Here is a 103,327-nt window from a genome sequence, read left to right on the forward strand (position 1 = left end):
GTCCTTGCTCCCGCCCCCGTCCTTGCTCCCGACCGCGACCTCGCCCCTGGCCTCAGCCTTGCTCCCCGCCCCAGCCTTCGCCCTCCGCGTCGCCGTCTTCTTCGTGGCCATCCGTGTTCACGCCCCCGTGCGATCACCCACGGTGCCCGGCCGCCGCCACGCGTGTCAACGAACAGCAGCCTCGCCCTCTTCGACGCGATCCCCCACCACCCATGTCCCCAGATCGCGCCCCGGGACGCGCGCGTCGATCGCTGGGTCCGTGCTCGTCGCTGCCCCCGCGGCCGTCGCCGCGGCCGTCCCTGGGTTGGCCGGCGCCCTCGCCTCCGCGGCCGGCCCCGCCCCGGCAGCACTCGTGGCGGAAAGGGCGGCGAGGCAGGCGAGCGCGCCCAGACCTCAGGAGAGAGGGCGAAGCATCCGGCGAGTGTAGTCCGCGCGGCGCGCTCCGCGACGGTCTCCCGCCGTACCTGGCGCTGCGCCTCACCGGCGCTCATCCGGGCTTACAGCGACGTCTTCATCAGGAACATGTCCTTGCCACCTGATGCGCGCTGCCTGGCACAATGCTTCCTGACGTCTCCCCCGCCACGTAGACCTCACCCTCAACGCCAGCAGCGATCGCGGCCGGCCTATCGTATTCCGAGCTACCGGCCTGCCAGGCGCCTTGCACGAGCCCCCGCTTGTCGAACGCGAGCGCGAAGACGTCCGTGGTCCCCTGGTTCGCGTAACCGGCGAACGCACCGTTCGTCGTGCCGGCCACATAGACGTTTCCCTCGGCATCGAAGGCGATCGCGGTTGGCCATTCAGAGCCCGCGGTACCGTACCGGAGAGGCGCCTCGATCGTACCGGGCCACCACCCTGCGCGCATTCCCGGTGGGCTTCAGGTTCTCGGCCTGAAAGCTACCCTGCTCGTATCCCGTGAAGTAAAGGTTGCCCTCCGCATCGACCGTCAGCGCATTGATCATGTCGTCCCCGGACGTGCCGAGCTGAAGGTCGCCGGCCCACGGTCCTGTGGTGCCGGGTATGCCGCCTCCCTCACCCCCTCCGCCACTCCCGCCGACTCCCGCCGGGTGACCACCGCTGCCGGGAGCCGTGGTTCCCCCACCCCCGCAGCTCGCGCAGGAGGCATCGCCACCCTCACCGTGCTCGGGCCTGGGCTCCGCCGTCGTGGGCTCCACGCGCGAAGAGAACGGCTCCCCGACGATGCCACACGCACCACCGACGCAGGCGGCCACACCTGCGAAAACGAGCTGGTAACGGTGGAGCATGAACATGGTCCCCGCTTGAATTCCTCTGTCCAGCCAGGGCGATCAGCGACCCCATTGGCGCATCCCTGCGCAACGCTCACTCCGTGAAGACATCCCCTGTGCCCACATCCAGCGGAATCGCATCCGTAGGGATGAGGTTGCAGGGCCAGCTTCGATCACACAGGCCAGCTCTCACGAACAGACGACAGAGGCGGAGATGCCGTCCCCGTACCGCCGCACCATGACCATGACCTTCCACGCCCCAAAACCGGGTGTTGGTCAGGCCTGAATGGTACATTGATCACCGCACAGGATCGAGAGCGCGCGTGGAAACCTGCTGGCAGCGAGCGTCGACGCCCTGGTGACCACCGTCAACTGTGTGGGCGTGATGGGCAAGGGCATCGCGCTCCAGTTCAAGCAGACGTTCCCGGAGAACTTTCAGGCGTACGCGCCCCCCGAGGACTTGCGCCGCGGCATGAAGCGCCCCGAGATGACGCGTGACGTTGCGCGGCTCCTCGCCGCCACGGAGAAGTACCTCGGGCAGCAGGAGACCCGCGAGCCGCGGCCAGCACGGGCTCTCGTGCTGACCGCGGCCCCGTCAACTCACCTCGGCTTGGTTCAGCTCGACTTGCCCGCGGGCATGGGCTTCTCCGGCTCCTCCTCGGCCTCTTCCGCTTCTTCGTCCTCCTCCACCTCGGTGGGCGGGCGACGGTAGAAGGCGGCGAAGGCCTCGACCAGTTGCTGGAAGATGACGCCGATCTCCGGATCGTGCTTCATCTGTGCCTTCACGTGATCGTTCATCTGCCGCACCAGCTTCCAGGCGTCCGCGCCGAAGATGAGGTGTGACTGACGGAATTTCTCGCGGACCACGTCGAGATCGGTCAGACACTGGTCGGTGCCGTCCACGCGCATCGCGGCATCGCGCAATGCCTGGGCGGTGATACCGGGAGGTGGCGAGAAGGTCGTGCCGGCGCGCTCCAGGGCGTCGGCGGCCTGGTTGCAGAGGCGGCCCACACTGTGCGGCGCTTTGGCCGTGCGTCGAATGTCGCGCTTCGACAGCTTCCCCGCCTGCTGGGGCGGCGCGAGCAGGTCGTCGATGGTGATGGTGATCGTTCCGTGAGTGACCGTGGCCATGACTGGCTCCGTGAACAGGGCTCGATGAAGGCCGCCTTCCTCCTCTGCGCCGCATGCGCAGGGATCGACAGCCGGCACGGCACCGTGGCGCCGTGCGTGCCTGGCCTATTCGCAAGCCGTGTGCCGCGGACGGCGCAGCTTGCAACACTGCGGAATCCTTGAGCGCGACACCCTCATCAGGAGAAATCCTACGCAACCCATTGCTCGATCCGGAACCGATCGAGCAATGGGTTGCTCGCGCAACCGGTTGCGTAGTGAGCGAGAACACGGTGTCACCTGTTCCAGGAACACCTCGGACCTGTTCCAGGAACACCTCGAAGGTGTTCGCGGAACACCTCGGACCTGTTCCCGGAACACCTCGGACCTGTTCGCGGAACACCTCGGACCTGTTCCCGTGACAACTCACATGGTGTCACGCGAACACCTCGGACCTGTCCGCGGAACACCTCGGACCCATCCTACGGCTACTCCCCCCTCCCCCTCACTTCGGCGGGCGCACCAGGCCGAACGTCTTCACCTTGTGGACCAGGGTGCGCAGCGGCATCTGCAGGTCTTGCGCGGCCTTGGTCTTGTTCCAGCCGGCGGCCTCCAGGGCGCTCAGCAGCACGCCTCGCTCCTTCTGGAGCATCCGTGACCGGTAGCCGGCTCCGCTCGGGCCGTGTGCGACGCCGCCCTCCTCCAGGGCGGCGGCGGCCTCGTCGTCGGCGACGGTGTCGTCGAACTGGGCGGCCTCGCGGAGGGGGGCGGCGTCGCGCACGGCCCGGGGCAGGTCGGCGACGCTGATCTCGTCGGAGGTGGTGAGCACCACGGCTTGCGCGATGGCGTGGCGCAGCTCGCGGACGTTGCCGGGCCACGGGTAGCGCCGGAGGGCCTCGAAGGTCTCTTCCTGGATGCCGCGCACCGCGCGCCCGTTGGCCTCGTTGGCGAGGCGGAGGAAGTGCTCGGCGAGGGGCTCGATCTCCTCCTTGCGCTCGCGCAGCGGGGGGACGACCAGGGTGACGCCGTTGAGGCGGAAGTAGAGGTCCTCGCGGAACTTGCCGGCGAGGCTCATCGCCTTGAGGTCGCGGTGGGTGGCGGCGATGACGCGCACGTCGACGGGGATCTCGCGGGCCGAGCCCACCCGGGTGATGCGCCCGCTCTCCAGGACGCGCAGCAGGGTGGCCTGGGCGGCGAGGGGCAGCTCGCCCAGCTCGTCGAGGAACAGGGTGCCGCCGTTGGCCTCCTCGAAGACGCCCTTCTGCGGCTGCACGGCGCCCGTGAAGGCGCCCTTCTCGTGCCCGAAGAGGTGACTCTCCACGAGCGACGCGGAGATGGCGCCGCAGTTGACGCAGATCAGGGGGCCCTCATGGCGTGGCCCGCGCTCGTGCACGTAGCGCGCGAGCATCTCCTTGCCCGTGCCGGTCTCGCCCTGAACGAGCACCGGGATCCGCGCCGTGGCTGCGCGCTCCGCCCGCGCGAGCAGGGGGCGCATCCCGGCCCCCGCCACGAGCGGCTCGACATACGCCACGCTCTCCCCGGCGCGGGCCGCACCTTCCACCATGCGGGCCGCGCCTCCACCGACGTGCGCCGCGCCTTCATCCGCGGAGGTCACCGCCCCGTCGCTGCGCTTCTCCCCGCCGAGCCGCTCGACCCGCACCCGGAGGCTGCCGAGGCGCACGGCGTCGCCGATGGACAGCTCGGCCTGCTTGAGGCGCTTGCCGTGGCGCCAGGTGCCGTTCGTGGAGTCCAGATCCTCCACGAGGACCTGCTCGCCGGTTTCGCCGGTGAGGGTGAAGCGGGCGTGAGTGCGGGAGAGGGCGCTGTCCTCGAAGCGCATCATCGACGGCCGGGAGCGGCCGAGGACGAAGGGGACGCCAGGGTGGAGTAACGCCATGTCCACGCCGCCAGGGTGGGTCACCACCAGCGAGATCCGGAGCGGCTCGGGGCGCGGCGTGCGCGCGTGCCGGAGGATGCTGCTGGGGACCGGCTGCGTGGTGCGCACGGACGCCGCGTCGGAGGCGGCGCCGCCCTCGCTGGAGGGAGGGCCCTCAGCGGCCATGGTGACCTCCCGGTGCCCGTGCCTGTTCGTCGCCTGATCGTCGCCTGATCGTCGCTCGTGATCGGCCATGTCCTGTCCGCACATCGAAGAGAAGAATCACCGCAGACTGGACCGGGAGAGTACATGAGGGCTGGTCGTGCGGAACAGGGGACAGCGGGCGGCCTGGCTTGCACGGGCGGCCTGGCTTGCACGGGCGGCCTGGCTTGCACGGGCGGCCTGGCTTGCACGGGCGGCCTGGCTTGCACGGGCGTCTTGCTGCGCCTGGCGTCCGAGCGCGTGGAAAGTCAGGTCAGTCGCAGGGATAGGCGTCGAACAGCGTCCAGGAGAGGCTGCCGGAGTTGTCCTCGAAGACCTGGTCGGCCACCTGGATGCGGATGCTGGTGCCCGTCGCCTGCCAGTAACCACGCTGGTAGCTGGCGCCCACGGGCTCGGCGGCGGCGCCCCACGCCACGGTGAAGTCCTTGCCGTCGTCGGCGCTGTCGTTGAGGCGAAACCAGGTGACGCCACCGTCGTCGGAGACCCACGCGCCGTAATAGGCGGGTCCTGAGCCTCCGCCGTGCGCAAACCAGGGGCCGCCGCTGGTCTCGATGGCGTACCAGTTGCCCGGGACCAGCTCCCCCACGGGCCCGCCCTCGGCTGCCGTCGCCTCGATCGTGCCGGTCGAGACCGCGTCGCCCAGGCAGAAGCCGAGGGGCGTGGGCTGGGGTTCCGGAGGGAGGGGCTCGGGAAGGGGCTCGGGAAAGGGCTCGGGCGGAGGCTCAGGGTTGGCAGGAATCGGCGTCTCGTCGGGCCCGGACAGCACCACGACGTTGCCGGTGCAGCCCACCACCAGAAGTCCGAGCGCCACGACCGCCATCCGGCCCACCATCGACCCGCCTCCGCGCCTGCCCGAGATCGCCTCGAACGCCATTGCATCGTACACCGACACGATGCTCACGGTCAGGGCGTCAGGGCGTCAGGGCGTCAGGGCGTCAGGGCGTCAGCGCGTCAGCGCGTCAGGGCGTCAGCGCGTCAGCGCGTCAGCGCGTCACATCTGCGGGCGGCGCAGGCCGAGGACCATCATCTTGTAGACGAGGGCGTGCAGGGGCATCTGCAGCGCCTCTGCGGCCCTGGTCTTGTCCCAGTCGGCGTCTTCCAGGGCCTGGAGGAGGTGCACGGCCTCCTCGCGCTGAAGGCGGGAGCGCTCGTCGAGGAGGCCCGGGGAGCTGGCTTCGAGGGCGGCGGCGGCGCCGTCTTCGGTGAGGGTCTCCAGGATGGCGCCGCGGGCGAGGGAGGGCTCGCGCACGGCGCGGGGGAGGTCGGAAGGGGTGATCTCGTCGGAGGCGGTGAACACCACGGCGTGCTCGATGGCGTGGCGCAGCTCGCGCACGTTGCCGGGCCAGGAATAGCGGAGGAGGGTCTCGAAGGTGTCCACCCGGAAGCCGTGCACGGTGCGGCCGTTGGCGTCGTTGGCGAGGCGGAGGAAGTGCTCGGCGAGGGGCACGATCTCGTCCTTGCGCTCGCGCAGCGGGGGGACGACCAGGGTCGCGCCGTTGAAGCGCATGTAGAGGTCGTCGCGGAAGTGGCCGGCGGCGATCATGGTGTCGAGGTCGCGGTGGGTGGCGGCGATGACGCGCACGTCGACGGGGATCTCGCGGTGCGGGCGGACGATGCGGCCGGTGTCGAGCACGCAGAGGAGGGCGGCCTGGGCTTCGAGGGTCAGCTCGCCGATGGCGTCGAGGAAGACGGTGCCGCCGCTGGCCTCCTCGAAGACGCCCTTCTGCTGCACGGCGCCCGGGAAGTCGCCCTCGTCGTGGCCGAAGAGGTGGCTCTCCTGGGCCAGGCGGGGGATTCCGCCGCACTGCACGGAGAACATGGGGGCGCCGCGGCGGGAGCTGCGCTCGTGCAGGTAGCGCGCGAGCAGCTCCTTGCCGGTGCCGGTCTCGCCGCAGAGGAGCACGGGGACGCGGGCGGTGGCGGCGCGCTCGGCCTGGGCGAGCAGGGGGCGCATGCGGATGCCCGTGAGGAGCAGCTCGGGGGGCATGTCGGGCTCGCCGGGGTAGGTGACGCGATCGCCGACGTGCCACTCGGCGTGCTCGACGTGCTCGACGTGCGGGTCGGTGTGCAGGTCGACGCGGCCAGGCTGCAGCTCGGTGGCGAGGGAGCGCGCGAAGTCGCCGTCGGCGAGGGTGGGGGCGTCCTGGTGGGGCGAGGCGTCGTCCTCGGGGCGGGCGGCGGCGGACGCGGCGGAAATGGCAGGAGCACCAGGAGAGGCGTGCCTGTCGCCGCCGAGGCGCTCGATGCGCACGTGGAGGCTGCCGAGGCGCACGGAGTCGCCGAGGGTCAGCTCGGCTTGCTTGAAGCGCTTGCCGTGGTGCCAGGTGCCGTTCGTGGAGCCGAGGTCCTCGACGAGGACCTGGTCGCCCGTGAGGGTGAAGCGGGCATGGGCGCGGGAGAGGGCGCTGTCGTCGAAGCGCAGCATCGCGGGCTTGGAGCGGCCGAGGACGAGGGGGACGTCCGGGTGAAGCAAGGCCACCTCGACGCCGCGCGGGTGGGTGACCACCAGCGAGACCCGGAGCGGCTCGAGGCGCGGGGCGCGCGCGTGCCTGGAGAGGCCAGGGAGGGGGGGCCCCGCGTCGAGGGCCGCGCCGCGCTTGCTGGGAGGAGGGCCCTCGGCGCTCATCGAGGCCTCCGCGCTCTTGCCTTCGTTTCGCGCCTTCGTTTCTCGCCTGATCGCCGCTGGTGACCCATGTCCCGCCCACGCCGAGTAAAGATGAGAAGGCTCACATCCGACCGGAGGTGGAGAGTACATGAGGGCTGGCCATCCGGAACAGGAGACATCCCGATCCCCGGGGAGGGAGACCCCTTGAAAGCGCAGTCCGGACGTCACGTCGGGCATGCCTGATCGGAGCCGCGTCAGGGGGCTTCCCGGGGGAGCGGGCGGCCCTCGGCGAGGGCCAGGCGCAGGCGGGCGTGGCGGTGGCGTGGCAACGGGTCGGTCAGGCAGCGATGCCCTCGACCTCCAGGAGGAGGCCGGGGCGGCAGATGTCGTCGAGCAGGTAGATGATGTGCTCGGGGGAGATGTGGCGCTCCAGCTCGAATTGGGCTTCGGGCAGATCCTCGGGGTGCTTCACGTAGGCGCGGACGGAGTGGAAGCCGAGGAGGGAGAAGCTGGTACCGCCGAGGTTCTTGCGGGAGAGGAGGGCCTGCAGGTTGCGGACGGTCTCCGCGGACTGGGCGCGCATGCAGGTGTGGGCGGTCTCCTCGCCGACGATGCTGGCGGTGCCGGAGACGATGAGGTCGGAGAAGTCGCCGCCGCGGCGGAGGCTGCCGCGCGCGAAGACGGGCGGGCGCACGCCGAACTTGCGGGAGTAGCAAGCCGAAGGGACCTGGCGGTAGTTCTGCACGTAATCGACGCGCTGGCGGGTGAGGAGGACCTGGATGACGAGGGGGCCTCCGTGGGCGCCGATGCCCGTCGCGGCCGGGTAGAGGGGGTCGCCCTGGTCGTCCTTGGGGCCGTGCTGTTGCCAGGCGGCGAAGCGGCCGGCGTTGAAGAGGCGGTAGCGCTCCTGGTCGTCGGCGCCGCGCAGGATGCAGGGGACGTAGTTCCAGAGGCGGAGGAGGCGGTAGGCGGCGAGGTGCTGGGTGACCTGGAAGATGCGGCTGTAGGCGGCCTCGGTGGTGGCGGTGAGGTCGGCGGTGTCGTCGATGCGGACCTCGAAGTACGCGAGGTCGGCGGCGAAGCGGACGAGGACGCCCCCGACGAGGTCCTCGCGGGTGAGGGCGTCGGTGACGAGCAGCTCGTAGCGCTTGTCGGCGAGAGGGCTGATCCAGACCGGCTCCATGCCGGGGCGCGGGGCCTCGTCCGGGCGCAGGAACTGGGTGGGGCGGAGGATGCGGCCCTGGTGGCGGCGGAGGAGGCAGTCGAGGTCGGTGTCGCTGGCCTGGACGGCGCGGAGGCGGGTGCTGTCGGGGACGCGGTCGGCGCTGACGTCACGCAAGGTGGGGCGGTCGCGGTCGGCGCGGACGTCACGCACCGTGGGGCGGGCGGAGTCGCGCCAGGTGTCGACGCCGACGTCGGCGCTGACGTCGGCGCTGACGTCGGCGCTGACGTCGGCGCTGACGTCGACGCTGACGTCGGCGCTGACGTCACGCAGCGTGGGGCGGGCGGGGTGGCTGCTGGTGTCGCAGGTGGTGGAGCGGGTGTCGCGGGCGGTGCGGGTATTCATGGTGGCGTGGGTTCTCAGCGCTGGAAGTAGAGGCAGACGTTGTTGTTGTTGCCGGCCCAGACGCGCACCTCACGGACGTTGAGGTGACGGGCGACGGTGCCGGCGGCTTTGCGGTACTGCTCCAGGGAGGGGGCGCTCAGGTGGGCGCGGACGAAGGAGCGGACGAGGTTCTCGACGTCGCGGGTGACGCGGCGCTCGCGCACGGCGGCGACGAAGGCGGCCTGGCCCGCAGGGCCGAGGTCGGAGACCTGGCGGAAGGCGGTGAAGCAGGCCATGCCGCCGCGAGGGCGGGCGGCGGAGACCATGCGGGTGAGGGTGTCGCCGAGGCCGTCGATGCGGTGGAGCATGTTGCGGGAGACCACGACGTCGGCGAGGTGGTCGGCCTCGCGGGCGACGAGGCGGGCGTCGTGGTGGTGCAGGGTCATGCGCCCGGCGACGCCGAAGGACTGGAGGGTGCCGGCGGCGAGGGTGAGCATGTCGCGGGAGAGGTCGACGCCGGTGACGTGCGCCGCGGGGATGGCGCGGGCGATCATCGCGGAGAGGATGGCGGGGCCGCAGCCGAAGTCGAGGATGCGGGGGGCGGTGAGGCCGGCGCGGTCGCAGAGGTCGCGCACGAAGCGGACGATGGGGCGGTAACGCTCGGGGTGGTGCGCGGCCTCGCGGCTGAACTCGGAGGCCTCGTCGCCGACGATGGGCTCGTCGTCCCTGGACAGGGAGACGACCTGGCCGAGGCCGAGGTAGGTGCCGTAGCCGCCCCCCTCGACGAGGGCGCGGAGGTTGTCGTCCACGGCGTGGCGCGCCACGCCCGCGGTCGCTGGAATCAAGAGACGGGTCATCAATCCTCGCTTCCGGAGAGGGTTTCGGGTCGTTGCTGGCAAGGTCCGCACGGGGTGGGTGAGGCTCGGGGTCAGGTGGGGCGGGCAGCGCGGCTCAGGCCGTAGAACCTGGCGGCGTTGTCGTGGACGAGGGCGATCTTGTCGGCGGCGGAGAGGGCGTCGCCGTCGAGCAGCTCCGTGAGCTCGTGCTGCGATTTGTCGGCGCCGTGCTCGTGCGGGAAGTCGGTGGAGAAGATCCAGGGCTTGTTGCCGAGCACCTGGACGGCATAGGGGAGGTCGGGCTCGTCGCCCTCGACGCCGACGAAGATGCGGCCCTCGTCGATGTGGCGCTGGATGTAGGCGGCGAAGCCCTCGCCAGGGCGGAGGCGGGCGTGCTCGCCGCGGGGGTCGACGGGCTGGAAGGCCTTCCAGGAGCCGTGGGAGCGCTCGCGGGCGAGGAGCATCCAGGCGACGCCGCCTTCGAGGAAGCCGTAGCGGGCGCGGGGGAAGCGGTCGAAGACGCCGTGGAAGAGCATGGCGACCATGGCCTCCATGACGGCGATGGGGTGGCCCAGGGCGTGGACGGCGGCGAAGACGCCGAAGGTGTCGAGGCCGAGGCCCTGGTGGGGGCCGCCGTGCACGGCGAGGGCGCAGCCGAGGCGATCGGCTTCGGCGTAGACGGGGAAATAGGCGCGGGAGCCGAGGTGCATCTTGAGGCCGTTGGCAGGGAGCATGGCGCCGGCCATGCCCAGCTCCTCGACGCAGCGGCGCAGCTCCTCGACGGCGAGGTCGGGGTCCTGCATGGCGATGAGGCCCATGGCGCGGAAGCGGCTGTCGCGGAGGAGGTAGGCGTCGTGGATCCAGTCGTTGTAGGCGCGGCAGAGTCCATGGGCGTAGGCGGCGTCCATGAGCCTGCCGATGGAGAGGCCGGCGGTCGGATAGAGGACGGCCGCGGTGAGCCCGAGCTCGGTCATGAAGCTTTGCCAGCCATGGACGCCCGGGTTGCCGAAGGAGCCCTGCGGGGGCACCCAGACGCCGTGGTGCAGGTGGTCGAGGTGGGGGAAGGGGCCGAAGAGGCCCGGGGCGGCGGCGCCATTCCAGTGGGGGAGGCGGCGGGAGATCTCGGCGATGTCCTCGACGACGTGGCCGTCCGCATCGATGCGCATGGGGCGCATGTCGAGAGGAGTGGTGGTCATTCTGTCACGGTCTCCCGCACACGCCGAGCACGCCGCGCGCGGCGTTCGTTGCCGGGCACTGCGTGCACGCAGGCGGCAGGTCGCCTGCGCTCGGCGTGCACGCCGCTCATGGTCCAGGTGAGAGGAGCCTGACCATAACGACATGTTATGGCACCCCCCGCTGCCCAATCTAACACAGCGCGCGACACGGGCCAGAACACCGAGGCCGTGGTGGCGAGGATCTCCGGGCGGGGGAGCATCGGGAAGCGCGGCCATGGGCCTTCCCGTCCAGGGCCTGCGCGGGATGCGACGACGATGCCGCGAGGATGCCGCGAGGATGCCGACGGTTGCGGCAGGAGTGCGGCAGGGGTGCTGGTAGAGTGACGGGGATGCGCTGCTGGTGGTTCGTCGCGTGTTTCCTGTTCCCCGGGCTTGCCTGTGCACCGGCCGCGCCTCCGCCGTCGACGCCTGGGCAGGTGATGCCTGCGACGCCCGAGAGCGCGTCCGTTCCGGTCCCCTTCGCGGGCGGGCACGCGCCAGCGGGAGCCGCGATGCTGGCGCGGGTGAAGTTCGACGCGCTGCCGAACCTGCCCTTCGGGATGGGGAGCGCCTCGCAGTTCCCCTGGACGCCGTACATGGAGGGGTGTGGCCTCGACGGGCGCACGGAGATTCACACGCTGGAAGGTGGCGTCGCCAGGTCAGGCGCGTTCGCCATGGCCTTGCAGGGGACGCCAGGCGCGGAGGCCGTGCGCTGCGTGCTCGACGCGATGCTCGGTGCCGAAGGCGGCAGCCCGGGAGCTGCGGGGATGCCGGCGCTCCAGGTGGCTGCCCTCCCGGAGGGGGCGGTCCTGGTTTCGCGCGAGGGCGTGGGGGCGCCGGCAGTCACGGGAGGCAGCAGGTCCGGCGGCGGCGCGTCCGTGGATCTCGGGGCGTGGCTCGCGGAGGTCGATCCGAAGGCGCCTTTCGCGTTCGCGGCGCAGCTCGCGCCCCGGGACCGTGCACCTGCCCTGCGCTTCGTCACTGGCGCAGATGCCGTCGAGGTCCGCCTGCGCTTCCCGGACGCCAGCGGGGCCGCCGCCGTGCGCGCGTTCTTCGAGGAGAGCTTCGCGCGGGCCGCGGCGCAGGGGGGTGCGGGTCTGAAGGAGGCGTTGCACCTCGAAGGCGCCGAGCTGACGCTGAAGGTCGCGCCGTCCGTGAGCACGGCGGCCGCGCTGCGGGAGCACCTGGTGGAGGCGTTCCGGATGCCGACGGGGAGCATGATCCCCTCGCTGATCCCCGGTGATCAGGTCCTGGTCGCGAAGGGGGCGCTCGCGGGGAAAGCTGCCCGCGGGGACATCGTGGTCCACGCGGATGTCCGCAACCCACGCCAGCGGTTCATGAAGCGCGTCCTCGCGGTCGGAGGCGACCGGCTCCAGATCGATGGCTATTCCATCCGGCTGAACGGGGCGCCGGTGGCAGCGACGCTCGTCGACGGTGACGTGACCTGGGGCGGGTACGGGGGCGAGGAGACGCAGAAGGGTGCGGTGTGGCGGGAGACGCTCGACGGCCACGCCTACGACACCCTCCGGACCGCGTCGGAATCGGACGTGAAGGTCGACCTCACGGTGCCGCCGGACAGCGTGTTCGTGGTCGGGGACAACCGCGACAACTCTCACGACAGCCGGCATTTCGGTGCCCTTCCGATGTCGGCCGTGGTGGGGCGGGTGGTGCTGGTGCACGTCTCGGTGCTCGACGGGGAGATCCGCTGGGAGAGGCTGGGGATCCTGCCGGATGCAGCGCTGCACGCGGGGCCTGGCGGGCAGCGCTGAGGCGTCGGGAGCGGTCAGGCGCGAGGTGGGGCCAGCGGACGAGGAGGTCGATGCGGCCGCGGCCGATGCCGTACTCGGCGGTGTGCTGGGCGTAGAGTTCGCGGACCTCGGCGAGGGTGAAGTTGCCGAGCCGGAGGGACTTGATCTTGATGTTGAAGGGGCTGGAGGAGCCGAGCCGGTCAGGATCCCCGCCGCTGGCGATCTTGTAGTCGCGCACGTTGCGCAGGCCGCAGAGGGCCACGGAGGCAGGAAAGTGGGCAGGACGGCTCGGGAAGTTGGCGCGGAGCTGCCTGAGGACGCTGAGCAGGCTGGCGCCGCGCTGGGCGTCGATCTCGTCGAAGAAGAGGACGAGAGGGCGAGGACAGGCGCGCGCCCAGGTGCTCAGGGCTGTGCCGACGAGTCCCTCGTCGCCCTCGGTGTCGACGGCAGGTGGCCGCAGCTCGGGCGGGAGCTGGCTCTCGGCGCTGAGGAGGGGGCTTTTCAGCAAGGCACGGTGCGCCGAGCCGATGTCGTCACTCCAGGCTCCTCCATCCTCGCAAGAGAAGGCGACCGCAGCATACCGGCCCGACGCGGTGAGGTGCTGGGCGAGCGCGCGCAGGGTGGTGGTGTTGCCCCTCTGGCGGGGAGCTGGCTGGATGTTGACGAACTCCATCCGCTCCACGAGGGCGGGTATCTCGGACAGGCGGCGCGCCGCCTGAACCATGCAGTGGCGCTCGGTGATGCAAGGTCCGGCGGTGTTGAAGCGGCGCTTCATGGCCGGACCTAAGGACCACACTGCGGGCGGGGCGCAAGGGAGCGCGTTGGCGGGGCGCGCAGGATCGGATACGAAAGAAAGCTGAATCCGATGTCACCTCGATCCGTATTGCTGCTCCTCCCCTTCGTGCATGCGTTCGCTTGTGGGGGCGCCACGGAAAGTGAGCGGCGAGGGCTCGCGACGGGAGCGGGAGCAGGATCGCTGCACCAGGAGAAGCGAGGCGGGGCAGTCCAGGCAGACTCCTCCAGCCCGACGCGCAGTGACGGGGACGTAGACTCCGGAGCGGTGGACGGCACCAGTGCGGCTCCGGGGGCACCGAGCCCCGCCGCCTCTCCGCAGGACGGGCCGCGGATGGCCGGGAGCGGCACGCTCGCGATGCAGGCCCCGACGACGGCACAAGGAAGGGCAACGGGGCTCGCGCAGGCCGGCCCCGGGATGCAGGCAGCCCACGGCGGACAGGCTGCGGCAGGTCGCGTCAGCGATGGGCAGGCAGGTCACGCCAGCAAGGGGCACGAGGGTCCCGCAGCAGCTCCGACGAAGGAGGCAGCGCCCATCGACGATCGGCCGAGGCTCACCAGCCAGGGATACGTGACGTGGATCTGGCCAGAGCCGGCGCGGGGGGAGAAGTACCTGGGGTACGTGCGCAACGGGGGGTCGGTGGCGCTGCGGAGCACAGAGAAGGTGCGGGGGACAGGGTGCCCGGGGGGGTATCTGGCCGTCGAGCCGCGGGGATACGTGTGCGTGGACAGGACGGTGACGCTCGCACCGGCGCCGCGGTCGGTGGAGATCGCGGAGGCGACGCGGGGGAAGGAAGGGGCGTTCCCGTACCGGTACGCGCTGTCGAACGGGGCGCCGATGTACAACCGCCTGCCCACGCGGGCAGAGCAGGCGCGGTTCGAGACGAAGTTCGGGAAGGCAGGGTCGTTCAGGCCGCTGCCGAAGACGCTGAGCGGGCACGAGGCGCTGGCAGTGGTGGAGGCGATCCCGGCGGTGGACGCGCTGCCGGAGTTCCTGCGGGGAGGTCAGGGGCTGAGCGACCGGATGGGGCTCGTGCGGCAGGACATGCCGCTGGGCTCGATGGTGTCGTTCACGCGGTCCTTCGAGGCAGAAGGGCGCACGTGGCTGCTGTCGGCCGACAACACGCTGATGCCCGCGGACCGGGTGCGGCCCTTCAGGCCGAGCACGTTCCAGGGGACGCGGCTCGGGGCGGAGGTGAAGCTGCCCCTCGCGTGGGTCCGGAAGCAGGCGCGGCCCAGGTACCGCGGGGTGGCAGGTGGCGGCGTGGAGGTGGCCGGGGGGGAGTTCGCGCTGCGGTCGTTCGTGCAGCTCACCGGGGAGCAGGTGGAGCACGGGGGGCGGGTGTTCCTGGAGACGCGGGAGCGGGACGCGGGGGGCGCGACGCTCTACATGGCCGAGGAGGACGCGACGGTGGTGGAGGCGGCGAAGAAGCTGCCAGGGGGCGTGGCCGAGGGGCAGAAGTGGATCCACGTGCGGGTGACGCTGGGGACGCTGACGGCGTACGAGGGGAGGACGCCAGTGTTCGCGACGCTGATGTCGCCAGGCGCCGGGGGGGTGTCGGTGCCAGGGCGGGATCCGGTGAAGGACAGCACGACGCCGCGGGGGACGTTCTACGTGACGTTCAAGGACCGGGCAGCGACGATGTCGCCGGAGAAGGGGGAGAACCGCAGCTTCTGGATCGCGGACGTGCCCCACACCCAGTACTTCAACCCGCCCTTCGCGCTGCACGCGGCGTACTGGCACGAGCGGTTCGGGGAGCCGACGAGCGCGGGGTGCGTGAACGTGTCGCCGATCGACGCGGCGTACCTGTTCGGGTGGAGCGATCCGCAGGTGCCGGAGGGGTGGCAAGGGGCGACGGGCGCAGGGGCGACGAAGGAGAACGGGGCGACGACGGCCGTGGTGGTGCACCGCTGAGGGATCGATAGGGCGCTCTCGTCACGGCGGCGCGGGTGTAGGCTCGCCGGCCATGAGACTTGCGCTGCTCCTCCTCGCCCTCGCCACGGCTGGCTGCGCCGCGACCCCTCCGATGTACGAGCCGTCGACGGTGCCCTCGGCGCCTTCGCTCACGGCCTACTCGTCAGGAAGCTTCAGCTCCGCGTCGGAGAGCTTCACCTCCTCGCCCTCGGCGCCCTCGGTGCCGCAGCGGGGGGCGACGTCCGACCTGGTGGTGAGGCCGGACATGCTGGAGATGGGGTTCGCGCTCCGGGAGACGGAGATGAGCGAGGCGCAGGCGATCGCGGCGGCGCAGGCGACGGTGGCGGCCATCGCGAAGGAGCTGGAGCAGGTGACGCAGGGGGCGGCGAAGGTGAAGATGTGCGGGATGACCGCGACGCCGATGCGGCTGTCGTACAGCAAGGCGGCGACGAAGAAGGCCGAGGCCGCGGACGACGAGAAGGCGCCCGGGGAGAAGGCGCCCGAGAAGGTCAAGATGATCGCGGTGACGGTGGACGGGCTGGTCGAGGTGCCGCTCGCGGCGTCGCTCGACTACTGGGGGCGCATGCGGTTGATCTCCGCGCTGAAGCAGGTGACGCGGGAGGTCGTGGCGCGGGCGGCGGCGGTGCCGGAGGGGCGGCGGGGGGCGACCTTCGCGGATCCGAGGCCGCTGGTGAAGGATCCGGAAGGGCACCGGGCAGCGCTCACGGAGCGGTGGGTGCGGCGGGTGCGCTCCTTCACGGAGGTGGCGCAGGGCGGGGCGGCGCCACTGCAGGTGGTGGACTGCACGCCGCCAGGGCCGATCGAGCAGCAGGTGAGGTCGCTGGAAGAGGTGGCGCTGTCGCTGAACATCGCGTGCAGGCTCAACGTCGCGGCAGGGCGTCAGGGCGGCGGGCGCGAGTAGGGGGCGCGCAGGCCGCACAAGGGCGCGCGGGGTCTACGCGGGCGGGGCCGCGGGGGGGTGCTTGAGGGCCTTGATGGCGTAGACGCCCTTGCCGGTGGCGATGAGGTGGTCCTCGGCGCCGGGGTGGAAGAGGCGGACGTCGGAGACGCCGATGCGGCCGCCGACGCGGACGATCGCGGCCTCGGCGATGAGGCGCTCGGTCTTGCCGGGGCGCAGGTAGTCGACGCGCAGGTCGATGGTGGAGACGCGGAGGGAGGGGCTTTCCAGCGTGGACCAGACGGCGACGCCGCCCGCGACGTCGGCGACCATGCTGATGACGCCGCCGTGGAGGGCGGCGCGGGCCCAGTCGCCGAGGAAGTCGTCGCGGAAGGGCAGCTCCAGGCGAACCCGACCGGGCTCGGCATGCGTGAGCTCCAAGCCGAGGAAGCGGTTGAACGGGATCTGCTGTTCAACCATCACCTTGAGAAGCGCGAGGTCCATGGGGCCTCCCATACCAGGGTTGAGGAAGGTGACGCCATGGAGGCCGGCAGCCCTCTCGCGCTCCGCCGGGCAGCATGCTAGGGGCATGCCGCCGACATGGCTCAAAACCTCCGCAACATCGCGATCGTGGCGCACGTCGACCACGGTAAGACCACCCTCGTCGACCACATGCTCCGGCAGGCAGGCGCCTTCCGCGAGAACGAGGAGGTCGTCGAGCGGGTCATGGACTCGAACGACCTCGAACGGGAGCGGGGGATCACCATCCTCGCGAAGAACACGAGCGTCCGTTACAAGGGGACCAAGATCAACATCGTGGACACGCCAGGCCACGCCGACTTCGGCGGGGAGGTGGAGCGCACGCTGATGATGGCCGACGGGGCCATCCTGCTCGTGGACGCGGCGGAGGGGCCGCTGCCGCAGACGCGGTTCGTGCTGTCGAAGTGCCTGGAGCGGAAGTTCCCGGTGATCCTGGTGGTGAACAAGATCGACCGGTCCGACGCGCGGCCCCACGAGGTGCTCTCGGAGGTGTTCGATCTGTTCTGCGATCTGGAGGCTTCGGACACGCAGCTCGACTTCTCGACGCTCTACGCGATCGGGAAGCTGGGGCAGGCGAAGAAGGAGATGACGGACGTGGCGACGGACCTCACGCCGCTCTTCGAGACCATCCTGTCGAAGGTGCCGGCGCCGGCGGGAGACCCGGAGGGGCCGCTGCAGATCATCATCTGCAACACGGCGCACGACGACTACGTGGGCAAGCTCGCAGTGGGGCGCGTGGTGCGCGGGACGGTGAAGAACAACCAGGAAGTGCTGGTGCTCGGCGAGGAGGGGCAGACCCGCGGGAGCGTGAAGGTGCTCTACGCCTTCGAGGGGCTGAAGCGAGGCGTGGTGCAGAGCGCGTCGGCGGGCGAGGTGGTGGCCGTGGCCGGGCTCGACTCGGCGACCATCGGAGACACCATCGTGGTGCCGACCCACCCGGAGGCGCTGCCGCGGATCGTGGTGGAAGAGCCGACGATCAAGATGCGGATCGGGGTGAACACCTCGCCGTTCGCGGGCAAGAGCAAGCAGTCGAAGTTCCTGACCAGCCGGCACCTGAAGGACCGCCTGGAGAAGGAGGCGATGCGCAACCTGGCGATCCGGGTGGAGCCCACGGAGTCACCCGACACGTTCCTGGTGCTGGGGCGCGGGGAGCTGCAGCTCGCGATCCTGGTGGAGACGATGCGCCGGGAGGGCTACGAGGTGCAGCTCTCCAACCCCGAGGTGGTGACCCGCGAGGTGAACGGGGACATCGTGGAGCCGGTGGAGCTCGTGGTGGTGGACGTGCCCGAGAGCTTCGTGGGCGTGGTGACGGAGCGGCTGAGCACGCGGCGAGGCCGGATGGTGAAGATGACCAACCCGGGCTTCGGGCGGGCGCGCCTGGAGTTCAAGGTGCCGTCGCGGGGGCTCATCGGGTTCCGCGGCGAGTTCCTGACGTCGACGCGCGGGACGGGGCTGCTCAACACCATGTTCGACGGGTGGGCGCCCTGGGGCGGGCCGATGATGCGGCGGCCCACGGGGGCGATCGTCTCCGACCGGGCCGGGGTGGCGACGCCGTACGCGCTGCACCACCTGCAGCCGCGCGGGCAGTTCTTCATCAACCCGGGCGTGGAGGTCTACGAGGGGATGATCGTGGGCGAGCACAACCGGAACAACGACACGGACTGCAACGTGATCAAGGAGAAGAAGCTCTCCAACGTGCGCAACCACGGCAAGGACGAAAACGTCCTGCTCGCGCCTCCGAAGGTGCTCAACATCGAGACGGCAATGGAGTGGATCGACGGCGACGAGCTGGTGGAGGTGACGCCGGAGGCGGTGCGGGTGCGCAAGCGGGTGCTGGCGTGCAACCTGCGCGACCGGCGCGAGGACGCCATCGAGAACGCGCAAGCCGTGACCTGAGGCAGAGTGCGGGGGGGAGCACGGGGGAGGCGGGGTCGCCATGCACGTCGCGCGCGTCGAGATCCGCAACATCAAGGGCTTCGGAGACGGCGAGGACGGGGTCGATCTCGACCTGACGGACGGCGGGAGGATCAACAATCTCGCCGGCTGGACGGTGTTCGCAGGGGCGAACGGGAGCGGCAAGACGACGCTGCTGCGGGCGATGGCGGTGGCGATCGACGGCCAGACCGCCAGCGGGATCGCCTTCGAGCGGGTGCCGGACTGGATTCATGCCGGCTGCGCAGAGGGGTCCGTCCGGATCGAGCTGGAGCGCTTCCACGTGGTGACGGACGCCACGACGCCCGAGCCGTTCGCGCGGCGCGCTCCGCCCCTCGCGGCGAATGCCAGATGGCTCCGCGAAGAAAAGATCTGGCGCAACAGCCTTGATGACCTCCCGCCATTCATCACGGAGGGCCCGTTGAACCTGGTGTCGTTCATGGCGGCCTACGGTCCGACCCGCAGGGTGGTGGGGCGCCTGGATGACGTGACGGCGCTGATGCAGTCGCACGCGCACCGGAGCGCAGGTCTGTTCCGGGAAGATGCTTACCTCGCCGAGAGCGTGCAGTGGCTGCAGAGGCTCGATTATCAGCGGCTCTCGGGCGATGCCGACGCGGAGAGGCTCCTCGAGCTGACCCTCAGGCTGCTCAATGACGCTCTGCTCCCGGGGGACTTCCACATGCTCGGGGTCTCCCCGACCGGGCTGCGGGTGCGGCACCGAGGTACGGAGCTGTCCCTGCAGAGCCTCAGCGATGGATACCGCACCACCGCCGCCCTGGTCCTCGACCTGGTGAGCCAGGTGGCCAACCAGGTGAGCCGCGGCGCCCCGCTGGAGCAGAGGCCCGACGGGCGGGTCATCGTTCCTCACCCCGGGGTGGTCTTCATCGACGAGATGGAGCTGCACCTGCACCCCTCCTGGCAGAAGCGGATCGGCTTCTGGCTCAAGGAGCACTTCCCCTGGACGCAGTTCCTGGTGACCACCCACAGTCCCTTCATCTGCCAGGCGGCAGATACGCTGGTGCGCCTCTCGCCGCCGGGGCAAGGGCAGCCGGTGGCGGAGATCGTGGACGAGGAGACTCACCGGCGGGTGGTCACCGGGGGTGCGGACGACGCGGTGGTCAGCTCGCTCTTCGGGCTGGAGTACCCGCACTCGGACCAGGCAGAGCGGGCGCGGGAGCGGCTGGCCATCCTGGAGGTGCGGGAGTTCGACGGCACGCTGAACGAAGAAGAGCCGCAGGAGCTGGAGCGGCTGCGCCGGGCCTTCCCCGAGACGGCCACGGCAGCGGTGGAGAGGGCGCTGCGCAAGGTGGCCGCGGTGTCATGAGGAGAATCCTCCGCACTCCGCTCGGTAAAAAAGCGCGGGTGTGGTTGTGGCGCCATGCCCGGGCCGTGCTGAGTGCTCCACGGCCCGTAGCCGTGGCGAACGCAAGGTGGGCTTCACGTAGGCCCCTGGACAGGCGCTACCGCGAGGAGGTCCGGCACGCGCTGAAGCAGATGGCGGGTGGCGTCGAGCGCTGCATGTACTGCGAGGACTCCGCAGGGCACGCCATCGAGCACTTCTGGCCCAGGTCACGGTTCCCGGAGCGCGCGTTCTGCTGGGAGAACCTGCTGCTCACCTGCGACCGCTGCAACAACCACCACAAGCGGACGCAGTTTCCCCTGAGCCTGCAAGGAGAACCGCTGCTGGTCGATCCCACCGCCGAGGAGCCGGGCATGCACCTGGAGCTGCGCCCGCGGGAAGGACTGATGCTGGCGCGCGAGGGCTCTGCCAAAGGCGAGACGACCATCGGGGTGCTGGGGCTCAACCGGTACGAGCTGCGGAAAGGTCGCAAGATTGCCTGGACGGGCTTGCAGGCGCTGGTGGAACGCTACGGCCGGTTCAAGGAGCAGGACCGGGCCGAAGAGGCGGCGCTCTGCGCGGGGACCCTCACCGGGCATCCCTTCCCCGCAGTCCTTGAGGTCCTGCTCCGCACCGCGGAGCGCGCCGACGCCGAGCAGTACGTCGACCCTGAGTGCCTGGCGGTGCTGCGGAGCCACGGCTCGGACCTGCGTGCGCTCCTGGCCAGGGGTCTCTCCTCCCAGGCTGCGCCCGTGTCACCAGCGAGGCCGCTCTGATCGAGCGTCTCCGGTTCGGGCGGGAGCCGAGAAGCAGCCTCCACCCCTTCTGAGGAGCACCGCTCGTCGGCGCCTCCCGTCTCAGCTCGCCGTGGCGGGCCTCTCAGCTCGCCGTGGCGGCCTGGGGGGCGGGGACCTTGGCGTCGAGCCAGTGGACGATGTCGCGCATCACGTCGGCGTGGTTGGCCTCGTTGAGCATCTCGTGGCGGCCGCCAGGGTAGATGCGCAGCTCCACGTGGCGGACGCCGGCGGTGCGGAGGGCCCTGGCGAGCTGGAGGACGCCCTTGGCGCGGTCGCTCAGAGGATCCTCGGAGCCGGCGAAGAGGTACACCGGTAGCTCGGGGGGGAGGCGGGACTGCATGTCGGGTCGGGAGATCTCGGCGGTGCCGTTCATCACGTCGAGCCACATGCCAGCGCTGGGGGTGAAGCCGCAGCGCTCGTCGGCAGCGTAGCCGTCGACCACGGCCGTGTCGGTGGTGAGCCAGTCGAAGGGGGTACGGTTGGGTCTGAACGCCGCGTTGAAGGTGCCGAAGACCATCTGCTTGAGGAGGGGGCTCGGCGCGGAGGGGCCGAGTCGCTTGCGCTCGATCTGCGCCACGGTACGGGCGACCGCGGCCAGAGGGGTGGGCTTGCCGCTGCTACCTGACAGCACAGCGGCTTTCACGTCGACGCTCCGCTCCATGAGGGCGCGCTGCGCGATGAAGGAGCCCATGCTGTGTCCGAAGATCACGAGGGGCAGGCCCGGGTTCTCGGCCCGCTCGTGGCGGAGAAGCTGCTCCTGGTCACGGACGACCCGCTGGAAGCCGCCCTCGCGGGCGAAGCTGCCCACATCGTCGTTCGTACGTGCGGTGCGTCCGTGGCCACGGACGTCCCCCGCGTAGACCACCCAGCCCGCCTCGGTCAGAACCTCGGCAAAACGCGCGTATCTGCCGCCATGTTCGGCCATCCCGTGGACGATGTGGAGCACGCCCCGGCGGGGTTTGCCGTCGTCAGGGAGCCAGCGGTGGACGAAGACCTCCGCGCCGTCGTCAGCCTGAAAGGTGAAGGGGTCTGCGCGCATGTGGATGGCGACCCTACCACCCCCTCGGAACGTCCTCCTGGCATTTTGTGCGTCTCGGGCGCGGTCGCTGCGTCGGGAATACGTGTCAAGTGCGCCCCTACTTTCTGGCATGGGCCTCGCACACCCTCGGCGCATGCCCGAGCGCAGATCGCTCCCTGTTCTCTCCTTGCGAGACACCGTTCTCTACCCCGGCATCACCACGCCGATCACCGTGGGGCGTCTGAAGACGCTCCGGGCCGTGGAGGCAGCCCTGAGGGCCGAAGGCGAAGAGAAGCGTCTCTTCGCGGTGGCCCAGCGGGATGCCGCCGAAGAGCCGACCACCGAGGGCCTGTACCAGGTGGGCGTCGTGGCGCGCATCACCCAGGTCCAGCGCTTCGGCGCGGGGCTGCAGATCAACCTCACCTGCGAGTCGCGCGCGACCGCGCTGCGGTACACCGAGGCCGAGGGGGTGATACGCGCGGTCACGGTCGATCTGCTGGATCTGCCGGCGCTCGCCGGGAACACCAGCACCACGGAAGAGGCGCTGGCCCGGGAGGTGCGGGACCAGGCGGTGATCTACGGGCGGCGCCGCGGCGCGCCCGAGGAGGTGCTGCGGCAGTTCGTGAGCGCGATCCACGACGGCGACGACCTGGTGAACCACATCGCGTTCTACCTGGACCTGGAGACGTCCGAGAAGCAGGCGCTGCTGGAGACGCTGTCGAACGATCAGCGGCTGGAGCGCCTGAACGAGCACCTGCACCGGCACATCGGGATCGCCGAGGCGCAGGAGCGGATCCGCTCCAGCGTGGAGGAGGAGCTGGGGGAGCGGCAGCGGGAGCTGTACCTGCGGGAGCAGCTCCGGGCGATCCAGAAGGAACTCGGGGAGTCGGACGACGAGGCGACGGCGGATCGGCTGGAGCAGCGGATCGAGAAGGCCGGGCTGCCCGCGGAGGCGGCCGTCGAGGTGCGGCGCGAGCTGGGGCGGCTGAAGCGGATGGGGCGGGAGACGTCGCCAGAAGCGCAGCAGCTCACGAGCTGGCTGGAGTGGGTGGCGGACCTGCCCTGGAATGCGCGCACGGCGGATCACGTGGACCTGGAGGAGGCGCGGCGGATCCTGGACGACGAGCACTTCGGGCTGGAGGACGTGAAGGACCGGGTGCTGGAGTTCCTGGCGGTGCGCAAGCTCCGGGTCGATCAGGCGACCGATGACGACGAGCGGAGCCGGGCCATCTCGCGGGGGCCGGTGCTGCTGTTCCTCGGGCCTCCAGGGACCGGCAAGACGTCGATCGCGGAGTCCATCGCCCACGCGCTGGGGCGCAAGTACGTGCGGGTGGCGCTCGGGGGCGCGCGCGACGAGGCGGACATCCGGGGGCACCGGCGGACGTACGTGGGGGCGCTGCCAGGGAGGATCCTGGCAGGGATGAAGCGGGTGGGGTCGAAGAACCCGGTGGTGGTGCTCGACGAGATCGACAAGCTCGGGTCGTCGTACCAGGGGGACCCCGCAGCGGCGCTGCTGGAGGTGCTGGATCCGGCGCAGAACCACGGGTTCGTGGACCACTACCTGGGGCTGCCGTTCGACCTGTCGGAGGTGCTGTTCGTCTGCACCGCGAACCTGCGCGACGGGATCCCGGGGCCGCTCTTCGATCGGATGGAGACCATCACCTTCGCGGGGTACACGGAGTTCGAGAAGCACGAGATCGCGCGGCGGTACCTGCTGCCGCGGCAGATCGACGAGAACGGGCTGCGCAAGGAGCAGCTCGCGGTGTCCGACCCGGCGCTGCGGGAGCTGATCACCTCGTACACCCGGGAGGCGGGGGTGCGGCAACTGGAGCGGTCGATCGGGGCGCTGGCGCGCAAGGCGGCACGACGCATTGCGACACACGAGATCGACAAGGCGGAGATCAGCTCGCCGGTGTCGGTGCGCAACCTGCTGGGGAGGAGCCTGGTGCGCCCGGAGAAGCGGCTCACGCGGGACGCGGCGGGGGTGGCGACCGGCATGTACTACACGCCGATGGGCGGCGACATCATGCACGTGGAAGCCACGGTGATGCCGGGGAAAGGCGACTTCATCCTGACGGGGCAGCTCGGCGACGTCATGAAGGAGAGCGGGCGCGCCGCGCTGTCCTACGCGCGGGCCCACGCAGGCGGGCTGGGCATCCCCACGCGGCGGCTCCAGGGTCACGACGTGCACCTGCACGTGCCCGCGGGGGCCGTGCCCAAGGATGGCCCCTCCGCGGGCGTGCCCATCGCGGTGGCGCTGGTGAGCGCGCTTTCGGGGCGTCCGACGCGCAGCGACGTGGCCATGACGGGGGAGATCACCCTGCGCGGGATGGTGCTGCCGATCGGGGGGGTGAAGGAGAAGGTCCTCGGCGCGCACCGGGCAGGAGTTCCGGAGATCATCCTTCCCGCCGAGAACGAGGTGGATCTGGAGGATCTGCCGGAAGACGTGAGGCGCTCGCTCCAGTTCCACTTCGTCGAGCACCTGGATCAGGCCATCGCGCTGTGCCTGCGGGCACGTCCGGTGCGGGCCGAGATCGCCGAGGACGACGAGGCCCCGCGCCCGTACGCCAGAGCTTCCTAGGCTCTTTCGGCGCACATCCGGCGCCATTCGGGTCACACTGCGTACCGTGATTCCCCCCGGTGGGGAGGAGGCGATCGGGCCTGGACCCGGTCGTGCGCCTTTCGTCCGCGGCATCCGAGCCGCTACACTGGGGCTGGCGTGGTGGCGTGGTGGCGTGGTGGTGCAGCGGCCCCGGGCCGCAGGAGATCGGGCGCAGCAGATGGCGGAGCAGCAACGGTACCGGGTCATCAAGCGACTCGCCTCGGGCGGCATGGCCGAGGTGTTCGTGGCGGAGAGCGCAGGCATCGAGGGGTTCAAGAAGCGCGTCGCGATCAAGCGCGTGCTCCCTCACCTGAGCAAGAAGGACCAGTTCGTCGCGATGTTCCTGGACGAGGCGCGGCTCTCCGCGCAGCTCTCCCACTCGAACGTCGTGTCCGTCTTCGACATCGGCGTCGGCGACGGCGCGTACTTCATCGTGATGGAGTACGTCGACGGCGCCGACCTCCGGAACGTGAACGAGCACCGGAAGAAGCTCGGCAAGACCATCCCCGTCGAGGCGGCGGTCTTCATCTGCGCGAAGATCTGCCAGGGGCTGGCTTACGCGCACGAGGTCACCACGCCGGACGGCGTGCCGCTGCAGATCGTCCACCGCGACATCACGCCCGCGAACGTCCTCATGACCAAGCACGGCGAGGTGAAGATCGTGGACTTCGGTCTGGCGAAGGCGACGAGCCAGCTCGCGAAGAGCGACCCGGGCATCATCAAGGGAAAGTTCGGCTACCTCGCGCCGGAGACGGTGCTCGAATCCGGTGTCGATCATCGCGTCGACATCTTCGCCGTAGGCATCATGCTGTGGGAGCTGCTGGCGGGTCGGCGCCTGTTCCAGGGCGACACTGATTTCGCGACGGTGCGGCTGGTGCGAGATGCCGTGATCCCACCCCTGTCGAAGATCAATGGCGACGTGCCCCCCGAGCTGGATGCCCTGCTCGGCAAGACACTCGCGAAGGATCCCTCGCAGCGCTACAGCAGCGCGCGCGAGCTGGGGCGCGACCTCGTGCGGTTCCTCTACGGCTTCGGTCGCCCCGTGAACGAGGACGATGTGGCCTCCCTCGTGCGCAGCGCGATGGGGACGCCCGCGCACCACCTCGACCCGACGCAGAAGATCGCCGAACTCATCGATCTGACGCTGCTCGAGTTCAAGTCGCTGGCGAAGGAAGAGAGCGATGGCGAGGGGATCGATCCGGGCGCCGTCAGCCTGAACCTCAGCTTCCTCGGCGAGCCGCAAGGTCGCGCGCGACCGGGTGAGACCGAGACCATCGAACTCGGTGGACTGGCCGATGAGCTGGAAGGCCCCGAGTCGATGGCCGACAACACGGACGCATCCCGCAACACAGGGTGGTTCTCCCGCTGGCTGCGGTAAGGCCGGTCCCGAGTGGCGCCAGGGCGCTCCACCGTCCTGGCCATGTCACTCCGCCCAGCGCCACGAGCACCCCGCCGGGCCGCTGCAAGTGTGTCATACCAAGGCCTGCGTCCTGGACTCCCGTGGCGCGCAGGGTTGGATCATGGCTCGACCCGTTCCAGACAAAGATCACGTTGTAGGTCGGCGCGCCGTCGTCATCGGCGGCAGCATGGCGGGGCTGCTCACCGCCCGCGTGCTCGCCGATCACTTCGACGAGGTGACCCTCGTCGAGCGCGACTCCATCTCGGCCGAACCCGCGGACCGCAAGGGCGTGCCGCAGGGCCGCCACGTCCACGTGCTGCTCGCGCGGGGGCTCGACGTGCTCGGCGAGCTGTTCCCCGGCGTCATCGAGGAGCTCGCGGCGGAGGGGGCCGAGCGCATCGATTTCGGCACCGACATGCGCTTCCAGTCCTTCGGCACCTGGAAGGTCTGCTTCCCGAGCGGGATACGGTGCTCGTTCCAGAGCCGCGCGCTCCTCGAGGCGGTGGTGAGGCGGCGGGCGCTCGCGCTCGAAGGGGTGCGCCTCCGCAGCGGCCTGCGCGCGACGGGCCTGGAGCTCGACGCCTCGGGGCGGCAGGTGACCGGCGTGCGCGTCGAGGGTGCCGTGGGGGACGAAACCATCCCGGCGGACCTCGTCGTGGACGCGAGCGGTCGGGGCTCGCGCACCCCGGCGTGGCTCGAAGCGCTCGGCTACGAGGCACCCGAGGAGTCGTCGGTGCGGGTCCACGTGGGGTACGCGAGCCGCATCTACCGGCGCCCCGATCCCATGCCCTCGACGTGGAGGGCGCTCTACATGCTCGGCACCGAGACCAGGCACCGCGCGGGGGTGGTCTCACCCATCGAGGGCAACCGCTGGATGGTGACCCTGATCGGCGTCCTCAAGGACTACCCGCCCGCCGACGAGAAGGGCTTCCTGGAGTTCGCGCGGAACCTCTCCTCCGACGAGCTTTATCACGCGATCCGCGACGCGGAGCCCCTCGGCCCCATCGCCAGCCACCGCTTCCCCTCGCACGTGTGGCGCCGGTACGAGCGCCTGGCGCGCCTCCCCGAGGGCATCGCGGTGCTCGGCGACGCGCTGTGCAGCATCAACCCCGTCTACGGCCAGGGGATGACCACCGGGGCGCTGGCGGCGATGACCCTGGACCGCTGCCTGCGCGAGCAGCGTCGGGCGCGAGGCCCCGGGGACCTGTGCGGGCTGACCCGCGCGTTCCAGGCGCGGGTGGCGGAGGTCATCGAGGTGCCATGGCGCCTCGCCACCGGCGAGGACCTGCGCTTCCCCGAGGTGGAGGGCGAGCGCACCCGCTCCCAGTCGATGCTCAACTGGTACGCGCGGCACGTCCACGGGCTGTGCGGCTACGATCCCGAGGTGACGGCGCGCTTCTACCGGGTGCAGCACATGCTCTCGGGGCCCCAGGCGCTCTTCCACCCGCGCGTGGCGCTGGCCGTGCTCCGGCGGCAGCTCGGCCTCGACCGGCACCTGGCGCTGGGCGCGTGAGCCATACGCTGAACGCGTGAGCCGCGCGCTGGGCGCGTGAGCCGCGCGCTGGGCGCGTGAGCCGCAGGCTGGGCGCGTGAGCCGCCCTCAGGGGCAGGCCATGCGCCGGGCGTCCTCGCCGCCTGCGGGCACGCAGATGCACTCCCCTCCGGTCTTCGCGCGGTAGACCACGCCCGCGGGGCACGCCTTGAACTTGAGCGCCGCCTCCGGGCACGGGACCTCCTCGGTCTCACGGCTCTCCTCCCCCGAGCTGCCTGCCGGGCTGCCCGCAAAGACGAAGCACTCAGGGTGGTGGGAATCGAAGCTGAGATGCACGACCCGCCCGTCCGGGAGGCGCGGGTTCAAGGGCTCGCTCCCCTTCACCTCGGCGGGATCCACGGCCGCGCCGCCCGCCGTACCACCCCCGCAGCCGAGGAGCGCTCCGAGGAGCACCGCACCCACGCACGACCACCGCTTGCTCATCGCACCCTCGACTTTCTGCGTACCTGCTGTGCGCCTCAGGGCTTGCCAGGAGGCGCCACGACCATCGTGTTCTGGAACAGGAGCTCCTGCCATTCCCCGGCGCGCCGCTCGAAGATCCGGGTGAAGCGGAACTCGGTGACGGGCACCCGCTTCCCTGCCCGCGCGGCCTCGGCGTGCAGCGTGCCAGTCACGATGGCCAGGTCGCCGTGAACCATCCAGCGGGACGAGGTGATGTCGTACGCCTTGAAGGCCAGCGTGCCGGAGCGCATGTCGGCGAGCAGCGCCTCCTTGGTCTGGAGCATCCCGAAGACGTTGTTGTGCACGTGGTCGGGCGAGACCAGGCGCTCCAGCGTGGCCACGTCGTTCGCGCGGTAGGCGGCGACGAGCTTCTGGTGCACCGCCTCCAGCGCGGCCGCGACGGCTGGCGGGGGCGCAGCGGCTGGCGAGGCTGCCGGCGCCGACGAGGCCACGGGCGCAGTCGACGCGGCCGGCGAGGCTGGCGAGGCTGGCGACGCTGGCGAGGCTGGTGCGGCTGGCGCGACCGGCGCCGGCGGGGTGGTCTCCGGCGACGCGACCTCCGGGCAACGCGCGCCTTCTCCGGGCGAAGCTCCACAGCCAGGGCCTCCGCAGAGGACCACGAAAGCAAGCACCAGGGACCGGAGCGCGCGCGTCATCGGCCGCTACGAACCAAACCCGCGCCGGCCTGTCAAGCGGGCCCCGCACCGGCCTGTCGGAGCGCCCAGCGCCTTGCTCCCCGCTCTACCCAGCCCCCTGCGTCGCGTCCCGCCCCTCCCAGCCGCTCTGGCGCAGGTACGCCTCCAGCGTCAGGAGCCCCGGATGCAGCGCCCTCAGCGCCGGGATGAAGGCCCCGAAGCCGTGCCCGTGGATCCAGCGGAAGATCTCGGCGAGCTCGGCGCTGAACGCCCCGAGCTGCTCGAGCCTGGCCAGGCTGCCCGCGAAGCGCACCGGCCTGCCTGTCACCCGGGCGAAGGTCGCTGCGGTCTCCACCATGGTCAGCTCGTCCCCCGCCAGGTCGAAGGCCGCGCCGATGTAGTCGCCGGGCCTCTCGAACGCGGCGGCGATGAAGTGGCCGATGTCGTCGGCAGCGATCATCTGCAAGCGCGTCTCCGGCGCGAGCGGCAGCTCCAGGCGCCCCTCCAGGATGGGCTGCATGAAGCCCCACCCCGGGTTGGTGAAGTTGTCCATGAAGAACACCGGGCGCACGAAGGTCCAGGGGATGCCGATGGCCCGCGCGTGCAGCTCGATCTGGCGCTTGCCCTCCGTGCTCGGGATGCACGGCGGCGAGCCCGCGCCCCCCGATGAGGCCTGCACGAAATGCCGGACCCCGGCGGCCTGCGCGGCATCGAGCAGCGCCCTGCCCTGGCGGATCTCCCCCTCGACCCCGAGCTGCGGACCCGGGAAGCCGTCCCAGTAGTTCTGGACGCCGACCACCCCGTGGGCCCCCCGCACCGCCGCGTCCAGGGACGCGCGATCGTCGAAGCTCCCCTGGACCACCTCCACACCTGCCCCGACGAGCGCCTGCGCTGCAGGCTTGCCGGGGTCGCGGCAAAGGGCGCGGACACTGAACCCACGCCGCTGGAGGTGCCGCACGGCAGCGCCCCCCTGAACCCCCGTCGCGCCGGTGACCACGATGAGACGCTCACTGTTGCTCATGGGGCGGTCACGGTACACGACGACACGACCGTGAGGACGTATCCGCCGTGTCCCGAGGTCACCCGCGACCCGCGCGGATGTCCGTGCGCTACTCCGTCCTCGCGCGGGCCCGGGGCGGGGCATTCGCCTCGCCTTTCCGCTCCCACGCCAGCTACCGGCGGCCCCACCCCTCCACCGGTGATATCCCAGCGCTGGCTCCCCCCCCGGACAGCCAGCATGTCTACCGTGAAACCGGCGTCCCCCCCGGTACGCCGGTGAGTCCCCCCGACCAAGCCGACGCCACCCCTCGGACGCCAGCCTCCCCCCTGCACACACCGGCACCACCCCTCAGGTACCGGCTTTCCCCCCACGCACCGGCGCCACCCCTCAGGCGCCGGCTTTCCCCCCCACGCACCGGCGCTTCCTGCGGCCGGCCTTCTCCCCCCTTCACACGTCGGCTTCCCCCTCGCCGACCGTTCCCCCTCGACCCGTCGCCAACCGCCAGCAGCAGATGACCACGTATCAGGCATATAGGCGCGGCTTTCCGCCGTGGTCAAGCGGTGCAAGCGAAAGCCATCAGATTGGGTGATGCCCTGTCGCACCTGCGCATTCAAGCGCGGTCGATCTCGCGGCGCAGCACACGCGACCTGTGGCCGCGCATTCCGCTCATCCCGCGCCTCCACCCTCACTGCACGCGGATCACGCCGAAACTGGAACGGGCTGAATGGCAGCCTGGCTGGAAATCGGGCTCAGGAATCAGCAATGCAGCGCGAGGACGCGTATGGCGGAAGAATGCCACCGCGGGAAAGCCGGTATCACCTCAATGCAGCGCGAGGACGCGTACGACGGAAGAGTGCCGCTGCGAAGCACTCCGCTCGGCACCAATGCGCGGAACGGACGCGTATGACGGAAGAGTGCTGCCACGGGGAATCACCGCTCCGTCCCCACCAGCCCGCGCCGCACCTCCCGGACGGGATTGGCCTTGTCCGGTGCTCAGCGCGGCTGGAACGGCTTGTTCATGGAGGGGGGCGGATCGACCACGTGCGCGATGCGGTGGCGCTGAAGCAGCTCGGCGACGAGCTCCACCGGCAGCGCCGGCGCGCGGTGGCCGCTGTGGCCGACCATGTCCTCCCCGGCGCAGAGGGCGTTGAGGATCGCCTCCTCGACCGTGTCCACGGTGGCCTCGTAGAGCGGGTCGATCTCCGTATCGAGGATCAGCTCCACCGTGTGGCGCCCGTGGTCGGAGAGCCGCGGGATGCGGTTCGCCGTGCTCCACGAGAGGATGATCTCCCCCGAGTTGTGCGCGGCGTAGCCGCCCGTCCTGCCGATGGCCAGCGCGGCGCGGCGTGACAGCCGGCTGAGCTGGCGGTGGGTCATGGGCACGTCGGTCGCCACGAGCACGATGATCGACCCCGCCGGGCCGCGCATCGGCACGTGGGCGAAGCGCTCGGCGATGAGCCGCCCGATGGGGACCCCGTCCATGCGGAGCAGGTTGCGGTTGCCGAAGTTCGAGAGCACCAGCGACCCCACGGTGTAGACCACCCCCGCGAGCTCCACCTTCCGGCTCGACGTGCCGATGCCCCCCGCGAAGTGGAAGGTCTGCATCCCCGTCCCCGCCCCGACGCACCCCTCCTCGACAGGCCCCGAGCGCACCCCGTCGAGCGCCTCGGCCACGTCTGCCGGGGTAACGTGCCGCCCCACCGCGTCGTTCAGGTAGCTGTCGTCGCACTCGGCCACGACCGGGATCACCACGTCGTACTCCTGGCCGATCTTGGGGTGCCGCTGCGACAGCCAGGCCACCGTCGCGTCGGCCACGCGCCCCACGCAGAGGGTGCTGCAGAGCAGGATGGGCGTCTCGCAGAGGCCCCACTCTTCGATCTGGTTGAGCCCCGTCACCTCCCCTGCCCCGTTGAGCACGTAGCTCGCGGCGTACACCCGGTTCAGGAAAGGGTCGCCGTGCGCCGGCATCACCGCGGTCACCCCGGTGCGCACCGGCCCCATGCCGGGCACCAGCTTGCCGCTGCCCTCGACGAGGGTCACGTGGTTGACGCGCACCCCGTCGACATCGGTGATCGCGTTGTGCTCCCCGACGGGGAAGCGCCCCACGGCCACGCCCAGGTCACGCAGCCGGGGCCTGCCCGCAGCCGAAGCCGTCATGCGCCGTTGGCTCCCTTGCCGCCCGGCGGCGCACCGGTGGCGCCTCCCGAAGGCCTGTCGGTGGGCGCCGCCTGGGTGGGCGACGACGAGGTGGCGGGGGGCACGGCGGGGAGCACGGCAGGGGACGGCGCGCCCGCCGCTGCAACTGCCACGGCCGCTCCCGCTCCCGCTCCCGCTGTGAGCTTGTCGTTGCTCCCCGAGGCCACCGACCGCGAGAGGCTCAGGCCCGTCGAGCTGACCTCCCGCGCTTCGCGCTGTCTCTTCAGGCAGCCGGAGAGGATCTCCCCGATGAGTGACCGGAAGTCCATCCCGGCCACCTTCGCGATCCCGCAGAGATCGCTGAAGTCCGGCGTCAGGCCCGGCAGGGGATTGATCTCGATCACGTACACCTTTCCATCCTTCGCCATCCGCATGTCGACCCGCGCCACGTCGCGGCAGTCGAGGGCCGTGAAAGTATCACGTGCAACCTTTTCGATGCGCCGCAATTCTGGCGCGGTCAGCTTGGCGGGGCAGTCGAAGCGGACCTTCGTCGTCCAGTCTTTCTTCTCCTCGAAGCCGTAGACGGGGAATGCGGGCGCGTCGTTGAACACCACCTCCATGGGCGGCAGCACCTTGGGCCGCCGCTCGCCGAGCAGCCCCACCGTCAGCTCGCGCCCCGCGATGTACTCCTCGATCAGCGCCGGCTGGTGGTAGCGATCGATGAGCTGGCGCGCCGCGGCCCGCGCCGCCGCCTCGTCGTGCACCACCGAGGACGAGGTGATCCCCTTCGAGGTCCCCTCCGCGTTGGGCTTGACGATCACCGGGTAGCGGAAGGCCTTCATCTTCTCCTTGCCCGTCGAGAGGACCTGCCACTCCGCCGTGTCGATCCCCGCCGAGCGCAAGATCTGCTTGGTGAGCCCCTTGTCCAGGCAGAGCGACAGCGTGGTCGCGTCCGAACCGCTGTAGGGCACCCCGAGCAGCTCGCACAGCGCGGGCACCTGCGCCTCGCGCCCGCGCCCGCGGATCCCCTCGGCGATGTTGAACACCACGTCCGGCGCCGCGTCGGCGATGCGCCGCGGCAGGTCCGGCGTCGCCTCCAGCGGTACCACCGTGTGCCCGTAGCTCTCGATGGCCTCGGTGATCGCCTGGATGGTCTTCGGCGAGTCGAACTCCGCCTCCGCGTCGTTCTCCGCCGTGTCGCCGCGCCGCATGTTGTAGGTGAACCCCACCCTGACCGCCGTCCGCGGAGACTTGCGCGGCTGCCCCTCCAGCACGCGGAGCAGCCCCCGCCGCCGGCACGCGCTCTGCACGATGGCCAGCACCACCCCGTCGAAGTCGACCCCCTTCTGCCCCGCCGACACGAACACCGGCTGCCCCGGCTCCAGCGACGGCAGCCCGTCCACCTCCAGGAAGTGCACCTCGTGCTCCCGGTCCCCGAGCGCGGGCGGCGTGATCCGGAACTCGCAGCGGACGTGGTCCTTCAGGTCGAGCGCGCGCACGATGCGCCCCGTCAGCGCCCGGATCCGCTGCGACACCGTCGGCGGGAGCTGCGCCAGCCGGAACTCCACGTGCTCGGTGCGCGCGTTCTTCAGGTAGTAGTCGTACACGTTGTACGGCCCGGCCACGGACGGGTCGATGCGGTACTCCACCGGCTCCAGGATCCCGTCCTCCCCGAGCCCCTCCACGTACGAGCAGCCCACGTCGAACCCGCGCAGGTAGCGCTCGATGAGCAGCCCCGCCTCGAAGCGCGGCAGGAGCCGGTCGATGACCTCCGCCAGCTCGTGCGCGTCCTCGCACACGCTCCACGCGCTGGAGATCCCCTTCGACGACCCCTCGAAGTTCGGCTTCACGATCACCGGGAACACCACGTCGTCGAGCCCGCCGCTCTCCAGGCTCGCCCGCCGGATCAGCCGCGACCGCGGCGTCGGCACCGCGTACGACGCCAGGAGCCGCTTGGTCAGCGACTTGTCCAGCGCCAGCGCGTGCGCGTACGCATCCGATCCGGTGTACGGGATGCCCATCTCGTCGAAGAGCGACGGGTAGAAAGCCTCGCGCGTCTTGCCCTTGTGCCCCTCGGCGGTGTTGAAGATCAGGTCCGGTTGCAGCGCCTCCAGCCGCGCGATCACCCGCGACGCAGGCCCGCTCACCTCGATCCGTTCGACCTCGTGCCCGGCCCGCTCGAGCGCCGCCGAGATCGCATTGATGGTCTCCGGGCTGTCGAACTCCGCTTCCTCGGGGGAGCCAGTGATTTTCAGGTTATGGGTAAGAGCAATGCGCATTGTGCGATCTCCGGTGTGGGCGGGCCGCGAAGAGGCGTCAAGCCTGCTCCCCACGCAGCGCGCGCCGTGCTAGCGACTCCCCGTGGCGGAGCAGCACGAGCATGGAGGCCAGGCCCCCGGCGACAGGCCGGTGATCCCCGAGGAGCTGAACGGCCCCCAGGCCGACGCCGTGGAGCACGTCGACGGCCCCCTGCTCATCTTCGCGGGCGCCGGCAGCGGCAAGACGCGGGTCATCGTCTACCGCATCGCCAACCTCATCGCGACGCACCGCGTCCCGCCCTACCGCATCCTCGCGGTCACCTTCACCAACAAGGCGGCCGGCGAGATGAAGCACCGCCTCGAACGGCTCCTGGGCCCGGACATCGTGAGGGACCTGTGGGTGGGCACGTTCCATTCCGTCTGCGTTCGTCTGCTGCGCAAACACCACGAGGCCGCGGGCCTCGACCGAGGCTTCGTCATCTACGATGACGGAGACCAGCGCGCCGTCGTGGCCCGGGTGCTCAAGGAGCTCGACCTCGACGACCGCCGCTACCCCCCCCGCCAGGTCCTCTCCCGCATCCACGCCTACAAGCAGGAGGGCCGCGGCCCCGACGACGTCGACTCCGACGGCTACTTCGACGACGCCGTCCTCCGCTGCTACCGCGGCTACGAGCGCCACCTGAAGCAGGCCAGCGCCGTCGATTTCGACGACCTCCTCCTCGCCGTCCTCCGCCTCGTCGAGGACCCCGAGAGCCTCGCCGGCGACGACCTCCGCCGCCGCTTCAGCTACGTGCTCGTCGACGAGTTCCAGGACGTCAACCACGTCCAGTACCGCCTGGTCCGCGCCCTCTGCAAGCAGCACGACAACCTGTGCGTGGTCGGCGACGACGACCAGAGCATCTACCGCTGGCGCGGCGCGGACGTGCGCGTCATCCGGGGCTTCCGCCGCGACTTCCCCGGGGCCTCGGTCATCAAGCTCGAACAGAACTACCGCTCGGTGGCCAACGTCGTCCAGGCCGCCCTCGGCGTCATCCGCAGCGCCAAGGACCGCGAGCCCAAGGAGCTGTGGACCTCGAACCGCTCCGGGGACCAGGTCCAGGTCGTCGCCGCCGACAGCGAGCACGACGAGGCGGCCTGGGTCGCCTCCCGCATCAAGGAGCTCACCGCCGAGGGCGTCTCTCCCCGCGACATCGCCGTCTTCTACCGCGTGCACGCCCAGTCCCGCGTGCTCGAAGAGGTGCTCCGGTCGGAGCGCATCCCCTACCAGATCATCGGCGGCACCCGCTTCTTCGAGCGCGCCGAGATCAAGAACCTCCTCTCCTACCTGCGCGTCGTGGTCAACCCGCGCACCGACGTCGACCTCCACCGCATCATCAACGTCCCCTCCCGCAAGATCGGCTCGACCACCATCGACCGCCTCATCCAGGTCGCCGACAACCTCCGCGTCTCCCTCTACGACGCCATCGAGCCCCTCGTGGAAGGCGCCATCGACGACGTCCGCGCCGGCGGCAAGCCCGCGGTCACCACCCAGACCCGCAAGGCCCTCCTCGGCTTCCGCGACCTCATGGAGGACCTGCGCAAGAAGGCCCGCGAGGCCTCCCCCAGCCAGGTCGCCGAGGAGGTCCTCGAACGCACCGGCTACGCCAAGCTCCTCAAGGAAGAGGACAACGCCGAGGCCGACGCCCGCCTCCAGAACCTCCAGGAGCTGCTCCAGTCCATCCTCGACTACGAGGAAGAAATGAAGGCCGCCGGCGAGCCCGCCCTCCTCACCGGCTACCTCGAACGGGTCAGCCTCACCTCCGACGCCGACACCCTCGAAGACGTCCCCAAGGTCGCGATGATGACCATCCACGCCGCCAAGGGCCTCGAGTTCCACGCCGTCTTCCTCACCGGCATGGAGGAAGACCTCTTCCCCTTCCGCAGCATGGAGCCCTCCCGCGGCGACGACGTGGAAGAGGAGCGCCGCCTCGCCTACGTCGCCATCACCCGCGCCCGCGAGAAGCTCTGGATCACCCACGCCTCCCGCCGCGCCATCTTCGGCCAGACCCGCTACAACGCCCCGAGCCGCTTCCTCAAGGACATGCCAGAGGCCGCGGTGCGCGGCGTGCTCACCCCCGCCACCCAGATGATGGCCCGCCGCCCCGAAGGCTCCTCCGGCGGCTTCGGCAGCTTCTCCGGCGCTTCCGGCGCTGGCCGCTTCGGTGGCCGCGGCGACCGCGACCGCGCCGCCAGCACCCGCTTCGACACCAGCCCCCGCCCCGCCTGGCGCCACCCCCAGGACAGCGCCGTGAGCGGCATGCGCGACGCCGCCCCGCGCCCCCCGCCCCAGTCCGTCAACCCGGGCGAGCGCTTCATCGACCGCGACCCCGACGCCGAGAGCGACGGCGAGAGCATCTCCCTCCGCCGCGGCTCCCGCGTCCGCCACGAGCGCTTCGGCCTCGGCACCGTGAACAGCATCGACCCCGGCGCCGACCCCATCGCCAGCGTCACCTTCTCCGGCTGGGGCCTGAAGCGCATCAAGGTCCGCTTCCTCAAGCCCCTCGACGGCTGACGCATGACCGGGGGGACCTCAGCGGGCAGCGATAGCGGCAGCGATATCGCCCTCGGCGTCGACCTCGGCGGCACCAAGATCGAGATCGTCGCGCTGCGCCTCGATCCCGCCGGTACACCTGCGGCCACCACCACGCCTCGCGCCCCCGACATCCTCGCCCGCCGCCGCGTCCTCACCCGCCGCGAGCGCGGCTACGACGCCGTCCTCGCCGAGACCGCCACCCTCATCACCTCCTTCGCCGCCGAGCTTGGCCTCGACCCGCACCACGTCCCCCTCGGCGTCGGCATGCCCGGCAGCATCACCCGCGCGGGCCTCGTCAAGAACTCCAACACCGTCTGCCTCAACGGCCGCCCCTTCCGCACCGACCTCGAAGCCCACCTCGCCCGTACCCGCCCCATCGCCTTCGACAACGACGCCAACTGCCTCGCCCTCGCCGAGACCTTCCTCGGCGCCGCCGCCCCTTACCGCGACGGCATCGTCTTCGGCGTGATCATGGGCACCGGCGTCGGCGGAGGCCTCATCGCCTTCGGCCGCCCCTGGCCCGGCCCCCAGGGCATCGGCGGCGAGTGGGGCCACCACGCCGTCTTCCCCGGCCGCGGCGACCCTTGCTACTGCGGCCAGCGCGGCTGCCTCGAACAGTTCGCCAGCGGCCCCGCCGTCGAGGCCGACTATGCCCGCCGCGCCGGCGCTCCCCTCCCCCTCGCCGCAATCGCCACCCGCGCCGCGCCCGAGGCCAACGACCCCCACGCCCGCGCCGCCATGGACACCCTCCTGGATGCCTACGGCCGCGGCCTCGCCAACCTCATCGACATCCTCGACCCCAGCGCCATCGTCCTCGGCGGGGGCCTGAGCCACCTCGACGCTCTCTATGACGAGGGCCGCGCCCGCGTCGCGCATTACGTCTTCAATGACGAGCTGACCACCCCCATCCTCCGCAATGCCCTCGGCGACTCCGCTGGCGTCCTCGGTGCCGCCCTCCTCGGCGCTTCGTAAACTCACCCCACCAGTGACGCGAGCGCCACGTTCTCGTCCGCGAGCGCCCCCGGATCCACCACCGCTTTCACTGCCACCAGCTTCTTCGCCGCCTGGAAATCCGCTGGCCTCCCGATCACGTCCGCTGCGATGAGGCGCCCTTCTGCCAGGTAGAACGCCGAGAACGCCCTGTTCTCCATCGACCCCCGCGTCACGCACCGATCGTACCCCGTCGACAGCCCCACCATCTGCAGCCGCATCCCGAACTGCTCCGACCAGAACCACGGCACTGCCGGCGAAGGCACCGGCTTCCCCAGCACCGTCGCCGCCGCCACCCGCGCGTGCTCCATCGCGTTCGGCACCGACTCCAGCCGGATCCTCCGCCCCGCATATGCGCTCGGCTGGTTCGCGCAGTCCCCCACCGCCAGCACCGCCGGGTCCGAGGTCCGCGCCATCTCATCCACCACGATCCCGTCGTCCACCGCGAGCCCCGCCGCCGCCGCCAGCTCCGTGTTCGGCGTGAGCCCGATCCCCACCAGCACCAGGTCCGCGGCGATCCGATCCTCCACCCCGTCCTGCGCCACGATCACCTCGCGCACTGCCTCCTCGGCCGCGTCCAGCGTCACCCCCTGCACCGCTGCCGGCATCCGGAACACGACGCCCCGCTCCCGGTGCACCCCCTCGATGAATCCCGACACCTCCGGCCCCGTCACCCGCGACAGCACCCGCGGCGCCACGTCGACGACCGTCACCTTCACCCCGAGCTGCACCGCGGCCGACGCCACCTCCAGCCCCACGTACCCCGCCCCGATCAGCACCAGGTGCTTGCCCGCCTCGAACCGCGCGCGCATCGCCTCCACGTCCGCGATCGACCGCAGGTAGAACAGGTTCCCGAGCTTGCGCTGCTCCACCCCTGGCAGCGGCAGGAGCCGCGCCCTCCCCCCCGTCGCGATCACCAGCTTGTCGTACCCGAGCCGGCTCCCGTCCTGGAGCACCGCCTCCCGCGCCTCCCGGTCGATCGCCGTGACCCGCGTCCCGAGCTTCAGCGTGATGTTGAACTTCTCGTACGTCGCCTCCGGCTTCAGGTAGAGCTGCGCGAGCTGCATCTTCCCCAGCAGGAACCCCTTCGAGAGCGGCGGCCGCTGGTAGGGCGGGTGCGCCTCATCCCCCACGAGCACCACGCGCCCCTCGTACCCTTGCTGCCGGAGCGAGGTCGCCACCTCGCCACCCGCCTGCCCAGCCCCAACGATCACCACCGTCTCTTCCACGTACATCACTCCTGCTGCGCGGTTTGTTAGCACTGCCCTCGCTCCGAGGCGCCTGTTTGTTGCCGGGGCGAGACCTCGGTGGCCCATCGTGCCGCGCTCTCGCCGCGGGGCCGCGCCGATGCACAACCGCTCCGACCAGTTCGCGAAGAACATCCTGCGCGACGCGCTGAACCGCGCCTCCACCGCCGAGACCGAGGTCGAGGTCCTGGCCGCCACCCAGAAGATCGACGTCTACAGCGTCTCCGACCCTGCCCGCGAAGCCGAGCGCCGCGAGATGGGCCTCCTCGGCGAGCTGTCCGCGGAGCCCTCGCTGTTCGAGCCCTACCACGCCACCCCGAGCCTCAGGCATGTGCGCCACTGCCTGCGCAAGCAGCTCACCTGGCACCACGAGCTGGAACGCCGCGCCCGCGCCGCCAGGGTCTCCGCGGGTTCGCAAGTCGACCCGGAACCGCCTTCCCAACCACCCGTGCCCTTTCCCGCGCTCGTGGTCATCAGCCCCGGCCGCCCCGAGACCGTGCTCGAAGCCTACGGCTGTCAGCGGGCGCGTCCCGGCCTCTGGCAGGCTGTGCCCGGACTGGCGATGTGCATCGTCATCCTGGCCGAGCTGCCCCGGACGCGCGACACGCTCCTCCTGCGCCTGCTCGGCGAAGGACAGCTCCTGCACGGCGCCCTCGCTGACCTGGCGGCACTACCGGAAGACGCCTGGGAGAACGGCGTCGCCACCCCCCTTCTGGTACACTTCCGCCTCAGCCTCGTGGAGGCCGCGGCAAACGAGGAGGACGAGATGAGCGCAGAGATCCGGGCCTGGTTTCAGGACTACCAGCAGAAGCTACGTGACGAGAGCCGCAGCGAAGGGCAGCAGGAAGGGTGTCGGGAAGGCGAGCGCCTGATGTTGCTGAAGCTGCTTCAGTCTCGCTTCGGCGACCTGCCCGCGGCCGTCGTAACCCGCATCGAGGCGGCCGAGATGCCCGAGTTGGAACGCTGGGCAGAGCGCCTGCCTCACGCCCAGACCCTCGCCGAAGTGCTCGACGAGCTGAGCTGAGAAGCTCGCCCCGCTTCCTGAAGTTTCTGACGAGCCGAGCTGACGCCGCACGCCCCCGCACCGACCTCCCGCCCGTACCCGCCTCAGCGCCCCTTGAAGTCCCCCGCGCGCCGCTCCAGGAATGACTTCATCCCCTCCGCCGCGTCCTCTGTCGCCATCAGCCCCCTGGCGCGTTCCACGAGCCGCAGCGCCTCGGCCTCGAAGCCCTCGGCCAGCATCGCCCGTGACGACGCCAGCGTTGCCTGCACCGCCAGCGGCGCCTGCTGCGCTACCTGCTGCGCCAGCGCCGTCGCCCGGTCGAGCACCCCGGCCGCCGGCACCACCTCCTGCACCAGCCCGATCCGCAGCGCCTCCGCGGCGTCGAGCGTGTCGCCCGTCAGCAGCCACTTCATCGCGTTCCCCCACCCCGTCAGCAGCGGCAGCCGCAGCGTCGCTCCCCCGAACGGATAGATCCCCCGCTTCACTTCGAGCTGCGCGAACCGGGTCCCCTCGCCTGCCACCCGGATGTCCGCGGCCAGCGTGAGCTCCATCCCCAGCGTGTAGCAGTAGCCCTGCACCCCGATCACCAGCGGCTTCGTCAGCCGCCGCGGCCCGAGCCCCACCGGGTCCACCCGGTCCACCGGGAACAGCGCCTTGCCCGACGCCACCGCCGGGCCCACCTCGCCGAGGTCCAGCCCCGCCGTGAAGTGGTCTCCGTGGGCGAAGAGCACCGCGCACCACAGCGCCTCGTCCTCCTCGTAGTCAGTGAAGGCCTGCGACAGCTCGTCGAGCATCGTCAGGTCGAAGGCGTTGCGCTTTGCCGGACGGTTCAAGCCGATACGGACCACGTGCCCCAGCCGCTCCACAGTGATGCGTTCCATCCCTCGGAGCGTACAGGCAACGCGGCCGGATCACCCCCCTGCCCTGCTTCCAGTCCCTCCGAGCGCCCCTGCACCCGCGCCTCCCTCGCCACCTGCCTCCGGCCCCGCCTCGCCTCCCGCCCCCGCCTCGCCACCTGCCTCCGGCCCCGCCTCGCCTCCCGCCCCCGCCTCCCCTCCTGCCCCCGCCTCCCCTCCTGCCTCGACCCCTTCTCCCGCGCCTCCCTTAGTGCGCCCCACCAGCACCACCTCGGCCGCGTTCTCCCCCACGAGCAGCCGCGTCTCGTCCCAGCTCCACACCCCGCGCGTGCGGCGCGGGCGCTTCCCCCCGAACGTCGGCAGCTCGGTCCAGGGCAGGTCGACGAGGTGCTCTCCCCACGTCCGGAGCACGCGCGCCAGCACGTCGAGCGAGCCGATCGACCCCGACTCGTCGCGGCCGTCCTCGTGCTCGATCCGGTACACCCACCCGCGCTGCCGCGGGCCCAGCCCGTCGAAATAGATGCGGAGCATGGCGCCCAAGCTCGCCTCCAGGTCCGGCGTTGGCCGGTTACAGATGGAGTCCTTGTGGATCTAGACGCTCGCGCAGGAGTCGCAGCGTCTCTGCGTCCGGAGATGCGGACGTCTCCAACCGCGCGGCCACCTTCAGGGGCCACCCGCAGGCCGCCTGCACCTCCTCCGGCGTCACGCCGGGGTACACCTCCGTCAGCACCGCCTCTCCCGTCTCGTCGAACGCGAGCACCCCGAGGTCGGTGATCAGGCGCGCCGGCCCTCCCCCGGGCATCCCCAGCTCCGCCCGGCTCTTGCCGTGCATCCGGTGCCCGGGGCTGGTGATGAAGTCGCAGCGCTCCACGAAGGCCCGCCGGCTCATGCGCATCATCAGGAGCAGCCTCCGCGCGTGCACCGCGATCTCGCAGGCCCCTCCGCTCCCGGGCAGCCGCACCTTCGGGTTCTCGTACGGACCGACGACCGTGGTGTTGATGTTCCCCCAGCGGTCCACCTGCGCCCCGCCGAGGAAGCCCACCTCGATGCGCCCGCCCTGGAGCAGGCACTGGAAGACCTCGGCCTGGCTCACCACCGCCAGGCTGTCCGTCACCAGCGACGGGTCTCCGATCGACACCGGGAGCCGCTCCGGGATCGCCCCGATCGCGCCCGACTCGTAGATCATGCACAGCCCCGGCGCGTGCGTCGCCCGCGCCAGGTTGCAGGCCAGGTTGGGCAACCCGATCCCCACGAACACCACGTCCCCGTCGCGCAGCTCCTGCGCGGCCCGGAACGCCATCCGCTCCGACGCGCTCGCCATCCGCTCCGACGCGCTCGGCGCCGCCGCGCCTCCCCTCGACTCAGTAGCCATAGTCCACCCCCGCGCACACCCGCGGCTTCGCCCGGAGCCTGTCCATCACCCCGGCGCCGAGCTTCGCCAGGTAGCCCTTCCGGTCTTCCACCCCGTACACGAACGCGTCGAGGTAGGCCGCGTAGCGCTCCGGGCTCCGTGAGATCTCCTCCCACGCCACGTAGAACTCGTTGTCGCGATCGTGGAACCCCTGCACGAAGCTCGGGTGGCAACCCCACGGCTCGTGCACCACGTGCGAGACGATGATCCCCGGCACCAGCGTCCGGTTCGGGTCCTTGCGGATCACCTCCGTCGGCACGATCTCCTCGGCGACCACGATCACCCGGCGCGCCGCGAAGGCCACCTCCTTCTGCGACCCCAGGAGCCCCCACACCTGCGCGTTCCCCTCCTGGTCGGCGCGCTGGCAGTGGAGGATCGCCACGTCCGGGTGCAGCGCCGGCACCGTCGCCAGCGTCCTGCCCGTGTAGGGGCACTGCACCGTCTTGATCTCCGGGTTGGCCCTGGCGATGTCGCCGCCGGCGTAGTTGTCGAGCGGCCAGAAAGGCAGCCCCGCGCTCGCCGCCAGGAACCGCGAAAGCAGCCCGAAATGCGAGTACTCCTCCAGCGCGATGCGGCTCGACGCGCCCGCCTCGCTCCGGCGGCGCAGCGCGTGCAGGCTCCCCACCCCGGGGTTGCCCGCCCAGCTAAAGACCAGGCGCTTCACGCACCCCGCCTCGATGAGCTGGTCGTACACCAGGTCCGGCGTGAGCCGGATGGCCGTCAGATCGCGGACTCCCTGGCGGATGATCTCGTGCCCCGCCGCGAAGCAGATGAGGTGCGTGAACCCGTCGATGACCAGCGAGCACCCCGTCTTCACCGAGGCGGCGATGGCTTCCTTCATCGAGCAACGCTTGTCCATGGGCGCCCTCAGATCTTCTCGCCGAGCGTTGCTGCGGCCTGCTCCGGGTGGTGCTTCTCGTCCAGATCCGCCAGGCATTGCCCGAGGATGCCCAGCATCACGTCCACCTCGTGCTCGGTCACCACGAGCGGCGGCGCGAACCGGATCGTCGACTTGCCGCACGACAGGAGGAGCAACCCCCGCTGGAACGCGAGCTGCTCCAGCTCCCCCACGTACGCGCCCGCGGGCTCCAGGGTTCCTGGCACCACGAACTCGGCCCCCACCATCAGCCCCACGCCCCGCACGTCGCCGATCACCGGGTGCCGCGCTTGCAGCGCGCGCAGCCCCGCCTGCAGGTACGCCCCGGTCCGCTGCACCTGCCCGAGCAGCCCCTCCACCACGTCGAGCGTCGCCAGGGCCGCCGCGCAGCACACCGGGTTGCCCCCGTAGGTGCTCCCGTGCGACCCGCGCGGCCAGGTCATCACCGCCTCACGCGCCACGATCGCCCCGAGCGGCATCCCCGAGGCGATCCCCTTCGCCGACAGCAGGATGTCCGGCATCACCCCGAAGTGCTCCGCCGCGAACATCGTCCCCGTGCGCCCGATGCCCGACTGCACCTCGTCGAACACCAGCAAGATCCCGTGCCTGTCGCAGATCCGCCGCAGCTCCTCCAGGAACCCTGCCGGCGGCACCACGTAGCCCCCCTCGCCGAGGATGGGCTCCACGAACACCGCCGCCACCTCGCGCGGATCCACGTGGTTGACGAAGTACTCCGTCTCCAGGAGCCTCGCGGGGTTGCCCGCCTCGTCGCCTGCGCCGACGCCTTCCAGCGGGCGGTAGGGGTTCGCGTAGGGGATGTGGATCACCCCCGGCAGGAGCGGCCCGAAGAACGCCCGCTGCGCCACCTTCGACGAGTTGAGGGAGATCGCCCCGTAGGTGCGCCCGTGGAACCCGCCCTTGAACGCCACCACGTACTGCCGGCGCGTGTGGTGCCGCGCGAGCTTCAGCGCCCCCTCCACGGCCTCCGTCCCGGAGTTGGTGAGGAACACCTTCTTCGGGCCCATCTCCGGCAGGTAGCCGGCGAGCCGCTCGCACAGCCGCGCGAAGGAGTCGTAGTAGAAGTCCGTCCCGCAGATGTGCAGGAACCGCTCCGCGGCCTCCTTGATGGCCTGCACCACGTGCGGGTGCGCGTGGCCCGTCGAGGCCACCGCGATGCCCGCCATGAAGTCGAGGAAGCGGTTGCCGTCGACGTCGTAGACCCACGGCCCCTCCCCGCGCTCCACCACCAGCGGGTACTCCTTGATGTACGACGGAGAGGCGTACTTCCGGTCCTTCGCGATGATCGCCTGGGCCTTCGGCCCTGGCGGCGCGATCTGCACCTCGGGGAAGAGCATGCTCATGTCTCCGCTCATGTCTCCACTCACGCCTCCGCTCACGCCGCTCACCCCACCCGCGTCTGCGATTGCTCGCGCATGAACTGCGCCACGTAGTAGGGCCCGCAGCCTCCCTTCCCGGTCGACCCGCTCCCCTTCCAGCCGCAGAACGCCTGCACCCCCGGCCACGCCCCGGTCGTCGCCCCGGCGCGGCGGTTCGCGTAGAGCACCCCCGCCTCCGCGCGCTCCATGAACGCCTCCACGTCCTCCGCCTTCTGGCTGAAGATCCCCGCCGTCAGCCCGTAGGCGCAGTCGTTCGCCATCCCCAGCGCCTCCTCCAGCGTGCGGAAGCCGGTCACGCCCACGAAGGGCAGGAACAGCTCCTCGCGCATCAGCCGGTGCCCATGCTCCAGCTCCGCCACCGTCGCCGCCACGAAGTGCCCCTCTGCGAGCTCCGCCGACGGCCGCACCCGCACCCCGCCGGCGTGCACCGTCCCCTCCCGCCGCGCCTCGGCCGCCGCCTGCTCGAAGCGCCGCACCGCCGCCGCGTTGATCACCGGCCCCATGAACGTCTCCGCCAGGCTCGGATCTCCCGCGCGCACGTCGAGCGCCTTCTTCGAGAGCCCGGCGAGGAACCCGCGCTTCAGATCCTCGTGCACGTAGACCCGCGACAGCGCGCTGCACTTCTGCCCCGACAGCCCGAAGGCCGACCGGAAGCACCCCTCGATGGCGTCTTCCAGGTCCGCCTCCTGGCAGACGATGGCCGGGTTCTTCCCGCCCAGCTCCAGGAAGCACGGCCTGATCCCCGCCGCGTTGAGCCGGGCGTGGATCCCGTAGCCCACGCTCCGGCTCCCCGTGAACGCGACGCCATCCACCTCGGGGTGGTCCACGAGCGCCGCCCCCAGCGTCTCCCCCTCCCCGTGCACCACCTGCAGCACCCCCTCGGGCAGCCCCGCCTCCACGAGCGCCTGGTAGAGCCCCTCCGCGCACCACGGCGCCTCCTCGCTCGGCTTGAGCACCACCGCGTTCCCGCCGAGCAGCGCCCCCGCGCTCATCCCTGCCGCGAGCGCGAGCGGGAAGTTGAAGGGCGCGATCACCACGAACACCCCGTACGGCCGGAGCACGCTCAGCGTGCTCTCTCCGGAGGACAGCCGCGCCATCGGCCTCACGAACCCCTGCGCCTCTTCGAACTGCCCCGCGTAGTAGCGCAGCAGATCGGCCGACTCTTCCACGTCCCCGAGCGACTCCAGCCGGTTCTTCCCCACCTCCAGGCTCATGATCGCCGCCAGCGTGAAGCGCCGCGCCGAGATGAGGTCCGCCGCGCGCCGCAGCACGAGCGCCCTCTCCTGCCAGGGCACCCTGGCCCAGCGCCGCTGCGCCTCCTTCGCGGTCCGCATCACCCGCGCCACCTCGCCCACCGGGGTGCGGTGAACGCTCGCGAGCAGCTCCGCGGGCCGCGCCGGGTTCCGGCTCTCCAGCAGGTCCCCGCTCCGGAACGCCTCCCCCGCGATCCACGACGGGTGCTCCCCGCCGAGCCCACCCCGGACCACGGCGAGCGCCTCGTCGAAGTGCGCGTGCAGCGCCGTCATGTCCGCGTCGAGCACCGAATACGTGATGCGAAAGCTCATCGCCTCTCCATGTGCTGCATGATTCCCCGGGCCAGCTTCTCGACCAGCTCGTCCACGTCGCCCTCGGTGATGACGAGCGGCGGCCCGACCATCACCAGATCCCCGTTCTCTCCGTCCGCGTGTCCCGTGTTCGGCCACAGGATCAGCCCCTCCGCGAACAGCGCCCCGAGCAGCCCCTCCACCACCTTCCGGGCCCGAGGGAACGGCCGCTTCGTCGCCTTGTCCTCCACCAGCTCCACCCCGGCGAGGAGCCCCACCCCCTCCACCGCGCCCACCCCTGGCAGCGGCAGCAGCGCCTCCCGCAGCCGCCGCTGGAGGTACGCCCCCACCCGCGCCGCGTGGCTCACCAGATCGTGCTTCTCGAAGTAGTCGAGCACCGCGACCCCCGCCGCCGTCATCGACGGCGCCTGCAGGTACGTCTGCGCGTGCATGAACCCCCCCGACCCCTGCCGCATCTCCTCCAGGTGCGCCCCCTTCACCAGCAGCGCGCTGAGCGGCACGTATCCCCCGCTCAACCCCTTCCCCAGCACCAGCGCATCGGGCTCGAACCCGAGCGGCGTGCTCGCGAAGAAGCTCCCCGTGCGCCCGCACCCGCACATCACCTCGTCGGCGATGGTGAGGATCCCGTGCCTCCTGCAGATCTCCCCCACCTGCGCGAAGTAGCCAGGAGGCGGCACCGCGGCCCCCGCCGACGACCCGATCACCGGCTCCGCGATGAACGCCGCGATGGTCTCCGGCCCTTCCCGCGCGATGGTCTCCTCCAGGAGCCGCGCATAGTGGTCGGCCCCCTCCCGCGCGTAGTCTTGGAGCCCCGACCGGTACGGATACGGCGCGGCCGTCGTCACCACCTCCGACAGCAGCGGCCCGAAGAACTTCTTGTAGTGAGGCCGCCCCGACAGCGACAGCGCGAACAGGGTGTTGCCGTGGTAGCTCGGCACCCGCGCGATCACCTTCGATCGTCGCGGCTCTCCGCGCTCCACCCAGAGCTGCCGCGCGAACTTGATCGCCGCCTCCGTGACCTCCGACCCCGAGCCGAGGAATGCCGCCCTGTCGAGCCCCGGGGGCGCCTGCGCGCAGAGCCGCGCCGCCAGCTCCTCCGTCACCTCCGAGGTGAAGTGCGTGCCGTTGACGTACGCCACCTTGACGAGCTGCTCGTGGATCCTCGCCGCCACCTCGCGGTTGCCGTGCCCCACGCTCGCCACCAGCGCCCCCGCCGACCCGTCCAGGTACGACCTCCCCTGCTTGTCGAACAGGTAAACGCCGTGCCCGTGCGAGATCACCGGCAGCTCCCGCGCGAGGTGGCGCAGGAGCACGTGCCCCTCCGGATAACGAACGGTGTCCATGCCCATTGAAACCTGGCAACCCGCGCGCACACGACCGCCCTCTCGGCGCGCCCGTGGGCCGCGAATGAAGTGAATGGCGCGCGAATGGCGCGCGAATGCCACGTGAATGCCGCGCCAGGGCATGCGAATGCACTGCGCGACGACGGAATGAACGTGCCGCAGAATCCCCGAACCGGAACACCGCCACGCGGGCGGCCCGGAGCCGCAGGAAGGATGGCTCGGCCCCTGATGCGCGCCCGGACGCGCAATGCTCCCGAGCGCTCGGACCTCGCCGCCTTCCCTAGAGGCTCAGGTCGAACCGTGCGCGCATGTCTCTCGCGTACGGGCGCTGGCAGGTCTTCGGGCTCGCGAGCATTCCGGCGCGGGGCCGGCTTCCTACCGCTCGTCCCTTCCCAGCTCCCCGAGGGAACCAGTGTCGTTGACGAGTTTCGTTCTCACTTACCGCTGCTGGGCAGCCCCGGAATCACACCGGGTTCCCTATTATGCCTGCGCAAGGGCACAGGCACCAGCACGCGCATTTCGTACCCTCCGCACCATTGCCTGTCAAGCATCACCCGGCAGAGGGCTACGACAGCGCGCGGTGGGCCCCCGGCGCATCCGGCGCTTCAGCCGCCTTCGCGCCCTTCGGGGGGGCCCCTCCCGCGAGGATCACGTTCTTCTCGCGGAAGGCGGCGAGCACGCGCTCGGTCAGGGTGCCCTGGTAGTCCTGCTTGTACTTCATGTCGAGCACGTGGGCCTCGGCCTCCAGGCGCACCGCGGTGCCGAACTGGAGCACCACCTGCTCCATGCTCACGGCCCAGGGCTGGCCGAGGAACACGTAGCGGTTGCTGGTGATGCACTCCTCCACGATGCGCTTGGCGAGATCCAGGTCCTGGTCCGCCGACACGAAGAACTCGCGCTTCACCATCATGTCGAGGCGGCCCTGGTTCGCGGAGGCCACCGACTCGGTGAGGAACTTGTTGTTGGGGATGGTGACGAGGAGGTTGTCCTCCGTGCGCAGCCGCACGGAGCGGAGGCCGATGGCGGTAATCTCCCCCTCGTAATCCTCGAAGTGCACCCGGTCACCGACCTGGAAGGGGCGGTCGACGATCAGGGTGAGGCCGGCGAGGATCGACGAGGCCAGATCCTTCAGCGCGAAGCCGATGGTCACGGCGACGGTGCCGGTCAGGGCCAGCACCACCTCCTTGGACAGGTTGAGGGAGAAGCCGATCGCCGCGGCGATGCCGCCGATGTACATGCCGAACCGCGTCAGCGTCGCGAGCTGGCTGAGCATCAGGCGGCGGTGCACGAAGCGGTTGCCGCTGCGCTCCAGGGCGGCGGTGATGATCCGCACCAGGAACCAGGTGACGGCGAGGATCACCAGGCCCGTGACCACCCCTCCAGCCTGAATGGTCTCGATGAGCTTCGCGCCGCCTTCGATGTCGTCCTGGTCGGGTTCCATGGTCTCGTCTCGTCAGGGCTGGATGAGGTGCTTGCGCAGGAGGAAGCTGGTCACGGCGCTCTGCCAGGGCGTGGTGACCCGGTGGCGGCCGCCGTTGTTGTCGACGACGCCGACCTCGAGGAGCTTGGTCAGCGCGTCCTCGCAGGGGAGGCGCCCGTAGCCGAGTGACAGCGCCGCCTCCTGGGGGGTCAGGCTGTCGTGCCACACCACGCTGGCCAGCACGAAGCGCTCGATCTCGCTGAGGTCCTCCAGGGTGTCCTCGCTCGGGCCGTGGAAGAGGCGCACCCGCAGGCGCCGCTCCCCGTCGGGGCGCAGCGAGGCGAGCCAGTAGTGCAGCGCGACGCGGGGCACACCTTGCGAGTAGTCCCAGAGCAGGCGGTTGAAGTCGCGCTCGGTCTCCGCCGCGTGCGAGGCCTGGTCGGGCGCGTCCTCGTCCACGAGCAGATCGTGGAACGACAGCTCGTACCCGCTCTCCCGGACCCTGCCGGCGAGCAGCTCGCCGAGCTTCTTCTCGGGCCACGGCGCGAGCTGCACCACGGCGCGGAAGACCGGGATCTCGCCGCGCGCGAAGAGCACGAAGCGGTGCGGGTGATGGGCCAGCGCGCACAGCCAGAACATGCTGGGCGCCGAGTACTCCACGATGTCGAGGAAGGCCTCCCAGGCGCCCCAGGTGTCGAGCCCTCGCAGGAACAGGTGCTCCAGGTCGTCGAGGATGAGCAGCCGTCGCGGCTGGGTGCGCAGCCACCCCGCGAGCGCCTCGGCGCTCCCCAGCGCCGCCTCCGGGGCTCCGAGCGCCGCGCCGAGCGTGGCCGACACGTCCTTCTCGGTGAGCATGCGCTGCTTGAGGGCGATGCGCTGGGTGGGGATGCCCTCGGCCTTGCGCTCCGCGGCGCGCAGCCAGCTCGTCTTGCCGGATCCGGCGCCCCCGACGAGCAGGAGCGAGCCGATCCGAGGGCTGTCCTTCCAGGCCGTGAGCAGCGCCTCGAACTTCTCGAGCCCCGGGTAGTACTCGAGCCCCGTGGCAGGGTCCTCGATGGGCAGCTCCGGGATCCGCGCGCGCAGGTCCTCGGGCAGCTCCACGACCGCCTCGTCCGCGCCGGCGCCCCCCTGGCGGCGCTCGAGGCGCCTCCGGAACAGGAACGCGAGCAGCCGGTGCGACTGCTCGAAGCCGAGCAGGTAGCGCCTGGCCCAGCGGCCCAGCGCGGCCACCGCCAGGACCAGGAACGCCAGGACGGCGACGAAGAACCCGTACCACCGCGTCCGCGTGCTCCGCACCGCATCGGCGAGCGCCCCCGTGTCGTGCCGGCGCAGGTACGCGTCGCAGATGTCGTCACGCCACCGCCGGATCAGGATCCACGCGAGCACCAGGGTGCCGAGCCACGCGACGCGGTGCACCAGGTGGTAGATGTACCCATGGCCGACCGTGACGGCGAGCACGGTCAGGATGAGCGCCGTGAAGAGCGCGTAGCGCCCCACGGTGCGCAGCGAGTGGAAGATCTTCTTGCTGATGGCCTCCCCGAGCGGCAGCTCCGGCGTCCCCACCCGGGAGGCCACGAACTGGTGCGCGATCGCGACGCCCAGCCGGTAGAGCGCGTACCAGCGCAGAAGGGTGAAGCCCAGCTCCACCTCGCGGACGCGCGCCGCCGCGGGCCCCAGCGCCGCGTGCACGCCCCACACCACCACCAAAAACAAGAGCGGCCCCGAGATCGCCGAGACCGCCGTGTGCGCCCCCGTCACCCACCGTTGCAGGCGCGGCCTGCTGATGACGCGGTGGAGCACGTCCCTCGTCCGATCGAGGAAGCGCTGTCGCCGTGACGCCAGGACCAGCACGACGACGACCACCACCAGCACCAGGAGCGCGCGCACCGACAGCGCCGCGAGCTGGAAGGGATCGCGGATCCAGGCGAGCGCCTCGCCGGCGATGCGCTCCCGCTGGAGCACGTACCCCTGCGCCCGCGCCTGCAGGTGCCACACCTCCGCGCGGAGCTGCTCCATCCCCGCCCGGTCGATGCCGAACGCCTCCTCGCGCTGCTCCTCGTTCAGCCGCGCGAGCAGGTGCACCCGCGTCGCGTCGAGCGTCTCCTCGTCCCGGAGCGCCTCCGCGAGCCGCGTCTTGCCGGCATTCGCGGCCTCCTCCGCTGCCCGCCCCTCGCCGAGCGCCGCGTCCACCTCCGGCCGGAGGGTCTCCAGCTCGTCCATGACGCGCTGGAGCAACGCCCCCGCAGGCTCGCCATGCGCCACGTCCTTCGCCTCGGCGGCGAGCGCCGCGATCCTCGTCTTGCGCTCCTCGCTGGAGGGAGCCTCGGCTGCCGTAGCAGGAGGCTCCGCTGCCGGCGCATCGGCGGATGCGGCTCCAGGAGCTTCGGGCTGCGCAGTCGCGGGAACTGCAAGGGGCGCGGCTGCAGGCGCGGCTGCAGCCGCCGGCTCAGGCGCTCCGGGGGCAGCCAGAGGCGCTTCGGGCGCGGCTGCGGGCGCTTCGATGGGAACGGCTCCAGGCGACGCTGCGGCGGGGGGTGCGGCGGACGGCTCGATGGGCGCTCTGGCGAGCACCGAGGACGGGCTCGCCACGAGCATGGAGAGGGTGGCTACGAGCGCGAACAGGATCGCGCCGCTCCTCCCGCGTCCGACCCTGCGCAGAGGCATGCAACGGCCTTCGCGACACCTTTCGGGGAGACGCGGGCAATGAGCGCTTCGTTCTGTTCTTTCGCGCAGCATCATCGGAATGGGTGTCACTTCGGTGGTCGCCAAGCAGGCTGGTTTCGACCGCCCTCATTCAGGCGGATGCGCCCTGGTCCCGATGGTGGCCCCCGGTCTCCCGCTCCCATCCCCCACTCGAATCGGTGCAATGCCAGGGGTGAGGGGGATGCTCCGTGGAAGCACAGGGACTGGAGCCCAAGGTGCAGCGTTGCGCAGGACGTACTTACGAGAGGAGCGTGCTCTGCTCGATGTCCATCATGCGCGCATAGAGGATTTGCGTGGTGATCTCAAGGTCGTTCGATGAGACGCAGCGCGGCCATCGCGCCATCATCGACGATCCAGGGCCTCATCGCGCCATATTCCACCTTCAGGATAACGGCCTCCGCACGCGCATCGTTGCAGACACACGACGAGCCCCGGCCAGGTCACGACGACGCTCCCCAGACCCCCCCGCCGGACCTGCTGCCCTCTGTCGTCGCCCACCCTCTTCGTGTCGACGTCTGCGTTCCTCACGTCAGCGTCGGGCCCCCTCACGTCAGCGTCGGGCCTCCTCACGTCACCGTCGGGCCTCCTCACGTCACCGTCGACCCCCATCACGTCACCGTCGACCCCCATCACGTCACCGTCGGCCCCCGTCACGTCACCGTCGGCCCCCGTCACGTCACCGTCGGCCCTCCCGACGTCACCGTCTGCATTCTTCATGCTGACGTCTATCCCCCGCATGTCACCGTCTGCCCCGCCTCACGGCGGCGTGACCAGGAGTCACGATGACGTGAGCGGGGTTGCCGTCACCGTCCTCGCAAGCGACGTCATCGTCCTGCCGGAGGACGTCATCGTCCTGTCGGAGGACGTCATCGTCCTGTCGGAGGACGTCATCGTCCTGTCGGAGGACGTCATCGTCCTCCCGGAGGACGTCGTCGTCCTGCCGGAGGACGTCATCGTCCTGCCGGAGGACGTCATCGTCCTGCCGGAGGACGTCGTCAGGTGTTCGATCTGTGTGAGGAACTACAGAGAAGCCGCCAGGGGGTCACCCTTTTCTGCCAGCGCCTTGACGACACGCGCGGGAGTGATCACCTCCTAGACGCGCGCCGGGAGCATGCTCGCGGACGCACCTGAACCCACCGCCCCCGCAGCCGCGGGAGCAGCTCACCCGAAGCACCTCACCGCAAGAGAGGGATCCGTGTCGAAAGACTCGTTCGTGACCTACTCCGGTCCGTTAAACGTCGACCTGTCGCACCTCGATGGTGTTCTCCTCAGCGCCGCAGCAGGGGCGACCAAGGGGATGCACCGCGAGCAGGAGGGCTTCGCGGAGGTGGAAGCGGAGCTGGCCCGGGCGATGCCGGTGCTCGGTGACACCATCGGGGTCGGGGGCTCCGTGCACGCGCGCATCGTCACCACGACCGACAAGCTGGCGCAGGTACGCGCGGCGAAGCTCGTCGTCGACAAGCTGGCGCAGGCCCTGACCGAGACCGAGATCCTCCTGGAGAACGAGCGCGAGGCCGACATCGGGCTCATCGTCTCCGCGGCGAGGTTCGTCGCGAGGCGCAAGGACCGGTCGGTGATCGCCCTGTTTCAGAGGACCATCCGCTACCACGGCCAGATCTCGCTGCGCGGCGCGAAGACCCGGCGCCGGAACGCGGAGAGAGCCGCGGAAGCCGCAGAAGCCGAGGCCGAGGCGGAGAAGATCGCCGCGCTCGTGGCTCACGGGATCGTGGACACGTTCACGGAGGACGGGCCCGGGTCCGAGCCCTTCGAGGGGACGTGAGGCTGTCGGGGGGGGGTCGTCGAGGCCTGCGCTAGGGCCGGTAGATGGCGCCGTCGGTCTTCAAGGAGCTGGAGCTATCGAGGCCGCCGTAGAGGATGGCTTCGCAGCCCGTCCAGACGGCGATGGCGCCTCTCCGGCTACCCAGCAGGTGGCCCCCGGGGATCGTGGACCAGGTGCCCGAGGCGAGGTCGTACGTCACCCCGTCGTCGAACGGACCGAAGGGGCCGTCTTCGCCGCCGCTGCCGCCCAGGATCCAGAGCTTTCCTGCAGCCTCCCAGACCGCAGCGCCAGAGCGCTCGGCGCCGAGTGGGGACTGGTCCATCGAGGGGATCAGCGTCCAGCTATCCGTGGCCGCGTCGTAAATGCCTCCGTCGACGGGCTCCTGGGGGAAGCAATGGCCGCAGGGGCCAATATCACCACCCCAGAAGATCGCGTCCGATCCCGAGGGGTCGCCGATGAACTTCCTGGCGTTGGCGCGCGGCACCAGGTTCGGCGTCGCGATGGTGGTCCAGGTGTCGGTCACGGGATCGTAGGCCGCGCCGTCTGCGAGGGGCGCGGCCTCTCCCTCGGAGCCGCCGTACACGATCATCCTGGAGCCGTTCCAGATGGCCGAGTGATACCCGCGTCCGGAGAGTGGCGAAGGCCCGAGGACGCGCCACGTGCCCGTGGCCGGATCGTAGGCAGCGCCGCCGTTGGAGAGGGGATAGGGGTCGTCGACGGTGTTCGGCTCTTCGTAGCCACCCCAGACGATCAGCTCGTGGGTGGTCGTGGACCAGACGGCGCTGTAGCCGCCGTACTCCACGCTCGGCGCCTGCGGGAAGGTGTCCCAGGTGTCGGTGTCCGGGTGGTAGGCGTACCAGGCAGGCTCGGTGCTCCCGTCCTCTGCGCCGTCCACGAACAGCGTGTCTCCGGACCAGGCCCAGGCGCCGTTGAAGTGGGCTGTGGGGCTGGAGAGCTGACGCCAGGTATTCGTGGCCGGGGAGAACGCCACGGCCTTCGTGTAGGAGAAGATCAGGGCTTCGGTCCCGGTCCAGGCATTGACCCGGATCATCCGGTCGTACGGTTCGTCCCCGAATCCCACCGCGAGCGAGCTGGGAATGCTTCGCCAGCCGGAGGGGATCGAGGGATCGCAGGCCGCGGGATCGGGGTTCGGATCGTCGTCCTCGTCCGGCACATCGGTGTCGGGATCGGGGACGTCGGGGCTCGGGTTGTCGGTATCCGGCGTGTCATCCCCCGACGACGAGGACCCGTTGCTGACGACGACGCAGCCGAGCGGCAGCCCGGCGATGAGAATTGAGCACAAACAACGAATGGCGATGGACATGGATGCCTCCAGGAAAGGGCATGGGTTGCGGACGAGGATGTGATCCTCGCCACCCAGGCTAGGCTCCCTGTGGCATTCCCTACAAGGAGAGAACACGTCCGAGAGCGTGCGGACGTGCGGACGTGCGGACGTGCGGACGTGCGGACGTGCGGACGTGCGGACGTGCGGACGTCAACAACCGTTCAGGGGCGGTAGATGGCGCCGTCGGTCAGCGTGCCCCAGCCGGCGTCGTAGCCGCCGTAAAGGATGGCCTCGCAGCCGGTCCAGATGGCGGTGGCGCCTCTCCGGCTCCCCAGCGGGTGACCCCCGGGGATCGTGGACCAGGTGCTCGTGGCGAGGTCGAACGTCACCCCATCGTCGAACGGGCCCGCGGGCGGATCTTCGCCGCCGCTACCGCCGCCCAGCATCCACAGCTTTCCTCCGGCCTCCCAGACCGCGACCCCGAAGCGCTCGGCGCCGAAGGGCGACTGATCCAGCGAGGGGATCAGCGTCCAGGTGTCCGTGGCCGGGTCGTAGGCCCCTCCGTCGGTGGGCTCCTGCGGGTCGCAGTGATAGCAGGGGCCGATGCTACCGCCCCAGAAGATCGCGGCCGATCCCGAGGGACCCCCGACGAACCCACTGGCGTCGGCGCGCGGCACCAGATTCGGCGTCGCGATGGTGATCCAGGTATCGGTCACGGGATCGTAGGCCGCGCCGTCCGCCAGGGGCGCCGCCTCTCCCTCGGAGCCGCCGTACACGATCATCCGGGAGCCGTCCCAGACTGCGGTGTGATACCCGCGCCCGGAGAGCGGCGAAGCGCCGAGAACGCGCCACGTACCCGTGGCGGGGTCGTAGGCAGCGCCCTCATTGGAGGTCGGCTCAGAGAACCCATTGGGCGGCTCGGCGAAGCCACCCCAGACGAGCAGTTCGTGGGTCGTCGTGGACCAGACCGCGCTGTAGCCACTCAACTCGACGTTCGGCGCCTGCGGGAAGGTATCCCAGGTGTCCGTGTCCGGGTGGTAGGCGTACCAGGCGTGATCGACGCCTTCGTTGACCGAGCCGTCCACGAACAGCGTGTCTCCGGACCAGGCCCAGACGCCGGCGAACGTGTAGGGGGGGCTGGTGAGCAGACGCCAGGTGTTCGTGGCCGGAGAGAACGCCGCTGCCTTCCGGTCGGCGAAGAGCAGGGCTTCGTTCCCGGTCCAGACGTTGACCCGGATCGAGCCCTCGGAGGGGTCACCGAAACCTGCCGAGAGCGCGCTGGGGATGCTTCGCCACCCGGAGGGGATCGAAGCATCGCAGGACCCTGTTTCAGGGGGCGGGTCGTCTTCGCCGTCCGGCGTGTCGGTGTCAGGCGTGTCTTCCCCCCCTGGCGAGGGCTCGGTGGTGACAATGACGCAGCCGAGCGGCAGCCCGGCCAGGATGAAGGGGCACAGAAAACGCAATGAGATGGACATGGATGCCTCCAGGGAAGGGCATGGGTTGCGGGCGAGGATGTGTGCCTCGGCACCCAGATTAGGCGCCATGTGGCGCTCCCTACAAGGAGGAGCTGACAGGCGTTCAGGGCGCGTTGTCGTCGAGGATCCAGGCGCGGGCGGCGATGTCGCTGGGGAAGCGGCGGGTGATGTGGTCGGAGCCGCTCTCGCGGGCGATGCGCTTGAGCTGGAGGGCGAGGACTTCGCTGTCGACGACCTCGGCGATCTTGGTGGTGCCGCACTCGCGCGCGTGCTCCTGGCGGCGGCGGAGGATCTCGGCGACCTGAGGGGCGACGGGCTTGAGGCCGCGCAGGTCGGCGTTGATGCGGATGTTGCGGCCCTGGAGGCTCTCCAGGACCCCGTAGAGCTCCGCGTCGAAGCTGCGCATCTCTTCGAGCTCGATGCGGCCCCAGAGGGTGTAGAGGACGAGGGCCTGGAGCCGGTCGGTCTTGATCAGGAACATGAGCGGTTCCCCATCCCTCGGAGGTACTCGGCGTGCGCGGCGTGCGCGGCGTGCGCGGCGTTCGCTCAGCGGGCTTTGCGGGTGGCGATGGCTTGCTCGTAGATGGAGGCGTAACGGGAGAGGAGCGTCTGCCAGTCGCGCTCCTGGAGGATCCAGGCGCGGGCGTTGCGGCCGACCTCCTGGAGGCGCTCGGGGTCCTGGAGGACGGCGACGATGCGCTGGGCGAGGTGGTGGACGTCGCCAGCGCGGAAGGTGAAGCCGGTCTCGCCGTCGCGCACCAGCTCGCCCATGGCGGGGACGTCGCTGACGATGACGGGGCGCTCCATGGACATGGCTTCGAGGGGCTTGAGCGGCGTGGTCAGCTCGGTGGTGCGGGTGCGGATGCGCGGGTACGCCATGAGGCTGGCGATGGAGTAGAGGTCGTAGACCTGGTCGTGGGGGACGCGCCCGGTGAAGGTGACGAGGTTGTCGAGGCCGCGCTCGCGGGTGAGGGCCTTGAGCTGCTCCTCCTGGCCGTGGGCCCCGGTGATGACCAGGTGGGCCTCGGGGATGGCGCGGGCGATCTCGCTCATGGACTCGATGAGGAGGTCGAGGCCCTCGTAGGGCTGGAACGTGCCGATGTACCCGATGACGCGCTTTCCCTGGAGGCCGTAGCGCTCGCGGGCAGCGGCGGAGTCTTCGCGGGGGACGAACTTGTCGCTGTCGGCGCCGTTGGCGACGACGTGGAGGGCGTTCGGGTCGCGGACGCGGGAGACGAGGGCGTTCCGGAGGGCCTCGCAGATGGTGACGGTGGCCTCGGCGCTCTTGAAGACGACGTTCTCGGCGCCGGCCGTGGCGCGGTACGGGATGGAGTCTTCCTTGAACTTGCCGCGATCGACGGAGGCGTTCTCCCAGAGGTCGCGGACCTCGTAGACGAGCGGGAGCTTGGCGCGGCGGGCCGCGTAGAGGGCGGGGAGGCCGACCAGCATGGGGGAGTGGGCGTGCACGACGTCGGGCTGCCACTCCTGGATGGCGGTCTCGACGCGACGTTCGAGGGCAGCCATGAGGCGGGCCTCGCGGACGAGGGGCGGGGTCTTGCCCTGGAGGGGCTGGGTGCGGAAGTGCGGGATGCCGTGGACGACGTCGAGGGGCGCGTCCTGGCCGATCTGCTGGGCCGAGGTGACCACGGCGGGATGGATGCCCTGGTCGCGCTGGGTGCGAACGATGTAGTCGCTGCGGATGGTGTAGCCGGCGATGTACGGGAGCGAGGTATGCAGGACGTGGAGCACGCGCACGATCGATCACCATCCTTCCGGGGCGGTCCCTGCCGATGGAGCGGCCGGGCGGTCGAGGAACCTACCGCACACGGCGCGCGGCGTCATCCGTAGCTCCAGGGGCGCGGAGCGGGGTAACCTCCGTCCTTTCAGCCCCAAGGAGCGCGATCGTGACCGTCCGACCCTCGATTTCCGCTGTCTTTGCCGCGCTGGCCTGCCTCGCGACGGCCTGTGAGCCTCGGGTGACGCCCGGGCCGCCAGGGTCCGCGAACGCGCCCGTGGGGCCAGCGCCGGGGGCAGGAGCAGGGGCGTCCGGCGCGACAGGAGGGGCGACGCCGAGCGGACCCGCGGTGCCAGCGCCGGTGTTCGAGGCGCCGCCCGCGCCGCCGACCACGCCGGTCGCGGGGCATCCGCGGCTGTGGGTGCGGGCGGAGGAGCTGCCGCGGCTCAGGGCGAGGGCGGTGGAGTCGAACCCGTTCTACCGGGATCTGATGAGCGTGGTCGCGGCGGCGAAGCTCGGGATGGACACGGGGAAGATCCCGTCGGCGGGCGACTGCACGTTCGACCGGGTGTTCTGCGAGTCCTACGCGGAGCTGTTCGCGTTCATGGCGCTCGTTTCGCCCGGGGAGGCCGAGCGGAAGCAGTACGCGGAGCGGGCGAAGAAGATCCTGCTCACGATCGTGGACCGGGTGCTCGCGGGGGCCGAGGGAGATCCGCTGGCGCGGCGGGGGTTCTCGACGACGGACAGGTCGCGCTGGGCAGGGGAGTCGTTCGGGCTGACGGCGGACTGGATCTATCCGTACCTGACCGCGGAGGAGAAGGGGCGGGTGCGGCGGGTGTTCCTGAAGTGGGCGGACGATCAGCTCAACTCGTCGACGACGAGCTACGACCACCCGACGCCGATCGGGAAGCTGAACGATCCGGAGCTGCTGAAGGGGAAGCCAAACGAGGGGCTGAAGAAGCCGCGGTACGCAGCGAACAACTTCTACACGGCGCACATGCGCAACCTGACCCTGCTGTCGCTGGCGTTCGATCCCGCCGACGATCCGCCCGACCACAAGGGTCAGTACCCGCGCCTGCGGGACTACTTCGGGAACGTGGCCGGGGCGTGGCTGTACGCGACCGATCACCTGCTGCGGAACGATGGGCGCGGGGGATCACCACCCGAGGGTTTTCAGTACGGTCCGGCGACGCTGGCGTACATCGGCCAGACCTTGCTGGCGATCCAGACGGCCGGAGAGGCCGACCCGGCGCGCTGGGGGCAGCAGGTGCACCTCGACGGGAACCCGTTCTGGAGCGAGGTGATCCCGGCCTACCTGCACAGCCTGAGCCCCGGGCCAGTGCACGGGAACGCGGGGCCGACGTACCAGGCGGCGTGGACGGGCGACGGGGAGCGGTACGAGCTGTGGGATCACATCGATCCATTCGCGGCGCTGGGGCTGCACGCGCAGAACAGCGGGAACGCGAAGCGGTTGAACGCGCTGCGGTGGCTGACGCTGAACACGGGCCCCGGCGGAGAGGCAGGGGCCTCGAAGCGGGCGCAGTCGCGGTTCGGGGAGGTCTACAAGCGGCACACGATCAACTACTTCCTGCTGATGGATCCGGCGGTGACACCCACGGATCCGCGGCCAGAGGTGGCGCTGGAGCACTTCGGGGCAGGGCGGGGGCAGATCTACGCGCGGACGGGGTGGAATCCGGAGGCAGCGTGGATGACGTTCCAGGTGGGGTGGGCGCAGATCGATCATCAGCACGGGGACGGTCTGGCCTTCACATTCTGGCGCGGCGGGGAGTGGCTAACGAAGGAGCGGGTGGGCTACGGGGCGTTCTTCGTGGGGTCGGACCAGCACAACACGCTGACCATCGAGAACGATCGGAACCGGCGGCACGATGAGCCGTTCCGGGGCGGGCTGTGGCGGCGAGGCTCGCAGTGGGGCCTGGTGCACACGGAGGATCCGCGGCTGCTCGCGAAGAGCTTCGGGAAGGATGTCGTGTACGCGCTGGGAGACGCGACGGCGCTCTACAACTCGGGCTACGAGCAGGTCGCGGACGTGCAGCACGCGAGCCGTTCGCTGGTGTGGCTGAAGCCGGATCACCTGGTGATGTACGACCGGGCGCGGACCGGGAAAGAGGGTCGGTTCAAGCGTTACTTCCTGCACACGCCGACGCTGCCGGTGGTGGCAGGAAACCAGGCGACGGTGACGACCACGAAGGGACAGAAGCTGTACGTGAGCACGCTCTTGCCGGAGCAGGCGTCGATCTCGGCGTTCGAGTACCAGGTGGATCCGAAGAACTGGGAGACGAAGCCGGCGCAGCAGGAGCCGATGAAGTTCACGCTGCAGGTGGAGCCGAAGTCGATGCCGGTGGATGCGCGCTTCCTGCACGTGCTGCAGGGGGCGAGTGGGGGCGCAGCGGCGGATGCGACGGCAGTGGTGAAGTCGAGCGGGGGGACGGCGTTCGCCGGGGCGGTGGTGAAGGAGACGGTGGTGATGTTCCCGGTGGAGCTGGGGGAGGTGAAAGAAGTTCGGTATACGGTGCCGGCCAGCGTGAAGCGGCACGTGGTGACGGGGCTTCAAGCCGGGGGGAAGTACGAGGTGGTGAAGCAGGGGGGGGCGGTGACGGTGAAGGCGGGGGGCGCGGTGGTGGCGGATGAAGGGGGAGTGCTGGTGTTCTGAGGGACGTTCCGGAGAGCCTTGTGAGGCTTACAGTCGGGAGATGTCGAACGCTGCACGTTCAGACATGTGGCCGCGCGACAACGAAGCGCTCTCGCAGCCACCGTCGCTGGAGTAGGATTCCTTCATGTATCTGCGGCACCTCCACGTGCAGAACGTCAAGCTGCTGCGTGACGTGAAGGTCGATTTTGTCCGGGGGATGGCCAGCCCCGGATGTGGACGGTGTTCGTCGGCCAGAACAGGCTCTGCAAGACGACCCTCCTCCAGACGATCGCTGCTGCGGCCTGTGGGACGGATCGCGGGACGCAGCTCGTCACGGATGTCATTGCCTCATGGCCTGACCTGAGGAATCCGGTTTCGCTCTCCGTAGAAGCGAAATTCGAGGTCAGCAGACGCCCCGATCCCGCACGAGTCTACCCGGTCAAAGGTGACAACGTGGGACCGGCGCCGGTGCTGACATCGACGTTGAACTTGGAGCCTGACAGGCGTGTCTTTGGGGGCTCGTCTGCTTACGACGACGACAGCATGGGAACGGGCGATCCGCTCAACGAAGCCCGGAGCAAAGCACTGCCTGGATGGTTCGTGGCCGGGTATGGTCCCAGCCGTCTGGATGGTTCGTGGCCGGGTATGGTCCCAGCCGTCTTCTCCCCAGCACGGGCTCCAGCCCACGGCAGAGTGAACCAACACTCGATCGGTTGCGCCCATTGTTCGGTCAGAGCCTGATCGGAACGGGCTTCATCGAGCTCCTCGGGGGCGATCTGGCGCAGTCATTCGTGCAAATCCTGCAGTCCGTGTTCGTCGCTGGAGGCTTGCTCCCTCACGTGACCGCGATCGAATTGCGCGGCCGGGGAGACATCCGTTCGGCCAGAGATCTCGTCGAGGCGCAACGGTTCGAGATGGATCCCCTGGATGCGCAAGGGAAGCGCATTCGTGTACCGGCGACCTGGCTCTCGCAAGGATACCAATCGATCGTCGCGTGGCTCGCCGACGTGGTCGGGCAGGTGCTTATCGACGCTGGTACGCACGTTGAGGCAGCGGACATGGAGGGTACGGTGTTGCTCGACGAGATCGACGTCCACCTGCATCCCACATGGCAGGCCCCGCTCATCCCGGCGCTAAAGAAAGTGTTTCCCCGGCTTCAGTTCATCGCCACCACCCACTCCCCCATGATGCTCCCCGGCTTGGAAGCTGAAGAGCTTTACATCATGTCGCAGGACGAGGGCGGTAACGTGATCGCTACACAGTCCCCACAATCTCCAGCGCTATTGACCGGCTCGGAGCTACTTGGCGCGTTCTTCGAGATTAAGAAAGCTCTATCCCGATGACCTCGGTGAGAAGCTGCGCAACTATGGCTATCTGGCGAGCGACCCCCTACGGAGCGACGAGGAAGACCAGAGGCTGCGCAGCTTGAAGGCGGAACTCGAAGCTGCAGGCGTCGAGTTCGATTGGGAACCTGTGGCGCGCGAGGTGGCAGAATGATCCGCATCGAGCGTGTTGCAGAGCCGCCTGATTTCGCGAAGGTGCGCTCAAAGAGACTCGCAGAAGCACGGCAAGTGATCGCGAAGGGCGACAAAATCGAGTTCAAAGACTATGCCGCGGTGAAAAGAGAACTTGCCGAGATGCAGCATCTCAAGTGCTGCTACTGCGAGAAGCGGGAAGAAACGGCCGAAAATCGCGATGTGGATCACTATCGCCCGAAGGTTCCCTACGGGTGGCTGGCATGGACCTGGGAAAATCTTCTCTTCGCCTGCATAGACTGCAATCGTCAGTTCAAACGAAACCAATTTCCGCTCAGCCCAGGCGATATAAAGCTCGTTTCTGAACAGGCTCCTCCGGGCAGTGAGCGCCCTCTTGTAATCGACCCTTCGGCTCGCCAAATCAATCCCAGCGAAGAGATCAAGTTCCGACCGGAAAAAGTGCAAGGCAATCAGCGCTGGAGACCTACCGGTCTCACGAAGAGGGGACTCGAAACCATCAGAGTCTGCGGCCTCGATCGACCTGGGTTGCTCAATTCGTATACGGATCACGTGAATCGCGAGATCCGACCGAAGGTGGACGAACTTCTGAAATCGATAAAAACTGGGCAGCCTTCAGCGCTTTACAAGCTGTGGTCGAGGACGAAACGGCAATTGTTGAGGCCATATCGTCCTTTTCAAGCCTTGTCCCTCGACGCGCTCGATCACCTCGTGAAGCCGGACATCCGCACCCACCACAACCTCCCCCTCCCCTGATCCCCGTCCCCTCCCCCGCAAATGCTCCTCGCTTCACGGCCAAGGCGTCGTCGGGGAGAGGGTCCCCAGGGCGGCCGGGGGCGGGCGCGCCAGAGCACCGAACCGCGCGCCATCCGGCCCCGTCCAGCACTCCGGGCCCAGCGCCGCCACCGGGCGGCCCTCCAACGCTTCCCCGCCAGCCCGACCGCAGGTGAGACGCGCTTCTGAGACGCCGCCACCGCGAGCCCCCCCGCCCCCCGTGTCTTGTCCCTACCCGCGCGCCCGCCCCCGGCCGCCCTGGGGACCCTCTCCCCGACGACGCCCCCCGGGACCGCGCTGGACCGTCGATCACTCGATCGGCACCACCGTCCCGCAGGGGAACGTCACCTTCAGCTCGTGAGCGCTCTCCTGGATCTTCGTGCACGCATCCCCCACCAGCTCCATCTCCGACTCATTGTTCAGCCGCCACCCATCGGGATCGTTGTAGGTCAGCGGCTCGCCATCCAGCAGCACCTCGCCCTGGCCCGGATCGTCGGTGGTGACGACCCCACCGAGGGTGAAGACGCAGGCCCGGACGCCGCCGATGATCTGCTCGAAGGCATCGATGAGGGACGCCTGGTTGAGGGCCTGGTAGTACGCCGCGTTGCCCTGACCGTTCTGGATGCCGGCGCCCGCGTTGGCCATGTCCTGCAGGTGGTCGAGGGCCACCTCGGGCCCGACGCTGAGGACCACGGTCTTGATGCCCTCGTCGAAGGCGCGCTTGGCGGCGGTGACGGACTCCTCCTCACCGTTCTGGGGGTTGGGCTCCGCGCAGGTGTCGGGCATCCCGTCGGTGGCGAGCAGGATCATCTTGGGGCCCGGGGCCATGATGGTCTTCAGGTAGTCGACGGTCTTGTCGATGCTCTCGCCCGTCGGGGTCTCGTCGTCGGGGTTCGCGTCCTCGTACATCTGCCGGATGGACTCGTAGTTGCCGAGGGAAGCGTTCACCTGCGTGATCCTCGGGCAGGTGCCGCCCTGGAAGCCGTCGCGGCTGGTGTAGAGGGCGAGGCCGAAGCGGATCTCGTCGGAGAGGGTGGCGACGACGCCGTTCTGCTGGTTCATCAGGGCGTCGTAGAGGACCTCCCAGCGGTTGCCGTCGCCGCCGAAGTCGTCGTTCATGCTGCCGGATTGATCGATGAGCAGCATCACGGTGGGGGTCACCTTGTCGAAGCTCACGGTGATGCTCGGGCAGTTGTCGCCGGGGCCGCCGGGGTTGCCGAAGCCGCCGCTCACGCCGTCTTCGCCGCAGCGGCCGCGGGGGCTGCAGCTCACGCCGTCGCTGCACTGACCGCCCGCGGGGGTGCAGTCGGCGGTGCAGGAGCCACCGCTGCAGTAGAGGCCATCGGCGCAGCCGCTGTCGTCGAGGCACTCCTTGCCGCACTCCTCGGCGAAGGTGGTCTCACACGGAGAGCCCGCGACCTCGGACGAGCAACCAGGGACCACGCTGGCGAGGGAGGCGCCGAGGGCGAGCAGGCCGAGAAGTCCGGTGCAGGCGCGGCGCAGGGGGCGGTGGCTGCTGTGGCTCATGACGCAAGCTCCAGGGGTCGAGACGAGGTGGAAGTAATGGCGCGGCGCATTGCAGGAGGCGGGCCATGCGCCGGAGAAACGCTGCGACACGGATCTCGGCAAGCTCGCGGCAGAATTCCGGGAGACCTGTGGGTCGACGCCGGGGATGGGGCGGGAGGCGGGACGAGGAGGCGCGCGTCTGGTTTCGGGCTTATCCAGCAGGGTGGGTCCATGAAGATCCACGCCTGCGGGAGACGCGGCGGCTACGTCCTTGAGCGGAGGGTGTCTTCGAGGAGCGTGGGGAGGTCGGAGCGCTGGGCGCGCCAGCCGAGGATCTCTTCGGCGCGGCGGGGGTCGGCGACGAGGGACGAAGGGTCGCCGGCGCGGCGGGGGCCGACAGCGCGGGGGATGGGGCGGGCGAGGACGCGCTCGGCTTCGTCGAGGACTTCGCGCACGGTGCTGCCGCGGCCGGTGCCGAGGTTGAGGGGGCCGACCTCGTGGCCGGCGGCGAGGCGATCGAGGGCCTTGAGGTGGGCGCTGGCGAGGTCGACGACGTGGATGTAGTCGCGTTCGCAGGTGCCGTCGCGGGTGGGGTAGTCCTCGCCGAAGAGGGTGAGGGGGGGACGACGACCGAGGCCGGCGTCGAGGAGGAGCGGGATGAGGTGCGTCTCGGGGTCGTGGGCTTCGCGGAGCTTGCCGCTGGGGTCGGCGCCGGCGGCGTTGAAGTAACGGAGTGCGGCCCAGCGGAGGCCGTAGGCGCGGCCGTAGGCTTCGAGGGCGTGCTCGAAGGAGAGCTTGGAGGCGCCGTAGGGGTTCACGGGGCGCTTCGGGGCGCTCTCGGGGATGGGGACCGCGTCGGGCTCGCCGTACACGGCGGCGGTGGAGGAGAACAGGATGCGAGGGACGCCGGCGGCGCGCGCTTCTTCGAGGAGGGCGAAGGCGCGGATGACGTTGACGTCGAAGTAGAGCGCCGGGTTGGTGACGGACTCGCCGACCTGGATCTTGCCGGCGAAATGCACGATGGCGTCGACGCCGCGGCGACGGATGAGGGCGGAGACGGTGGGGCGATCGCCGATGTCGGCGCGGACGACCTCGACGCCTTCGGGGAGGGGTGGCGACGTGCCGGCTGAGCCGTCGTCGAGGATGACGACATCACGGCCTTCGCGGGCTGCAGCCCATACGAAATGCGATCCGACGAAGCCGAGACCGCCCGTGATCAGGGTGACGGAGGCCATTGGGCCAGGGTACACGAGGGGGCGGGGCGTGTGCTACGTTCCGCTGTTCTTGCGCGTTCCTGCACGTTCGCGCACGTTCGCGCACGGAGTGAGCCCATGCTGTTGATGGAACGAAAGAAGCCGCTCATCGTTGCTGGTGCGCTCGCCGTGGCGCTCGGGGCGTTGCTCTTGCCGATCACCCCGGCGACGCCCGCGACGCCGCCGCCGAGCAAGAAGGCGCCCGCGGCGGACCTGTCGTCGTTCTCGGCGGAGAACCCGTCGTCGCCGGTGGACCTGGTGTTCCTCCATCACTCGGTGGGGGGGCAGCTCCTCACGGAACCGGGGCCGGAGAAGGAGCTGATCCCGGACACGAACATCTACGTGACCCACCCGAACGGGGGGGGGCTGCGCCGGAAGCTGGAGGCGGCGAGCTACAAGGTGCACGAGGCCGCGTACAAGAGCGCCGTCGCGGACAAGACCGATCTCTTCGACTGGCTCCCCAAGTTCCGGGGGCAGATGGATCAGGTGCTCCGGGTGGCGACGCACGACGACGTGCTCCCGGAGGGGATGAAGAACCGGATCGTGATGTTCAAGTCGTGCTACCCGAACAACCGGTTCGTGAAGATGGGGGAGGCACCGGGGAATCCGGCCGGGCCGGACATGACGGTGTGGAACGCGAAGGCGTCGTTCGCGGCGCTCTTGCCGGAGTTCGCCAGGCAGAAGGACACGCTGTTCGTGTACCTGACGGCGCCCGCGAACGTGCTGAAGAACCCGAAGGTGCCGCTGTGGAAGCACCTGGCGAAGCGGGCGCTGGGCAAGCCGACGGACGCGGAGATCGCGGTGGACCAGGCGGAGCTGGCGCGGGAGTTCAACGGGTGGATCAGGTCGCCGGAGGGGTGGCTGAAGGACTACCCGGAGAAGAACGTGGTGGTCTTCGACTTCTACGATGTCCTCACCGACGAGGGGGCCTCGAACTTCTCGAAGTACGGGTCGGAGGGGGGGACGGACAACCACCCCTCCAGCGAGGGGAATGCGCGTGCGGCGACGGCGTTCGTGCCGTTCCTGAACCGGGCGGCGCGCCGCGCGGGTATCATCCCGTAGCGCTCCGACGAACCGGGGGGCTCGGGGTACGCTTCTCCAGAGGGAGCGGCGGCCCCGGTGGTGCACGGCGTCGGAGCCACGATGGCGCTTCCCGGGGTCATCCTTCTCATCATCTTCATCTACGGTCGGCCGCAGGAGTTCAACGAGCGGCTGGCGGCGCTGCCGTTCCTCTACCTGTTCCTGGGCATGACCTTCGCCGGGATGGGGTCGGACATCGGCACGGGGAAGGCGAAGCTGAAGGCGGCGCCCCACTTCAAGGCGTCGGTGTTCATCCTGTTCTGGAGCCTGTTCACGCTGGCGATCTTCAACCCGGCGGAGCTGTCGGTGAACGCCGTGATCATCGGCGTGACCTGGGTCCTCTTCTTCGTGGTCGGGCACTCGACGGAGTCGCTGAAGGGGTTCCAGAAGCTCGCGGGGACGGTGCTGGCGATGGGGGTGTTCGTGGCCACGGTCGCGGTGCACCAGGGGTTCTCGGCGTTCCAGTGCATCGCCATGGTGCCCATCCCGGGCGCGCGCGCGGACACGGGGATCCCGGATGGGCGCTCGTGCGAGAGCTACAAGGACTGCCGCAACGATCCGACGGCAGACCCGGAGATAGAGTACCTGTGCGAGCGGATCGGCCTCTTCCAGACCACGACCATCACCGCGGGACGCGTGCGGTGGCGCGGGGTGCTCCAGGATCCCAACGAGCTGGCGCTGACGGCCGGGATCTCGCTGCCGTTCGCGTTCGCGTTCTTCGAGCAGAAGCGCAGCTTCAAGCGGCTGATGATCCTGGTCTACGCGCTGCTGATGATCGGCACGTGCATCGTGCTCACCCAGTCGCGCGGCGGGCAGCTCGTGTTCACCACGGTGCTCGGGGTGTACTTCATCAAGCGTTACGGGCTGAAGGGCGCGATCATCGGGGGTATTTGCGCGCTGCCGCTGATCATGCTGGGCGGGCGCGGGAGCCAGGAGGCCGAGGAGAGCGCGAACGAGCGGAGCGAGATCCTGGCCGAGGGGCTGATGATCTGGCGGGCGTTCCCGCTGACGGGGGCCGGGTTCCGGCAGTTCACCGAGCACTTCTGGCTGACGGCGCACAACGCCTACCTGCTGGCGGTGTCGGAGCTGGGGCCGTTCGGGTTCTTCGCGTGGCTGTCGATGATCTACGTGACGTTCAAGATCTCGCTGACGGCGCTGAAGCGGTACGAGCACGTGCCGGGGCCGACGGCGGCGGCGATCAGGGCGTGGTCGACGGCGCTGATGGCGTCGTTCGCGGGGATGCTGATCGGGATCTTCTTCCTGTCGTTCACGTACCACTACGTGCTGTGGATCTACTTCGGGCTGTCGTCGGCGCTGTACTTCGCGATCCGGGGAGCGGACCCGACGTTCAAGGTGGAGCTGGTCCAGAAGGACATCTTCCGGATCATCGGGATCGAGATCGCGATCGTCGTCGCGATCTTCGGGTACGTGAAGTCGAAGGGGCTGATGTAGCGGGGCGGGGGGCGGGGGGCGGGGGGCGGAGAGCGGAGAGCGGGGAGCGGAGGCGGCGGGCTGAGGAAGGTCAGCGGCCGGCGCCGAGGATCATCACCAGGGGGGTCCGGAAGATGATCTTCAGTTCGAGGGGCAGGTAGGCGCTGAGGCTCTCCAGTGAGGCGGCGTAGGCGAGGTCGAAGAGGAGCTTCATGCGCATGTCGTCGGCCTCGGCGCCCTCGGCTTCGTCGAGCTCGAAGGGGTTGGTCAGCGTGGCCTCGAAGGCGGCGACCTCGCTGTCCGGGGCGGCGCGGCCGGTGTAGCCGAGCGAGACCTGGGCGAGGCCGGTGACGCCAGGCTTCACGTCGCGCATGCGCTCCTCGAAGAAGGGGATGGCCATGGCGAGGTTGACGAGCAGTTCGGGACGCTCGGGGCGCGGGCCGACGAGGCTCATCTCGCCGAGGAGGACGTTGAAGAGCTGGGGGAGTTCGTCGAGGCGGCTCTTGCGAAGGAAGCGGCCCACCTTGGTGATGCGGGGGTCGTTCTCCTGCGCAAGCACGGGGCCCGTGAGCTTCTCGGCATCGACGCGCATGGAACGAAACTTGCGCATCTCGAATTCGACGAAGCGCGGGTAGGCGATGCCGTCGCGGACCTCCGTCCCGATGAGCATTCCAGCCCGACGTTGCTTGTAGAAAATGGGGCCCGGAGACTCCGCGTAGATGGCAGCCGCAATGACCGGGTAAAGCGGGAGCGTGAGCGCGATCCCGACGCTGGAGCTCAGCACGTCGATCGCGCGCTTGGCCACACGAACACTGGAGTTCACAGGTCTACCTTGTAGCTCAGTTCTCGGGTACCGTGGTAGGGTCCAAGCTTGGATGGAGGTGTGGGCGTGATCCGACTCCGCGTGCCCGGCTCGCTGACGTATCGGCACCTCGCCCTCCGCGTGGTCTCCGCTGCTTGCCGCATGGCCGCGAGCCGGGATGCGGGTGAAGGCCGCGAGGACGAGGAGCGCGACGGAAGCGCACATGCCGAGGACGATGCTGCGGTCGGTGAGGAGCGCAGTGGGACGTCGGCGCGGGGTCGGGAGAGTCTTGAGAGCGAGAGCGCCGGTGCGGCTCCGGAGAGCGGGCCGACACGGCTCGCGGGACTCGCGGGGCTCGCGGGGCTGGCCGGGTTCGAGGACCTCGGGGATCTCGCGGAGCTGGGAGACCTCGGCGAGGGGGGGCTCGGCGACGACGAGCCACTCACGGACGACGACTTCGAGGCGCAGACGCTGTCGGCCGTCGGGGAGGCGTTCAACAACATCGCGATCCATGCGTATCGCGCCGGCGTGCCAGGGCACGTCGACATCGAGATCGAGTCCGACGGGTGGGGTATCATGATCCGCCTCATGGACACGGGATCGAGCTTCAACCCGCGGCACGTGGTGGCGCCGGACATGGCGGCGCTGCCCGAGTCGGGGATGGGGCTGTTCATCATGAACTCGTTCATGGACGAGGTGGACTACCGGCCGGGAACTCCGAATGTGCTCCGCCTCGTGAAGCACCGAGATCCACGAGGACGTCCGGCGGACGATGGTGGAGAGGGCGCGCGCGGTGGCGCCATGAACCCGCGGGGCTCGGTGCCCGCAGCGGGGGCAGCCTGAGGCGTACATCACCGGGGAAAGCACCCCAGAAGCCCAGAACGCACAGCCAGGGGCATCAGGATCAATGAGCTACAAGCGGACCGACAATGGTGAAGTGACCGTCGTGCAGATTGATGGGACCCTCGACGCCGTGACTGCGCCCGAGTTCCGGACCCTGGTGGACGAACTCGTGGCCGAGAACCGCGCGGACATCACGCTCGAACTGTCTGGGCTGCGGCTGATCGACAGCTCGGGGGTCGGGGTCGTGGTCTCGCTGTTCAAGCGGATCCGCGCGAACGGCGGGCAGGTGCGCATCGTGGGGCTGCGGGATCAGCCGCGCGCGATCTTCCGGCTCCTCCGGCTGGACAGGGTATTTCCTACCTGAGATCCGATTCCCGCGACGGGTTGGCGCCCCGGCAGCCGGCGTCTACGATAGGCAGGAACCGTTCAACGGTCGGGAGTCCCTTGGCGCACCACGCCGAGACATCCCCTGCCCCCTTCTGCTGCGCAGCCGGACATGGATAGCCAGATCAACAGGAAAAACTCGCCGCCGCCCCCCGCGCTGGAGGGCCCGCTCGCCTTCGGGCCCGAGCAGCCACAACCCGCAGGCCCACAGCCACCCAGCATCGGAGGGATGATCCGGCGGACGCTGGCACACTGGTACATCGCGGTCATCGTGGCCGTGATCGGCGCCGGACTCACGGCGATGTACGTGAAGACGCGGCAGCCCGCGTACCGCTCGGAGACGGTGATCTTCTACCGGGAAGGCGTGCGGGCGGCGCTCGGTCCCGATGGGCCGGACCCGCTGCGCACCCTGTCGGCGCGGCTGAAGGAGACGCTGCTGGCGCGCTCCAACCTGGAGAAGATCGTCACCGAGTTCAACCTCTACCCCGACGTGCTGCAGAAGCGCGGCGTCGTGGACGCGGTGGACAGGCTGCGGGCGAAGATCGTGTTCCGGGCCAAGTCGCCCGACACCTTCGCGATCTCGTTCGAGGGCACGTCGCGGGACGAGGCGCAGATCGTGACCGCGCGGCTGGCCGAGCTGCTCGTCGAGGAGACGGCGCGGGTGAAGCAGTCGCAGGCGAAGATCACCACCGAGTTCCTCATCGCGCAGCAGAAGCAGGCGGAGCAGGAGCTGGAGAAGGCCGACAAGGATCTGACGCAGTTCCTGGCGCAGCACCCGGAGTTCGCGACGGAGAACGTGCAGGCAGGCGGGGTGCAGACCGGCGCCTCCATCCGCGCGGAGCAGCGTCGGGCGACGGAGGGGGATCCGATGCTGGCGGCGCTGGAGCGGCAGATCCCGCGGCTGCGCAGCCAGCTCAACCCGACGGCGCCCGCGGCGGGGAGCCCGGCTGCCGCGGCGCAGCAGCCCCCGGCGGCGCTCACGCAGGCGAAGTCGCAGGCGGATCAGGAGCTGGCCGCGGCGCGGCGCGATCTGGCGGACAAGCAGGCGAGGTACACGGACTCGCACCCGGACGTGCGCACGGCGACGTCGCGGGTGGCGGCCGCGGAGGCTTCGGCGCGGCGGGCCGAGCAGGCGCTCGCCTCGTGGCAGCCCGAGCCGCCGCCCGCAGCGCCGGAGGCCTCCGCGGGCGCGACCGCAGGGGTGGCAAAGAAGGCGCAGGTGCAGGCACAGCTCCAGCAGCTCGAGCGCGAGATCTCGCAGCGGAAGAAGTCGCAGCAGGAGCAGCAGGCGCAGGATCCGTCGGAGGTGGCGCAGCAGATCATCGGGGTGGAGGCGGAGTGGTCGCGGCTGGCCCGCGAGCAGGCCCGGGCGCGGCAGCGCCTCGCGGATCTGGAGCAGAAGACGTTCCGCGCGGAGATCAACGCGAACTCCGAGGAGGGCGGCTACGCGGCGCAGATCATGGTGCTCGACCCGGCGTACAAGCCGACCTCGCCGTCGACGCCGCCGCGCTCGATGATGGCGCTCGGCGGGCTCGTGGCGTCGTTCCTGGCGGGACTCGCGCTCGCGGCGGCCCGGGGAATCGTGCTCGACGATCGCGTCTACGGCTCGGAGGACATCGAGCGGCTGGGGCTCGCTCCAGTCCTCGCCGTGGTGCCCGCAGTTCCGGGCAAGCGCCTGAGGAGGCTCCGTGGCTGAGCCGATCGAGGCAGGCAAGCCCCCCCCTGTGGCATCGCTGGAGCGAGCGCTCGACCAGGTGATCGATTTCCTCGGGCGCGTCGAGCACGCGCCACGGGCCAGGGCGCTCGGGATCGAGGCGCGCCGGCTGCGCACGATCGTGGGCAAGTGGCGGTCGATCGAGCCTCCGGACGACGTGCGCGAGGAGATGATCGCGCGCGTGCTGCGGCTGGCGAACGACGCAGAGGAAGCGATCACGGAGGCGAACGCAGGCGTTCGTCACGCGTCGGCGCCCCAGCTCACGGCTGGGCTGGTGCCTGAGCCACAGGCGCCGAGGCCACCGCCGCGCCAGGGTTCGTCGCCGATGATCGACGCCGAGGGCTGGGCCGGCGGGCAGCAGGCGCCGAGGCCAGCGCCGCGCCAGGGCTCGTCGCCCAGGATCGACGCCGAAGGTTGGGCCGGCGGGCAGCGGGACGCCTACGGGCAGTCAGGGGCGCGGTACGCGCAGGGCGCGGCGTACGGCTACGAGGACCGGAGGCAGGGGGTGCCTCAGATCCCCGATCTTGCGCCGGGGGAGGCGCCGCGACGTCAGCCGACGCCGATGCCGGGACAGAGGCAGGGGTCGCAGCCGTTCATGACCCCGCCGGGGGGGCAGCGGGTGCCGTCGCTGCAGTTCGAGCGGACTCCCCAGCCAGAGCCGGAGGTGCTGGAGGGAGAGCTGATCGATCCGCCAGAGCCGCCGCGGCTGCAGAGGCCCGAGCCGCGCACGACGTACGAGTCGGGGGCGAGCACGGTGGAGATGGCGCAGACCCCGGTGCCACGGCCGCTGCGCGAGGAGGTGCCCATCTCGGAGGCGCTCCCGACGCGGAGGTTCGAGAACGATCCGTCACCGCCCTCGTACGACGAGATGGCGACGACGCTGTACTCGATACCGAGCAATATCAAGAACCTGAGCGCGCTCAGCGTGGTGCCCGCGCAGAGGCCCACGGGGCTGGATCCGAATGTGGTGATGATCTCGGAGCCCTACGGGAAGCGGGCCGACGCGTACCGGGCGCTGCGGCGGAAGCTCGCGGCAGGGTCGGCGCGAATCATCGCGATCACCAGCGCGAAGCCCCAGGAGGGGAAGACGATCTGCGCGATCAACCTGGCCCTGGCGCTGGCGGAGTCGAGCCCACGCAACGTGCTGCTCGTGGAGGCGAACATCCGCAACCCGGGCCTGGCAGCGACGATGAAGTTCGATCCGCAGATCTGCTTCACCGAGCAGCTCCGGCGTCACCGGAAGGACCCGGAAGAGCCCTGGGTGGTCGTGGAGCAGACGACGGTAGGGCCGACGGAGGACCAGTCTGGCGCCGCATCGACGCGCGGTGGGGTGGTGCACATGCTCGCGGTGGATCCGCGGGTGGAGCGGCCGCCGATCCTCGACGCCGTGGCGTTCGCCAAGGGCATGGAGGGGCTGAAGCGGACGGGCTACGAGTACATCATCGTGGACACGCCGGCGGTGCTCGGGAACCTGGACATGCAGACCATCGGCGACGTCGTGCACGGGGTGATCTTCACCTCGATCGTGAAGCGGTCGACCCGCAAACCCCTCCGGGATGCCATTGCGCAGATCAAGCCAGCTCCGGTCCTCGGGGTGGTCGTTCTCGAGAGCTGAAGCCCGCCGCGCGGCCATGATACCGTCCGTCCCCATGTGTCGGGGTAAAGCGCGATGGCTAGGCGTGGCCGCCCTGGGAGGGGTGCTGCTCGTCTCGCGCGCGGGGTCCGCGCAGCACGCGCGCATCCACGGCATCTTCACGGGCTCGGTGGGGTTCACCGACAACATCCTCTCGACGCCGGAGGTCGAGGCGTCGACGCCCGAGGAGGAGCGGATCTACCCCGAGGCCGATGGCTACGGGGTGGTGAGCCCGGGGCTCGTGTTCCGCTACAACACGCCGCGGACCGCGCAGACGCTCAACTACACCTTCGCCGCGAACCTGTTCTTCCGGCACGGCGAGGCGAACTCGTACACGAACACGCTGGTCTACGCGTCGCGGTTCGTGACGTCCCCCACGACGCAGCTCAGCCTGGGGGTGGTGGGCACGCAGGGCCGGTTGAACACGTTCATCCGGGACCAGGACTCCGGGCAGACGCCGCTCACGGCCTTGCCCGCCGGCGGGACGTCGTTCGTGCAGGGCGGGGTGAACCAGGGGTTCTCGAAGCAGTTCTCGCCGTCGGTGTCGGTGGCAGAGGCGCTGGGGTTTCTGATCTACAACCCCCTCACCGACTTCCCGCAGCGCACCTACAACGGGACGGGCTCGCTCGCGGTGCTGCGCGCCTGGGAGAACGACACGGGCTCGTTCCGGCTGAACGGGGCGTACACCCACTTCGACAACGTCGCCACGGGGGAGCCGGGCACGACCGAGCGCTTGGGGCGCGATCAGCTCATCACCACGCTGCTCGTGGGCTGGCAGCACGATTACGGGCGCTACTTCTCGCACCAGCTCGATCTCGGGATCAGCCAGGCGACGGACCTCTCGGGGCAGTACGCGCAGCTCTACCAGCCGGCGGCCCTGGCTGCCCTGCGGTACACGCGGGAGGAGGTGCAAGCCGAGGCGGCGTACTCGCACTCGGCGGCGCCCAACGTGTTCCTGTCGCAGCTCGCGCTGCTCGATCAGGCGACGGTCCGGGCGGCGGCGCCGCTGAGCCAGGTGGCGAGGCTCGGCGCGGTGGGCTCGCTGGGGGTGCAGGTCAACCAGCCAATCGTGAACGGGACGCTCGGCAACGCGATCACCCTCTGGCTCGCAGACCTGGCGCTGCTCTGGGTGCCGGTGCGGCGGATCCCGGAGCTCGAGCTGGAGCTGCGCTACCAGCACGTCAACCAGCTCGCGGCCGCGTCGCAGATCGTGCGCAACTCGCTGACGCTGTCGGCGGTGTTCACCTTCCCGCCGGATCGCGAGCCCCAGATGCGGATCGCGATGACGCAGCCGTTCGGCGGCACGCAGCGGGAACGGCCGCGGCGCGAGGAGGCGCCCCAGGAGAACGAGGAGCAGGAGCAGCAAGGGCAACCAGCGGGGCAAGGCGAGTGAAGGGGCAGCGCGGTCCTGACCAAGGGCGCGCCTGGGGAGGGGTGATGCGGTCGAGGGGGGCGGGGGCCGTGCTCGCGGCGGCTGTGCTGGCGGCGGGTTCAGCGCTGGGCGCGGGTGCCACGGAAAGGGCGTCAGGAGCGCCGGGCGCACGGGTGTGGGTCGCCGGAGAGGGCGTGCGGGTGCGGCGGGACGAGGTGGCGTCGCCGCTGTCCCGCGGTGAAGGGAACCCGGTGTGGCGGCCCGGTGCGCCGGTGAAGCTGGCCGCGCTCCGGGGTGAGGTGGTCGCCTTCCAGGTGGTGGTGACGGCCGGGGAGGAGCCGCTCACGGGCCTGGAGATCGCCGTGGGGCCGCTCGCGCACGAGGGAGGAGCGCCGACGCGCCTCGATGTCGAGCGGTTCGTGCAGCACTACGTGGAGGTGCGGGCGCGCTCGCGCAATGAGGAGAGGCCGCCGGAGTCGCTGGGGTGGACGCCTGGGGCGAGGCCCGCGGATGACGAGGTGCAGGGATGGGTGCCGGATGCGCTGATCCCGGTGGATGGGTCAGGAACGGGCGGAGAGAAGGCGGCTCCGCCGGGGGCCGCCGGAGGGCGCGCGCTTCCCTGGCCGCTCGCGGTGGCGCCCCGGCAGAACGGCGCCGCGTGGGTGGACGTGACGGTCCCCGAAGATGCAGCAGCGGGGATGTATCGGGGCGTGGTGCGCGTGGGCGCGGCGTCAGCGGCGTCAGGCGAGCTGTCGCGGATCGATCTGGAGCTGACGGTGGTGGATGCGGTGCTGCCGTACCGCCCGGTGAGCTTTTTTGCGTTCTACGAGCCGTACCAGATGGGCAACCGGCTCGGCGACAAGACGGCGTCGGGAGCGACGGCGTCGGAGCCTGCGGTGTGGCAGCTCCTTCATCGGCACCATGTGGACGCGCTCCCGCCCCTCACGCGGCCGGAGGAGATCGCGCGGATGAGGGCGGCGCTCGACGGAACGCTGTTCACGGAGGCGCACGGGTACCGAGGTCCGGGAGCGGGGGTTGGGCCCGAGGTGCTGGCGCTCGGTACGTACGGCGACCTGGGGAACCCGACGCCCGAGGCGCTCGCCCGCGCAGAGGCGCTCGCGGCGCAGGTACCCGCGGCGATCAAGGACGTGTTCGTGTACGCGATCGATGAGCAGTGCGACAGCCCGCGGGGACCCGCGTGGAGGAAGCTCTTGCGGGGATCACCGATCGCGGGGCGGGTGAAGGTGGGTCATACCTGCCACCGCGATCCGAGCCGGCAGGACGTGGACCTGGTGATGGTGCCGGCGAACCGCTTCGAGGTCGCCACGGCGCGGGCGGCGCGCGCGCAGGGGACGGAGGTGTGGGTCTACAACGGGACGCTGCCGCAGGCGGGGACGTTCATGATCGACGCGCCGATCACCAGCCTGATGGCCGACGGGTGGATCGCTGCTTCGTACCCGGTGGGGCGCTGGTTCCTCTGGGAGGTGGGGTTCTGGCACGACGGGAACCGGGGGGGGAAAGGGCCCATCGATCCGTTCGCGCAGCCGGAGAACTTCCACAACAACGACGGGGACGCGTGCCTCGGAGACGGGATGCTTCTGTACCCGGGGACGCAGGTGGGGAAGTTCGCGGAGGGGTCGTTCGGTCTGCCCGGAGTGCTGCCGTCGCTGCGGTTGAAGGCACTGCGGCGGGGAATCCAGGACGCGGGGTACGCGGCGCTGGCGCGGGCGGCGCGCGCTTCCGAGGTGGACGCGATCCTGGCGAAGGTGATCCCGGCAGCGCTGGACGACGCCGACGTGGAGCGACCGGCGACGTGGTCGCGTGAGGGGGCGGCGTTCGCGGCGGCGAGGGACGCCTTGCGGGCGATGATCCCCGCCGGCGCGGTGATGGATCAGGCCACGGCGCGGCAGGTGCTCGCGGACGCAGCGGCAGCGCGGGTGGCGCGGAGGTCAGGCGCCGAGGGCTCGCAGGGGAAGGGAAAGCTGCGCGTGGTGTGGCTCGTGGGCGCGGTGGCGGCGTCCCTGGTGGTGCTCGCGGCGGTGCTCGCGGTGGTGGCTCAGGTGCGGCGGGCGAGAAGGAAGGCCTGATCGTCCTCGGGGAGCTGGTCGCCGCGGAACTCTTCGAGCATCTGGGCGAGCTTCTCGGAGACGACGGAGATGGGGCGGCCGGTGCTGGCGGCGCACAGGCGCGCGAAGCCGGCGCCGAGGGCCTGCTCGCCGAGCATCTGCTTGGAGGAGTTGCGCAGCTCGGTGAGGCCGTCGGTGTACATCACCAGCACCTCGCCCGGGGCGAGGACGCTGGGGTGGGCCTCCATGGGCACGGGACCCATCCCGAGCGCGGGGTTCACGGCGTTCTGGAGCTGCCGGGGGACGGCGCCACCGTTCGCCACGAAGGCCGGCGGGTGCCCTGCGTTGACGCACTCCATGCGGCCCGTGACGGGGTCGAGGGCGACCACGATCATGGTGACGAACGAGCTCTCGGGGAGGTACTCGCAGAGGTAGGCGTTGAGCTTGTCCATCATGCCGGTGACGCCGCCGCCGGAGTCGACGGTGGCCCGGATCATGGTGTGGACGCTGGAGCAGACCAGCGCCGCCTGCAGGCCCTTGCCGCAGACGTCGGCGACCGCGAGCAGGATGCGGCCGTCGGGCATGGGGACGATGTCGACGTAGTCGCCGCCGACCCAGCGGCAGGGCTCGAAGCCGATGGACACGTCGAGGCCGCGGAACTCGTGGCGCTTGGGGACGAGCTGCCGCTGGATCTGGTGAGCCATCTGCAGCTCGCGCTCGATCGCGGCGTGCTCCTGGGCGTGGCGGCGGGCCTCCCAGGCCGACTCCGCTTGCTGGAACACCTCGGCGGCGAGGGCGATGAGGCCGAGCCACTCGACGCTCCCGAAGTCGGGGGGGAGCGTGACGTAGAGCAGGTTCATCATCTGCTCCTCGACGCGCAGGGGGCAGCACACGACCCAGAGCGCCATCACGTCGCGCGACATGGTGAGCTCGACGGTGGCGCTGTCGCTCACCAGGTTGCCGGCGAGCACGGGCTCGCGGGTCTCCATCACGGCGGCGAGGACGCGGCGCGAGATGTAGGGAGGGGAGCTGACGTCGTCGCGGCGCAGGCCCTGGAGGTAGAAGGGGCGGTGCGGGCCGGAGAGGATGGTCAGCGCGCCGTTGTCCCGGAGGCGGAGGGCGAGCGCCATGCTGCCGTGGAAGTCGTCGCGGACCATGAGCTGGCAGAGCGCGTCGAAGCGCTCCGCAGGCTCCTCGATGCCGAGCAGGCGGCGCGAGAGGTCCATGAGGGTGAAGAGGTGCTTGGCGGCGATGCGGGGAGGCTCGAGCTCGCCGAGCTTGCGGATGGCGGTGGGCTTGTCCTCCTCGAAGTGGACGCCGCCGCTGTCGAGCCCGATGCGCGGCGCGCGCGCCGGGAGCTGGAACTCGATGGTGTAGTCGCCGATGCCGATGCGGTCCGCTGGCTTGAGGACCTTCTCGTTGATGCGCTCGTCGTTGACGAGGGTGCCGTTGGTGCTGCCGAGGTCGCGGATCCACCAGCGGCCGAACGGGTCACAGAACAGCTCGGCGTGGCGGCGCGAGACCGTGTAGTGGTCGAGGGTGAGCTGCACACCGGGGGCGCGCCCGATGACCACGTGCGACTCCGAGAGCGGCCGGCGGACCGGGGGCGCGTCGCCGAGCCTGATCTCCAGGTAGCCCTTCCACTCCGAGCTGGATGGCGCGGGCACCAGGCTGTCATCTAGCGGCGGCATCGTCCCTGTTCTGGGTACCGAACCGGCGCGCGCGCATCAATGGGGAAGGGGGCTCGGAGGCGCCGAAGCGCGGGATTCGCCCCCTACGGGCCGATTCAGCGCTGCCGCGGGTGCGCAGGCCTAGGCCTTGACCACCTTGGGGTGCGCCTTCCGGTAGATGCCGCGGGTGTCCACGATGAGCTGGGCGTGCTCGAGCACCAGGTCGTAGTCGACCACCGAGTGGTCGGTCACGATCACCACGGCGTCGTGGGCCGCGAGCGTCTCCGCGGTGAGGGGCAGCGACTCCATGACCTTCAGGTGCGGCCAGGAGCGCATCGGAGGCGACCGGGGGATGTGGGGGTCGTGGTAGCTGATGCTCGCGCCGAGCTGACGGATGAGTTCGAAGACCTCGAAGGCCGGGCTCTCGCGCGGATCGTCGATGTCCTTCTTGTAGGCGATGCCCAGGACGAGCACCTTCATGCCCTTGACGGGCTTGCCGCGCTCGTTGAGGGCGAGCTGGAGCTTGTTCACCACGTAGTGGGGCATCTCCACGTTCACCTCGCCGGCCAGCTCGATGAACGCCGTGGAGGCACCGTACTCGCGGGCCTTCCAGGAGAGGTAGAACGGGTCGAGGGGGATGCAGTGACCGCCCCAGCCCGGGCCGGGGTTGAACCGCATGAAGCCAAAGGGCTTGGTGGAGGCTGCGTCGAGCACCTCCCACACGTCGATGCCCATGCGGTCGTAGACGACCTTGAGCTCGTTCACGAGGGCGATGTTCACGGCTCGGAAGATGTTCTCCGTGAGCTTCGAGGCCTCGGCGGCGCGCGCGGAGGAGACGGGGATGGTGCGCGCGATGGCCTGGTCGTAAAGGGCCTTGGCGAGGGTGAGCGAGTGCGCGTCGACGCCGCCGACGACCTTGGGGATGGTGGTGGTCCCGAAGTCACGGTTGCCCGGGTCCTCGCGCTCGGGCGAGAAGGCGAGGAAGAAGTCTTCGCCGGACTTCAGGCCGGACTTTTCGAGAATGCCGCACACCAGCTCGTCGGTGGTGCCCGGATACGTGGTCGACTCGAGCACGACGAGCTGCCCCTTGCGCAGCCGCGCGCTGATCTTCTGGGTGGAGCCTTCGACGTAGCTCATGTCGGGCTCGCGCTGCGGGGTGAGCGGCGTCGGGACGCAGATCAGGATGGCGTCAGGCTCGTCGAGCCGGCCGAAGTCGGTGGTGGCGATGAAGCGGCCCGTCTTCGCGGCCGCGGCCACCCGGGCCGGATCGAGGTGCTTGATGTAGCTCTCGCCAGCGGCGAGCGCGTCGACCTTGGAAGGGTCCACGTCGAAGCCGAGCACCCGGAAGCCCTTCTCGATGAAGGCGAGCGCCAGAGGGAGGCCGACGTAGCCGAGCCCGATGATGCCCACCAGGGCGCCTTGCGAGGTGATCTTGCCGAGGAGGTTGTCGACCACCGTTTGCGATTCTGACATCTCGATTCTCTCCGTGAATGAAGCGAGCACGCTATCACACGCCGAGCGGTCCGGCTGCCGGTCACCGAGGAATCGTGATCACCGACCGCGCCGGAGGGCACCACGCAGCGTGCCCAGGAATTCACGCGATGCCGCGGGCGCGACGACGAGTACCGCCAGCACGAATGCGGACGCACCGGCGACGACCTCGGCAAATACCCTGACACCCCGCGGGAGATCCCCGAAGCCCGACAGCCACGCGCGGGTCCCGAGGACGGCCAGCACGAGCGGGACACATGCGAGCAGCGGACGCACGAGGGGGCGAAGCAGCTCGACATAACGGATGTCACTGACCCGGCGCACGAGCGCCATGCTCGCCAGCGCATGCAGGCCGAAGGCGAGGCCGACGCCGGCACAAGCCCAGAGCGGCCCCCCCACCACGCCGAGCGCCCCGACCCCGAGGATGATCGCGGCCACCTTGAGCCACTCGAGGACCATGATGGAGCGAGTCCGTCCGTGCACCTGGAGGTAAGAGGCGATGACCCAGCCGAGGGGCCGGGTCACCCCGAGCGCCGCGAGCACGCTGAGCAGGGGTCCAGCGTCGTACCAGCTAGGAGGGAACACCGTGTCCCGCAGTACCGTCGGCGCCACTGCGCCGAGCCCCACGGCGAGCGGGAAGATGAGGAGCGACATCATGGTGACCGCGCGGATCAAGGCGCCCTTCCGTCGCTCCGGCTCCAGCTTGGCGAAGGAGGGCACGAGGACGTCGCCGATGCGCTCGCCGACCTGGGAGGCGGGGATGTCCGCCAGGTTCCAGGCGAGGTTGTAGAGACCACCGACCCGCTCTCCGAAGAGCCGCAGCATCACCAGGTTGTCCCAGCGCTGCGAGCCGAAGTTGGCCAGTGAGCCGAGGCTGAGCGGGATGCCGAAGGAGAGCATGCGCCGGGCCTTCTCGCGGGAGAGGGGACTCGGCGTGAGCCACTCGCGGTGATCGACGGCGGGCACGGTGATCACCACGCGCACCAGGGCGCGGAGCAGCATGCCGGCGACGATGGCGTTCCCACCCCAGCCCCTCATCGCCAGCCCCACGGAGGAGACGGTGTAGGTCAGCTCGCCGATGGTGTTGCGGACGCCGACCTCCTTGAACCGCATGTCGCGGATCATGATCCGGTCGGGGATGTACGAGAGTCGTTCGAGGACCACCGCGACGACGCACCCGGACATGTACGTGACCATGCCGGGCGTCTCGATGGCGCGCGCGATGGGCTCACGCAGCAAGAAGACCGCGCTGACCGCGAGGAGGCAGGCGGTGAGGTAGTAGACGGTGGCGTTGAAGATCGACTGCCGGTCGATGTCGGGATGCGCGACGATGTACTGCCCGAGGCCGAGGCCCGACGCGAAGTAGGCCGTGTAGGCCGCCACCTGCGCGCCGTTGACCTCGCCCTGGATGTCGGGCGCGACGTAGTGCGTGAGCAGCATGGTGCCCGCAAGCCCCATCGCCCGGGCGCCGAGGCCCGTGGCGATGGTCCACATCGCGCCGATGACCGTCCTGCGTGCGAGTGCGCTCTGCTTGGCCACGATCAGGGCACGTAGACGGTGTCACCCGCCTTGAGCACCAGATCCTGCTCGGGACGCTCACGCGAGACGATGGCGTCGTAGTTGATGGGGATATGCCGGTACTTGCCGGGCGCATCCATGCGGATGAGCAGGATCTGATCTGTCGAGGCGAACTGGTTCGGGCCGCCGGCCATGGCGAGCGCCTCCGAGACCGAGACGTAGTAGCTCGACGTGAAGATGCCGGCGTGCGCCACGTTGCCGCTGACGACGAAGCGGTAGCTGCTCACCGTGTTGACCGCGACGGTGATCACCGCGGTCTCGTCCTTGACGAACTCCGAGAGCCGCTTGGTGATCGCCGCGCGCACCTGCGTCGGGGTGCTCCCGGCGACGAAGACGTCGCCGATGAGCGGCAAGGTGATGATCCCGTCCGGACGAACCAGGGCACCGCTCGACAGGTCCGCCTGACGCCAGACGTTGATCTGGAGGTTGTCGCCGACCCCGATCACGTACTCGTGATCCCGTGGATCGAACTCCTTGGCGTAGTTGGCCCGGTCATAGACGTAGGTCGGCCCGCATGCCGAGGCGGCAAGCATGAGCGGGGCCACGAGCGAGACCGTCCAGCGGTGGAAGAGGGCGAATCCAGGCATTCTGAAGGCAGACCAGCATCGCAGGAAGGCTGCCCGCCGCCAAGAGGGGTTTTCGGTGGTGGCGCGCGTCGCGAGGCGTCTGGGGGGGGGTCGGGGCGGGAGAGCCCCGCACCTTCACGAGGTTGCAGGGGTTTCATCACCTGCGCGATCATCGGCTCCGGCGATCGAGCCGCGAAGCAGTCCATGGGGGAGGAGACGGTGTTGAAAGCGTCATTCTCATCGTCAGGAGAGAACACGTGAACGGAGTCCTCGGGACATCTCCCGCTGGCGTGGCGGCGACGCTGCTGCTCTTTGCTGGCGGGTGCGGCATGCTCCTCGGGCTGGACGAGTTCACGGACGGCGCTGCCAACGGTGGAGGAGCGACCGGTGGATCGGGCGGCCAGGGTGGCGCCGGAGCCACGCTGTGCTCCCCCGGAACGGCGGCCCCTTGCTACACGGGCCCTGCCGGCACGGAGGACGTCGGTCTGTGCAGGGCCGGTTCGCGGACCTGCCTGGAAGACGGGAGCGGCTACGGAGAATGCGCCGGCGAGGTCCTTCCGAGGGCCGAGGACTGTGCCGGAGCGGGGGACGAAGACTGTGATGGGACGGCGTGCAGCGAGCCTCTGTGGGCGTACTGGCTCGGGAGCATCGCGACTCCGATGGGCTCGGCCCTGGATGCAGAGGGGAACATCCTGCTCACGGGGACCTTTCGGGGCACGATCCTGCCAGCGCCCCACACGCTGACCGCGGGTTTCAACGATCATTACTTCCTGGCCAAGTTCGACCGCGAAGGCGAAGTACTGTGGGCGCAGCAGTTCGGGTTGGCCGGCTCTCCGGGATACGACATCGATGTCGCCGTACACCCGGATAGCAACACCATCGTTCTCGCGGGCAACTTGCTCGAAGACACCGACTTTGGTGGCGGCGCCTTGCCCGCACCTACCAATGGTAACTGGGGGATGTTCGTGGCTTCATTTGACAGCGACGGCTCCCATCGGTGGAGCAAGTCATTCGGGAGCAGCGCCGACCTTCAGCAGATGCATGTGGTAGCTACGGCCGGAGGGAAGGCGATCATCTCAGGCATGTTTTTGGGCGCGGCGAACCTGGGTGGAAGCACCTTCACCAGCACTGCCAGCTACGATGCATTCCTTGTAGGCCTCGACATCAGCGACGGGAGTCATCGGTGGAGCCGATCCATCGGCGATGTGATCGGATCAGGATCGCAGGACCAGTACATCACCGCCCTCGCGACGAGCAGCGGCCATGCGATCGTGATCGGTGGTGCCTTCACGACGTCGCTCGCTCTGGGCGGGACTCACTCACTCACTCACCAGGGTCCCTCGGCTTACCTGGCTCGACTCGATGAATACAGCGGGAGCCCATCATGGAGCCGGAAGCTGCCGGGCAGCTCAATTCTTGCAGCAGCCACCGACAATGCCGGCAATTCATTCATCACCGGTTACATCGACGCGCCTGTGGACTTCGGCGGCGGCAGCATCCTGGAGCCTTCGGGGAACAAGGACGTGTTCGCAGCGAAGTACGGTCAGAGCGGCACCCACCACTGGTCCAAGCACTTCGGCCAATTCAACGACAACCAGGGGCTCCAAGTAGGAGTGGGCCCAGAGGACAACGTAGTGCTTGCGGGTACGGCAAGCGGGACCATCAATTTCGGCGGCGCCCCGCTCACCGGACAGCCCCCCTCCGACATCTTCATCGCGAAGTTCGGGGCGCTGGGTGCGCATCAATGGAGCCACTTGTACGGGAATGCTTCCGCAGAAACGCCACACACCATGAACGTGGACGCGCTCAGCGGTGAGGTGGTCATCGCCGGGAGAACCGAGTCAGCCATCAACATCGGAGTTCAACCGATTGAGCAGGGTATGTTCATCATGAAACTGGCGCGCTGACCTGCCATCCTGCAGCGCAACCTTGCTGCTAGATCACGGCTCAGGAGGTGCCGAAGAGACGGACAATCTCCTCGGGCACGGCACGACCGCTGGCGCGCATCTCACCCGCGCATCCCGCCACGGCCTGCGCAAGAGCCGGCGTCGTCCGACGCGCGATGCCCAGGATGCGGTCAAGCGCGATTTCCAGCGAGAGCGCCGTGAGTACTAGCTGATTGAAGTGAACATCCTGAAAGTGATCGGCGGGATAGGGATTCTCGCAAGCAATGGCCTCGAAGACGAGACGGTCGTGGCTGGAGCTGCCATCGACGGCGAGTGAGATAAAGCGCTGCGGGAGGACCAGGAAGGGAAGCGCGCGGAGCAGCGCCTGGCGCTCCCGGGTCTCGCCTCGACGGTAGACATCTCCGAGCAGGTGATCAATCTCCGAAGGCGAGAGGCGCGACGAGGCCACGGCCAGCATCGCAGCACGGCCGAGTTGATCGAGTGGCCAGCCATCGATCGACCACGTGATGCCCGACCGGGTCAGCACCTCGCGCTCGCCGGGTGTCAGCATGAGCGGCGCCTTGCCGAGCCAGCGGGAAGCGCTCGTGATCTCGGCGAGGAAGCCATCATGGTCGAACTCGGGCAGGGTTTGAAAGGAGGTGGGGAGCATGCCCCCGGCCAGGTGAACACCCGTGATGCCCTCCACGCGCTCCCGCCAGTAACGGGCTCCGGGAGGAACCCGCCGGGAGAGAAGTTCAAGAAGCACGAGGAAGCGGTTGCGCATGGCTGATGCTGCCTGGTCCGGCCGCCTTCAAGATCGCTGAACGGGCATGAAGGGAACGAACGCGCGCCCGCTCACCGGGAAAGTATTTACCAGCACGTTGGGCGATCGGGTAGGCTTCTGGTCCATGATGGGCACGAAGCTTCGTCTCTCGCGCTTGGTCTTGATCGGGATGGGGACTGTCGGGGTTGCACTGGCGATGAACGCCTGCGGGTCTGACGACTCGGGCGGGAGCGAGGCGACGGGACCGGGCAGCGGAGGAGGGTCGACATCGACCAGTTCGGGCGGTGGCGGCAACACAGGGGGGGCAGGCGGTTCCGGCACTGGCGGAGACGGCGGTTCCTCGACATCTCTGGCGAACTGCGATGCTCCGGTGGGGACCTTGCCGCCGCTGAGACTCGCAGAGGTGGTCAGCGGGCTCGATCGTCCAGTGTTCGTGACCAGCGAGCCCGATGATCCCGAGCGGCTCCTCGTTCTGGAGCAGCGAGGAAGGATCCAGCTCGTCGATCACGGTGTGGTGCAGGAGGAGCCCTTCCTCGACATCAACAACATCATCGATCCTCCCGGTGGCGGCGGCGACGAATACGGCCTCCTGGGGCTGGCCCTGCACCCCGATTATGCACAGAATGGTCGATTCTTCGTCTATTACACGCGAGACCCCTCGAATACTTTTGTGGTGGCGGAGTACCGTCGCTCTCAATCTGACGCCAACCTGGCCGACCCTGAAGGAGAGGAGATCTTCGAGATATCTCCCGGGCAGGATCACCCCCACTACAGCAATCACAATGGCGGCGCCCTGGCCTTTGGCGGTGACGGCTACCTTTACATCGGCGTGGGAGATGGTGGATCCGGCGGCGACCCGAACAACAATGCGCAGAATCTCTCGCGCCGCGAGGGGAAGATCCTCCGGCTCGATGTGGACAATCCGCAGACTGCACCGTCGGGCAACCTGCCAGGAGGAGACCCTTTCATCTGGGACTACGGCGTGAGGAATCCCTGGCGCATGAGCTTCGATGTGTGCACGGACGACCTGTACATCGGCGACGTGGGCCAGGATCGCCTCGAAGAGATCGACATCGAGCCCGCAGGTCAGGGGCACCGGAACTATGGATGGCGCATCATGGAGGGGACGCTTTGCTTCAACCCGTCCTCGAACTGCCCGACCGAAGGGCTGACCTTGCCCGTCGTGGAGTTCAACCACAATAGCCCCGAACCGGAGAATGTATCCATCTCCATCAATGGGGGTCACGTGTACCGGGGCAGCCGGATTCCGGCGCTGCGAGGGACGTACCTCTTCGGGGATTACAACCGCAACTGGGTTAAAACTCTGGTCTGGCGCGACGGGAGCCTGGTGTCAGAAGGGGATCTCTCCGAGGATCTGCAGTCGGGTGCCTTGCTGCAGAACATGTCTTCTTTCGGTCAGGACGCAGCCGGCGAGGTCTACGTCGTGGACCTGGCCGGTACGATCTATCGCATCGAACCAGAGTAAGATCACGCGCGGCAGGTAAACGACGACCTTTCCCGATTCAGCACCACCCACTTGAACTTGAAATGGAGATCACTGGCTGCAGTTCGGCTGGTGGTAGGCAAAGTCATGCATGTGAAAAGGACCTCTCTAGGCACGCTGCTGGCGCTGACCCTTTTCAGCAGCACCTCCGCCGCCGGGATCGATGATCTACTGGGTACGCAGCCGAGCGACCTGCCCAACGGTGGCAACTTCAAGAGTGCAGAGATCTGCGCCGGCTGCCACAGGACCGACGCCAACGACAATCCTGCCTGGAAGGAGCACATGCCCTACGACACCTGGGCAGGAACGATGATGGGCAATGCAGCGCGTGACCCGGTGTTCTTCGCTGCCCTCACGGTGACCAACCAGGACTTCCCGGAGATGGGGACGTTCTGTCTACGCTGCCACTCGCCCATCGCCTATGTGCGCGGTCATGCGTCCCCTCCGGATGGCAGTGGGTTTGACCCGAATCTGAGCGAAGGTCTCGTCGACACGCAAGGGGTTGGGTGCGACACCTGTCACAGGGCAGCAAAGCTGACCGATCCCGCGGATCCGAACGCGCCTTATTACCTCGCCAATGCCCAGATGCTCTACGAAGACGATCCGGATGGGACGAAGCGAGGACCCTACTCGGACGCGAACTCGCCCAACCATGGCTCGGTTCAGGAAACGAGCCTCGCGAGTTCCTCGTTCTGCGGCCAATGCCACCAGGTGACCAATCCGGAGGTGATGCTGCGCGACGAGATCGGCACCCCGACCACCCTCGAATTCCCGCTCGACACCACGTACGAGGAATGGGTCGCGAGTGAATTTTCGGTAGAAGCGACCAAGAAGAGCTGCATCGACTGCCACATGCGGCGTGCAGACGGCGACCTGCCGATCGTGAACCTGTTCGACCCCAAGCTCCGCCCGAACCCCCGCGATCACGCCATCGTCGGGGGCAATCACTGGGGCATCCAGGCCGTGATGGCCTCTCCGGCGAACGCGGAGCACGTCGAGGCCAACCAGGACGCCTTCGCGCTCGCCCTCGACCGGACCATGGAGAGCCTCCGGAGCGCCGCGAGCGTCACCCTCGTCGAGGCGCCCTCCGAGGCCAGGCCGGGGGAGGCCTTCGAGGTCCGCGTGCGCGTCGAGAACCTCACCGGACACAAGTTCCCGACGGGCTATGCCGAGAGCCGGAGGGCCTGGGTTGCGGTGACCCTGGTCGATGACGAGGGCGTCGAACGGACGCTGCTCGGCGGCTACGACACGGCCACGGGCGAGATCGTCACGGACCCGCCGACGCACGTGTACAAGGCAGTACACGGGAAGTGGAACGACCAGCTCGGCGTGGGCGAGGCCGAGGAGCACCTCGCGCTGCACGACATGATCATCTCGGACACGCGCATTCCGCCGCGAGGGTTCGTCCCCTCGGACACGACCAGGCCCACGCAGGAGATCGACTTCACCGACGGCAACGGCGGCTACCGGAGCTTCGACGAGGCCAGCTTCACGGTCACCGCGCCGAGCGGCGCGTCGGGCATGCAGACGCTCTCGGTCCGCGTGTACTACCAGTCGATGACGCGGCACTACATCGAGTTCTTGCGCGACCAGAACGTGACCGACGACCGTGGGCAGTTGCTCGAAGAGATCTATCTCGCGACCGGGGAGGCGCCGCCCATCCTGATCGCGAGCGCGGACGCGCCCATCGACTTCGGTGGGTCGGCCGGACCAGGGGGAGGCGGAGGTCAGGGTGGAACCGGGGGCACCGGCAGCGGTGGCTCTCCTCCCAATCCCTCGAACCCCGGCGATGATGGCGGTTGTGGATGCAGGGCCGCAGGCGCGGGAGATGCTGGCCCGCTGGCAGCCGCGGCGCTGACCGGGCTCGCCCTGGTCGCCGCGACGCGGCGGCGCCGACGCCGCTGAGGGAGCCAGGGCTCGCTCTGGATGCGGGCGGGCCCTCGCGAAGGTAGACCCACGGACGACCATGGCGAGCCTCGCCTTCCCGATTTCACGCCTCGTCGATCCCGTCCTTCTGCTCCTCCTCGCCATCTTCGTGGGGCTGTGGCGGGCGCGGTCGCGGAGGGGCGCCGTCCTGAATCGCCGCGCCCGGGTCGGGCTCACCGTCGCGTGGGCCGGGGCCATCGGCCTGTGGGTCCTGGCGACGCCCGTGATCTCCAGCCTGTTCACCCGCGCGGTGGCCGCGGTCCCCAGCGACATCGGCCCCGAGCTGGCAGGCAACGACCCGGACCGACGGGCGCTCGTGGTGCTCGGCGCCGCCATCTACCCCGAGGAGCACGGCGCGCCTGCCATGGAGCGCCTCTCGGACGCCGCCATGGAGCGCTGCATCGGCGCCGCGCGCATCTACCAGACCTACGGATTCCGCTGGGTGATCGTCTCCGGGCGCAACGTGGACGCACCGGCCGAAGCGCTGTCGAGCGGCATGGCCGACCTCATGGTGGCGCTCGGGGTCCCCCGCGACCGCATCCTGCTGGAGAGCATGTCCCGCGACACGAAGCAGAACGCGCTCTTCTCGGTGCGCATGGCGCGCGAGGTCGGCGCCGAGCGCCTCGTGGTGGTCACGAGCGCCCTGCACACGCCGCGCGCGGCCCAGCACTTCGCCGCGGCCGGGTTCCCGGCGGTGATGGCGCCAGTGCGTCGGGATCCGCCCCCTCCCTGGAGGGTGGACGGCTTCATCCCCTCGGCGAACGCGCTGCGGCGCTCCCAGCGCGCGGTTCACGAACTCCTGGGTCGGCTCGAACCCTGAAGGCGCCACGGCACAGCGTGGCGCGGAAACCCTTCACTCGCGCAGGGTGACCTTGCGGATGCGATCGCCGTCGACGAACGCCGACCAGGAGCCCGTCGCCGCGCCGATGAGCGCGTACTGACCATCGAGGTGCGGCGCCCGCGCGTGCATGACGAAGAGCTGACTCGATCCCGTGTCACGACCCGAGAGCGCCACGCCGACCTTCAGGGGCGTGAAGGGGAGCGGCGAGGTCTCGCAGCGGAGCGGCGGCCTCTCGGGTGGGCCCCCGTAACCATCGCCGAGCGGCGCGCCGAACTGGGTCACGAACCCGGGCACCACGCGGTGCACCACCATGCCGTCGTAATAGCCCGCGCGCGCGAGCTCCACGATGCGCGTCACTGCCGCCGGCGCGAGCGCAGGCTCCAGGGTGAGGGTCATCTCGCCGATCTCGGTCTCCAGCACGAGCGTCACCGGCCCGCGCACCGGTGCCCCCAGCTCGCGTGGCGTATCGCCCAGGCTCGCCGCCTCGCAGGTCGCCGCCTTCCCGAGGATCAAGGAAAGCGCCTTCTCCGCGCGACCCCGCGTCGTCGGGTACGACGAGCGGCAGAGCGCTTCGAGCCGGCCCGACGTCTGCTTCAGGGCGAGTGCGCCCACTGCATCGATCAGGGCATCGGTGAGCTCTGGCTGGTTGCCCCCGGCAGCGCGTTCGAGTGCGGCGACCAGCGCGCTGACCACGGCAGCAGAGGGCGCGAGGGAGGCAGCCCCCTCACCTGGCTTCCTGTCCTCGGTCGCCGCACCTTCGCGGGCGGCGCGGCGCCGCTTGCCCCGGCGGCGTCGCTCCGGTTCGGCGGCGCGCTGGGGTTGCTTGGTGATCACCTCCGCGGCCACCGCGGTGAGCCCGTCCTCACCAGAGGCCAGCGCCTTCGCGAGTACGTCCGCCACATCCTCGATCTCGGGATGCGTTCCGATGAGCTCCAGCGCCGCCTGACGCGCGCGTCGATCACCGCCCAGCGCATGGGCGCGCCACACGGCGAGGCGCCCGCCCGTGATCTGGCCACGACCCAGCACCTGCACCACGGCGCGCGCACCGATCGCGCCTGCGCCCGGCCCCCCTCCGCCGGCATCCGGAGGGGGAGCCGCTCCGGCGTCATCGCTGGCAGGTGCCGCGGGTGCAGATCCAGGCGTCGTGGATGTCGCAGCCGTCACGTCACAGCCCACGAGCAACGCATCGGTGACGTCTCCATCGACCAGCGCCACTGCCGACGTGCAGCGGATCCACGAGAGCCTGCGGGCGACAGCCGGAAGTGCACCAGGGGGCAGTGGGAGCACGGCGAGGTCGCGGAGCACCTTGCGCGCAGCTCCGGCCGACTCCAGCGCCTCGAGCGTGGTGAGCAGAGGCCCGAGCTCCGCGCCCCCGAGGGCTGCCGCCTCCGTGGGGGGCAGGATCGAGGGTAGCGCCTGTGCGAGCGCGCGTTGCCCGACCGCTCCGATCCGCTTGAGAGAGCGCGCAGCCTCGGCGCGCTCGGCCGCGGAGAACACCGAGGGCGTCGTCAGCACCCGTCCCAGCGCTTCTGCGCCCCTCTCACCCGTGCGCCCGAGGACACGCACCGCGAAGATCCGACCCTCTCCCGCTTCCGACAGGCGCGCAGAGGCCACCTCGTGAGCACGTTCGATGACAGTCGGTGGCAGGTGCTCGATCCGCCCGAGGGGGTAGAGCGCGTCCGTCATCGGCGGCGCAGCGGCGCTCCCGGCGGCGACATTCAGCAAAGCCACCACCGTCTCCTCGCGCAGCCTGAGCTTCAGGGCTGCAAGGTCCCCGAGCGCATAGACCGCATGAAGCGCCCGCTCCTGAGGCCCGTCGAGCCAGGCCACGAGCGTGGCCTCGGATGCAGGGGCACCGCACCGCCCGATGGCACGCGCGATCGCCTGCGAGGGCTGGAGCCCGGTCGCCTCTCTGGCACCTTCATGCAGAGACAGGGCCCGGGCGACGAGATCCGAAACCGTCTCCTCCTCGTGCCCTTTGCAGGAGAAGCCGAGGCCGTACGCAGCCCACGCCACCACCTCGCCGTCTTCATCGGAGAGCGCGCGCAGAAGTCCAGCCCGCGCCCCTTCCCCGCCGATCCGCGCGAGGGCTCTCGCCGCAGCACGGCGTACCGCGACGTCACGAGATTGCTGGTCGGCGGGCGTCACCTCGACAGCGCTCCGGCGATGCTCCGCTGCGAGCAGCGCAGCGACGCGCCCGCCGTCGTTCGGGATGGCCGCGCCCGATGCGGAACTGCTCGCGATCACGGGTGAGGCGCCATCCCCGGGCGCACCTGCGTCGCCTGCGGGCGGCGCCGGGGGTGGGGAGCAAGCCCCCAGTGCGAGCGTCGACAGCGCCGCCAGCGTCGTCAGCGTCCAGCAACGTGCCCGCGTCATCACGCCCACGACTCTCGAAGCCAGGCAGCGCTCTCCCGGAGAGCCCGTCGTTTCGTCATCGCGCGCGCGTCGAGCCACCCCGAGACCGCCTCGTGCACCTTGCGGTACGCATGGGTCGTCGACCCCGCGGGCACCACCGGCGTGGACAAGGGGCGGACGTCCACCCCCATGGCGCGGAAATTCGAGAGCGCCCGGGGCATGTGCCACGAGCAGGTCACGAGGACCACGCGGCGCACCGCGAGCTGCGCGAGGAGCGCTGCGCAGAAGATGGCGTTCTCGTAGGTCGTCATGGACCAGAGCTCCTCGACGATGGCGCCGGAGGGGACCCCCGCTCGCTCCAGCGCCAGGGACAGCGCCCGCGCCTCGCTGTGTGCACCCCAGCGACGACCGCCGCTGGCAATCACGCGCGGGGCCACGCCCTCACGCCACGCCTGAGCCGCCGTGGCGGCGCGCCTCGCCGCGGCGCCCCCTGGCCTCCCCGAGACGAGGATCTTGCAGCCCAGCACCACGATCGCGTCAGCCCTCAGCGGCATGGCCTCGACCATACCCCATGCCCGCGGAGCGCGGCACGACGCCGGTGACCCAGCGAATCCACTCGCGCGTGATGTCAACCACTATTCCCCGGGGCGCCACGCCCGCCTCCACGCCCCCTCACCGGCCAGGGACCATCGACGGGGCCGGGATGCTGACGGAGCTCTGGCTTGACGTTGTCGTACGGCGGAATCTAATAGCGTTATCCTGGAGCGGGCGGGATTCAACGAGCGAGGCAGGATGCAACTCAAGATGTGGGGGGTACGCGGCAGCATCCCCACGCCTGGCCCACACACGGTCGAGTTTGGTGGCAACACCAGCTGCTATGAGGTCCGCGCTGGCGGCGCCCTCATCATCCTCGACGGCGGGACGGGCTTGCGCCTGCTGGGCCAGGAGCTGGTCAAAGAGATGCCGCTCGAAGCGTGGATGTTCTTCAGCCACGTTCACTGGGATCACATCCAGGGCTTCCCCTTCTTCACGCCCGCCTTCGTGCGCGGAAACAAGTTTCACCTCTTCGGAGGCCTGAACGTGTCCCGCACCCTCGAAGAGACGCTCGCGGGCCAGATGGACTACCCGAGCTTCCCCGTGCACCTCACCGAGATGGGCGCCGGGATGACCTTCCGTGATCTGTACGAGGGCGAGGTCGTCACCGTGGGCCCCTCGAACGACGTGAAGGTGACCAACGCGCGCGGCAACCACCCGAACGGCGTGTACGCCTACCGCATCGAGCACGGCGGCAAGGTCATCGTCTACATCACCGACTCGGAGCACTACGCCATCATCGATCCCAAGCTGAAGCGCCTGGCGACCGGCGCCGACGTGCTGATCTTCGACGCGATGTACACCCCGGAGGAGTACGCGGGTGAGGCCGGCGGTGGCCCGCGGACGGGCTGGGGCCACGCCACCTTCGTCTCGGGGTGCGAGCTCGCCCATGCCGCGGGCGTGAAGCAGCTCATCCTGCACCACCACGATCCGAACCAGACCGACGCCATGGTGCGCGAGAAAGAGCGCCGCGCCCGGGAACTCTTCCCGCACACGCTCGCCGCCCGTGAGGGCATGGTGATCGAGATCTGAGTCAGGCGCTCTGTCTGAGTCAGGCGCTCTGGGCGAGGGGCTCGCGGGAGATCTCCTCCATGCGCTCCCGCATCTGCTTTTTCGCCCGTTCTTCGAGCTGACGCACCCGCTCCTTGCTCACGCCGAACGAGGTCCCCAGCGCCTCCAGGGTCGCCGGCTCCTCGGTGAGCCAGCGCTCGTGGACGATGCTGCGCTCCCGCGGCCCGAGCTCGCTCACTGCCTGGTGCAGCACCCGGGAGAGGTACTCACGCTCGTTCGCGTCGCAGGTCATCTCCTCGGGGCTCGTCTCCGCCGAGGCGAGCCTTTCGAGCGGGGCTAGGCTGTCCTCGCCAGGCGCGCGGTCGAAGCTCAGATCATGGGACATCAGCAGGGGCAACAGCTCCGCCGCGCGCTCCTTGCTCAAGCCGCTCATCGCCCCGAGCGCCTCCGGATCCTTCTCCTGCGTCCTGCGGTAGGCCCGCAGGGCACGGCGCTCGCTCTTCGACGACCCGAGCCGCACGATCCGGTAGCTCCGCGCCACGAACTCGCGGATCTCCGCCCGGATCCAGTAACCGGCGTAGGTGGCGAGCCGGCATCCCCGATCGGGGTCGAAGCGGTCCACCGCCTTGAGGAGGCCGATGTTGCCCTCCTGGACGATGTCCTCCATCGGCAGGCCCCAGCGGCGGTACTCGAGCGCCACCTTGACCACGAAGGGCAAGCACGCCTCGATGAGCTGCCGCCCCGCATCGCGATCACCCTCTTTCCAGCGCTGCGAGAGCTCGCGTTCGCGGGCCGCGCTGAGGGGCTCTCTATCCATCAGCTCGGCGCGGTACATGGAGAAGGACGCTCGATCTCCAGAGGTGCGCATCATTCCCTGCTCTCTCCTCTGCCCTACCGGCCGGGATAGGCTTCGACGCCTCTGACCGCTCCGGACATCGCTCCGGGGCTCGGCCAGGGTGAGGGTGCTTCCCAGGGTCCAGTGAACAGTGCCCGAGGTCCTTGCAGGGGGGATGCCGCTCCGCGAAGGCCGGAAACACAGCGAATTTGCGCGGAGATGCGCAACGTGTTCGGATCGCTGCAGGGGAGCGAAAGCTTTGCGGGAAACCGAATGGGCAGTCACGACGACGGAACCCGAGCGAGACGAGGCTTGATGCGTGCCCCGGTGCACCAGGGCCAGCCGGTGGCGCCGGTGGCGCCGGTGGCGATCGAGGCTCGGACCATGGTATTCGGAGAGAGGTGATGCACCGTCAGCGGGCCCGATCGGTCGCGTGCATCGCCGCAGGGATCCTGGTCGCCGCACTGCTATGGCGATCGCCTGTATCGCCGCCTGAAGAGGCGCGCCCGGGCATGGCCCGCCTCGTCTTGCGCCTGGCAGGGAGCGGGGACGAAGAGATCGACGGGGCGAGCTGCAATTCCAGCCCTGCTGAGCGCGGCTTCGCCCTGCCCACCGGTGCCCCCACGGCCCTCGACTGCGATCAGGCGCGGCTCGTGGTCACCCAGGCCCGGACGATGCTGGCAGCGGCCCCGCTCCGGATCGACCCCGCAAAGTTTGCCGAGGCCACCTCCGACTGGCTCGACCCTCACGGCCTGTGGTCCGTCGCCCCCGACGCGCCTGCTGGCGCCGCGCTTCGCCGGGAGGCGGCTGCGCTCCTCGACGAGCTGCAGGCGCCGCCCGGGAGCGGCCCCTGCCTTGCTGCCCTGCGGCTCGGCGCTGAGCTGTTCCGCTGGTCGCGGCAGGTCTCGGCCTTGTTCGACGAAGGCAAGCGCGCCGGCGAAGCGCGCCCCCCGGCCACCGCAGCCGAGGCCTGGACCGTGGCGATGGCCGCCCCGTTCGAGGATGGCGTGGTGACCCGGAGCGCCCGTGACCTCGCCAGGGAGCTCGGCCGCGAGGCAGGGACGCTGCACGCCCGCTATGGCGCCTCCATCGACCGTTACGTGGACGCCGCCCGCGAGCGCCTGTCGCCCTCCATCAGCCCTGAAGGCTGGGCCCAGGCCGTCATCGCGGCGGCCCTGCGCGCGTACGTCCCGCAGCTCGACGCGCACGGCGCGTGGGCGCCCCTCGAAGAGGAGATCTCCATCTACGACCTCGCGCTGGAGGTGAGCCCTCCGTCGAGGCTCTGGTCGGAGATGACGCGCACTGCCCTCGGCGTGCGTATCGACCGCGGTGCCCCGGCGCCCCTCCGCGACGGCGACGTCCTGCTGCACATCGAGGAGACGCCGCTCGCCGGCATGAGCGTGGAGCAAGCCGAGCAGATGTCGCTGCTCGGCGACATGAAGCCCGGCGCGCACACCCGCGTGGCCTTGCTGCGCCGCGGGCTCGCAGCCCCCATCGAGCTGATGCTCGCGCCAGAGCCCGAGCCGCCCTTCACCGTCGGCGCGGCCGAGCTGACCATGGAGCTCGCCCGCTACGGCGACGGAGAGGTGGCCATCCTGGCCATCCCCGACGTGCCCGACGACCTCGGCGATCGGCTCTCGCGCGCCCTCCTCCAGGCGCGGGAGCACGGCTCACTGCGCGGCGTGGTCCTCGACCTGCGCGCCAACGGCGGCGGCTCGACCGACGGCGCCATCGCGGCAATCGGCCACTTTCTCCCGGGCGCCACCCTCTTCCCCATGCGGCGCCGCGACGGCGGCATCGAGGTCGAGCGAGCCCCCGACATCCCTCCCTCGCGCGGCTGGGCGGGTCCCGTGGCAGCCCTGGTGGACGGCGACTCGGCGAGCGCCGCCGAGATGATCGCCGGAGCGCTCGCCAGCTACCGCCGCGGGGTGGTCGTCGGGGACCGCACCTACGGCAAGGGTTGCGCGCAGGAGTATCTCGACGACGAAGCGCACGTCGGGGTCCTCCGCTTGACCACGCTCCTCTACGCCCTGCCCGACGGGTCACCCGTCCAGAAGACCGGCATCAGCCCGCAGCTCTCGCTCACCCTCCCCGCGTCCCTGGAACGAGAAGCCCGCGTCGAGCACGCGCTGGGCCCCTGGCGAGGCCCCGATGTCCGCGATGCGGCGCGCGTCCGCGAGGTCCCCTGGCCCACCCATGGAGGCCGCGTCGGCCCCTGCCCGGACGACGTGGTGTGCCGCGCGCTGCGCGCCATCGGCGCCGTCCGCGCTGCTGCCCGCTGAACCGGGCGCCGCGTTCACCAGGCGCCGCGCGTACCCACGCTCCGCGCAGCCTCACCTCACCGCTTGAAGATCTTCCCCATGATGCTGCCGCCCCCTGTGGGCGTCGGCGGCTCCGGCGCGGAGCGCTTGCGCATGTCGTGCAGCCGCACCTCGCGCACGGCGTCGAGGTTCTTCGGGTTGATCTCCGCCGCCAGCCGGAAGTCCGCCGCTGCCCTGTCGGCCTGACCCACCCGCTTGAGCAGTGAGCCTCGGTAGAACAGCGCCCGCTCGTAGCGCGGCTCCTTCATCAGCACCGCGTCGAGCTTCTCCAGCAGGTCGTCGAAGTGGGGGCTCTGCGTCCCCTCGGGGAACGCCGGCGGATCGCCCCGCCGCAGCGCCAGGATCCAGGCCAGCAGCGTGATGTACTCCGGCTGCTCGGGATCGGCCTCTGCGGCGCGCCGCGCGAGCGCCTCGGCCTGCACCAGGTCGCGCTTCTTGACCAGCACCTCGGCCTTCTGGAACTCCAGCGCCGCGTCGACGGCGCGTGCGACCTTCGCTTCCTCGTCCTCCGACGATCCTGGCCCGTGGCCCGCCAGGTACTGCGCGCGCCGCTCCGCGTCCGTGAGCGTCTGGTACGCCTCGCTGATCCGCGCGAACACCCGCGAGACGAGCGGCTTGACGTCCTGCAGCTCGGCCGGGAGGCGATCGGGGTGCCACTGCTTCGCGAGGTTGAAGTAGGCCACGCGGATCCGGTCCGGCGCGGCGTCCTGCGCGATCCCGAGCACCTGGAACAGATCCTCCTCGTCGATGGCGGCCGCGCGCTTCTCGATCTCGGCGCGACGCTCCCCGAGGCGCGGATCGACGGCAGCCTTCTCCGGCGGCGCGGCAGGTCGCCCCCCGCCCGGGTGCGCGCCGAGCCTCTCGGAGGCCGGCTCGCCCTGCACATGCACCTGGGGAGGCGTCGCCCCGGCCTCGGCGCTGCGGCCCGCGCGCACCCCGGAGGACGCCAGCGTCCGCGTCGAGTTCGGTCCGCGCGGCATCGCCACCCCCTCGGTCGCGCCGCGCTCCGCTGCCGGCCCGCCACCCGCGCGGCGGCTCGCCGGCGGCTCTTCTCCGGGCGTGATCACCATGACGCCCTGACCGCGCGCCGGCGCCACCGTGTCGCGCCCCGGACGCGGTCGCGCCGCCTCCCCTGCCGGCGCGGCTGCCCCCGGTTCCGGGTCCGCCAGGTTGCTCCGGGTGGTGCGCGGCAGCGGCGTCGTGGAGCTCGACGCGGGCACCTGCGCCCCGCGCGCACCCCGCGCGGCCTCCTTCCCGCTCGGCGCCACCTCGATCAGCGGCGACGCAGGCCTGTCGCGCCCGACGCCCACCGGCCCCCGCCCGGGCATCCCCAGCTCCAGGTGGCGGGTGATCGCCAGCGCGTACACCGTCAGGCGCACCACGCGCTCCTGCGCCACGCCGGCCCCTGTCAGCTCGTCCAGCGTCATCCGCCGGGTGCGCAGCAGATCCACGACGGCCGCCTCGTCCCGGTGGAGCTGGAACCGCTTCACCTCTGCCTCCACGTGGAGGCCCAGCGGGCGCTGCGCGATGCGCTCCAGCGTGGTGTCCACCACGGGGTCGTCCGCGTGCAGCCGCACGCCGGCCATGACCACCGCGAGCGGCTCGCACTCCAGGAGCTCGGGCCCCCCGTACGCCTCGAGCAGGTTCACGCCGTCGTAGTAGGCGTACTGGGTCTCCGGCGGCAGATCGAAGAGCGCGATCAGCTTGCGCACGAGCTGGTGCCTCAGCACCGTCAGCAGCGAGTCCCTGTCGAGGAGTCCCTTCTGCACCAGGTGCACCCCGTGGAGCACCCGCTTGCGCGAGATCTCCTTGAGGCTGTCCCGGAGCGTCTTCTCGTCGAGCAGGCCGAGATCGAGGATCACCCGGTCGAGCGGCGCGACCATCGTCCCCGTCCAGACCTTGGAGGGCACCCCGTCCACGAAGTAGATCCCGTGCACGAACTCGTCGGGGTCCACGAAGCACGTGGTCCCCGTCAGGCGCCGGTCGAGCATGTACACGAGCAGGTGGACCAGCGGGGTGCGCGTGAGCGCCCCCTCCGCCGTGGGCTGCAGATCAGGGAGCGAGAGCAGGCCTGCATGGTCCGCCGGCGCCTCGCCCTCCTCTTCGAGGAGGAACTCTTCGAGGACCGGCTCCTCCGCTGCCTCGTCCCAGCTCGAGCGCGTGATCTGCCCGTGGACGTCGACCTCCTCCAGCGAGATGGCCGACGGCAGCGGAGGTGCTGCGGGCGCCTCGTGGATCTCCGGCGCATGCCGCTCGCGCCCGGTCGTGAACGACACCGCCGGACCGAACGGCTCCGCGAGCCGCGGCAGTGGCGGTATGGCGATCGGGGGCTGCTGCTGCGGAGCGCTGACGCGACGGCCGGGGCGCACGGTGGGCGACTCCGAGCGGCCGGGCATCGCGGGCGCCGCGCCGGTCGATCCCCGCGGCGAGCGGACCACCGTCGGATCCTGAGGGATCCCCGGCGCCATCGACGGCGGCCGCGGCGGAGGCGCCGTCGTCTGCCTCGCGCGCACCGAGGCGGGCGAAGGCTCGTGCACCGCAGCGTGCGCGCGCATGGCCGCGGCGGCCGGATCATCGCTCGTCGCCACCACCCGCCGGATGTACCGCGACGGCAGCCCGGGGCGCGGCCGCTCCGCCAGATCGATCTCGATGGTCCTCTGGATCGCGCCCCCTGCCGCGTCGAGCACCAGCCGCACCCGCGGCTGCGAGTAGCGCGCCGGGTGCGACGGCGTCTGCACCACCAGCGCCACCTCGCCCGACGACAGCTCCACCAGCGTACCGGTCGGGAAGATGCCGAGCGCCCCCACGAGGAGCCGCAGCACCGCGCGATCGGCCGGATCGGACATCCCCTCACCGAGGCGCGCGATGGCCTCGTCCGCGGAGGGCGGCTCGTCCCCTGGCGCCGGCGTGAGCAGATCGTTGAACGCGCGGGCGGTGGCCACGATCCGCGCCTGCAGCATCGGCTGACGCAGCCCCCGGTACAGCGGCCCGAGCGTGCCCTGACGCCGCGCCCAGTGCCCCTCGTAGGCGATCACCGTGCGCATCACCGTCGGCTCGTTCACCAGCCCGAGCGCCGTCAGCACCACCGCCGTCCCCGAGGGCACGTCGGCTTCCTGCTGATCGGACAGCTCCGGCACGATCTCCTGACCGTTCGGCCCCGCGGCCCCCGACAGGCGTGGCCGTGCCGTATCGAAGAGCAGCGCCGCCATCCCCACCCGGCCGAGCTGGTTGATGTCGCTCGTGATCTGGCGCGTCATCGCCAGGCTCAGGATCGCGGTGTTCACCGCGCGCCCGGCGGCGTCGTGGTTCTGGTTGCGCAGCGCCGTCACCCCGAGGAACGCTGGCGTCTCGCCCGCGGACAGGTCCACGAGCCGCTGCGCGATGCGCTTCACCGACTGCCGGAGCGCGTACCGCCCCTTCATCAGATCGTCGAAGAAGCGCCGCATCACCACGATCGCCGTCGCGTACGTGCGCACGATCGCCTCGGTCTCGTCGTCGACCCGATCGACGGCCGTCTCTCGCCGCAGCACCGCGTCCCCGACCGCCCGGAGCCGGATGTGCGGCGCCGGGCGCTCCGGGAGCGAGCGCCCGCTGCGCAGCGACTCGGCCGCCGCCGTGGCGAACGTGATCAGATCGGGCGCGCGCACGTCCCGGGCCACCCCGATCTCCGAGTAGCCGCACCGCTCCAGGATCTCGGCCAGCTCCAGCGCCCCCTCGTAGGTGGATCGGTTCGCCTTGAGGAGCTGCCCCGAGACGAACACCGACCCCCGCGTGAAGAGGATCGACACGTTGTACCCGGTGCGGTGCCCGAAGTCGTGGACGACCGAGACCGTCTCCTCGACCTGCCGCACCACCGCCTGGTTGTCGGCCGCGTGCAGCGTCGTCGCCTTTACCAGCCGGAAGATCGCCTGCACCACGGCCGCCGCGAGATCGCGCGCCTGCTCGCGCCGGACGTTCTCCCCGACGTTCTGACTGATGACGTTGACAGCCCCCTGCGCCATCAGGACTCTCCGCTCGGCACGAGCCGCTGCCCGAGGCGCGCGGCGATCGCCTCGGCGGCCGCCGACGCCGCGTCGCGCAGCTCACCGCTGTTCCACGGCCGGCGCTTCGCGGCCGCGACCACCGCATCCAGCGCCGGCTGCGAGCGCGACTCCTTCCCGAGCATCTCCGCGGCCAGCGTGCGCGTCTGTTCCACCGCCTCGTCCACCAGGAGCCCGTGCCGCTGCAAGATCTCCACCGCCATCCCCTCCCCGCGCGCCGGGTTCAGCGTGAACAGCGCCGCGAGCAGCTCCCGGCGCTCGTCGAGCGACAGCTTCTGGAAGGCGGGGTCCTGGATCCGGCGCACCAGGAGCGGCCCCGCCGCCCGGATCTGGTGGAACGCCAGCGTCCGCAGCGCGGCCACGCGCAGGTCTGGCGCGCCCCCTTCGGCGAGCTGCATCAGCTCGTCCCTGAGCTGCTCCGGCGAGCTCGCCAGGTATGCGATCGCCTCGCACCGCAGCGCCGCGATCCCGCACCCCGACAGCCGCCGCAGCGCCTCCTGCGCCCCCGGCGTGGCCGACCCGGCGAAGATGCGCAGGATGGCCCTGGCGTTCTCCAGGTCCATCGTCATCACCACGTCCACGACCCCCGGCTCGTTCCCCGGCAGCGCCCGCGTGAGGAAGTTGAGCAGCACCTCGCGCAGCCCCTCGTGCGCCACCTGCGGCATGATCTCCATGGCCACCAGGATGTGCTCCGCCCCGAGGTACTCCAGCACCCTGTCCAGCCCGTGCGCGACCAGATCGAGGTCCACCGGCGCGAGCGGGATCCCCACCGCAGACGAGACCCGCGTCGCCTCCCGCACCAGGAGCCGCAGCGCCTCTGGCGGGAACATCCCCCGCGTGAACTCCGGCACCAGCATCGGCGCCTCGCGCGGCGTCAGCGCCACCAGCGCCCGCCCCACCGCGTCCAGCATCCCGAACAGCAGATCGAACCGCCGCGCCAGGATCTGGTCCCGCGCCGACGCGCTCATCGGCCCGAGGAGCAGCTCCGGATCCCTGTACCGCCGCGCGTTCAGGAACGCGTCCGCCGTCACGTCGATGAACCGCTCGCTCCACCGCTCCGGGCTCTGCGCGAGCTGCGCCCCGAGCGCCCGCTGCGCGGCCGGATCGAGCGAGAGCGCGCTCGCCGCCTGCCGCGCCGCCCGGAGCGCCTCCCGGTCCGTGTCGATCACCATCGCCGCGGCCTCGGCCCGGTTCTGCTTCTCCTCGGCCGCCGCCTGCCGCGCCAGCTCTTCGAGGTCGTCCGCCTCTTGCCAGAACAGCTCCCGCTCCGCCGCGTCGCCCTCCGCCAACACGCTGACCACGTCGTAGCGGATGTGCTCCAGCCGCCGCTCCCACAGCGCCGCCGCGATGTCGTCCTCCGGCAACAGATCGCGCAGCGGATCGAGCAGCATCACCTCCACGAGCGAGCGCAGCTCCCCCTCCGTGATCCCTGGCGCGAGCGCGAGCTGCCGCACCCCGGCCGCGAACAGGTTGTAGGGCACCAGATCCAGCGGGTGCGAGGGCTCCCAGACCGTGCACCCCCGGTGCTCGAACGCGTAAGGCGTCAGCTTCCAGTACACCTGCGACGGCGCGTCGCGCAGCGCGTCCACCACCACCTGGAAGGTCGCCCGCAGCTTGTTGTCGGACTCCGGGTGCCCCCAGCCGTAGTGGCGCACCGACGGCAGCAGCCGCTCCAGCCGCCGGAACAGCTCCATGAGGCGCACCACGTCCGGATGATCCGGCGCGAGCGCGACCTCGTCGTCGGGAGCCTGCGGCATCCGCACCTCGACCACGGGCGTCGGCGCCTCGTGCGCCGGCGGCCGCCGGGTGCTCAGCGAGTCGGTCTGGTGCGGGTTCGACAGGCCGAGCTCGTCCATCACCCGCAGCACTTCTTGCCGCATCTGCTGCGCCGACGCGAAGCGGTGCGCCGCCTGGAACGCGAGCGCCCTGTCCACCAGCGAGATCACCGGCGCCGGCAGCTCCGGCGCCGTGCGCGCCAGCGACGGCGCCGGCTTCGTCGCCGCGAGGATGAACGCCTCGTTGTCGGACCGGCTCTGGTGCAGCCGCTGCCCGCCGAGGATCGCGAAGAGCGTCGCCCCTACCGAGAACACGTCCGCGCGCCCGTCGATCTCCTCGATGCGCCCCATCGCCTGCTCGGGCGCCATGAACGACGGCGTCCCCAGCGCCGTCCCCGCCATGGTCATCCCCCTGCCGTCCAGCACCCGCGCCACGCCGAAGTCGAGCAGCTTCACCGCCCCTTCACGGGTGACGAAGATGTTCGCCGGCTTCAGGTCCCGGTGCACGATCCCCTGCGCGTGGAACTCCTGCAGCGTGTCGAGCATCTCGCTCGCGATCCACAGCGCCTCGCCCACCGGCACCTTGCGGGCCTTGCGCTTCCAGAGCTGCTGCACCGTCTCGCCTTCGAGCAACTCCATCACCAGGAACGGCTCATCCAGCTCGGTGACATCGTCGTCGAGGATCGCCACGCGCCCCGGGTGCTCGATCCGGTTGGCGACGTACCCTTCCTTCAGGAACCGCTCCCGGATCCCGGGATCCCGCGCGAACTCCGCGTGCAGGATCTTCAGCGCCACCCGCGCCCCGTTGCGGTGGGTCGACGCGTACACGGACGCCATCCCGCCGACGCCAAGCAGCGAATCGAGTCGCCACTTGCCCTTGATGGTCATCCCGATCCGCGCGCGCGCCCGCTGCTTCTCGTCGCCCCCACTGGCGCCCGAGGCCGGTGACGGCTGCGACAGCGCAGGATCTGGCAGGATACCGCGGGGCGAGCTCATCGGGGGACCCGGAAGGCTGGCGAAGGTATCACGACTGCTTGCACGGAAGACGGCCCACGCAGAACCGCCGGCGTCACGATCACGTCAGGATCCCCTCGAAAGGTGCGCCGCCCGACCGCGAAGCACCTCCCCACTGTGGCAACTCTTACCTTCGCCGAGAGAGCGCTGCGCAACGTGGATCGCCGGGCAGAACATGAACTCCACGGTTGGAGGGAAAGAGAGCATTCCATCGCACGGTCATCGCCGGGTCGCCCGTGAACACGTCCACATGACGCCCCACGATCTTGATACCGCGATCCTCGGCCAAGAAGCATCCATCATGCGACGTCCCGTTGCCGAGGGGCAACCCCGCCAGTTCCGGAATGAACATCGCCGTGCCGAGCGGGATCACCGCCACGTCCACCGCGACCGTACGCAGCGGGGTGATGGCGGTCCCCATCGCCCCCCGCCCGTGCGGAAAGCGCCCTGGATCCAGCCGCTCGAAGCACACCTGCTGCCCCGTCCGAGGGCATACCTCCGCACAGGCGCACCCACGCCGCGCGAAGCTCACCGTCGCCCCCGACGCCAGCCGACCACTGCCTTGTACGCACACCGCGTCATGAAACGCCCGCGTCACGGACGCGATGGGCGCACATGACGCGTCAAACACCTTCACCTCCCGCGCGCCCTCCGCCTCGCTGGGAAAATCATAGTAGGTGTTCCTGAACACCTCCTCCCCCACCCCCTCTCCTGTCGTCCCCCCTCTCCCACGCTCGCCGGCCGCCCCGCCCTCACGCCCCCCCGGCACTCCGTGCGCGCGCACCACCACCGCCTCCCCCGCTGCCGCCTCTCCCGCCGCCCC

Annotated in this window: 77 protein-coding genes, 1 pseudogene and 1 riboswitch; of the genes and pseudogenes, 33 read left to right on the top strand and 45 right to left on the bottom strand. The window is 70.1% G+C overall.

From position 1 onward, the window contains the following. Positions 1-514 precede the first annotated feature (514 nt). Complete coding sequence (locus CAP_RS55845; protein WP_081865342.1) at positions 515-862, bottom strand: SBBP repeat-containing protein; 348 nt, start codon at positions 860-862, stop codon at positions 515-517. Continuing rightward, positions 798-1,268: a hypothetical protein gene (locus tag CAP_RS28355; RefSeq protein WP_044246765.1), complete on the bottom strand. Its 471-nt coding sequence runs from the start codon at positions 1,266-1,268 to the stop codon at positions 798-800. The genes CAP_RS55845 and CAP_RS28355 overlap by 65 nt, the downstream gene beginning before the upstream one ends. A 286-nt stretch (positions 1,269-1,554) precedes the next feature. Here CAP_RS28355 and CAP_RS55850 point away from each other — a divergent pair. Beyond that, positions 1,555-1,692: pseudogene (locus CAP_RS55850) on the top strand (type II toxin-antitoxin system antitoxin DNA ADP-ribosyl glycohydrolase DarG); the annotation flags it as partial. Between the two features lie 167 nt (positions 1,693-1,859). On the opposite strand, the gene CAP_RS28360 reads toward CAP_RS55850, so the two are convergent. The 7 genes from CAP_RS28360 to CAP_RS28390 form a co-directional block, all read right to left on the bottom strand. After that, on the bottom strand, positions 1,860-2,375 hold the full coding sequence (locus tag CAP_RS28360; protein ID WP_044246767.1) for a hypothetical protein: 516 nt from the start codon (positions 2,373-2,375) through the stop codon (positions 1,860-1,862). A gap of 481 nt (positions 2,376-2,856) precedes the next feature. Then, positions 2,857-4,413 carry a sigma 54-interacting transcriptional regulator gene (locus CAP_RS28365; RefSeq protein ID WP_063748767.1) on the bottom strand — a complete coding sequence of 519 codons (1,557 nt, stop codon included), beginning with the start codon at positions 4,411-4,413 and terminating at the stop codon, positions 2,857-2,859. Between the two features lie 289 nt (positions 4,414-4,702). Further along, positions 4,703-5,350, bottom strand: coding sequence for a hypothetical protein (locus tag CAP_RS28370; protein WP_156041216.1), 648 nt, complete (start codon positions 5,348-5,350; stop codon positions 4,703-4,705). Positions 5,351-5,440: 90 nt separating this feature from the next. Further along, positions 5,441-7,075: an FHA and sigma-54 interaction domain-containing protein gene (locus CAP_RS45730; protein ID WP_052376188.1), complete on the bottom strand. Its 1,635-nt coding sequence runs from the start codon at positions 7,073-7,075 to the stop codon at positions 5,441-5,443. A gap of 316 nt (positions 7,076-7,391) precedes the next feature. Next, the gene (locus tag CAP_RS28380; RefSeq protein ID WP_044246770.1) at positions 7,392-8,621 is read right to left on the bottom strand and encodes a chorismate transformation FkbO/Hyg5 family protein; all 1,230 of its coding nucleotides are present in this window, start codon (positions 8,619-8,621) and stop codon (positions 7,392-7,394) included. Positions 8,622-8,635: 14 nt separating this feature from the next. Further along, positions 8,636-9,457: a class I SAM-dependent methyltransferase gene (locus CAP_RS45735; RefSeq protein WP_052376190.1), complete on the bottom strand. Its 822-nt coding sequence runs from the start codon at positions 9,455-9,457 to the stop codon at positions 8,636-8,638. 71 nt (positions 9,458-9,528) lie between these two features. Further along, positions 9,529-10,632: an amidohydrolase family protein gene (locus CAP_RS28390; RefSeq protein ID WP_044246771.1), complete on the bottom strand. Its 1,104-nt coding sequence runs from the start codon at positions 10,630-10,632 to the stop codon at positions 9,529-9,531. A gap of 368 nt (positions 10,633-11,000) precedes the next feature. On the opposite strand from CAP_RS28390, the gene lepB reads away from it, so the two are divergent. The 4 genes from lepB (at position 11,001) to CAP_RS28410 (ending at position 16,027) form a co-directional block, all read left to right on the top strand. After that, positions 11,001-12,419, top strand: coding sequence for a signal peptidase I (gene lepB, locus CAP_RS28395; RefSeq protein WP_044246772.1), 1,419 nt, complete (start codon positions 11,001-11,003; stop codon positions 12,417-12,419). Then, the gene (locus CAP_RS28400) at positions 12,382-13,185 is read left to right on the top strand and encodes a hypothetical protein (RefSeq protein ID WP_044246773.1); all 804 of its coding nucleotides are present in this window, start codon (positions 12,382-12,384) and stop codon (positions 13,183-13,185) included. The genes lepB and CAP_RS28400 overlap by 38 nt, the downstream gene beginning before the upstream one ends. Positions 13,186-13,458: 273 nt before the next feature. Next, positions 13,459-15,105: a L,D-transpeptidase gene (locus CAP_RS28405; RefSeq protein ID WP_156041218.1), complete on the top strand. Its 1,647-nt coding sequence runs from the start codon at positions 13,459-13,461 to the stop codon at positions 15,103-15,105. Between the two features lie 52 nt (positions 15,106-15,157). After that, positions 15,158-16,027 (top strand): hypothetical protein, encoded by an 870-nt coding sequence (locus CAP_RS28410; RefSeq protein WP_044246775.1) that lies wholly within the window; start codon positions 15,158-15,160, stop codon positions 16,025-16,027. A 33-nt stretch (positions 16,028-16,060) separates the two neighbouring features. On the opposite strand, the gene CAP_RS28415 is transcribed toward CAP_RS28410, so the two are convergent. Continuing rightward, positions 16,061-16,507, bottom strand: coding sequence for a thioesterase family protein (locus tag CAP_RS28415; RefSeq protein WP_044246776.1), 447 nt, complete (start codon positions 16,505-16,507; stop codon positions 16,061-16,063). A 96-nt stretch (positions 16,508-16,603) separates the two neighbouring features. Here CAP_RS28415 and typA point away from each other — a divergent pair, with 96 nt between their 5' ends. From typA to CAP_RS45740, 3 genes are all read left to right on the top strand, one after another. Continuing rightward, entirely contained in the window at positions 16,604-18,439 is a 1,836-nt protein-coding gene (gene typA, locus CAP_RS28420; protein ID WP_044246777.1) for a translational GTPase TypA, read from the top strand. Positions 18,440-18,479: 40 nt separating this feature from the next. Beyond that, a complete protein-coding gene (locus CAP_RS52645; RefSeq protein WP_044246778.1) occupies positions 18,480-19,799 on the top strand; it encodes an ATP-binding protein in 1,320 nt (439 codons plus the stop codon). Between the two features lie 92 nt (positions 19,800-19,891). Then, positions 19,892-20,590: an HNH endonuclease family protein gene (locus tag CAP_RS45740; protein ID WP_197041391.1), complete on the top strand. Its 699-nt coding sequence runs from the start codon at positions 19,892-19,894 to the stop codon at positions 20,588-20,590. 103 nt (positions 20,591-20,693) lie between these two features. Here CAP_RS45740 and CAP_RS28435 read toward each other — a convergent pair whose 3' ends face one another. Then, entirely contained in the window at positions 20,694-21,650 is a 957-nt protein-coding gene (locus CAP_RS28435) for an alpha/beta hydrolase (protein WP_044246779.1), read from the bottom strand. Between the two features lie 109 nt (positions 21,651-21,759). On the opposite strand from CAP_RS28435, the gene lon reads away from it, so the two are divergent. The 3 genes from lon to CAP_RS28450 all read left to right on the top strand — a co-directional run bounded on the left by lon (position 21,760) and on the right by CAP_RS28450 (position 27,143). Beyond that, the gene (lon, locus tag CAP_RS28440; RefSeq protein WP_044246780.1) at positions 21,760-24,210 is read left to right on the top strand and encodes an endopeptidase La; all 2,451 of its coding nucleotides are present in this window, start codon (positions 21,760-21,762) and stop codon (positions 24,208-24,210) included. Positions 24,211-24,409: 199 nt separating this feature from the next. After that, entirely contained in the window at positions 24,410-25,609 is a 1,200-nt protein-coding gene (locus CAP_RS28445) for a serine/threonine protein kinase (protein ID WP_052376194.1), read from the top strand. Positions 25,610-25,751: 142 nt separating this feature from the next. Beyond that, positions 25,752-27,143 carry an FAD-dependent oxidoreductase gene (locus CAP_RS28450; RefSeq protein WP_044246781.1) on the top strand — a complete coding sequence of 464 codons (1,392 nt, stop codon included), beginning with the start codon at positions 25,752-25,754 and terminating at the stop codon, positions 27,141-27,143. A gap of 87 nt (positions 27,144-27,230) precedes the next feature. Here CAP_RS28450 and CAP_RS28455 read toward each other — a convergent pair whose 3' ends face one another. The 5 genes from CAP_RS28455 to CAP_RS28475 all read right to left on the bottom strand — a co-directional run bounded on the left by CAP_RS28455 (position 27,231) and on the right by CAP_RS28475 (position 33,673). Further along, positions 27,231-27,605, bottom strand: coding sequence for a hypothetical protein (locus CAP_RS28455; RefSeq protein WP_044246782.1), 375 nt, complete (start codon positions 27,603-27,605; stop codon positions 27,231-27,233). 35 nt (positions 27,606-27,640) lie between these two features. After that, positions 27,641-28,279, bottom strand: coding sequence for a nuclear transport factor 2 family protein (locus CAP_RS48820; RefSeq protein ID WP_081865349.1), 639 nt, complete (start codon positions 28,277-28,279; stop codon positions 27,641-27,643). A gap of 85 nt (positions 28,280-28,364) precedes the next feature. Further along, positions 28,365-29,279, bottom strand: a complete 915-nt coding sequence (locus CAP_RS28465) for an NmrA/HSCARG family protein (protein WP_044246784.1) — start codon at positions 29,277-29,279, stop codon at positions 28,365-28,367. Positions 29,280-30,251: 972 nt separating this feature from the next. After that, positions 30,252-31,415 carry a DmpA family aminopeptidase gene (locus CAP_RS28470; RefSeq protein ID WP_044246785.1) on the bottom strand — a complete coding sequence of 388 codons (1,164 nt, stop codon included), beginning with the start codon at positions 31,413-31,415 and terminating at the stop codon, positions 30,252-30,254. Further along, positions 31,412-33,673 (bottom strand): D-alanine--D-alanine ligase family protein, encoded by a 2,262-nt coding sequence (locus tag CAP_RS28475; protein WP_044246786.1) that lies wholly within the window; start codon positions 33,671-33,673, stop codon positions 31,412-31,414. Before CAP_RS28475 ends, CAP_RS28470 begins: the two co-directional genes overlap by 4 nt. 82 nt (positions 33,674-33,755) lie before the next feature. Between CAP_RS28475 and CAP_RS28480 the strand changes: the two genes are divergently transcribed. Both CAP_RS28480 and CAP_RS28485 read left to right on the top strand, forming a co-directional pair. Beyond that, complete coding sequence (locus tag CAP_RS28480; protein WP_052376198.1) at positions 33,756-36,203, top strand: ATP-dependent helicase; 2,448 nt, start codon at positions 33,756-33,758, stop codon at positions 36,201-36,203. A gap of 3 nt (positions 36,204-36,206) precedes the next feature. Further along, positions 36,207-37,196 (top strand): ROK family protein, encoded by a 990-nt coding sequence (locus tag CAP_RS28485; RefSeq protein WP_052376199.1) that lies wholly within the window; start codon positions 36,207-36,209, stop codon positions 37,194-37,196. A 2-nt stretch (positions 37,197-37,198) separates the two neighbouring features. On the opposite strand, the gene CAP_RS28490 is transcribed toward CAP_RS28485, so the two are convergent. Continuing rightward, positions 37,199-38,449 carry an NAD(P)/FAD-dependent oxidoreductase gene (locus tag CAP_RS28490; protein WP_044246789.1) on the bottom strand — a complete coding sequence of 417 codons (1,251 nt, stop codon included), beginning with the start codon at positions 38,447-38,449 and terminating at the stop codon, positions 37,199-37,201. 112 nt (positions 38,450-38,561) lie between these two features. Between CAP_RS28490 and CAP_RS28495 the strand changes: the two genes are divergently transcribed. After that, positions 38,562-39,485, top strand: coding sequence for a DUF4351 domain-containing protein (locus tag CAP_RS28495; RefSeq protein WP_044246790.1), 924 nt, complete (start codon positions 38,562-38,564; stop codon positions 39,483-39,485). Positions 39,486-39,568: 83 nt separating this feature from the next. Here the strand turns inward: CAP_RS28495 and CAP_RS28500 are convergent, their stop codons facing one another. The 10 genes from CAP_RS28500 to CAP_RS52655 all read right to left on the bottom strand — a co-directional run bounded on the left by CAP_RS28500 (position 39,569) and on the right by CAP_RS52655 (position 51,754). Further along, a complete protein-coding gene (locus tag CAP_RS28500; RefSeq protein WP_044246791.1) occupies positions 39,569-40,345 on the bottom strand; it encodes a crotonase/enoyl-CoA hydratase family protein in 777 nt (258 codons plus the stop codon). A gap of 30 nt (positions 40,346-40,375) precedes the next feature. Then, positions 40,376-40,852: a hypothetical protein gene (locus CAP_RS52650; protein ID WP_063748765.1), complete on the bottom strand. Its 477-nt coding sequence runs from the start codon at positions 40,850-40,852 to the stop codon at positions 40,376-40,378. Between the two features lie 37 nt (positions 40,853-40,889). After that, the gene (locus CAP_RS28510; protein WP_231511737.1) at positions 40,890-41,693 is read right to left on the bottom strand and encodes a CoA-transferase subunit beta; all 804 of its coding nucleotides are present in this window, start codon (positions 41,691-41,693) and stop codon (positions 40,890-40,892) included. Continuing rightward, on the bottom strand, positions 41,683-42,591 hold the full coding sequence (locus CAP_RS28515) for a CoA transferase subunit A (RefSeq protein ID WP_044246792.1): 909 nt from the start codon (positions 42,589-42,591) through the stop codon (positions 41,683-41,685). The genes CAP_RS28510 and CAP_RS28515 overlap by 11 nt, the downstream gene beginning before the upstream one ends. An 8-nt stretch (positions 42,592-42,599) precedes the next feature. Then, complete coding sequence (locus CAP_RS28520) at positions 42,600-43,970, bottom strand: acetyl ornithine aminotransferase family protein (RefSeq protein ID WP_081865354.1); 1,371 nt, start codon at positions 43,968-43,970, stop codon at positions 42,600-42,602. Between the two features lie 41 nt (positions 43,971-44,011). Then, complete coding sequence (locus CAP_RS28525) at positions 44,012-45,571, bottom strand: aldehyde dehydrogenase family protein (protein WP_044246796.1); 1,560 nt, start codon at positions 45,569-45,571, stop codon at positions 44,012-44,014. Continuing rightward, positions 45,568-46,914: an aminotransferase family protein gene (locus CAP_RS28530; RefSeq protein WP_044246843.1), complete on the bottom strand. Its 1,347-nt coding sequence runs from the start codon at positions 46,912-46,914 to the stop codon at positions 45,568-45,570. Before CAP_RS28530 ends, CAP_RS28525 begins: the two co-directional genes overlap by 4 nt. A gap of 313 nt (positions 46,915-47,227) precedes the next feature. After that, positions 47,228-47,439, bottom strand: a riboswitch (cobalamin riboswitch). 40 nt (positions 47,440-47,479) lie between these two features. After that, positions 47,480-48,355, bottom strand: a complete 876-nt coding sequence (locus tag CAP_RS28535; protein ID WP_052376204.1) for a mechanosensitive ion channel family protein — start codon at positions 48,353-48,355, stop codon at positions 47,480-47,482. Between the two features lie 12 nt (positions 48,356-48,367). Further along, a complete protein-coding gene (locus CAP_RS28540; RefSeq protein WP_044246798.1) occupies positions 48,368-50,998 on the bottom strand; it encodes an AAA family ATPase in 2,631 nt (876 codons plus the stop codon). Between the two features lie 381 nt (positions 50,999-51,379). Further along, positions 51,380-51,754, bottom strand: a complete 375-nt coding sequence (locus tag CAP_RS52655; RefSeq protein WP_197041393.1) for a hypothetical protein — start codon at positions 51,752-51,754, stop codon at positions 51,380-51,382. A gap of 49 nt (positions 51,755-51,803) precedes the next feature. On the opposite strand from CAP_RS52655, the gene CAP_RS28550 reads away from it, so the two are divergent. Both CAP_RS28550 and CAP_RS28555 read left to right on the top strand, forming a co-directional pair. Then, positions 51,804-52,133, top strand: a complete 330-nt coding sequence (locus CAP_RS28550) for a hypothetical protein (protein WP_231511738.1) — start codon at positions 51,804-51,806, stop codon at positions 52,131-52,133. Positions 52,134-52,232: 99 nt separating this feature from the next. Then, positions 52,233-52,817 (top strand): hypothetical protein, encoded by a 585-nt coding sequence (locus CAP_RS28555; protein WP_044246803.1) that lies wholly within the window; start codon positions 52,233-52,235, stop codon positions 52,815-52,817. Between the two features lie 31 nt (positions 52,818-52,848). On the opposite strand, the gene CAP_RS28560 is transcribed toward CAP_RS28555, so the two are convergent. From CAP_RS28560 to CAP_RS28575, 4 genes are all read right to left on the bottom strand, one after another. Continuing rightward, positions 52,849-54,141, bottom strand: a complete 1,293-nt coding sequence (locus CAP_RS28560) for a Kelch repeat-containing protein (protein ID WP_081865351.1) — start codon at positions 54,139-54,141, stop codon at positions 52,849-52,851. Between the two features lie 182 nt (positions 54,142-54,323). Next, positions 54,324-55,577 carry a Kelch repeat-containing protein gene (locus CAP_RS28565; protein WP_044246807.1) on the bottom strand — a complete coding sequence of 418 codons (1,254 nt, stop codon included), beginning with the start codon at positions 55,575-55,577 and terminating at the stop codon, positions 54,324-54,326. Between the two features lie 103 nt (positions 55,578-55,680). Continuing rightward, on the bottom strand, positions 55,681-56,058 hold the full coding sequence (locus CAP_RS28570; RefSeq protein WP_044246810.1) for a hypothetical protein: 378 nt from the start codon (positions 56,056-56,058) through the stop codon (positions 55,681-55,683). A 65-nt stretch (positions 56,059-56,123) separates the two neighbouring features. Then, positions 56,124-57,332 (bottom strand): glycosyltransferase, encoded by a 1,209-nt coding sequence (locus CAP_RS28575; RefSeq protein WP_044246812.1) that lies wholly within the window; start codon positions 57,330-57,332, stop codon positions 56,124-56,126. A gap of 149 nt (positions 57,333-57,481) precedes the next feature. On the opposite strand from CAP_RS28575, the gene CAP_RS28580 reads away from it, so the two are divergent. The 3 genes from CAP_RS28580 (at position 57,482) to CAP_RS51055 (ending at position 62,211) form a co-directional block, all read left to right on the top strand. After that, positions 57,482-59,983: a heparinase II/III family protein gene (locus CAP_RS28580; RefSeq protein ID WP_231511739.1), complete on the top strand. Its 2,502-nt coding sequence runs from the start codon at positions 57,482-57,484 to the stop codon at positions 59,981-59,983. A 701-nt stretch (positions 59,984-60,684) separates the two neighbouring features. Continuing rightward, a complete protein-coding gene (locus tag CAP_RS28585) occupies positions 60,685-61,305 on the top strand; it encodes an AAA family ATPase (protein ID WP_044246814.1) in 621 nt (206 codons plus the stop codon). 150 nt (positions 61,306-61,455) lie between these two features. Continuing rightward, positions 61,456-62,211 (top strand): HNH endonuclease family protein, encoded by a 756-nt coding sequence (locus CAP_RS51055; protein WP_156041223.1) that lies wholly within the window; start codon positions 61,456-61,458, stop codon positions 62,209-62,211. A 327-nt stretch (positions 62,212-62,538) separates the two neighbouring features. Here CAP_RS51055 and CAP_RS28590 read toward each other — a convergent pair whose 3' ends face one another. Both CAP_RS28590 and galE read right to left on the bottom strand, forming a co-directional pair. Continuing rightward, positions 62,539-63,756: a vWA domain-containing protein gene (locus CAP_RS28590; protein ID WP_044246816.1), complete on the bottom strand. Its 1,218-nt coding sequence runs from the start codon at positions 63,754-63,756 to the stop codon at positions 62,539-62,541. A 242-nt stretch (positions 63,757-63,998) separates the two neighbouring features. Beyond that, complete coding sequence (galE, locus tag CAP_RS28595; protein ID WP_044246818.1) at positions 63,999-64,970, bottom strand: UDP-glucose 4-epimerase GalE; 972 nt, start codon at positions 64,968-64,970, stop codon at positions 63,999-64,001. Positions 64,971-65,066: 96 nt separating this feature from the next. Here galE and CAP_RS28600 point away from each other — a divergent pair, with 96 nt between their 5' ends. Beyond that, a complete protein-coding gene (locus CAP_RS28600) occupies positions 65,067-66,050 on the top strand; it encodes an SGNH/GDSL hydrolase family protein (RefSeq protein WP_231511740.1) in 984 nt (327 codons plus the stop codon). An 81-nt stretch (positions 66,051-66,131) separates the two neighbouring features. Next, positions 66,132-67,520 carry an O-antigen ligase family protein gene (locus CAP_RS28605; protein ID WP_044246847.1) on the top strand — a complete coding sequence of 463 codons (1,389 nt, stop codon included), beginning with the start codon at positions 66,132-66,134 and terminating at the stop codon, positions 67,518-67,520. A gap of 70 nt (positions 67,521-67,590) precedes the next feature. On the opposite strand, the gene CAP_RS28610 is transcribed toward CAP_RS28605, so the two are convergent. Then, a complete protein-coding gene (locus tag CAP_RS28610) occupies positions 67,591-68,322 on the bottom strand; it encodes a sugar transferase (protein ID WP_044246819.1) in 732 nt (243 codons plus the stop codon). A 66-nt stretch (positions 68,323-68,388) separates the two neighbouring features. On the opposite strand from CAP_RS28610, the gene CAP_RS45745 reads away from it, so the two are divergent. The 6 genes from CAP_RS45745 (at position 68,389) to CAP_RS28640 (ending at position 76,334) form a co-directional block, all read left to right on the top strand. Beyond that, positions 68,389-69,144 carry an ATP-binding protein gene (locus CAP_RS45745; RefSeq protein WP_231511741.1) on the top strand — a complete coding sequence of 252 codons (756 nt, stop codon included), beginning with the start codon at positions 68,389-68,391 and terminating at the stop codon, positions 69,142-69,144. A 64-nt stretch (positions 69,145-69,208) separates the two neighbouring features. Further along, positions 69,209-69,508, top strand: a complete 300-nt coding sequence (locus CAP_RS28620; protein ID WP_044246820.1) for an STAS domain-containing protein — start codon at positions 69,209-69,211, stop codon at positions 69,506-69,508. A gap of 132 nt (positions 69,509-69,640) precedes the next feature. Continuing rightward, the gene (locus CAP_RS28625; RefSeq protein WP_044246821.1) at positions 69,641-71,224 is read left to right on the top strand and encodes a GumC family protein; all 1,584 of its coding nucleotides are present in this window, start codon (positions 69,641-69,643) and stop codon (positions 71,222-71,224) included. Next, entirely contained in the window at positions 71,217-72,857 is a 1,641-nt protein-coding gene (locus tag CAP_RS28630; RefSeq protein WP_044246822.1) for a P-loop NTPase family protein, read from the top strand. The genes CAP_RS28625 and CAP_RS28630 overlap by 8 nt, the downstream gene beginning before the upstream one ends. Before the next feature lie 64 nt (positions 72,858-72,921). After that, positions 72,922-74,268: a hypothetical protein gene (locus CAP_RS28635; RefSeq protein WP_052376208.1), complete on the top strand. Its 1,347-nt coding sequence runs from the start codon at positions 72,922-72,924 to the stop codon at positions 74,266-74,268. Positions 74,269-74,312: 44 nt separating this feature from the next. Continuing rightward, on the top strand, positions 74,313-76,334 hold the full coding sequence (locus CAP_RS28640; protein ID WP_044246850.1) for a glycoside hydrolase domain-containing protein: 2,022 nt from the start codon (positions 74,313-74,315) through the stop codon (positions 76,332-76,334). On the opposite strand, the gene CAP_RS28645 is transcribed toward CAP_RS28640, so the two are convergent. From CAP_RS28645 to CAP_RS28660, 4 genes are all read right to left on the bottom strand, one after another. Further along, complete coding sequence (locus CAP_RS28645) at positions 76,304-78,004, bottom strand: SpoIIE family protein phosphatase (RefSeq protein ID WP_052376210.1); 1,701 nt, start codon at positions 78,002-78,004, stop codon at positions 76,304-76,306. The two genes, CAP_RS28640 and CAP_RS28645, sit on opposite strands and share 31 nt — an antisense overlap. Positions 78,005-78,124: 120 nt before the next feature. Then, positions 78,125-79,456: a nucleotide sugar dehydrogenase gene (locus CAP_RS28650; RefSeq protein WP_044246823.1), complete on the bottom strand. Its 1,332-nt coding sequence runs from the start codon at positions 79,454-79,456 to the stop codon at positions 78,125-78,127. Between the two features lie 78 nt (positions 79,457-79,534). Then, positions 79,535-81,013, bottom strand: coding sequence for an oligosaccharide flippase family protein (locus CAP_RS28655; RefSeq protein ID WP_044246824.1), 1,479 nt, complete (start codon positions 81,011-81,013; stop codon positions 79,535-79,537). 2 nt (positions 81,014-81,015) lie between these two features. Continuing rightward, complete coding sequence (locus tag CAP_RS28660; protein ID WP_052376212.1) at positions 81,016-81,639, bottom strand: polysaccharide biosynthesis/export family protein; 624 nt, start codon at positions 81,637-81,639, stop codon at positions 81,016-81,018. Between the two features lie 638 nt (positions 81,640-82,277). Here CAP_RS28660 and CAP_RS28665 point away from each other — a divergent pair. Next, complete coding sequence (locus CAP_RS28665; RefSeq protein WP_156041224.1) at positions 82,278-83,525, top strand: hypothetical protein; 1,248 nt, start codon at positions 82,278-82,280, stop codon at positions 83,523-83,525. Between the two features lie 40 nt (positions 83,526-83,565). Here CAP_RS28665 and CAP_RS28670 read toward each other — a convergent pair whose 3' ends face one another. Then, positions 83,566-84,288 carry an EboA domain-containing protein gene (locus tag CAP_RS28670; protein ID WP_231511742.1) on the bottom strand — a complete coding sequence of 241 codons (723 nt, stop codon included), beginning with the start codon at positions 84,286-84,288 and terminating at the stop codon, positions 83,566-83,568. Between the two features lie 370 nt (positions 84,289-84,658). Here CAP_RS28670 and CAP_RS28675 point away from each other — a divergent pair, with 370 nt between their 5' ends. From CAP_RS28675 to CAP_RS28685, 3 genes are all read left to right on the top strand, one after another. Next, complete coding sequence (locus CAP_RS28675) at positions 84,659-85,774, top strand: PQQ-dependent sugar dehydrogenase (protein ID WP_231511747.1); 1,116 nt, start codon at positions 84,659-84,661, stop codon at positions 85,772-85,774. Between the two features lie 105 nt (positions 85,775-85,879). Further along, positions 85,880-87,697 (top strand): MYXO-CTERM sorting domain-containing protein, encoded by a 1,818-nt coding sequence (locus CAP_RS28680; RefSeq protein ID WP_081865353.1) that lies wholly within the window; start codon positions 85,880-85,882, stop codon positions 87,695-87,697. A gap of 61 nt (positions 87,698-87,758) precedes the next feature. Beyond that, positions 87,759-88,538, top strand: coding sequence for a YdcF family protein (locus CAP_RS28685; RefSeq protein ID WP_044246827.1), 780 nt, complete (start codon positions 87,759-87,761; stop codon positions 88,536-88,538). Positions 88,539-88,571: 33 nt separating this feature from the next. Here CAP_RS28685 and CAP_RS45750 read toward each other — a convergent pair whose 3' ends face one another. Together CAP_RS45750 and CAP_RS28695 are read right to left on the bottom strand one after the other, a co-directional pair. After that, positions 88,572-90,935 carry a peptidylprolyl isomerase gene (locus CAP_RS45750; protein WP_052376221.1) on the bottom strand — a complete coding sequence of 788 codons (2,364 nt, stop codon included), beginning with the start codon at positions 90,933-90,935 and terminating at the stop codon, positions 88,572-88,574. Next, complete coding sequence (locus tag CAP_RS28695) at positions 90,935-91,468, bottom strand: YdcF family protein (protein WP_231511743.1); 534 nt, start codon at positions 91,466-91,468, stop codon at positions 90,935-90,937. The genes CAP_RS45750 and CAP_RS28695 overlap by 1 nt, the downstream gene beginning before the upstream one ends. A gap of 238 nt (positions 91,469-91,706) precedes the next feature. Here CAP_RS28695 and CAP_RS28700 point away from each other — a divergent pair, with 238 nt between their 5' ends. Further along, positions 91,707-92,540 (top strand): MBL fold metallo-hydrolase, encoded by an 834-nt coding sequence (locus tag CAP_RS28700; RefSeq protein WP_044246830.1) that lies wholly within the window; start codon positions 91,707-91,709, stop codon positions 92,538-92,540. Between the two features lie 19 nt (positions 92,541-92,559). On the opposite strand, the gene CAP_RS28705 is transcribed toward CAP_RS28700, so the two are convergent. Then, on the bottom strand, positions 92,560-93,390 hold the full coding sequence (locus CAP_RS28705) for a sigma-70 family RNA polymerase sigma factor (protein ID WP_231511744.1): 831 nt from the start codon (positions 93,388-93,390) through the stop codon (positions 92,560-92,562). Positions 93,391-93,866: 476 nt separating this feature from the next. Between CAP_RS28705 and CAP_RS28710 the strand changes: the two genes are divergently transcribed. Further along, positions 93,867-95,636 carry a S41 family peptidase gene (locus CAP_RS28710; RefSeq protein WP_231511745.1) on the top strand — a complete coding sequence of 590 codons (1,770 nt, stop codon included), beginning with the start codon at positions 93,867-93,869 and terminating at the stop codon, positions 95,634-95,636. A 56-nt stretch (positions 95,637-95,692) separates the two neighbouring features. Here the strand turns inward: CAP_RS28710 and CAP_RS28715 are convergent, their stop codons facing one another. The 3 genes from CAP_RS28715 to CAP_RS45760 form a co-directional block, all read right to left on the bottom strand. After that, positions 95,693-99,676, bottom strand: a complete 3,984-nt coding sequence (locus tag CAP_RS28715; protein ID WP_044246834.1) for a J domain-containing protein — start codon at positions 99,674-99,676, stop codon at positions 95,693-95,695. Further along, positions 99,676-102,486, bottom strand: coding sequence for a serine/threonine-protein kinase (locus tag CAP_RS55210; RefSeq protein ID WP_052376213.1), 2,811 nt, complete (start codon positions 102,484-102,486; stop codon positions 99,676-99,678). Before CAP_RS55210 ends, CAP_RS28715 begins: the two co-directional genes overlap by 1 nt. 145 nt (positions 102,487-102,631) lie before the next feature. Beyond that, the coding region (locus tag CAP_RS45760) for a 3D domain-containing protein (RefSeq protein ID WP_197041395.1) at positions 102,632-103,327 on the bottom strand (696 nt) is incomplete at its 5' end.

It is taken from the genome of Chondromyces apiculatus DSM 436 (genome assembly GCF_000601485.1).
Lineage (GTDB): Bacteria > Myxococcota_A > Polyangia > Polyangiales > Polyangiaceae > Chondromyces > Chondromyces apiculatus.

Excerpts from the sequence above, each read along its gene's own strand:
- CAP_RS28620 (WP_044246820.1), top strand. The coding sequence starts at position 69,209 with ATGAGCTACAAGCGGACCGACAATGGTGAAGTGACCGTCGTGCAGATT.
- CAP_RS55210 (WP_052376213.1), bottom strand. The coding sequence starts at position 102,486 with ATGAGCTCGCCCCGCGGTATCCTGCCAGATCCTGCGCTGTCGCAGCCG.
- CAP_RS51055 (WP_156041223.1), top strand. The coding sequence starts at position 61,456 with ATGATCCGCATCGAGCGTGTTGCAGAGCCGCCTGATTTCGCGAAGGTG.
- CAP_RS28560 (WP_081865351.1), bottom strand. The coding sequence starts at position 54,141 with ATGTCCATCGCCATTCGTTGTTTGTGCTCAATTCTCATCGCCGGGCTG.
- CAP_RS28640 (WP_044246850.1), top strand. The coding sequence starts at position 74,313 with ATGCGGTCGAGGGGGGCGGGGGCCGTGCTCGCGGCGGCTGTGCTGGCG.
- CAP_RS28670 (WP_231511742.1), bottom strand. The coding sequence starts at position 84,288 with ATGCGCAACCGCTTCCTCGTGCTTCTTGAACTTCTCTCCCGGCGGGTT.
- CAP_RS28660 (WP_052376212.1), bottom strand. The coding sequence starts at position 81,639 with ATGCCTGGATTCGCCCTCTTCCACCGCTGGACGGTCTCGCTCGTGGCC.
- CAP_RS28450 (WP_044246781.1), top strand. The coding sequence starts at position 25,752 with ATGGCTCGACCCGTTCCAGACAAAGATCACGTTGTAGGTCGGCGCGCC.
- CAP_RS28515 (WP_044246792.1), bottom strand. The coding sequence starts at position 42,591 with ATGGACAAGCGTTGCTCGATGAAGGAAGCCATCGCCGCCTCGGTGAAG.
- CAP_RS45730 (WP_052376188.1), bottom strand. The coding sequence starts at position 7,075 with ATGAGCGCCGAGGGCCCTCCTCCCAGCAAGCGCGGCGCGGCCCTCGAC.
- CAP_RS28360 (WP_044246767.1), bottom strand. The coding sequence starts at position 2,375 with ATGGCCACGGTCACTCACGGAACGATCACCATCACCATCGACGACCTG.
- CAP_RS28625 (WP_044246821.1), top strand. The coding sequence starts at position 69,641 with ATGGATAGCCAGATCAACAGGAAAAACTCGCCGCCGCCCCCCGCGCTG.
- CAP_RS28715 (WP_044246834.1), bottom strand. The coding sequence starts at position 99,676 with ATGGCGCAGGGGGCTGTCAACGTCATCAGTCAGAACGTCGGGGAGAAC.
- CAP_RS28445 (WP_052376194.1), top strand. The coding sequence starts at position 24,410 with ATGGCGGAGCAGCAACGGTACCGGGTCATCAAGCGACTCGCCTCGGGC.
- CAP_RS28695 (WP_231511743.1), bottom strand. The coding sequence starts at position 91,468 with ATGCCGCTGAGGGCTGACGCGATCGTGGTGCTGGGCTGCAAGATCCTC.
- CAP_RS28410 (WP_044246775.1), top strand. The coding sequence starts at position 15,158 with ATGAGACTTGCGCTGCTCCTCCTCGCCCTCGCCACGGCTGGCTGCGCC.
- lepB (WP_044246772.1), top strand. The coding sequence starts at position 11,001 with ATGCGCTGCTGGTGGTTCGTCGCGTGTTTCCTGTTCCCCGGGCTTGCC.
- CAP_RS28520 (WP_081865354.1), bottom strand. The coding sequence starts at position 43,970 with ATGAGCATGCTCTTCCCCGAGGTGCAGATCGCGCCGCCAGGGCCGAAG.
- CAP_RS28380 (WP_044246770.1), bottom strand. The coding sequence starts at position 8,621 with ATGAATACCCGCACCGCCCGCGACACCCGCTCCACCACCTGCGACACC.
- CAP_RS45750 (WP_052376221.1), bottom strand. The coding sequence starts at position 90,935 with ATGACGCGGGCACGTTGCTGGACGCTGACGACGCTGGCGGCGCTGTCG.
- CAP_RS55845 (WP_081865342.1), bottom strand. The coding sequence starts at position 862 with ATGCGCGCAGGGTGGTGGCCCGGTACGATCGAGGCGCCTCTCCGGTAC.
- CAP_RS28355 (WP_044246765.1), bottom strand. The coding sequence starts at position 1,268 with ATGTTCATGCTCCACCGTTACCAGCTCGTTTTCGCAGGTGTGGCCGCC.
- CAP_RS28535 (WP_052376204.1), bottom strand. The coding sequence starts at position 48,355 with ATGGAACCCGACCAGGACGACATCGAAGGCGGCGCGAAGCTCATCGAG.
- CAP_RS28365 (WP_063748767.1), bottom strand. The coding sequence starts at position 4,413 with ATGGCCGCTGAGGGCCCTCCCTCCAGCGAGGGCGGCGCCGCCTCCGAC.
- CAP_RS48820 (WP_081865349.1), bottom strand. The coding sequence starts at position 28,279 with ATGACGCGCGCGCTCCGGTCCCTGGTGCTTGCTTTCGTGGTCCTCTGC.
- CAP_RS28570 (WP_044246810.1), bottom strand. The coding sequence starts at position 56,058 with ATGTTCCTGATCAAGACCGACCGGCTCCAGGCCCTCGTCCTCTACACC.
- CAP_RS28490 (WP_044246789.1), bottom strand. The coding sequence starts at position 38,449 with ATGTACGTGGAAGAGACGGTGGTGATCGTTGGGGCTGGGCAGGCGGGT.
- CAP_RS28465 (WP_044246784.1), bottom strand. The coding sequence starts at position 29,279 with ATGAGCAACAGTGAGCGTCTCATCGTGGTCACCGGCGCGACGGGGGTT.
- CAP_RS28590 (WP_044246816.1), bottom strand. The coding sequence starts at position 63,756 with ATGAGCCACAGCAGCCACCGCCCCCTGCGCCGCGCCTGCACCGGACTT.
- CAP_RS28685 (WP_044246827.1), top strand. The coding sequence starts at position 87,759 with ATGGCGAGCCTCGCCTTCCCGATTTCACGCCTCGTCGATCCCGTCCTT.
- CAP_RS28530 (WP_044246843.1), bottom strand. The coding sequence starts at position 46,914 with ATGGACACCGTTCGTTATCCGGAGGGGCACGTGCTCCTGCGCCACCTC.
- CAP_RS28645 (WP_052376210.1), bottom strand. The coding sequence starts at position 78,004 with ATGCCGCCGCTAGATGACAGCCTGGTGCCCGCGCCATCCAGCTCGGAG.
- CAP_RS28475 (WP_044246786.1), bottom strand. The coding sequence starts at position 33,673 with ATGCGCATTGCTCTTACCCATAACCTGAAAATCACTGGCTCCCCCGAG.
- CAP_RS28500 (WP_044246791.1), bottom strand. The coding sequence starts at position 40,345 with ATGGAACGCATCACTGTGGAGCGGCTGGGGCACGTGGTCCGTATCGGC.
- CAP_RS28470 (WP_044246785.1), bottom strand. The coding sequence starts at position 31,415 with ATGACGGCTTCGGCTGCGGGCAGGCCCCGGCTGCGTGACCTGGGCGTG.
- CAP_RS28390 (WP_044246771.1), bottom strand. The coding sequence starts at position 10,632 with ATGACCACCACTCCTCTCGACATGCGCCCCATGCGCATCGATGCGGAC.
- CAP_RS52650 (WP_063748765.1), bottom strand. The coding sequence starts at position 40,852 with ATGCTCCGCATCTATTTCGACGGGCTGGGCCCGCGGCAGCGCGGGTGG.
- CAP_RS28435 (WP_044246779.1), bottom strand. The coding sequence starts at position 21,650 with ATGCGCGCAGACCCCTTCACCTTTCAGGCTGACGACGGCGCGGAGGTC.
- CAP_RS28700 (WP_044246830.1), top strand. The coding sequence starts at position 91,707 with ATGCAACTCAAGATGTGGGGGGTACGCGGCAGCATCCCCACGCCTGGC.
- CAP_RS28710 (WP_231511745.1), top strand. The coding sequence starts at position 93,867 with ATGGCCCGCCTCGTCTTGCGCCTGGCAGGGAGCGGGGACGAAGAGATC.
- CAP_RS28600 (WP_231511740.1), top strand. The coding sequence starts at position 65,067 with ATGCTGTTGATGGAACGAAAGAAGCCGCTCATCGTTGCTGGTGCGCTC.
- CAP_RS45735 (WP_052376190.1), bottom strand. The coding sequence starts at position 9,457 with ATGACCCGTCTCTTGATTCCAGCGACCGCGGGCGTGGCGCGCCACGCC.
- CAP_RS28455 (WP_044246782.1), bottom strand. The coding sequence starts at position 27,605 with ATGAGCAAGCGGTGGTCGTGCGTGGGTGCGGTGCTCCTCGGAGCGCTC.
- CAP_RS28415 (WP_044246776.1), bottom strand. The coding sequence starts at position 16,507 with ATGGACCTCGCGCTTCTCAAGGTGATGGTTGAACAGCAGATCCCGTTC.
- typA (WP_044246777.1), top strand. The coding sequence starts at position 16,604 with ATGGCTCAAAACCTCCGCAACATCGCGATCGTGGCGCACGTCGACCAC.
- CAP_RS28540 (WP_044246798.1), bottom strand. The coding sequence starts at position 50,998 with ATGCCTCTGCGCAGGGTCGGACGCGGGAGGAGCGGCGCGATCCTGTTC.
- lon (WP_044246780.1), top strand. The coding sequence starts at position 21,760 with ATGGGCCTCGCACACCCTCGGCGCATGCCCGAGCGCAGATCGCTCCCT.
- CAP_RS28605 (WP_044246847.1), top strand. The coding sequence starts at position 66,132 with ATGGCGCTTCCCGGGGTCATCCTTCTCATCATCTTCATCTACGGTCGG.
- CAP_RS28400 (WP_044246773.1), top strand. The coding sequence starts at position 12,382 with ATGCAGCGCTGCACGCGGGGCCTGGCGGGCAGCGCTGAGGCGTCGGGA.
- CAP_RS52655 (WP_197041393.1), bottom strand. The coding sequence starts at position 51,754 with ATGAAGAATGCAGACGGTGACGTCGGGAGGGCCGACGGTGACGTGACG.
- CAP_RS28510 (WP_231511737.1), bottom strand. The coding sequence starts at position 41,693 with ATGGCTACTGAGTCGAGGGGAGGCGCGGCGGCGCCGAGCGCGTCGGAG.
- CAP_RS28495 (WP_044246790.1), top strand. The coding sequence starts at position 38,562 with ATGCACAACCGCTCCGACCAGTTCGCGAAGAACATCCTGCGCGACGCG.
- CAP_RS28565 (WP_044246807.1), bottom strand. The coding sequence starts at position 55,577 with ATGTCCATCTCATTGCGTTTTCTGTGCCCCTTCATCCTGGCCGGGCTG.
- CAP_RS28680 (WP_081865353.1), top strand. The coding sequence starts at position 85,880 with ATGCATGTGAAAAGGACCTCTCTAGGCACGCTGCTGGCGCTGACCCTT.
- CAP_RS28705 (WP_231511744.1), bottom strand. The coding sequence starts at position 93,390 with ATGATGCGCACCTCTGGAGATCGAGCGTCCTTCTCCATGTACCGCGCC.
- CAP_RS28650 (WP_044246823.1), bottom strand. The coding sequence starts at position 79,456 with ATGTCAGAATCGCAAACGGTGGTCGACAACCTCCTCGGCAAGATCACC.
- galE (WP_044246818.1), bottom strand. The coding sequence starts at position 64,970 with ATGGCCTCCGTCACCCTGATCACGGGCGGTCTCGGCTTCGTCGGATCG.
- CAP_RS28485 (WP_052376199.1), top strand. The coding sequence starts at position 36,207 with ATGACCGGGGGGACCTCAGCGGGCAGCGATAGCGGCAGCGATATCGCC.
- CAP_RS52645 (WP_044246778.1), top strand. The coding sequence starts at position 18,480 with ATGCACGTCGCGCGCGTCGAGATCCGCAACATCAAGGGCTTCGGAGAC.
- CAP_RS28525 (WP_044246796.1), bottom strand. The coding sequence starts at position 45,571 with ATGAGCTTTCGCATCACGTATTCGGTGCTCGACGCGGACATGACGGCG.
- CAP_RS28665 (WP_156041224.1), top strand. The coding sequence starts at position 82,278 with ATGGGCTCGGCCCTGGATGCAGAGGGGAACATCCTGCTCACGGGGACC.